The 115343-nt window shown below is 65.2% G+C and carries 107 protein-coding genes, 1 tRNA gene and 1 pseudogene (2 of these 109 cut by a window edge); 75 read left to right on the top strand and 34 right to left on the bottom strand.

What is annotated here, in order from left to right:
• Positions 1-664, bottom strand: partial view of a TetR/AcrR family transcriptional regulator gene (locus tag VF34_RS09450; protein ID WP_027497575.1) — the 5' portion only. It extends 11 nt beyond the left edge of the window; the window shows 664 of its 675 coding nt (coding positions 1-664); it begins with the start codon at positions 662-664; its stop codon lies off the left edge, out of view.
• 109 nt (positions 665-773) lie between these two features.
• Here VF34_RS09450 and VF34_RS09445 point away from each other — a divergent pair, with 109 nt between their 5' ends.
• Both VF34_RS09445 and VF34_RS09440 read left to right on the top strand, forming a co-directional pair.
• Positions 774-1664: a shikimate dehydrogenase gene (locus tag VF34_RS09445; protein ID WP_045841275.1), complete on the top strand. Its 891-nt coding sequence runs from the start codon at positions 774-776 to the stop codon at positions 1662-1664.
• Complete coding sequence (locus VF34_RS09440) at positions 1661-3553, top strand: sugar phosphate isomerase/epimerase and 4-hydroxyphenylpyruvate domain-containing protein (protein WP_045841274.1); 1893 nt, start codon at positions 1661-1663, stop codon at positions 3551-3553. The genes VF34_RS09445 and VF34_RS09440 overlap by 4 nt, the downstream gene beginning before the upstream one ends.
• Positions 3554-3560: 7 nt before the next feature.
• Here the strand turns inward: VF34_RS09440 and VF34_RS09435 are convergent, their stop codons facing one another.
• From VF34_RS09435 to pcaH, 6 genes are read right to left on the bottom strand one after another with little or no spacing between them, the layout of a single operon-like run.
• Positions 3561-4772, bottom strand: a complete 1212-nt coding sequence (locus tag VF34_RS09435; protein WP_032368206.1) for an acetyl-CoA C-acetyltransferase — start codon at positions 4770-4772, stop codon at positions 3561-3563.
• A complete protein-coding gene (locus VF34_RS09430) occupies positions 4765-5583 on the bottom strand; it encodes an IclR family transcriptional regulator domain-containing protein (protein ID WP_027497571.1) in 819 nt (272 codons plus the stop codon). The genes VF34_RS09435 and VF34_RS09430 overlap by 8 nt, the downstream gene beginning before the upstream one ends.
• On the bottom strand, positions 5580-6743 hold the full coding sequence (gene pcaDC, locus VF34_RS09425) for a bifunctional 3-oxoadipate enol-lactonase/4-carboxymuconolactone decarboxylase PcaDC (protein ID WP_032399920.1): 1164 nt from the start codon (positions 6741-6743) through the stop codon (positions 5580-5582). Before pcaDC ends, VF34_RS09430 begins: the two co-directional genes overlap by 4 nt.
• Positions 6743-8089 carry a 3-carboxy-cis,cis-muconate cycloisomerase gene (pcaB, locus tag VF34_RS09420; RefSeq protein ID WP_045841273.1) on the bottom strand — a complete coding sequence of 449 codons (1347 nt, stop codon included), beginning with the start codon at positions 8087-8089 and terminating at the stop codon, positions 6743-6745. The genes pcaDC and pcaB overlap by 1 nt, the downstream gene beginning before the upstream one ends.
• 42 nt (positions 8090-8131) lie before the next feature.
• Complete coding sequence (gene pcaG / locus VF34_RS09415) at positions 8132-8770, bottom strand: protocatechuate 3,4-dioxygenase subunit alpha (RefSeq protein WP_032389268.1); 639 nt, start codon at positions 8768-8770, stop codon at positions 8132-8134.
• Positions 8763-9479: a protocatechuate 3,4-dioxygenase subunit beta gene (gene pcaH / locus VF34_RS09410; RefSeq protein ID WP_032374444.1), complete on the bottom strand. Its 717-nt coding sequence runs from the start codon at positions 9477-9479 to the stop codon at positions 8763-8765. The genes pcaG and pcaH overlap by 8 nt, the downstream gene beginning before the upstream one ends.
• A 109-nt stretch (positions 9480-9588) precedes the next feature.
• Between pcaH and VF34_RS09405 the strand changes: the two genes are divergently transcribed.
• Positions 9589-10338 (top strand): CoA transferase subunit A, encoded by a 750-nt coding sequence (locus VF34_RS09405; protein ID WP_196249563.1) that lies wholly within the window; start codon positions 9589-9591, stop codon positions 10336-10338.
• On the top strand, positions 10335-11018 hold the full coding sequence (locus tag VF34_RS09400) for a CoA transferase subunit B (protein ID WP_045841272.1): 684 nt from the start codon (positions 10335-10337) through the stop codon (positions 11016-11018). Before VF34_RS09405 ends, VF34_RS09400 begins: the two co-directional genes overlap by 4 nt.
• Here VF34_RS09400 and fdhD read toward each other — a convergent pair.
• Both fdhD and malQ read right to left on the bottom strand, forming a co-directional pair.
• A complete protein-coding gene (gene fdhD / locus VF34_RS09395) occupies positions 11001-11840 on the bottom strand; it encodes a formate dehydrogenase accessory sulfurtransferase FdhD (protein ID WP_032399923.1) in 840 nt (279 codons plus the stop codon). The two genes, VF34_RS09400 and fdhD, sit on opposite strands and share 18 nt — an antisense overlap.
• 60 nt (positions 11841-11900) lie before the next feature.
• On the bottom strand, positions 11901-14060 hold the full coding sequence (malQ, locus tag VF34_RS09390) for a 4-alpha-glucanotransferase (RefSeq protein WP_032374575.1): 2160 nt from the start codon (positions 14058-14060) through the stop codon (positions 11901-11903).
• Between the two features lie 184 nt (positions 14061-14244).
• On the opposite strand from malQ, the gene VF34_RS09385 reads away from it, so the two are divergent.
• The 12 genes from VF34_RS09385 (at position 14245) to proB (ending at position 30214) form a co-directional block, all read left to right on the top strand.
• The gene (locus VF34_RS09385) at positions 14245-14676 is read left to right on the top strand and encodes an ATP-binding protein (protein WP_027497563.1); all 432 of its coding nucleotides are present in this window, start codon (positions 14245-14247) and stop codon (positions 14674-14676) included.
• On the top strand, positions 14676-15461 hold the full coding sequence (locus VF34_RS09380; protein WP_032368200.1) for a SigB/SigF/SigG family RNA polymerase sigma factor: 786 nt from the start codon (positions 14676-14678) through the stop codon (positions 15459-15461). Before VF34_RS09385 ends, VF34_RS09380 begins: the two co-directional genes overlap by 1 nt.
• Positions 15462-15510: 49 nt before the next feature.
• A complete protein-coding gene (locus VF34_RS09375; protein WP_032370219.1) occupies positions 15511-17511 on the top strand; it encodes a S9 family peptidase in 2001 nt (666 codons plus the stop codon).
• A 9-nt stretch (positions 17512-17520) separates the two neighbouring features.
• On the top strand, positions 17521-20190 hold the full coding sequence (locus VF34_RS09370) for a valine--tRNA ligase (protein ID WP_045841271.1): 2670 nt from the start codon (positions 17521-17523) through the stop codon (positions 20188-20190).
• Entirely contained in the window at positions 20191-21621 is a 1431-nt protein-coding gene (folC, locus tag VF34_RS09365; protein ID WP_045841270.1) for a bifunctional tetrahydrofolate synthase/dihydrofolate synthase, read from the top strand.
• Positions 21618-22007, top strand: a complete 390-nt coding sequence (locus tag VF34_RS09360) for a DUF4233 domain-containing protein (protein ID WP_032399926.1) — start codon at positions 21618-21620, stop codon at positions 22005-22007. The genes folC and VF34_RS09360 overlap by 4 nt, the downstream gene beginning before the upstream one ends.
• Positions 22008-22074: 67 nt before the next feature.
• Positions 22075-22494: a nucleoside-diphosphate kinase gene (ndk, locus tag VF34_RS09355; RefSeq protein WP_027497557.1), complete on the top strand. Its 420-nt coding sequence runs from the start codon at positions 22075-22077 to the stop codon at positions 22492-22494.
• A gap of 487 nt (positions 22495-22981) precedes the next feature.
• The gene (locus tag VF34_RS09350) at positions 22982-26581 is read left to right on the top strand and encodes a translation initiation factor IF-2 N-terminal domain-containing protein (RefSeq protein ID WP_032399927.1); all 3600 of its coding nucleotides are present in this window, start codon (positions 22982-22984) and stop codon (positions 26579-26581) included.
• A 233-nt stretch (positions 26582-26814) separates the two neighbouring features.
• Positions 26815-27126, top strand: coding sequence for a 50S ribosomal protein L21 (gene rplU, locus VF34_RS09345; protein ID WP_027497555.1), 312 nt, complete (start codon positions 26815-26817; stop codon positions 27124-27126).
• 59 nt (positions 27127-27185) lie between these two features.
• Positions 27186-27449, top strand: coding sequence for a 50S ribosomal protein L27 (rpmA, locus tag VF34_RS09340; RefSeq protein ID WP_027497554.1), 264 nt, complete (start codon positions 27186-27188; stop codon positions 27447-27449).
• Positions 27450-27620: 171 nt separating this feature from the next.
• On the top strand, positions 27621-29072 hold the full coding sequence (gene obgE, locus VF34_RS09335) for a GTPase ObgE (protein ID WP_032368196.1): 1452 nt from the start codon (positions 27621-27623) through the stop codon (positions 29070-29072).
• Between the two features lie 62 nt (positions 29073-29134).
• On the top strand, positions 29135-30214 hold the full coding sequence (gene proB, locus VF34_RS09330) for a glutamate 5-kinase (RefSeq protein WP_371832571.1): 1080 nt from the start codon (positions 29135-29137) through the stop codon (positions 30212-30214).
• Here proB and VF34_RS09325 read toward each other — a convergent pair.
• The 5 genes and pseudogenes from VF34_RS09325 to VF34_RS09310 form a co-directional block, all read right to left on the bottom strand.
• On the bottom strand, positions 30187-31005 hold the full coding sequence (locus VF34_RS09325) for a Sir2 family NAD-dependent protein deacetylase (protein WP_032368456.1): 819 nt from the start codon (positions 31003-31005) through the stop codon (positions 30187-30189). The genes proB and VF34_RS09325 overlap by 28 nt on opposite strands.
• Before the next feature lie 154 nt (positions 31006-31159).
• Positions 31160-31558 (bottom strand): ectoine synthase, encoded by a 399-nt coding sequence (locus VF34_RS09320; RefSeq protein WP_027497550.1) that lies wholly within the window; start codon positions 31556-31558, stop codon positions 31160-31162.
• Positions 31559-31596: 38 nt separating this feature from the next.
• Positions 31597-32874 carry a diaminobutyrate--2-oxoglutarate transaminase gene (gene ectB, locus VF34_RS09315; RefSeq protein ID WP_045841368.1) on the bottom strand — a complete coding sequence of 426 codons (1278 nt, stop codon included), beginning with the start codon at positions 32872-32874 and terminating at the stop codon, positions 31597-31599.
• A 48-nt stretch (positions 32875-32922) separates the two neighbouring features.
• Positions 32923-33423, bottom strand: a pseudogene (gene ectA, locus VF34_RS25555) (diaminobutyrate acetyltransferase); the annotation flags it as partial.
• 198 nt (positions 33424-33621) lie between these two features.
• Positions 33622-35739 carry a RecQ family ATP-dependent DNA helicase gene (locus tag VF34_RS09310; protein WP_032374438.1) on the bottom strand — a complete coding sequence of 706 codons (2118 nt, stop codon included), beginning with the start codon at positions 35737-35739 and terminating at the stop codon, positions 33622-33624.
• A gap of 45 nt (positions 35740-35784) precedes the next feature.
• Here VF34_RS09310 and VF34_RS09305 point away from each other — a divergent pair, with 45 nt between their 5' ends.
• Positions 35785-36198 (top strand): CrcB family protein, encoded by a 414-nt coding sequence (locus tag VF34_RS09305; RefSeq protein ID WP_045841269.1) that lies wholly within the window; start codon positions 35785-35787, stop codon positions 36196-36198.
• Complete coding sequence (gene crcB, locus VF34_RS09300) at positions 36195-36569, top strand: fluoride efflux transporter CrcB (RefSeq protein WP_027497547.1); 375 nt, start codon at positions 36195-36197, stop codon at positions 36567-36569. The genes VF34_RS09305 and crcB overlap by 4 nt, the downstream gene beginning before the upstream one ends.
• A gap of 19 nt (positions 36570-36588) precedes the next feature.
• Here crcB and VF34_RS09295 read toward each other — a convergent pair whose 3' ends face one another.
• The 3 genes from VF34_RS09295 to VF34_RS09285 are packed head-to-tail and all read right to left on the bottom strand — an operon-like array spanning position 36589 to position 38297.
• Positions 36589-36993: a VOC family protein gene (locus VF34_RS09295; protein ID WP_027497546.1), complete on the bottom strand. Its 405-nt coding sequence runs from the start codon at positions 36991-36993 to the stop codon at positions 36589-36591.
• Between the two features lie 9 nt (positions 36994-37002).
• On the bottom strand, positions 37003-37473 hold the full coding sequence (locus VF34_RS09290; RefSeq protein WP_032374437.1) for a helix-turn-helix transcriptional regulator: 471 nt from the start codon (positions 37471-37473) through the stop codon (positions 37003-37005).
• Positions 37470-38297 carry a ribokinase gene (locus tag VF34_RS09285; RefSeq protein ID WP_045841367.1) on the bottom strand — a complete coding sequence of 276 codons (828 nt, stop codon included), beginning with the start codon at positions 38295-38297 and terminating at the stop codon, positions 37470-37472. The genes VF34_RS09290 and VF34_RS09285 overlap by 4 nt, the downstream gene beginning before the upstream one ends.
• A gap of 165 nt (positions 38298-38462) precedes the next feature.
• Here VF34_RS09285 and VF34_RS09280 point away from each other — a divergent pair, with 165 nt between their 5' ends.
• The 9 genes from VF34_RS09280 (at position 38463) to VF34_RS09240 (ending at position 51290) form a co-directional block, all read left to right on the top strand.
• The gene (locus tag VF34_RS09280; protein WP_032374571.1) at positions 38463-39728 is read left to right on the top strand and encodes an aspartate aminotransferase family protein; all 1266 of its coding nucleotides are present in this window, start codon (positions 38463-38465) and stop codon (positions 39726-39728) included.
• The gene (locus VF34_RS09275) at positions 39725-42637 is read left to right on the top strand and encodes an FAD-binding and (Fe-S)-binding domain-containing protein (protein WP_082079176.1); all 2913 of its coding nucleotides are present in this window, start codon (positions 39725-39727) and stop codon (positions 42635-42637) included. The genes VF34_RS09280 and VF34_RS09275 overlap by 4 nt, the downstream gene beginning before the upstream one ends.
• On the top strand, positions 42634-44109 hold the full coding sequence (locus VF34_RS09270) for an NAD-dependent succinate-semialdehyde dehydrogenase (RefSeq protein WP_045841268.1): 1476 nt from the start codon (positions 42634-42636) through the stop codon (positions 44107-44109). The genes VF34_RS09275 and VF34_RS09270 overlap by 4 nt, the downstream gene beginning before the upstream one ends.
• 14 nt (positions 44110-44123) lie before the next feature.
• The gene (locus tag VF34_RS09265; protein ID WP_230593412.1) at positions 44124-44837 is read left to right on the top strand and encodes a GntR family transcriptional regulator; all 714 of its coding nucleotides are present in this window, start codon (positions 44124-44126) and stop codon (positions 44835-44837) included.
• 221 nt (positions 44838-45058) lie between these two features.
• Positions 45059-46237, top strand: coding sequence for a M24 family metallopeptidase (locus VF34_RS09260; protein ID WP_032374568.1), 1179 nt, complete (start codon positions 45059-45061; stop codon positions 46235-46237).
• Positions 46238-46240: 3 nt separating this feature from the next.
• A complete protein-coding gene (locus tag VF34_RS09255) occupies positions 46241-47587 on the top strand; it encodes an aminotransferase-like domain-containing protein (RefSeq protein WP_032374436.1) in 1347 nt (448 codons plus the stop codon).
• Complete coding sequence (locus tag VF34_RS09250) at positions 47584-48780, top strand: M20 family metallopeptidase (protein WP_032374435.1); 1197 nt, start codon at positions 47584-47586, stop codon at positions 48778-48780. Before VF34_RS09255 ends, VF34_RS09250 begins: the two co-directional genes overlap by 4 nt.
• A 111-nt stretch (positions 48781-48891) precedes the next feature.
• Complete coding sequence (locus tag VF34_RS09245; protein ID WP_045841267.1) at positions 48892-50319, top strand: MFS transporter; 1428 nt, start codon at positions 48892-48894, stop codon at positions 50317-50319.
• A gap of 2 nt (positions 50320-50321) precedes the next feature.
• Positions 50322-51290, top strand: coding sequence for a D-2-hydroxyacid dehydrogenase (locus VF34_RS09240; protein ID WP_045841266.1), 969 nt, complete (start codon positions 50322-50324; stop codon positions 51288-51290).
• A gap of 8 nt (positions 51291-51298) precedes the next feature.
• On the opposite strand, the gene VF34_RS09235 is transcribed toward VF34_RS09240, so the two are convergent.
• Positions 51299-52417, bottom strand: coding sequence for an NADH:flavin oxidoreductase/NADH oxidase (locus tag VF34_RS09235; protein ID WP_032370383.1), 1119 nt, complete (start codon positions 52415-52417; stop codon positions 51299-51301).
• Positions 52418-52531: 114 nt separating this feature from the next.
• Here VF34_RS09235 and VF34_RS09230 point away from each other — a divergent pair, with 114 nt between their 5' ends.
• The 11 genes from VF34_RS09230 (at position 52532) to holA (ending at position 63278) form a co-directional block, all read left to right on the top strand.
• Positions 52532-53812: a glutamate-5-semialdehyde dehydrogenase gene (locus tag VF34_RS09230; RefSeq protein ID WP_032374433.1), complete on the top strand. Its 1281-nt coding sequence runs from the start codon at positions 52532-52534 to the stop codon at positions 53810-53812.
• A 51-nt stretch (positions 53813-53863) separates the two neighbouring features.
• Positions 53864-54745: an AAA family ATPase gene (locus VF34_RS09225; RefSeq protein ID WP_027497532.1), complete on the top strand. Its 882-nt coding sequence runs from the start codon at positions 53864-53866 to the stop codon at positions 54743-54745.
• A 1-nt stretch (position 54746) separates the two neighbouring features.
• Positions 54747-56162: a vWA domain-containing protein gene (locus VF34_RS09220; RefSeq protein ID WP_032374432.1), complete on the top strand. Its 1416-nt coding sequence runs from the start codon at positions 54747-54749 to the stop codon at positions 56160-56162.
• Positions 56159-56983 carry a nicotinate-nucleotide adenylyltransferase gene (gene nadD, locus VF34_RS09215; RefSeq protein ID WP_080733329.1) on the top strand — a complete coding sequence of 275 codons (825 nt, stop codon included), beginning with the start codon at positions 56159-56161 and terminating at the stop codon, positions 56981-56983. The genes VF34_RS09220 and nadD overlap by 4 nt, the downstream gene beginning before the upstream one ends.
• Positions 56980-57369, top strand: coding sequence for a ribosome silencing factor (gene rsfS, locus VF34_RS09210; protein ID WP_027497529.1), 390 nt, complete (start codon positions 56980-56982; stop codon positions 57367-57369). Before nadD ends, rsfS begins: the two co-directional genes overlap by 4 nt.
• Complete coding sequence (locus VF34_RS09205; RefSeq protein ID WP_027497528.1) at positions 57366-58019, top strand: histidine phosphatase family protein; 654 nt, start codon at positions 57366-57368, stop codon at positions 58017-58019. Before rsfS ends, VF34_RS09205 begins: the two co-directional genes overlap by 4 nt.
• The gene (gene octT, locus VF34_RS09200; RefSeq protein WP_027497527.1) at positions 58006-58758 is read left to right on the top strand and encodes a diglucosylglycerate octanoyltransferase; all 753 of its coding nucleotides are present in this window, start codon (positions 58006-58008) and stop codon (positions 58756-58758) included. The genes VF34_RS09205 and octT overlap by 14 nt, the downstream gene beginning before the upstream one ends.
• Positions 58755-59603 carry a DegV family protein gene (locus VF34_RS09195; RefSeq protein ID WP_045841265.1) on the top strand — a complete coding sequence of 283 codons (849 nt, stop codon included), beginning with the start codon at positions 58755-58757 and terminating at the stop codon, positions 59601-59603. The genes octT and VF34_RS09195 overlap by 4 nt, the downstream gene beginning before the upstream one ends.
• Before the next feature lie 107 nt (positions 59604-59710).
• Positions 59711-60667: a ComEA family DNA-binding protein gene (locus VF34_RS09190; protein ID WP_080733328.1), complete on the top strand. Its 957-nt coding sequence runs from the start codon at positions 59711-59713 to the stop codon at positions 60665-60667.
• A 5-nt stretch (positions 60668-60672) separates the two neighbouring features.
• Positions 60673-62250: a ComEC/Rec2 family competence protein gene (locus tag VF34_RS09185; protein ID WP_032374565.1), complete on the top strand. Its 1578-nt coding sequence runs from the start codon at positions 60673-60675 to the stop codon at positions 62248-62250.
• Positions 62251-62306: 56 nt separating this feature from the next.
• Positions 62307-63278: a DNA polymerase III subunit delta gene (holA, locus tag VF34_RS09180; RefSeq protein ID WP_027497523.1), complete on the top strand. Its 972-nt coding sequence runs from the start codon at positions 62307-62309 to the stop codon at positions 63276-63278.
• 75 nt (positions 63279-63353) lie between these two features.
• Here holA and rpsT read toward each other — a convergent pair whose 3' ends face one another.
• On the bottom strand, positions 63354-63614 hold the full coding sequence (gene rpsT / locus VF34_RS09175) for a 30S ribosomal protein S20 (protein ID WP_027497522.1): 261 nt from the start codon (positions 63612-63614) through the stop codon (positions 63354-63356).
• A gap of 355 nt (positions 63615-63969) precedes the next feature.
• On the opposite strand from rpsT, the gene VF34_RS09170 reads away from it, so the two are divergent.
• From VF34_RS09170 to VF34_RS09160, 3 genes are read left to right on the top strand one after another with little or no spacing between them, the layout of a single operon-like run.
• Positions 63970-65523, top strand: coding sequence for a circularly permuted type 2 ATP-grasp protein (locus VF34_RS09170; protein WP_230073984.1), 1554 nt, complete (start codon positions 63970-63972; stop codon positions 65521-65523).
• On the top strand, positions 65524-66498 hold the full coding sequence (locus VF34_RS09165; RefSeq protein ID WP_032368183.1) for an alpha-E domain-containing protein: 975 nt from the start codon (positions 65524-65526) through the stop codon (positions 66496-66498).
• On the top strand, positions 66495-67337 hold the full coding sequence (locus VF34_RS09160) for a transglutaminase family protein (RefSeq protein ID WP_196248540.1): 843 nt from the start codon (positions 66495-66497) through the stop codon (positions 67335-67337). The genes VF34_RS09165 and VF34_RS09160 overlap by 4 nt, the downstream gene beginning before the upstream one ends.
• 48 nt (positions 67338-67385) lie before the next feature.
• On the opposite strand, the gene VF34_RS09155 is transcribed toward VF34_RS09160, so the two are convergent.
• Entirely contained in the window at positions 67386-67955 is a 570-nt protein-coding gene (locus tag VF34_RS09155) for a type II toxin-antitoxin system PemK/MazF family toxin (RefSeq protein WP_027497518.1), read from the bottom strand.
• A gap of 148 nt (positions 67956-68103) precedes the next feature.
• Between VF34_RS09155 and lepA the strand changes: the two genes are divergently transcribed.
• Complete coding sequence (gene lepA / locus VF34_RS09150; protein WP_045194648.1) at positions 68104-69951, top strand: translation elongation factor 4; 1848 nt, start codon at positions 68104-68106, stop codon at positions 69949-69951.
• A gap of 113 nt (positions 69952-70064) precedes the next feature.
• Here lepA and VF34_RS09145 read toward each other — a convergent pair whose 3' ends face one another.
• Positions 70065-71477, bottom strand: coding sequence for an HNH endonuclease signature motif containing protein (locus tag VF34_RS09145; RefSeq protein WP_045841264.1), 1413 nt, complete (start codon positions 71475-71477; stop codon positions 70065-70067).
• 132 nt (positions 71478-71609) lie between these two features.
• Between VF34_RS09145 and VF34_RS09140 the strand changes: the two genes are divergently transcribed.
• Positions 71610-72617 carry an NAD(P)H-dependent flavin oxidoreductase gene (locus VF34_RS09140; RefSeq protein ID WP_032374429.1) on the top strand — a complete coding sequence of 336 codons (1008 nt, stop codon included), beginning with the start codon at positions 71610-71612 and terminating at the stop codon, positions 72615-72617.
• Between the two features lie 10 nt (positions 72618-72627).
• Here the strand turns inward: VF34_RS09140 and VF34_RS09135 are convergent, their stop codons facing one another.
• On the bottom strand, positions 72628-74673 hold the full coding sequence (locus VF34_RS09135) for a glycoside hydrolase family 15 protein (protein WP_027497515.1): 2046 nt from the start codon (positions 74671-74673) through the stop codon (positions 72628-72630).
• 94 nt (positions 74674-74767) lie between these two features.
• Between VF34_RS09135 and VF34_RS09130 the strand changes: the two genes are divergently transcribed.
• The 6 genes from VF34_RS09130 (at position 74768) to VF34_RS09110 (ending at position 79188) form a co-directional block, all read left to right on the top strand.
• A complete protein-coding gene (locus VF34_RS09130; RefSeq protein WP_027497514.1) occupies positions 74768-74998 on the top strand; it encodes a hypothetical protein in 231 nt (76 codons plus the stop codon).
• Positions 74999-75147: 149 nt separating this feature from the next.
• Positions 75148-75237, top strand: a complete 90-nt coding sequence (locus tag VF34_RS25745; RefSeq protein ID WP_310180897.1) for an Ms4533A family Cys-rich leader peptide — start codon at positions 75148-75150, stop codon at positions 75235-75237.
• Between the two features lie 197 nt (positions 75238-75434).
• The gene (locus tag VF34_RS09125; protein WP_032368180.1) at positions 75435-76457 is read left to right on the top strand and encodes a sulfate ABC transporter substrate-binding protein; all 1023 of its coding nucleotides are present in this window, start codon (positions 75435-75437) and stop codon (positions 76455-76457) included.
• Complete coding sequence (gene cysT / locus VF34_RS09120) at positions 76458-77351, top strand: sulfate ABC transporter permease subunit CysT (protein ID WP_230593414.1); 894 nt, start codon at positions 76458-76460, stop codon at positions 77349-77351.
• Positions 77348-78148, top strand: coding sequence for a sulfate ABC transporter permease subunit CysW (gene cysW / locus VF34_RS09115; RefSeq protein ID WP_027497511.1), 801 nt, complete (start codon positions 77348-77350; stop codon positions 78146-78148). The genes cysT and cysW overlap by 4 nt, the downstream gene beginning before the upstream one ends.
• Positions 78148-79188 (top strand): sulfate/molybdate ABC transporter ATP-binding protein, encoded by a 1041-nt coding sequence (locus tag VF34_RS09110; RefSeq protein ID WP_032368179.1) that lies wholly within the window; start codon positions 78148-78150, stop codon positions 79186-79188. The genes cysW and VF34_RS09110 overlap by 1 nt, the downstream gene beginning before the upstream one ends.
• Positions 79189-79211: 23 nt before the next feature.
• On the opposite strand, the gene VF34_RS09105 is transcribed toward VF34_RS09110, so the two are convergent.
• Genes VF34_RS09105 through VF34_RS09085 form a run of 5 tightly spaced genes read right to left on the bottom strand, consistent with a single transcriptional unit; the run spans position 79212 to position 84655 of the window.
• Positions 79212-79952: a sirohydrochlorin chelatase gene (locus VF34_RS09105; RefSeq protein ID WP_032374428.1), complete on the bottom strand. Its 741-nt coding sequence runs from the start codon at positions 79950-79952 to the stop codon at positions 79212-79214.
• The gene (locus tag VF34_RS09100) at positions 79949-81289 is read right to left on the bottom strand and encodes a sulfate adenylyltransferase subunit 1 (RefSeq protein WP_045841263.1); all 1341 of its coding nucleotides are present in this window, start codon (positions 81287-81289) and stop codon (positions 79949-79951) included. Before VF34_RS09100 ends, VF34_RS09105 begins: the two co-directional genes overlap by 4 nt.
• Entirely contained in the window at positions 81289-82233 is a 945-nt protein-coding gene (gene cysD / locus VF34_RS09095) for a sulfate adenylyltransferase subunit CysD (RefSeq protein WP_032374427.1), read from the bottom strand. The genes VF34_RS09100 and cysD overlap by 1 nt, the downstream gene beginning before the upstream one ends.
• Positions 82230-82940 (bottom strand): phosphoadenylyl-sulfate reductase, encoded by a 711-nt coding sequence (locus VF34_RS09090; RefSeq protein ID WP_032374561.1) that lies wholly within the window; start codon positions 82938-82940, stop codon positions 82230-82232. The genes cysD and VF34_RS09090 overlap by 4 nt, the downstream gene beginning before the upstream one ends.
• A complete protein-coding gene (locus tag VF34_RS09085; RefSeq protein WP_032374560.1) occupies positions 82937-84655 on the bottom strand; it encodes a nitrite/sulfite reductase in 1719 nt (572 codons plus the stop codon). Before VF34_RS09085 ends, VF34_RS09090 begins: the two co-directional genes overlap by 4 nt.
• 364 nt (positions 84656-85019) lie before the next feature.
• Between VF34_RS09085 and hemW the strand changes: the two genes are divergently transcribed.
• Positions 85020-86231, top strand: coding sequence for a radical SAM family heme chaperone HemW (gene hemW / locus VF34_RS09080; RefSeq protein WP_032374426.1), 1212 nt, complete (start codon positions 85020-85022; stop codon positions 86229-86231).
• Between the two features lie 42 nt (positions 86232-86273).
• Here hemW and VF34_RS09075 read toward each other — a convergent pair whose 3' ends face one another.
• Positions 86274-86579, bottom strand: coding sequence for a type II toxin-antitoxin system VapB family antitoxin (locus VF34_RS09075; protein ID WP_027497503.1), 306 nt, complete (start codon positions 86577-86579; stop codon positions 86274-86276).
• 133 nt (positions 86580-86712) lie between these two features.
• Here VF34_RS09075 and hrcA point away from each other — a divergent pair, with 133 nt between their 5' ends.
• From hrcA to era, 8 genes are all read left to right on the top strand, one after another.
• Positions 86713-87756 carry a heat-inducible transcriptional repressor HrcA gene (gene hrcA / locus VF34_RS09070; protein WP_027497502.1) on the top strand — a complete coding sequence of 348 codons (1044 nt, stop codon included), beginning with the start codon at positions 86713-86715 and terminating at the stop codon, positions 87754-87756.
• Between the two features lie 94 nt (positions 87757-87850).
• The gene (gene dnaJ / locus VF34_RS09065) at positions 87851-89008 is read left to right on the top strand and encodes a molecular chaperone DnaJ (RefSeq protein WP_027497501.1); all 1158 of its coding nucleotides are present in this window, start codon (positions 87851-87853) and stop codon (positions 89006-89008) included.
• A gap of 3 nt (positions 89009-89011) precedes the next feature.
• Positions 89012-89785, top strand: a complete 774-nt coding sequence (locus tag VF34_RS09060) for a 16S rRNA (uracil(1498)-N(3))-methyltransferase (protein ID WP_032374425.1) — start codon at positions 89012-89014, stop codon at positions 89783-89785.
• Positions 89782-90537 carry an alpha/beta hydrolase family protein gene (locus VF34_RS09055; protein WP_032374424.1) on the top strand — a complete coding sequence of 252 codons (756 nt, stop codon included), beginning with the start codon at positions 89782-89784 and terminating at the stop codon, positions 90535-90537. Before VF34_RS09060 ends, VF34_RS09055 begins: the two co-directional genes overlap by 4 nt.
• A 113-nt stretch (positions 90538-90650) precedes the next feature.
• Positions 90651-91694 carry a PhoH family protein gene (locus VF34_RS09050; protein ID WP_027497498.1) on the top strand — a complete coding sequence of 348 codons (1044 nt, stop codon included), beginning with the start codon at positions 90651-90653 and terminating at the stop codon, positions 91692-91694.
• A gap of 53 nt (positions 91695-91747) precedes the next feature.
• Positions 91748-92290 carry an rRNA maturation RNase YbeY gene (gene ybeY, locus VF34_RS09045; RefSeq protein ID WP_032374423.1) on the top strand — a complete coding sequence of 181 codons (543 nt, stop codon included), beginning with the start codon at positions 91748-91750 and terminating at the stop codon, positions 92288-92290.
• Between the two features lie 40 nt (positions 92291-92330).
• The gene (locus VF34_RS09040; RefSeq protein ID WP_027497496.1) at positions 92331-93653 is read left to right on the top strand and encodes a hemolysin family protein; all 1323 of its coding nucleotides are present in this window, start codon (positions 92331-92333) and stop codon (positions 93651-93653) included.
• Between the two features lie 16 nt (positions 93654-93669).
• The gene (era, locus tag VF34_RS09035; protein WP_027497495.1) at positions 93670-94584 is read left to right on the top strand and encodes a GTPase Era; all 915 of its coding nucleotides are present in this window, start codon (positions 93670-93672) and stop codon (positions 94582-94584) included.
• A gap of 18 nt (positions 94585-94602) precedes the next feature.
• On the opposite strand, the gene VF34_RS09030 is transcribed toward era, so the two are convergent.
• A complete protein-coding gene (locus tag VF34_RS09030) occupies positions 94603-96024 on the bottom strand; it encodes an amidase (RefSeq protein ID WP_032368172.1) in 1422 nt (473 codons plus the stop codon).
• A 72-nt stretch (positions 96025-96096) separates the two neighbouring features.
• On the opposite strand from VF34_RS09030, the gene recO reads away from it, so the two are divergent.
• The 4 genes from recO to VF34_RS09010 are packed head-to-tail and all read left to right on the top strand — an operon-like array spanning position 96097 to position 99143.
• The gene (recO, locus tag VF34_RS09025; protein WP_032374422.1) at positions 96097-96930 is read left to right on the top strand and encodes a DNA repair protein RecO; all 834 of its coding nucleotides are present in this window, start codon (positions 96097-96099) and stop codon (positions 96928-96930) included.
• The gene (locus tag VF34_RS09020; RefSeq protein ID WP_027497493.1) at positions 96896-97705 is read left to right on the top strand and encodes an isoprenyl transferase; all 810 of its coding nucleotides are present in this window, start codon (positions 96896-96898) and stop codon (positions 97703-97705) included. Before recO ends, VF34_RS09020 begins: the two co-directional genes overlap by 35 nt.
• Complete coding sequence (locus VF34_RS09015; protein WP_027497492.1) at positions 97698-98102, top strand: hypothetical protein; 405 nt, start codon at positions 97698-97700, stop codon at positions 98100-98102. Before VF34_RS09020 ends, VF34_RS09015 begins: the two co-directional genes overlap by 8 nt.
• A 48-nt stretch (positions 98103-98150) precedes the next feature.
• A complete protein-coding gene (locus VF34_RS09010) occupies positions 98151-99143 on the top strand; it encodes an iron-siderophore ABC transporter substrate-binding protein (RefSeq protein WP_032374559.1) in 993 nt (330 codons plus the stop codon).
• Between the two features lie 7 nt (positions 99144-99150).
• On the opposite strand, the gene VF34_RS09005 is transcribed toward VF34_RS09010, so the two are convergent.
• Together VF34_RS09005 and VF34_RS09000 are read right to left on the bottom strand one after the other, a co-directional pair.
• Positions 99151-99591 (bottom strand): Fur family transcriptional regulator, encoded by a 441-nt coding sequence (locus tag VF34_RS09005; protein WP_032368170.1) that lies wholly within the window; start codon positions 99589-99591, stop codon positions 99151-99153.
• Entirely contained in the window at positions 99588-99962 is a 375-nt protein-coding gene (locus VF34_RS09000; RefSeq protein ID WP_080733342.1) for an ArsR/SmtB family transcription factor, read from the bottom strand. Before VF34_RS09000 ends, VF34_RS09005 begins: the two co-directional genes overlap by 4 nt.
• 281 nt (positions 99963-100243) lie before the next feature.
• On the opposite strand from VF34_RS09000, the gene VF34_RS08995 reads away from it, so the two are divergent.
• Positions 100244-101629: a glycine--tRNA ligase gene (locus VF34_RS08995; protein ID WP_032368169.1), complete on the top strand. Its 1386-nt coding sequence runs from the start codon at positions 100244-100246 to the stop codon at positions 101627-101629.
• Between the two features lie 69 nt (positions 101630-101698).
• Here VF34_RS08995 and VF34_RS08990 read toward each other — a convergent pair whose 3' ends face one another.
• Positions 101699-103726, bottom strand: a complete 2028-nt coding sequence (locus VF34_RS08990) for a TPM domain-containing protein (protein ID WP_032374421.1) — start codon at positions 103724-103726, stop codon at positions 101699-101701.
• A gap of 122 nt (positions 103727-103848) precedes the next feature.
• Between VF34_RS08990 and VF34_RS08985 the strand changes: the two genes are divergently transcribed.
• The 7 genes from VF34_RS08985 to dnaG are packed head-to-tail and all read left to right on the top strand — an operon-like array spanning position 103849 to position 111321.
• The gene (locus VF34_RS08985; RefSeq protein WP_032374420.1) at positions 103849-104763 is read left to right on the top strand and encodes an ABC transporter ATP-binding protein; all 915 of its coding nucleotides are present in this window, start codon (positions 103849-103851) and stop codon (positions 104761-104763) included.
• On the top strand, positions 104760-105554 hold the full coding sequence (locus tag VF34_RS08980; protein ID WP_027497485.1) for an ABC transporter permease: 795 nt from the start codon (positions 104760-104762) through the stop codon (positions 105552-105554). The genes VF34_RS08985 and VF34_RS08980 overlap by 4 nt, the downstream gene beginning before the upstream one ends.
• 46 nt (positions 105555-105600) lie before the next feature.
• Positions 105601-106710 (top strand): sensor histidine kinase, encoded by a 1110-nt coding sequence (locus VF34_RS08975; RefSeq protein ID WP_032374557.1) that lies wholly within the window; start codon positions 105601-105603, stop codon positions 106708-106710.
• Positions 106707-107315 carry a response regulator transcription factor gene (locus tag VF34_RS08970; RefSeq protein ID WP_032374419.1) on the top strand — a complete coding sequence of 203 codons (609 nt, stop codon included), beginning with the start codon at positions 106707-106709 and terminating at the stop codon, positions 107313-107315. The genes VF34_RS08975 and VF34_RS08970 overlap by 4 nt, the downstream gene beginning before the upstream one ends.
• 55 nt (positions 107316-107370) lie before the next feature.
• On the top strand, positions 107371-108087 hold the full coding sequence (locus VF34_RS08965) for a YdcF family protein (RefSeq protein WP_027497482.1): 717 nt from the start codon (positions 107371-107373) through the stop codon (positions 108085-108087).
• Positions 108088-109362: a deoxyguanosinetriphosphate triphosphohydrolase gene (locus VF34_RS08960; protein ID WP_027497481.1), complete on the top strand. Its 1275-nt coding sequence runs from the start codon at positions 108088-108090 to the stop codon at positions 109360-109362. It abuts the gene before it with no gap.
• A 42-nt stretch (positions 109363-109404) separates the two neighbouring features.
• Positions 109405-111321, top strand: a complete 1917-nt coding sequence (gene dnaG, locus VF34_RS08955) for a DNA primase (RefSeq protein ID WP_027497480.1) — start codon at positions 109405-109407, stop codon at positions 111319-111321.
• On the opposite strand, the gene VF34_RS08950 is transcribed toward dnaG, so the two are convergent.
• Positions 111318-111563, bottom strand: coding sequence for a hypothetical protein (locus VF34_RS08950; RefSeq protein WP_027497479.1), 246 nt, complete (start codon positions 111561-111563; stop codon positions 111318-111320). The two genes, dnaG and VF34_RS08950, sit on opposite strands and share 4 nt — an antisense overlap.
• Before the next feature lie 182 nt (positions 111564-111745).
• On the opposite strand from VF34_RS08950, the gene VF34_RS08945 reads away from it, so the two are divergent.
• Together VF34_RS08945 and VF34_RS08940 are read left to right on the top strand one after the other, a co-directional pair.
• Positions 111746-111818 (top strand) — tRNA-Asn (locus tag VF34_RS08945).
• Between the two features lie 273 nt (positions 111819-112091).
• Entirely contained in the window at positions 112092-113006 is a 915-nt protein-coding gene (locus VF34_RS08940; protein ID WP_032374418.1) for an AfsA-related hotdog domain-containing protein, read from the top strand.
• Here VF34_RS08940 and VF34_RS08935 read toward each other — a convergent pair.
• Positions 112984-113625: a ScbR family autoregulator-binding transcription factor gene (locus VF34_RS08935; RefSeq protein ID WP_032374417.1), complete on the bottom strand. Its 642-nt coding sequence runs from the start codon at positions 113623-113625 to the stop codon at positions 112984-112986. The genes VF34_RS08940 and VF34_RS08935 overlap by 23 nt on opposite strands.
• A 162-nt stretch (positions 113626-113787) precedes the next feature.
• Between VF34_RS08935 and VF34_RS08930 the strand changes: the two genes are divergently transcribed.
• The 3 genes from VF34_RS08930 to VF34_RS08925 all read left to right on the top strand — a co-directional run.
• Complete coding sequence (locus VF34_RS08930) at positions 113788-114255, top strand: NUDIX hydrolase (protein WP_032374416.1); 468 nt, start codon at positions 113788-113790, stop codon at positions 114253-114255.
• A 71-nt stretch (positions 114256-114326) separates the two neighbouring features.
• Entirely contained in the window at positions 114327-114479 is a 153-nt protein-coding gene (locus VF34_RS24960; protein ID WP_155288446.1) for a hypothetical protein, read from the top strand.
• Between the two features lie 55 nt (positions 114480-114534).
• Positions 114535-115343, top strand: partial view of an MFS transporter gene (locus VF34_RS08925; protein WP_032374415.1) — the 5' portion only. The gene runs 658 nt beyond the window's last position; the window shows 809 of its 1467 coding nt (coding positions 1-809); the start codon lies at positions 114535-114537; its stop codon lies off the right edge, out of view.

The following is a 115343-nucleotide window of genomic DNA, read 5'->3' as shown; positions in this document are numbered from 1 at the left end:
TGGAGGTGAGGAACGCGATGATCATGTCGCCGAGCATGGCCCGCAGTCGTGTGCGGTGCGCCGGGTCGGTGAGGTCGCGCCCGAACAGTGCCTCGAACGTGTATCGGTTGGACAGCCGGAACACGCAGAAGCTGCTGATCGCCATATGGATGTCCAACGCGTCGACATCGGTTCGAAAGAGCCCGTCGGCCTGCCCGCGCGCAAGAATGTCGGCCAACAGCTCGGCGGCCGGATTGCCGAGATTGCTCAGCGCCTCGGAAGTGCCGATATGTTCGCCGCGCAGAATGTTCTCGGTCGATACCAGCCGGATGAAGTCCGGGTTCTGCTCGTGATGGTCGAACGTGACCGATGCGATGGCGCGGATCGCCTCGACCGGACCGAGTCCTTCGACGTCCACGGCTCGTTCGCGCTCGCGGATGCGGAGGTAGGACCGCTCCAGAACGGCCTTGTACAGGCCTTCCTTGTCGGTGAAGTAGTAGTACAGCATCCGCTTGGTCGTGTGTGTTCGCTCGGCGATCTCGTCGATGCGTGCGCCGGCGAAGCCCTTGTCCGCAAACTCCTCCGTGGCTACCTCGAGGATGTTGTGTCGGGTCAGATCGCTGTTGCGCCGACGTTTGACGGCCGGTCCGCTGTCGTCGGAGGTGTCGGTTGTACGCGGAGCCATGGGTCGACTCTATCGCCGGGAATTGCGGAGAAAGGGTGTGTGCGTGCCGTCACCGTAGTACCGTCGAGCTAACTCACCAATTAGTACATTAAATCTCGAGGAGATCGACATGCCGGAATCCCTGCTCTGCGGGCTGATCGGGACGGGTATCGGCAAATCGCTCACGCCCGCGATGCACGAGCGAGAGGGTGCCGAGCACGGTCTGACCTACCTCTATCGGATCATCGATCTCGATCGGCGCGGGCTGACCGTGGACGACCTACCGCGGCTGGTGGCCACGGCAGCCGACCTCGGATTTCGCGGCCTCAACATCACCCACCCGTGCAAGCAACGGGTTCTTCACTGCCTCGACGATCTCTCGGAGGATGCCGCGCGTCTGGGTGCCGTCAACACCGTTGTGTTCTCCGACGGGCGCGCGATCGGTCACAACACCGACTGGTCCGGGTTCGACCGAAACTTCGGCCGTGGCCTACCGGGAGCCGACCTCGGTGATGTCGTGCAACTCGGAGCCGGGGGAGCGGGTGCCGCTGTTGCGTACGCGATGGCACGCCGGGGAGCTGCAAAGCTGACTCTCGTCGATGCCGATCCTCTTCGGGCGCAGCAGCTCCGAGACTCGCTGGCCTCGATGTTCCCCGAGTCCGAGATCTTCTCGACCGGACTCGATCGGCTCGGCGACGTGCTGAGCGCAGCGTCGGGGCTGGTGCACGCAACGCCGGTCGGAATGCTCGAGCACCCGGGATCTGCTGTGCCGCAGGAATTTCTGCGTCCGCAGATGTGGGTTTCGGAAGTCGTGTACAGGCCGGCCGAGACCGAATTGCTCATGCAGGCAGCGCGAGCGGGGTGCCGAACCCTGAGTGGCACCGGCATGGCCGTGTTCCAGGCAGCGGACGCCTTCGAGATATTCACCGGCCGAATTGCGAACGCAGATCGGATGATCGCGCACATGGGCACCCTCATCGACAGCGAAGATCGCGTCGCTGCCGCCGGGGCCTCCGCATGACGGCCATTGCCACGTCGGTGGCCACTGTCTCGCTCAGTGGGTCTCTCGACGAGAAGATGCGCGCCATCGCCGAAGCCGGGTTCGACGGCTTCGAGGTGTTCGAGCCGGATCTGATCAGCTCACCGGACCTGCCTGCAGACATTGCGAAGAAGGCTGCAGACCTGGGTCTGACCGTCGATCTCTACCAACCCTTCCGTGACGCCGACTCCGACGACCCGGACCAGTTCGCGCGCAACGTCGTTCGCGCCGAACGCAAATTCGACGTGATGGAACAGCTGGGATGCGACCTGCTGCTGGTCTGCTCGTCACCGTTGGCCGGTGCAGTGCGCGAGGACGACAAGTTGATCGAACAGATGGCAACTCTCGCCGAGCGTGCACATCGCCGCGGACTGCGGCTGGCCTACGAAGCGCTCGCCTGGGGTAGCCACGTCGACACCTACCGTCATGCCTGGGACATCGTCCGGCAGGTCGACCATCCAGCGCTCGGGACCTGTCTCGACAGCTTTCACATCCTCTCCCGCGGCGACGACCCATCCGGCATCCGCGAGATACCCGGCGAGAAGATCTTCTTCTTGCAGCTGGCCGACGCCCCGCACCTGGTGATGGACGTCCTGCAGTGGAGTCGCCATCACCGATGCTTCCCCGGTCAGGGGAACTTCGATCTGGCAACCTTCGGAGCCGACGTCGTGGCCTCGGGCTACACGGGCCCGTGGTCGCTCGAGATCTTCAACGACGTCTTCCGGCATTCGGACACCGGCCGAACGGCGTCGGACGCACACCGTTCGCTGCTCCACCTGCAGGAGCAGGTCCGCGGCGTCGACACCGTCGTGCCGAATCCCGATCTGTTCTCCCCGCCTCCGCCCGGCCCGATCGAGAACATCGTGTCCCTACGTATCGCCGCGGGCCCTGCCAAGGCCGCCCAGTTGGGTACCACCTTGCGTCACCTCGGCTTCGACCTCACCGCCGCGCACAGCGAACACGGACTGTCGCTGTTCACCCAGGGCCCACTCGCCGTCGCGGTCGACACGACCGTCGACACCCTGTGGACGGCACCGGGCGTCCCCGCCCACCTGCCCGCACTGGCCCAGATCGGGGTCCGCAGCGAGCGGCCCGATCTGTGGTTGACCAGAGCCCGCGCTCTGGGGGTCCCCGCCGCGACGGTCACCATGCCGGGCGTGGCCGACGCGACCGACGCGGTGGTGCGGCTCGCCGTCACCGGTGCAACCTCGCTCGACCTACGCACCCGAGACAGCGCCGGTGCCTGGCAGTCCGCATTCGACCTCGCTCCCAGAGTGCCTGTGCCGCAGGTGAAGCCCTTGGTCTCGCACGTGGACCACATCGCCCTCGCGGTCCCGGCGGAAAGCTGGGACGGCGTGATGCTGTTGCTCCGCTCGGTGTTCGGCATGGTGCCCCGGGACGGTCAGGACGTCGTGGACGCGATCGGACTGGTGCGAAGCCAGGCCCTCACCCTGACGACCATGAACGGCACCATTCGCCTGTCGCTCAACATGGTTCCCGGTCGCCCGTCCGATGCCGACCCCCTGCCCGCCGCCCGCCGCGGAGGCGTCGGACATGTGGCGTTCGGATGCGAGGACATCTACGCCGCGGCCGAGGCAATGACCGAACGCGGTCTCACGCCGTTGCGCATCTCGCCCAACTACTATCGCGACCTGAACGCACGGTTCGGCCTCGGTCAGGACACCCTCGACGCGATGCAGCGGCTCGGCATCCTGTACGACGCCGACTCCGCAGGCGGCGAGTTCTTCCACTTCTTCACCGGCACCGTGGGCGACGACCTCTTCTTCGAGGTGGTGCAGCGGGTAGGCGGGTACGAAGGCTACGGGGAGACCAACTCGGCTGTGCGCCTGGCTGCGCAACTACAGCAGTGAGTAGCGATCAGGACAGTCGCTCGAACACCGCGGCCAGGCCCTGTCCGCCGCCGATGCACATCGTCTCGAGTCCGTAGCGGACTTCTCGGCGGTCCATTTCACGGAGCAGGGTGGCAAGGATTCGGGCACCGGTGGCCCCGACCGGGTGGCCGAGCGAGATGCCGGAACCGTGCGGATTCAACCGCGGGTCGTCCGACTCGATACCCCAGGACCGAGTCACGGCGAGCGCCTGGGCGGCGAAGGCTTCGTTGAGTTCGATGACGCCCATGTCGTCGAGAGTGAGCCCGAGGCGTCCGAGCGCTTTCTCGCTGGCGGGCACCGGGCCGATTCCCATCGTGCGCGGAGCGACTCCGGCAACGCCCCAGCTCGCGAGCCGCGCCAGTGGTCGAAGTCCCAGCGCCGCAGCCTTTTCGGGGGTGGTGACGATGGCGATCGCGGCGCCGTCGTTCTGCCCGCTGGCATTGCCCGCGGTGACCGTCGACTCGGGATCGATCGATGCACGGATTGCCTTCAGCTTCGCCAACGACTCCACGGTCGTGTCGGCCCGTGGATGCTCGTCGGTCGAGACCAGAACCGGTTCCGACTTACGCTGGGGGACGGACACACCCACGATCTCCTCGGCGAACACGCCGCTGTTCTGCGCGGCGACCGCCCGCCGATGCGACTGCACGGCCAGCGCGTCCTGATCGGCGCGGCTGATGGAGAACTCCTGGCGAAGATTCTCGGCGGTCTCGATCATGCCGCCGGGCACCGGAAAGTTCTTGCCACCCGCCGTCACTCGGGCCCGCGCAAGTCGGTCGGAGAGGGCGACCGCCTCGGCCTTGACGCCCCACCGCATGCCGGTCGCGTAGAACTCGGTCTGGCTCATACTTTCGACGCCGCCTGCCAGAACCAGGTCGTTGCCGCCGGACTGCACCTGCATGCACGCCTGCAGTACTGCTTGTAGGCCGGAGCCGCAGCGTCGGTCGATCTGCATGCCGGGCACATCGATGCCGAGATCGGCGTCGAGGGCGGCGATTCGACCGATGGCCGGTGCATCACCGTTAGGTGACGCCTGGCCCAGGATCACGTCGTCGATGTCCGCTCCGGAGATGCCCGTTCGCGCAACGAGTTCGGTGATGACCGTGGCAGCCAGGGCCTGGGCGGAAATGTCACGGAACTGGCCACCGAAACGGCCGACGGGGGTACGCAGGGGTTCGCAGATCACGGCTTCAGGCATGGGTGTTTCCTCGCTTGTCGTTGGCTCCGGTACTTACCCGGAGCAGATCGGTCTCGATGGCGCGGGTGGCGTCGAGCAAGGCCGGGAGTAGTTCGGCGCGCACGGCGTCCGCAGAATGACGTGCAGCTTGGGTCGAGACGTTGGCTGCGGCGACAACCACGCCGGCGCTGTCGCGGATGGGTGCGGCGATCGAACGCAGTCCCTCTTCGAGTTCTTGGTCCACCAGGCAGAAGCCGTCGACCCGCACTCGTTCGAGTTCCCGCGCGAGCGAGGCCGCGGTGGTGATCGTCTTGCCCGTCAACGGCGTCAACCGCACTCGCTCCAGGTACGCATCCAGCTCGTCCTCGGGAAGACCGGCCAACAGCACCCGGCCCATCGAGGTCGCGAACGCCGGAAATCTGGTGCCGATGTTGATGCCGACGGTCATGATGCGGCTCACCGGAACCCGGGCGACGTACACCACATCGTCACCGTCGAGTATCGACACCGAGGACGATTCACGCACTCGTTCGGCGAGCGCCTCGAGATGGGGACCCGAGACCTCGGGGAGCGAAAGACTCGACAAGTAGCTGTACCCCAATTCGAGTACTCGCGGGGTGAGCCAGAACATCGAGCCGTCGGTACGCACGTATCCGAGTTCGACGAGTGTGAGCAGAAACCGCCGGGCGGTCGCGCGAGTCAGGTCGGTCGCTCGGGCCACGTCGGCCAGCGTTCGACGCGGATGCTCGCCGTCGAAGGCTCTGATCACTGCCAAGCCGCGTCCGAGAGACTGGACGTAATCCGAGGACGGCGGTGTGTCCGCGGCACTCACGAGGTTTCGCTCTCGGTGATGGCGGCCTGAGCCAATGCGAAAGCGTTGTTGCTGTTCGGTACTCCCGCGTAGACGGCGGTGTGCAAGAACACCTCGGCGAGTTCGTCGGGTGCGATACCGGCACGCAACGCCGCTCGGATGTGCATGTCGAGTTCGTGGTGGTTACCCAGGGCCGTCAGAACGGCCAGAGTCAGCAGTCGGCGGGTGTGGTGGTCGAGTCCGGGACGAGCCCAGACGTCGCCCCATGCGGTTCGGGTGATGAAATCCTGGAACGGGGACGTGAATTCGGTTCTCGATGCGATGCTGCGGTCGACGTGGGCGTCACCGAGCACACTGCGCCGTACGGCCATTCCGGTGTCGTGCGCCGCGGACCGTCCGGCGGAGTACGCATTCGCTCCGACGTGAGCGGCAATGGCCGCCGTGACGCGGCCTGCCTGTTCGACATTGGCCAGATGTGCGGCCGGGTCGAGTGTCAGGAACGTCGATCCTGCAATGCCATCGGCGATGATGCGCAGATCGTCCGGAGTGGTCGACGGATCCTGTCGGCCCGCGATCACGAGGGTGGGAGCGGCGATCCTGGCAAGGTCCGCGCGAGAATCCCACTCGCACAACGCCTCACAGCATGCCGCGTAGCCCTCGTCGCAGGTCTCGGCAATCATGCGTCGACACCGTGCGACGAGATCGGTGTCGCGGGCGGCGAGTTCGGGCGTGAACCACCGTGCGAGTACAGCGTCCGCGAGTGCTGCTGTCCCCGAGGCGCGGACGGTCGCGGCACGGTCGATCCACTGCACGGCTTCACCGAACTTGGCGGACGTGCACAGCAGGGTCAGAGTGCGCACCCGCTCGGGGCGATGAATCGCAATCCATTGAGCGACGGCACCGCCGAGGGAGAGTCCGACCACGTGGACGCGTTCCAGAGCGAGTGAATCCAGCAGTGCAAGAACGTCACCGGCGAGATCGGCCACGGAATAGGGGCCGGGGGGTACCGGTGATCGACCGTGTCCCCGTAGATCGACCGTCAACACGTGGACGGAAGCCGACAGTGCGCCCACCTGCGGGTCCCACATCGATCGGTCCGAGCCGAGCGAGCCGATCAGCACGACGGTATCCGCATCGGGGTGCGGCCCCTCGGTGCGGTGGTGAGCCAGAGTGACTGTCATCAGATGTCCTTCGAGTCCGTGGGGCGTTCGGTGTCCGGTGCACACGCAGCGAGGATGTCGTCGACCAAGTCGGGTGCGTGACCCACATAGCCTGCTGGATCCAACATCTCGCGCACCGCCTCCGGCGTCAAGAAGGCGGTGATGGCGGGATCCGTGTCCAGTGGCGCACCTGCTGCGCATCGGTCGGTGACGATGTCGCGGGCGCGCTCGGTGTGCGGTGCCAGCGCCGCCGTGACCCGTTCGGCGAGAAGTGCACCACCCGTCGCTTCGAGGTTGCGCACCATGGCATCTGGATGCACATGCAGACCGGTCAGGCTCGTCGCTATACGATGCGCACCGCCGCCGGTGAGGCGTAGCAGATCGGTGACGGTCTCCCATTCGGCGTGCCACGGTCCAGCGGCGCGCTGCTGCTCGTGGTCCATGTTCGCCAGCACTGTCGCAACGGCTCCCGGCACCCGGCGGGCCGCAGCTCGCGCGGTGACGGCGGCGATCGGGTTGCGCTTGTGTGGCATTGCCGACGAACCTCCCGGTGCGTTCTCGGACACCTCGGCCAGTTCGGTGGCGGACATCGACACGATGTCCCCGGCGATCTTCGCAATGGAGCCCGCGGCAATACCCAACGCGCACGCCAGATCTGCGACGGTGACGCGGTCGGTGTGCCAGGGCGCAGTCTGTGGTGCCAGATCCAGTGCTTCCGCGAGCGCGGCGGCAATGGCCGGACCGTGCGGATGTACGGCGGCCATCGTTCCGGCGGCACCTCCGTATTGCACACAGCACGACCGCCGAACCGCAGCGAGACGGTGACTCGAACGATGCAGCGCCCCAGCCCAATTTGCGGCCACCAGCCCGAAAGTAGTGGGTAACGCCTGCTGGCCGAGAGTGCGCGCGACCATAGGAGTGGTCCGGTGCGCCAGCGCCAGGCCTCGCGCCGCGGTATGTGCATCACCGAGCGACGCCTCGACGACCGTGAGTGCGTCACGTGCGACGAGCATGGACGCGGTGTCCATGATGTCCTGGCTGGTCGCCCCGGGGTGCACTGCAGCAGCAGGAACTCCGCGCTCGGACACCGCGTTTCGCAGTACTTTCACCAGTGGTATCACCGGATTCCCACCGGCCGCTGCAGCCGCTCCGAGTGCTGTGATGTCCAGAGATTCACCCAGCTCTGCCGCGACCGCGGTGATGATGTCCGCATGCTTCGCGTCGACCACGCCGACAGAGGCAGCGGCCCGGGAGAGGGCTGCCTCGACATCGAACATCGCCCGAACCCAGCCTCGGTCGCCGACGATCGGTGCGATGATCTCGCTGCCGAATGTCGGATCGAACAGTGCCCCTCTATCGGAAGCCATGGTCCTCTTTCACCGCATCGTCGATCAGTTCGGGAGCGTGCATCACAGCGCGAAGAACGGGGTCTCGTCTCCGTCCGGATCGGTGTTCTGTAACACGATATCGAGGTGGTAGCCGCCGTCCACTGTGGTGGCGACGAGTCGGGCTCGCTTGTCGGCGGGCAAGGCGGACAGCACCGGATCGATTTCGTTGGCCTCGGCCTCGTCCGGGAAGTACATCCGCGTGACGACCCGCTCGAGCATTCCGCGGGCGAAGATTCCGACGTCGATGTGGGGTGCTTCGACGAGGTCGTTCTCGGCGGGCAACGGCCCCGGCTTGATGGTCGTGATCGTCATCGTTCCCCGTGCATCGGCAAATGCTCGACCGAAGCCGCGGAAACCTGCGACACGTGGTGCCACGGCACCCCGTGGATCGTCCGGATGGTCGAAGCGTCCGTCGGAGTCGGCCTGCCAGGTCTCGATCATCGCGTCGGACACCGGTTGACGAGCCCCGTCCACGAGGGTGAACGTCAGGATGATCGCCTCGGCGGTGCCGGGAGGTACCACGTCCTGTCCGTCCGGCCACAGCAGACCGATGTGGACGTACGGCCCGACCGTCTGAGAAGGCGTCTGACCGAACGGTGCGGTGGTGAAATCGGCACCGGTCACCACCGGGTACCGGGGAGCGAACTCGGGGTCAGTCATCGTGGTCGTCCTCCTCGAACGGGGTGGCGTTGCGTCCGCGCAGAACGATGTCGAACCTGAATCCGAGAGCCCAGTTTTGCTGTGTGGCTTCGTAATCGAAGGTACTGATCATGCGAGCGCGCGCGTCTTCGGGAGCTGCGTTGTAGATGGGATCCTGGAAGAACATGGGGTCGTCGGGGAAGTACATCTGCGTCACCAACCGCTGGGTGAAGGCGTGACCGAACAGCGAGAAGTGAATGTGGGCAGGCCGCCATGCGTTGTGGTGATTACCCCAGGGGTACGCGCCCGGCTTGATCGTGGTGAACCGGTATCGGCCGTCGGCATCGGTGAGTACTCGGCCCACGCCGTCGAAATGTGGGTCTAGAGGTGCAGGCCAGCGATCACCCGAGTGTCGGTACCGTCCGCCTGCGTTTGCCTGCCACACCTCGACGAGTGTGTTCGGGATCGCTTTGCCGTCGCTGTCGAGCACTCGTCCGTGAACGATGATGCGTTGACCCTGAGCTTCACCACCTCGCGCAAGTGTCAGGTCGGCGTCGGAAGCCGTGACCCGTCCCTCGCCCAGAACCGGACCGGTGATTTCGGTCAATCGTTGGGGGAGGAGCGTCAACGGCTGCGCCGGATGCCGCAGGGCAGTGGTCCGGTACTCGGCGAAGTCGCGTGGTGCATGGACACCCGTCTGGTCCCGGTACTCGGGCGGGAGATGAAGCATCGACAGCTCCTGACAATCGTGGTGATCAAGCGCACTCATCACCGTATACAGGTGTTCGCATGGTGGCAACCTGTTCACATCACGCACATTGTCGGGTACCGTCGCTGGCATGTTGGACAAAGTCGTGGCCAGTGCCACAGAAGCGGTAGCGGACATCCCCGACGGGTCGTCGATCGCAGTGGGCGGGTTCGGGCTGGTGGGAGTGCCGGAGATCCTGATCGCCGCTGTGCTCGAGCAAGGAGCAACGGACCTCGAGACCATCAGCAACAACTGTGGGACCGACGGCTTCGGTCTGGGAGTGCTACTGGCGCACCACCGTATTCGGCGCACGATCAGTTCGTACGTCGGATCGAACAAGGAATTCGCCCGGCAGTACCTCGGTGGTGAACTGGAGGTGGAGCTGACCCCGCAGGGCACCCTCGCCGAGCGGCTGCGAGCCGGCGGTGCCGGCATTCCGGCGTTCTTCACCCCCGCGGGCGTGGGGACGCAGGTGGCCGACGGCGGTTTGCCGCTGCGCTACGACGGCAGCGGCGGCATCGCCGTGGCGAGTCCGCCCAAGGAGACCCGGAACTTCGACGGGATCACCTACGTGATGGAGCGCGGCATCGTCGCCGACTACGCCCTGGTCCACGCCTGGAAGGGCGACAGGCACGGCAACCTGGTGTTCCACGCCAGCGCACGAAACTTCAATCCACCCGCCGCCGCATCGGGTCGGATCACCGTGGCGCAGGTCGAGCACCTGGTCGAGCCGGGGGAGATCGGTCCGGACGAGGTGCACACCCCGGGCATCCATGTGCAGCGGGTCGTGCACGTCGGCCCGGTCGAGGTCGGCATCGAGCAGAGGACGGTACGAGCATGAGCGAAAAGATGACCCGCGAACAGATGGCCGCTCGGGTGGCGCAGGAGCTCGGCGACGGGCAGTACGTCAACCTCGGAATCGGCATGCCGACCCTGGTGCCCAACTACATTCCGACCGACGTCTCGGTGATTCTGCATTCCGAGAACGGCGTGCTCGGCGTCGGCCCCTATCCCACCGAGGACGAACTCGATCCCGAGATCATCAACGCGGGCAAGGAAACCATCACGGTGCTTCCCGGCTCGTCCTACTTCGACTCGTCGCAGTCGTTCGGAATGATCCGCGGCGGTCAGGTCGACGTCGCCGTGCTGGGTGCGATGCAGGTCAGCGCCACCGGCGACCTCGCGAACTGGATGATCCCCGGGCACATGGTCAAGGGGATGGGTGGTGCCATGGATCTGGTGCACGGTGCCCGCCGCGTGATCGTCATGATGGAGCACGTCTCCCGGAAGGGCGAACCGAAGATTCTGCAGTCCTGCACTCTGCCGCTGACCGGAAAGGCCTGCGTGCACAGGATCATCTCGGACATGGCGGTTCTGGACGTCACCGACAACGGACTGCGCCTCGTCGAGACCGCGCCGGGAATCTCGGTGGACGACGTCAGGAACGCCACCGCAGCCGAGCTACTCGTCGATGTCGCTGGGGAGTGGAGCCTGCGGAACGACTCAGAAGATACCGTCTGACACAAGGACGCGGTCGGCGCGGGAATAGATGTTCATCGACCGGCCGCGGAGAAAGCCGATCACCGTCAGTCCTGATTCGGTCGCGAGATCGACCGCGAGAGACGACGGTGCGGACACCGCTGCAAGTATGGGGATCCCGGCCATCACCGCCTTCTGTGCCAGCTCGAACGAGGCGCGGCCACTGACCATCAATATCGTGCCGCGCAGCGGAACTCGATCGTGCTCGGTGGCCCAGCCGACGACCTTGTCCACCGCGTTGTGGCGTCCGACGTCCTCGCGGAGGACGAGCATGTCGCCGTCCGCAGTGAACAGTGCCGCAGCGTGCAAGCCGCCGGTGGTGTCGAAGACCTTCTGCGCTGCGCGCAGGGTGTCCGGTAGCCCGGCGAGGGTATCGGACGTCACCACGACGTCGTCGTCAGCAGGAGAATGCTTGGTGCGCAACCGGATTGCGTCGAGTGATCCCTTGCCGCAGACCCCGCACGACGAGGTCGTGTAGAAATTGCGTTCCACCCCGGTCTCGGGGGCTGCTACGCCCGGTGCCAGCGTGACGTCCAGGACGTTGTAGGTGTTCGCGCCCTCGTCGTCGACGCCGTCGCAGTACCGCGCCGCAGCGATATCGGCACGCGATGCAATGACGCCCTCGGTCAGCAGGAAACCGTGGGCCAGTTCGACGTCGTGGCCCGGCGTACGCATCGTGACGGCAAGGGCTCTGCCGTCGACGCGCAGTTCCATCGGTTCCTCCACCACCAAGGTGTCGGGACGGTCGACTCGGTGTTCGCCGCGTATTCGGACGACGGGTCTGCGAGCGGTGATCCGGCCCATCAGTGCCGACTCGATACGCGGCGACGTCGAAAGCTCATACCTCGATTGTGGACCCTCGTGTCATCGGTCCGACGACTCGGTTGCCATTGCCCGCACGAGCGACACCAATCGCGGGTGTTCGGCGAGGTCGTCGACCAGCACTGCCGAGCCGTCGGAGTCGGCGAGCGGGACCTTCCAGTTGCCGTACTGGGTCTCGTCCGTACCCGGTTGGTTCTGAATGCGATGTTCACCGACCGCGTCGACGAGAGCGACGCCGATCAGCAGCGACGGGCTGCGCTGGACCAGCCGGTGCAGGGCCTCGACGGTCTCGTGGTTGTCGGCATCGGCAGCGAGTAAACCACGGGTGCGGGCCAGGTCCAGGACCGCCTCTCGCGCACGGGAATCCACTTCCTTTTCCGCATCGATGTCGCGCTCGAGCAGGCCGAGTCGGGACCGCAGTTCGATGTGCTCGCCTTCGAGGTATCCAGCGGTGGGAGGCAGGTCGTGCGTCGTCACCGACGTCAGGCACAGAGTCCGGTAGTCCTCGGGCGGGATGGGTCCGGAATCATCGGCCTCGAACCAGAGGATGGAGGTGCCGAAGATTCCGCGCTCGGTGAGGTATTCCTGCACCATCGGCTCGAACACCCCGAGGTCCTCGCCGACCACTACCGCACCCGCGCGCTCGGCTTCGAGGGCGAGGATGCCGATCAGCGCCTCGTGGTCGTATTCGACATACGTTCCGCCGCCGGCGTTCTCGGCCTCCTGCGGAATCCACCACAACCGGAACAGGCCCAGGATGTGGTCGACGCGGATGCCCCCGGCGTGACGCAGAATCGTGCGCAGCATGTCTCGGTACGGGACGTAGGCCATCTCGCGCAGTCGATCCGGATCCCATGGCGGCTGATTCCAGTTCTGGCCCTGTTGGTTGAAGTTGTCCGGCGGCGCTCCCACGGTGACTCCGGACACCAGCACGTCGCCGAGCGTCCACGCATCGGCCCCGCCGCGGGCGACTCCCACCGCGAGGTCGTGCATGACGCCGATCTCCATCCCGGCGTCGAGCGCGGCCCGCTGGGCAGCGGCCAGTTGCTCGTCGCAGATCCACTGCAGCCACATGTGAAAGTCGATGCGCCCGGCCAGCTTTGCGCGTTGTTCGAGGACGAAGTCGGTGCGGGGGTGCGCTGCGCGATCGGTCCATGCGGGATCGTTCGGGCCGAACTTCTCCGCCAGCGCGCTCCACACCGCAAAATCCCGGAGCCCGGTGCCCTCGCGTTCGACGAACGCCCGGAACGCGGACTCGCGGGCCGGACTGCGCTCGACCTTGTGGACGCGTTCGAGGGCGCGGAGCTTGGCCTTGAACGTCGCGTCCCGGTTCAGCTTCTTGGTGCGAACGTTCGCCTTGTCGAATCGAGCCGCGGCATCCTGGATCTTGCCGAACTGCTTGGGCGAGAGCAGCGCCGTCTCCCGAATGTTCTCGACACGGATGTACAGCGGATTGAAGAAGCGTCGCGTGGTCGGTAGATACGGAGAGGCCTCCACGGGCGTCGTCGGCCGGTCGGCGTGCAGCGGATTGACCAGCAGATAGTCGAATCCATGCACGCGGCCGGCGATGTCGACCATGTCCTCCAGGTCGGCGAGATCACCGATGCCCCACGAACGCGTCGAGCGCACCGAGTACAGCTGTGCCAGCAGACCGGTACGTTGCCTGTCGGCAAGTTCGGCATTGGGCGACAACGACTTCGGTGTGACCACGACGACCGTGTCCGAGGTTCGGACGGTGTTGTCCTCACCGATCGTCGTCGCTGTGAGGCTGTGCCATCCCAGCGGGGCATCGCCGGGCACCACGAACGTGGCACGTCCGATCAGCCGTCCGTCCACCTCGCGCGGATCGACCCAGACGTCGGCCTGCGGTACCTCGATGGCGTCGCCGTCCTCGGACACCATCGACACTTCCACCGGATTGCCGTGTGGCACATGCACCCACACCGTCGCCTCGGTGCCCTGGGTCGTGACGACCACAGGAGGAAGCAGGCGACGCCACGGTGCGTTCTCGATGTCCTCCAGTGCCCGATCGACATCCTCGGTGGTCTCGGTCGCGTAACCGCGTGCAGCCAATACCTGCCGCAGGGTCGCGTCGCTCACGTCGTGCTCGGTGTCGTCCCAGCCTCGGTACGACGTCGACGTACCGAGCCGCTGGGCGAGAGTTCGTAGGGCCTGCGAGTAATCCTCATCCGAATGTGCCACGGTGTCGATCGTGCCAGTTCGACGGGCGCACGTCACCCGCACCGGTCGGCCGTTCACCGCAGGTTCGTTCCGCGGTGTGTTCGGGGGGCGACACCCGTGTACTGCGAGGGTTGAAAGCTTCCCCGCTGGGTAGTCTTGCTCGGCACACGAGAAACGAACTGCTTGGCGACGATGGGAAGTGCGGATGGCTGGGGTCAGCAAGATCGAAGAACTGGAGCGAGATTCCGGTGCACCGGTCGAGCTGAGGGTGCGCGCCGAAGCCGACCAATTGCCGGTGGTGCGGGCCGTCGCGGAGACTCTCGTGGTGCTCAGTGACTTCACTCTCGACGACATCGCCGACGTGAAACTCGTCGTAGACGAGGTGTGCTCCCAGCTCATCAAAGGTTCGGTCGCCGACGCGGAACTCTCGTGCAGGTTCTCCGTCAACGATGCCGGGATCCGAATCGTCGTGACGTCCACGCTGACTCCGACGTCGGTCCCGAAGCAGGACAGCTTCGGTTGGCACGTATTGCAAACTCTCGCAGACTCCATCGAACTCCGCGCCGACGACGCGATCGACGACGTTGCCGGCCGCACCGTCGCGATCGACGTGGTCAAGCGGAGGAGCAAGGTCTAGTGCCGGTGCCGCAGGAACGAAGCACACGGCGAGAGTCCGACGATTACAGCGACGTGGTCGCGCTGATCCAGCAGATGCAGGCGCTGGACGAGAATTCACCGCAGCGTTCCGTGCTGCGTGACCGCATCATCACGCGCTGCCTTCCCCTTGCCGAACACATCGCGCGCCGATTCGGTGGGCGCGGTGAAGCGCACGAGGACCTCTTGCAGGTGTCCAGGCTGGGTCTGGTCAATGCAGTCGACCGGTTCGACATCGAGCGTGGGTCGGATTTCGTCTCGTTCGCCGTCCCCACCATCATGGGCGAAGCACGTCGCTACTTCCGCGACGCCGGCTGGTCGGTACGGGTACCGCGACGCATGAAAGAGCTGAACTCGATGATCTCGCAGGCGGTGGGATCGTTGTCGCAGAAGCTCGGTCGCGCCCCGACCGCGAGCGAAATCGCCGCCGAACTCGGGATCGACGTCAAGGAAGCATCGCAGGCACTGCTTGCCCGCAGCGCGTATCAGACCGTGTCGGTCGATTCGGTGGTGAGCGAGGATCGCCTCCCGCTGATGGACACGCTCGGTGCCGACGACCCGGAACTCGAGAAGATGGAAAGCTACCTCGCTGTGCGGCCCGCACTGGAGAAGCTGCCCGAGCGCGAGCGTCGCATCGTGGTGCTCCGGTTCTTCGGGTCGATGACTCAGACGCAGATCGCCGAAAAGGTCGGAATTTCGCAGATGCACGTGTCGCGCATTCTGGCGCGCACGCTCGCTCAGTTGCGTGAGGATCTCGGCGAGGACTGAACCGGACACAGCCGACGCGGAACGATCTGTTGCCACTACTGTCGTTCGCATGAGTGTCTACGACAACATCGACGAGTACATCGCGGCCCGACGTGTCACGGGGTTGGCGGTGGATCGCAGTGGTTCTCGTGCGGTCGTTGTCGTTGCTGCTCTGAGTGATTCGCGCACCGAGTACCGAACGTCGCTGTGGGAGATCGACGTGGACGGACGGTCTCCGGCGCGGCGAATCACCCACGGCGAGCTGGGCGAGAGCGCGCCGGTGTTCACCGCGTCCGGGAATCTGATGTTCTCGCGCCGCTCCAGCGAGGATGATCCGGCACAGTTGTGGATACTGCCCGCCGCCGGCGGGGAGGCCCACGTGGTCGAGACCCGGTCGGCGGGAATCGGTGACGTGCGAGCGGCTCGGTCCGTCGATCGGTTCGCCGGCTTCTCGCCGGTGTTCGGCTCGTCCACGACAGACGAGGACGACGACGGCCTGCGTACCGAGCGCAAGACGAACAAGGTGGATGCAATTCTGCACACCGGTGTGCCGGTGCGTTTCTGGGATCACGATCTCGGTCCCGCAACCCCGCATCTGTTCGCAGGCGAGACGGAAACCGACCTCGAGTCGGCACCACTGCGTGATCTGACGCGTGACGCGGCAGGCGCTCTGCAGGAAGCGGCCTTCGACATCAGCGCCGACGGCACTTTCGTCGTCTCCACGTGGTCGGTGCCCGGCCCGCTGGCAACCGTCCGCACGATACTGGTGCGCATCGACACCGGGACCGGAGAACGGACCACGATCGTCGACGACGCGGATGCCGATCTGGGTGCACCGGCCATCTCGCCCGACGGCCGTGCCGTCGCGTTCGTCCGTGAATCGATCTCGACTCCCGAACAAGCGCCACGAATGACGTTGCAGCAGTACGAGTTCGGTACGGACTCCGTCACCGATCTCGCTCCGGGCTGGGATCGATGGCCGATCGGTCCGGTCTGGCTGCCGGACGGGTCCGGCGTGTTGGTCACCGCGGACGACGACGGCCGGTCGCCGATCTTCGTGATCGAGGCGGGTGCGGAGCCGCGTCGTCTGACGCATACCGACGACGCGTACACCCACATCCATGTGTCGTCGGACGGAAAGCGCGTAGTCGCTGTGGCCGCCTCGTATCTGGCCGCCCCGCACCCGGTCTCGATCGACCTGTCCGACGGCACCGTGGTCGACCTCGACGCCGGAATCGACAACGGCCCGCTGCCCGGCACGTTGACCGAGATCGAGACCGCCGTCGAGGACGGCAGTCGAGTCCGAGGATGGCTGGCGTTGCCGCACGGTGTGTCGGACGATTCGCCCGCGCCGCTGCTGCTGTGGGTGCACGGCGGCCCACTGGGTTCGTGGAACACGTGGTCCTGGCGGTGGAATCCATGGCTGATGGTGGCGCGAGGGTACGCGGTGCTGCTCCCGGATCCGGCGTTGTCCACGGGCTACGGCCAGAATTTCGTGCAGCGTGGTTGGGGCGCGTGGGGCAGTGCCCCGTTCACCGATCTGATGGCGTTGACCGATGTGGCGGTTGCCCGAACCGATATCGACGACACGCGCACCGCCGCAATGGGTGGCTCGTTCGGCGGGTACATGGCCAACTGGATCGCCGGGCACACCGACCGATTCGACGCCATCGTCACCCACGCCAGTCTGTGGGCACTCGATCAGTTCGGACCGACGACCGACGCACCGTGGTACTGGGCGCGGGAGATGTCCCCCGAGATGGCGGTGGAGAACTCTCCGCACCTGTTCGTCGCGGACATCTCGACGCCGATGCTGGTCATCCACGGTGACAAGGACTATCGCGTGCCGATCGGCGAGGGCCTACGGTTGTGGTACGAACTGCTCAGCGAATCGGGACTGCCCGCCGACGACGACGGTCAGACCGAGCACCGATTCCTGTACTTCCCCGGCGAGAACCACTGGATTCTGACGCCTCAACACGCCAAGGTCTGGTACGAGGTGGTACTGGCATTTCTGGCGGGGCATGTCCTGGGCGAGAGCGCGTCGATGCCGCGAATACTGGGCCACTAGAATCGACCGGTGACCAGTTCAGCGCCAGAGACCCCAGACAACCCAGCCGACCGTTTGCCCAAGAGCTGGGACCCCAGCGAGGTAGAGGCCGAGCTGTACCGGGGTTGGGTGGATGCCGGTTATTTCGAGGCCGATGCCACCAGCGACAAGCCGCCGTACTCCATCGTGCTGCCGCCGCCCAACGTCACGGGCAGCCTGCACATGGGCCACGCCCTCGACCACACGTTGATGGACGCGCTGAGTCGGCGCAAGCGCATGCTCGGGTACGAGGTGCTGTGGCTCCCGGGAATGGACCACGCGGGCATCGCCACGCAGTCGGTGGTGGAGAAGCAGCTCGCCGCCGACGGAAAGACCAAGGAAGAGTTCGGTCGCGAACTGTTCATCGACAAGGTGTGGGACTGGAAGCGCGAGTCGGGCGGCACGATCGGCGGCCAGATGCGTCGTATCGGCGACGGTGTCGACTGGAGCCGTGAGCGATTCACCATGGACGACGGCCTGTCCGAGGCCGTGCAGACCATGTTCAAGCGCATGTTCGACGACGGTCTGATCTACCGCGCCGAGCGGCTGGTCAACTGGTCGCCGGTGCTGCAGACGGCCATCTCCGACATCGAGGTGAAGTTCGAGGACGTCGAGGGCGAACTCGTCTCGCTTCGATACGGGTCGCTGGACGACTCCGAACCGCACGTCATCGTGGCCACCACTCGAGTGGAGACGATGCTCGGCGACACTGCTGTGGCGGTGCACCCCGACGACGAGCGCTACCGGGCTCTGGTGGGCACCACCCTCGAGCACCCGTTCACCGGACGAAAAATACCGATCATCGCCGACGACTACGTCGATCCCGAATTCGGTACCGGCGCAGTGAAAATCACTCCGGCGCACGACCCCAACGACTTCGAGATGGGCGTTCGACACTCACTGCCGATGCCGTCGATCATGGACAAGGCCGGCCGCATCGCCGATACCGGAACGCAGTTCGACGGTATGGACCGATTCGAGGCGCGTGTCAAGGTCCGTGAGGCCCTGGCCGAGCAAGGCCGAGTGGTCGCCGAGAAGCGCCCGTACCTGCACAGCGTCGGACACTCCGAGCGCAGCGGTGAGCCGATCGAGCCGCGTCTGTCGCTGCAGTGGTGGGTCAAGGTCGACACCCTGGCCAAGGCGGCCGGTGACGCAGTTCGCAACGGCGACACCGTCATTCATCCCAAGAGTCAAGAGCCGCGCTGGTTCGCCTGGGTCGACAACATGCACGATTGGTGCATCTCGCGTCAGCTGTGGTGGGGCCACCGAATTCCGATCTGGTACGGCCCCGACGGCGAGACGGTGTGCCTGGGACCGGGGGAGACCCCACCCGAGGGGTGGGAGCAGGACCCCGACGTCCTCGACACCTGGTTCTCTTCCGGCCTGTGGCCCTTCTCGACGATGGGCTGGCCGGAGGCCACTCCCGAACTGGAGAAGTTCTACCCGACCGGCGTACTCGTCACCGGCTACGACATTCTGTTCTTCTGGGTCGCCCGGATGATGATGTTCGGCACCTACGTCGGAGCCGACGACGCCATCACCGCAGGAAAGCAGGGCCCACAGGTTCCGTTCCGAGATGTCTTCCTGCACGGACTGATTCGCGATCAGTTCGGCAAGAAGATGTCCAAGTCTCGGGGCAACGGCATCGATCCGCTCGACTGGGTCGACCGCTTCGGCGCGGATGCACTGCGGTTCACGCTGGCCCGCGGTGCCAACCCGGGTGCCGACATGTCCGTCGGCGAGGACCATGCGCAATCCTCGCGCAACTTCGCCAACAAACTGTTCAACGCCACCAAGTTCGCCCTGATGAACGGCGCAGCGCCGGCCGAGCTGCCGTCGCGCGCCGCACTCACCGACGCCGACCGTTGGATCCTCGACCGACTCGATCAGGTTCGAGCAGAGGTGGATTCGGCGTTCGATCGCTACGAGTTCAGCAAGGCGTGCGAGGCGCTCTACCACTTCACGTGGGACGAGGTCTGCGACTGGTACCTCGAAATTGCGAAGGTGCAGTTCGCCGACGAGAGCATCGCCGAATCCACCCGTGGAGTCCTAGGCAACGTTCTCGACGCGGTGCTGCGCCTGCTGCACCCGGTCGTCCCGTTCGTGACCGAGACCCTGTGGAAGGTGCTGACCGGGGGAGAGTCCCTGGTGGTCGCCACGTGGCCGACCCCTGCCGCCGATCCGGTCGATCCTGTTGCTGCGCAACGCATCGAGGACATGCAGCGCCTCATCACCGAAATTCGTCGGTTCCGCAGCGATCAGGGGCTCAAGCCCTCGCAGAAGGTCGCGGCCCGCATCGTCGGAGTATCCGAGGCGGACCTGGACGGACAGCTTTCGGCGGTCACCGCGCTGGCCCGACTGACCGAACCGGCCGAGGACTTCGCGGCCACGGCGTCGGTGGAGGTACGACTGAGCAAAGCGACCGTGGTCGTCGAACTGGACACCTCGGGCACCGTCGACCTGGTCGCCGAACGCGCTCGACTCGTGAAGGATCTCGCCGCCGCCGAGAAGGAGTTGGCGCAGACCACTGCCAAGCTCGGCAACGAGGCGTTCCTCGCGAAGGCACCGGATGCCGTGGTGGACAAGATCAGAACCCGACAGTCCATCGCGCAGGAAGAAATCGCCCGGATCACCGCGCGCATCGAATCGATGGGAAGCTAAGTGACCGAGCCGGACGACGCCCTGCCGTCACCACCACCGACCCCGGTCGACCTGGCCGAGCTCGCGCTCGTCGAGGCCGAGCTCGACAAGCGTTGGCCCGAAACGAAGATCGAGCCGTCTACCGCCCGAATCTCGGCGCTGATGGACCTACTCGGTTCTCCGCAGAAGGCGTATCCGTCGATCCACGTGGCCGGAACCAATGGCAAGACGTCCGTCACCCGCATGATCGATGCGTTGCTGACCGCTTTCCATCGGCGTACGGGCCGCACCACCAGTCCGCATCTGCAGATGGCCACCGAGCGGATCAGTATCGACGGCCGTCCGGTGTCCCCGCGCACCTACGTGGACACCTACAACGAGATCGCACCGTTCGTCGAGATGATCGATGCACAGTCCGAGGCCGCCGGTGGACCGCGGATGAGCAAGTTCGAGGTCGTCACCGCCATGGCGTTCGCGGCCTTCGCCGAGGCACCGGTCGAGGTCGCCGTCATCGAAACCGGGCTGGGCGGCCGCTGGGACGCCACCAACGTGGTCGACGGTGAGATCGCCGTCATCACCCCGATCGGTCTCGACCACGTCGAATTCCTCGGGGACGATCTGTCCACGATCGCGGGGGAGAAGGCCGGCATCATCAAGAAGGCACCGGAACTACTCGTGCCACGGGACACGGTGGCCATCCTCGCCAAGCAGGAACCCGAGGTGTCCGAGGTCCTGCTTCGTGCGGCGGTGCAGGCAGACGCTGCCGTGGCACGGGCCGGATCGGAGTTCACCGTTCTCGGTCGGCAGATAGCCGTGGGCGGACAACAGCTGGAGTTGCAGGGGCTGGGCGGTGTCTACACCGACATCTTCCTGCCGTTGCACGGAGAGCACCAGGCGCACAACGCCTCTCTCGCTCTCGCAGCAGTCGAGGCATTCTTCGGGGCGGGCCCGGACCGTCAACTCGACCAGGACACCGTGCGCGAAGCCTTTGCGACCGTGGTCAATCCCGGTCGTCTCGAGCGAGTACGCAACGCGCCCACGGTGTTTCTCGATGCCGCGCACAACCCGCACGGGGCCGCTGCACTGGCGGCCGCCCTGGCCGACGAATTCGACTTCCGCAAACTCGTCGGAGTCGTCAGTGTCATGGCGGACAAGGACGTCGGCGCGATCCTCGAAGCATTGGAACCGGTGTTCGACGACATCGTCGTCACCCACAACGGGTCCGGTCGAGCGATGGATGTCGACGCGTTGGCCGACATAGCCGTGGCCAAGTTCGGCGACGAGCGGGTCGTGGTGGCGTCGACGCTGCCCGATGCGCTCGAAACGGCGATCGGGTTGGCCGAAGAAGTGGCCGAGCCCGGCGAAGCCGTGTCCGGTGCCGGGGTCGTCGTCACCGGCTCGGTGGTGACCGTGGGCGCAGCGCGCACGTTGTTCGGAAAGGATCCCGCGTGAGCGAAGCAGAGTTTCGACCACCGACAACCGACCCGTGGAAGGGATTTCGCGGTGTGTCGGCGGGCACACTGGTACTGGAAGCGATCGTGACTCTGCTCGCTCTTCCGGTCGTGGCGACTCTCGGCGGCGGCGCATCGTGGTTCTCGACCACCTATATCGTGGCGCTCGCCGTGGTGATGATTCTGGCCGCGGGGAAACAGGGCGAACCCTGGGCGATGAAGCTCAACCTCGCGTTGCAGTTCTTCGTGATGGCCGGGGCCGTGTTCCATCTGTCCATCGGCGCCGTGGGTCTGATCTTCCTTGCCGTGTGGCTGTATCTGCTCTATCTGCGCCGGGACATCACCGAACGCATTCGACGCGGCATGCTGCCCGGGCAACGCGACTGACACCGGACCGGTCGGTTGGGGCCATGCGCCGCGCGACCGGGTGCCGGTGTCCATTACTGTCGTCGACGTGACCGATCGCACCCTAGTACTGATCAAGCCAGACGGAGTTGCCCGGCGTTACGTAGGAGAGATCCTCGGCCGCGTGGAGAAGAAGGGTCTGAGCATCGTCGCCCTCGAGCTCAAGACCGTCTCTCGCGACGTGGCCTCGGCTCACTACGCGGAGCACGAGAGCAAGCCGTTCTTCCCCGACCTTCTCGAGTTCATCACCTCCGGGCCCGTGGTGGCCGCGGTTCTCGAAGGCCCCCGTGCCATCGAAGCCTTCCGTCAGATCGCCGGCGGCACGGATCCGGTTGCCAAAGCAGTTCCCGGCACCATCCGAGGTGACCTGGCCCTCGACGGTCAGCAGAACCTGGTACACGGATCCGATTCGGTGGAATCCGCAGAGCGCGAGATCGCCCTGTGGTTCCCCGATCTGACCGCCTCCTAGAAGCCCGTCGCAGAGCACTTCCGCAGTCACGCCGCACCCGCTCGACGTCCGATCGGTGCGGCGTGGCTCGTACGGATCATCGCGTGTGGGATACTCGACGGAGATCGACCCCACAGCACTTGTACGTTCACACGCTCCACCTCTGTTCAGCTCCACCGAAGTTCGCTAGAGAAAAAGTGCTCGTGGGATCGATCGGATGACTGTCGTCGACCCGCTGCCCGTCATCGCAGAGTCGCGAACGAGAGACAGGCTCGTTCGCGTTCATGCTTGATGATCAGGCGCTCGGATCGCCGAGACACCACCATCCAGCCAGGCACTGCACACGCCGTCGTCGGCCACCGAGATTCACGAGGTGGCTCACACGATTTGTGGAGAGCGAGACCGAACAGCTGACGTCCAACCCGACGTGAGTACACAAGGATTGCCCTCGCGTGGCCGCGTCACACCCGATTTCGGATGAACGCGCCCGGGGGCCCGAGGAGACTACGTGGCCGATCAAAGCCCGCCCGAAGATGTACAGAGCACGAACGCAGGAAATCCGGAGGACACCGACGCGGTGTCGTCCGCGAAATCCGACGCGGTTTCCGTGCAACCCGACACCATCGAATTGCCGACCAGGCTGCGTGTGCATGCACTGGCGAAAATTCTGGGCGTGACCAGCAAGCAGTTGCTCGTCACTCTCGGTGAGCTCGGCATCGAAGCCCGCAGCGCGCAGTCGAGTCTGAGCCGAGACGTTGCCGAGTCGGTGCGCGATTCGGTGAACGGGCCGACCGCACCCGCCCCCGATGCCTCCGCAGCGGAGTCGCCGGCACCGGATGCGTCGACAGACCAGCAGCCCGGGCCCGCATCGGTAGAGGTGCCGGCCGAGACGGCTCCCTCGGTAGAGGTCCCCGCTGCCGAGGCAACGCTGTTCACCAGTGCGCCCACGGCCGAGCCCGAGGCCGCCCAACCCACGGCCACGACCTTCGCGACGCCGGTGTTCCTGCAGCCGGCAGCGGCAGAGCCCGCAGCAGAATCGGCGGATGCTCCGTCCGAGGCCCCCGCACGGCGTCGACGTAGTCGCAAGGCCGCACCCAAGGACGAGGCACCGTCCGACAACAACGCTGCGTCCGACAAGGCCGCGGACGAGCCCGCGAACGGCGAGTCGCCCGTCGCCGAGAACGTCTCGACGGTCGCCTCCGACACCGCCGCGCAGGACACCGCTGTGTCCGGTGCTCCCGTGTCCGAGTCCGGTGCATCGGATGCGTCGTCCGACGAGTCCGGGGCTTCCTCGGCAGCGGACGGCTCGGGAGACGACGACGACCAGTCTCAGCCCCGTCGCCGTCGGCGCGGTCGCCGCGGTCGTGGGCGTGGACGCGGAGAGCAGTCGTCCGACGACAACTCGACCGACGAGAACTCGACCGACGAGGATTCGGACGACACCGACTCCGAGACGGACAGCGGCACGTCCGCCTCTTCGGCAGACGGCGAGTCCACCGGGGCGGACGCAACCGACGATTCCGATGCGGACGAGACCTCCGGCGACGACCAGCCCTCGAGTTCGGGACGGCGTTCGCGTCGATCGCGGTCACGCGGCCGCGGGTCCGATCGGCAGAACTCCACGACCGACGCCACCGCCGACGGGTCGGACAACCAGGGTGAGGACAGTGACGACGAGTCCGAGTCCGGCGCTCAGGACAACTTCGGCGACTCCGACAACGGTGATTCCGACAACGGTGATTCGGACGGAGACGGCTCGAGCCGTCGTCGTCGGCGCCGCCGCCGTCGTAAGACCGGAGCCGAGGCCGCGGCAGAAGCAGCTGCCTCGTCCGAGGACGACCCGCCCAACACCGTCGTGCACGAACGCGAGCCGCGCAACAAGAGCCGCGCACCGCGCGACGAGGTGCAGGGCATCTCCGGTTCGACTCGGCTCGAGGCCAAGCGGCAGCGTCGCCGTGACGGCCGCGATGCCGGGCGACGTCGTCCGCCGATTCTGACCGAATCGGAATTCCTCGCTCGTCGCGAGTCGGTGGACCGCGTGATGGTCGTTCGCGAGAAGGCCACCCCGGACCATCCGTTGACCACGCAGGTCGCCGTGCTCGAAGACGGCGTTCTGGTGGAGCACTTCGTGACCAGTAGCGCCACCGCCTCGATGGTCGGCAACGTCTATCTCGGCCGCGTGCAGAACGTCCTGCCCAGTATGGAAGCAGCGTTCATCGACATCGGACGTGGTCGTAACGGTGTGCTGTACGCAGGCGAGGTCAATTGGGACGCTGCCGGTCTCGGCGGAAGCGCGCGCAAGATCGAGCAGGCCCTCAAGCCGGGCGATCAGGTTCTGGTGCAGGTCAGCAAGGACCCGGTGGGCCACAAGGGCGCTCGCTTGACGACGCAGCTGTCGTTGGCCGGACGCTTCCTCGTCTACGTTCCCGGTGGCAGTTCCACCGGCATCAGCCGCAAGCTGCCCGACACCGAGCGCAAGCGACTCAAGGAAATTCTGCGCGACATCGTTCCCCCCGAGGCCGGCGTCATCATCAGGACCGCAGCCGAGGGCGTCAGCGAGGAAGAACTCGCGCGTGACGTGACGCGGCTGCAGGCCCAGTGGGCCAGCATCGAAGAGCGGTCCGCGAACGCCGAAACAGGCAAGGGCGTGCAGCCGCAGACGTTGTACGAAGAGCCCGACATGCTGGTGAAGGTCATTCGCGACCTCTTCAACGAGGACTTCTCGAAGCTCGTCATCGAGGGTGACAAGGCGTGGACGACCACGTCGAACTACGTGGAAACCGTGGCTCCGGACATGATGGAGCGCCTGCAGCGATACGAGGCCAACGGCAGCTCCGTGGACGTGTTCGCAGCTCACCGCATCGACGAACAGCTGGCCAAGGCCCTCGATCGCAAGGTGTGGTTGCCCTCGGGCGGCACGCTGGTGATCGATCGCACCGAGGCGATGACGGTCGTCGACGTCAACACCGGAAAGTTCACCGGCTCCGGCGGCAACCTGGAAGAGACCGTCACCCGCAACAACATCGAGGCGGCCGAGGAAGTCGTTCGGCAGATGCGTCTGCGCGACATCGGCGGCATGATCGTCGTCGACTTCATCGACATGGTGCTGGAATCGAACCGCGATCTGGTGCTACGCCGCCTGACCGAGGCGTTGGGCCGTGATCGGACCCGTCATCAGGTGTCGGAGGTGACCTCGCTCGGTCTGGTGCAGATGACGCGCAAGAAGCTCGGCACGGGGTTGGTCGAGGCCTTCTCCACCACGTGCGAGCACTGCCAGGGTCGCGGAATCATCGTGCATCCGTTCCCCATCGACGCCAAGCCGGACTCCGACGGTGGACGCCCGAGCTCGTCACGTTCGGACTCGAACGGTTCGGGCAACGGCAGCAGGCGTCGACGCGGCAAGGACGCCAAGTCCGATGGAAACGATCGGTCCGACAACACCGAGCGGTCGACGCCGAACGGACAGTCGGGCACGACGGACGGGACCGACCACCCGGTGGTCGACCCGTCGATCAAGCGGGCACACCCCGTGGCCCTGGCGATGGCAGCGCACCACGACGACGTGGTCGCCGATGTCAGCCCCGCAGAGGTCTCGCAGGCACCGTCCGGCACCGCCGGCGACAAGGACGAGTCGGTCACCGTGGTCTCGGCGGAGGACGTGGCTGTCGCGGCAGCGGCGAACGAGGACGCGGACGTTGCGCAAGCAACCGTGGACAGCGCGCAGGCTCACGAGCCGGTGCCGGCTGCAGAATCCGTCGGCGACGGCGGTTCCGCGGATACCGGGGCGACGCAGTCCTCCGACGACACCCCCGCCCAGCCGGAGCCGGTGGTGGCCACCCCACGACGGGGCCGACGGGTGGCTCGGAAGGCCGCCGCGCCGACCAGTGCTGCGCCGGATGCCGGTGTGCTGATGGTGGTTTCGGCCACGGCAGACGCCGACGATGGTGCCGACGCAGGTTCGGGTAGCGGTGACACGGTGGCCGATTCAGCGCCGCTGACAGCGGCGGCGGAGCAGCCTGTCGAGCAGGTGGACGTGCCGACCGCACGTCCGCGCAGGAGACGGGCAGCGGCACGTCCGGCAGGCCCGCCGGTGGACATCGATGTGTAGGGGTCGAGGCGGTTTGACCCTGGCCGTCTCTCTGCCGTAACCTTGATAAGTCGCTCCCGGTGACACTGTCTTGTTGTGCCTAGCGGTCCTGCAAGTGGAAACAGTTCTCGAGTGGTTCGGATGCAGTTCGGTCCGGATCGGCCGAATGGGAGCAAGCAAACACGTTTTACCAGACCAGTCGCGGTGCCATGCGCAACGCGAGCAAGTTCGAAGAAGCAAGGGGTAGCCCTCCGATGGCAACGTACGCGATCGTCAAGACCGGCGGAAAGCAGTACAAGGTCGCTGTTGGTGACCTCGTCAAGGTCGAGAAGATCGAGGGAGCGCCCGGCACTGCTGTCTCGCTTGCTCCGGTCCTCGTCGTAGACGGATCCGACCTGACCACAGATGCAGACAAGCTGGCAAAGATCTCGGTCGCCAGTGAGATCGTCGAGCACACCAAGGGCCCGAAGATCCGCATCCACAAGTTCAAGAACAAGACCGGATACCACAAGCGTCAGGGACACAGGCAGAAGCTGACTGTCCTCAAGGTCACCGGCATCAAGTAACCAGGTCTTACCGGACCCGAGTTCTTTTCAGCTGATTCACCCCGAGGAGGGTATGCAACATGGCACATAAGAAGGGTGCATCAAGCTCCCGTAACGGTCGCGACTCGAACGCACAGCGCCTCGGCGTCAAGCGTTTCGGCGGCCAGACCGTCGGCGCAGGCGAGATCCTGGTCCGCCAGCGCGGCACGCACTTCCACCCCGGCGTCAACGTCGGCCGTGGCGGCGACGACACCTTGTTCGCACTCGCTCCCGGCGCAGTCGAATTCGGTGCCAAGCGCGGACGCAAGACCGTGAACATCGTTCCGGTCACTGTAGAGGCCTAGTCCTTCTGCAGCTCGCGCTCACGATGACCGGCACGGCAGGCAACTGCCCGGGTCGGACGTCCACCGCGCACGTTCACAGCTCCCGATAGGGGCGGACCAGGGTCACGAGACCGGTCCGCCCCTATCGCTTTTTTCACCCCGTTTTTCTTCCAGAAAGGATCGAAGACAGCTATGTCACGATTCATCGACCGCGTGGTGCTGCACGTCAGCGCCGGCAAAGGTGGCAACGGCTGCTCTTCGGTTCACCGCGAGAAGTTCAAGCCTCTCGGCGGCCCGGACGGCGGCAACGGCGGTCAGGGTGGCGGAGTCATCTTCGTCGTCGACAGCAACGTCCACACATTGCTCGACTTCCACTTCTCCAGTCATGCGAAGGCCGGCAACGGAACTCAGGGCATGGGCGGAAACCGAGAAGGGGCCAACGGAGAGGACCTGATTCTCAAGGTCCCCGACGGCACCGTCGTGCTCGACAAGAAGGGCAACGTCCTCGCCGACATGATCGGTGAGGGAACGCGTTTCGACGCCGCTCCCGGCGGGCGCGGCGGGCTCGGCAACGCAGCACTGGCGTCCAAGGCTCGTCGAGCGCCCGGTTTCGCTCTGCTCGGCGAAGAGGGCATCGAACGCGAACTCGTCCTCGAACTCAAGTCCGTCGCCGACGTCGGCCTCGTCGGATTCCCGTCGGCCGGTAAGTCCTCGTTGGTTTCGGTTCTTTCCGCAGCGAAGCCGAAGATCGCCGACTACCCGTTCACCACACTGGTGCCCAACCTCGGTGTCGTCTCCAGTGGAGACACCACGTTCACCGTCGCCGACGTCCCCGGACTGATCCCCGGCGCGAGTCAGGGCCGCGGTCTCGGACTGGACTTTCTGCGTCACCTCGAGCGATGCGCTGTGCTCGCACACGTAGTCGATTGCGCGACACTGGATCCGGGCCGTGACCCGATCTCCGACGTCGACGCTCTCGAAGCGGAGCTGGCGGCCTACAAGCCGGCCCTGTCCGGTGATGCCAGCCTCGGTGATCTCGCCGACCGGCCCCGCATCGTCGTACTGAACAAGGCAGACATTCCCGAGGGTGCCGAGCTCGCCGAAATGGTCACCGCGGAATTCGAGTCTCGCGGCTGGCCGGTGTTCACCATCTCCGCAGTGACGCGCGCCGGTCTCAAGCCTCTGACGTTCGCGTTGGCGAAGCTCGTCGAGGATTACCGCACAGCGCACCCGGCACCGGAGCCGCGGCGTCAGGTGCTGCGTCCCGTCGCACGAAACGACGACAGCTTCAAGGTCGTCAAGGATCCGGACATCCCGGACGGCTTCATCGTGCGCGGTACCCGTCCGGAACGGTGGGTGCGCCAGACGCAGTTCACCAATGACGAGGCTGTCGGCTACCTCGCGGACCGCCTCGCGCGGCTCGGCGTCGAGGATGCACTGATCAAGGCGGGCGCTCAGCCGGGCGCGTCGGTCACCATCGGCGACGTGTCCTTCGATTGGGAACCGCAGACCCCGGCCGGTGTCGAGATCACGATGACCGGTCGCGGCACCGATGCTCGACTCGATCAGGTCGAGCGCATCGGTGCCTCCGAGCGCAAGCACGCCCGTCAGGTTCGCCGCGGGCTCGATACCGAACAGGAGTAGACGAGGTGTCGGTGCGTGAATCCGATTCGCCCGCAGAGGCTCTCACCGATACCCGTCGTACGATCGCCGACGCCAAGCGCATCGTGGTCAAGATCGGATCCTCGGCGCTCACCAGCCTCGATGCCGGTCTCGATCTGGCTCGACTGGACCTGTTGGCCGACGCCATCGAGTCGCGGATGCGTAGCGGCACCGACGTGGTCGTCGTCTCGTCGGGCGCGATCGGTGCAGGCATGGCACCACTCGGCCTCACCAGACGCCCGCGTGACCTCGCAACGAAGCAGGCTGCGGCGAGCGTAGGGCAGCTTGCTCTGGTCCACGCCTGGAGTTCGTCGTTCCACCGGTACGGCCGCACGGTCGGGCAGGTGTTGCTGACCGCCGAGGACATCGCGCGGCGAACCAATCACCGTAATGCGCAGCGCACCTTGGATCGGCTACGGTCGCTCGGCGCAGTAGCGATCGTCAACGAGAACGACACCGTGGCCACCGCCGAGATTCGGTTCGGTGACAACGATCGGTTGGCGGCACTCGTGGCACACCTCGTCGGTGCCGACGCGCTGTTCCTGCTCTCGGATGTGGACGGGCTGTACGACGGTGACCCGCGTAAGGGCTCGGCCACGTTGATCCCCGAGGTGACCAGCCCGGAGGATCTGGACGGCGTCGTCGCCGGGTCCGGGGGAGCGCTCGGTACCGGCGGTATGGCCTCCAAACTCTCTGCTGCGCGCCTGGCGGCCGACGCCGGGGTTCCGGTGCTGCTGGCCGCGGCATCCGATGCTGCTCACGCTCTGACGACATCCGTAGTGGGCACCGCCTTCGCGGCGCGCCCGACGCGGTTGTCGGCACGAAAGTTCTGGGTGCGGCATGCGGCCGACGCGGCAGGTGAGCTACACCTCGATGCCGGTGCCGTGCGAGCAGTCGTCGAGCGGCGCAGGTCGTTGTTGTCTGCGGGGATCACGGCCGTGTCCGGTTCTTTTCACGGCGGAGACGTCGTCTCTCTCGTCGATACCGACGGTGTACTGGTGGCCCGTGGGGTCGTCGCCTACGACTCCGGGGAGTTGTCCGGAATGCTCGGGCGGTCCACGGGGGAGTTGGCCGCGGAGCTACAGCGTCCGGTGGTTCACGCGGACGATCTCGTCCGCGCCTGATCGGACGCGTCGGCCAGCGCTGTCGCTGTTTCCGAACAGCCGGTATGCAGTGTGAGAGAGGCGAATTCGTCGCCACGGGTAGAACCCCGATTGACGATGACAACGGGCGTGCCGGTCTTGAACGCGTGTCTGACGAATCGCAGGCCCGACATCACGGTCAGCGAGGACCCCAGCACCAGCAGCGCGTCGCTGCGATCGACGAGGTCGAAGGCCTCGGCAACGCGCGGTTTGGGGACACTCTCGCCGAAATAGACGATGTCGGGTTTGAGTATGCCGGAACAGGATTCGCAATCGACCATCCGAAAATGCGCGGTGGACGAGATGATCGCGTCGGCGTCGGGTGCGATCTCGACGCCCTCGGCCGGAGCAACGGATTCGACGAAGCCGGGGTTGGCTCGATCCAAGCGTCTGGCCAACTCGAACCTCGACACCAACCGCTCGCAGTTCAGGCAGCGCACGCGGGCGTAGACACCGTGGAGATCGATGACGTTGCGGCTGCCGGCCTTGGTGTGCAGCATATCGACGTTCTGGGTGATGATGCCGGTGACGACTCCTGCGCGTTCGAGACGGGTCAGGGCTCGGTGGCCGTCGTTGGGCACTGCCGCGTCCATGTGTCGCCAACCCACGTGATTACGCGCCCAGTAGTGCCTTCTGAACTCGGCATCACCGATGAACTGCTGAAAAGTCATCGGATTGCGCGGTGGTGACTTCGGACCCCGATAGTCCGGAATTCCGGAGTCGGTCGACATGCCGGCACCGGTGAGCACTGCAACAGTTCTTCCGTCCAGCATCGAGAGCAATTGCCGATACGTTTCCGCGGGCGCGGTCGGAGCATTCACCTCGTCCAGGATAGCGAAGAGTCGTGTCACGCATCGACCGACAACGACGACACCGGGCCCGCACCGACGATGCGTCGGTGCGGGCCCGGTGTTGTGACGAAATGCGTTACGCAGGTACCTCGACGAGGGGGTACACGCCGTTTTCGTCGTGCGTCTCGTTGCCGACGACCGGCGGGTTGAACACACACAGCATGCGCATTGTCGTGCGCGGCTCCACGGTGTGACGCTCGTGCCCGTTGAGCAGGTACATCGACCCCGGTCCGAGCTCGTACGTCTGTCCGGTCTCGCGATCGGTCAGCGTTCCTTCACCCTCGATGAGCCACACCGCTTCGACGTGGTTCGCGTAGTGGAAGTTGTTCACCGTTCCGGGCTGGATGGTGGTCTCGTGGAACGAGAAGCCGACCTTGTCACCGCCCAGAATGATTCTCTTGCTGCGCCAGTTGCCGTCCTCGCTCGAGATGTCGCGGTCGGTTCCGGTGATTTCTTCGGTGGTGCGAACGATCATGCGATGTCTCCTTCGATGTCGGTGTGTGCTGGACGCTGCTAGGACAGAACTTTCGCCACTGCACTTTCGATGATGTCCAGGCCGCGGTCGAGCTCGTCGATCGTCGTGGTCAACGGGGGAAGAAGCTTGACGACCTCGTCCTTGGGGCCCGCGGTCTCGACGAGCAGACGCTCGTCGTAGCACAGCTGAGACACCTTGCCGGCCAACTCCGCGTCGTCGAACACCAGAGCCTGGACCATGCCGCGACCGCGAGTCGAGATGCCGTCGAACTTGGCGCACAACTTCATGAACCGATCCTGGATGTGCTCGCCCTTGGCGAGGGTTTCCTTCTCGAACTTGTCGTCGGACCAGTAGTGGTCGATGGCTGCCTTTGCCGTGACGAACGACGGGTTGAAGCCGCGGAAGGTGCCGTTGTGCTCACCCGGTGCCCAGACGTCCAGCTCGGGCTTGAACAGTGTCAGCGCCAGCGGCATGCCGTAGCCGCCGATGGACTTCGACAGGGTGACGATGTCCGGGGTGATGCCGGCTTCCTCGAACGAGAAGAACTGGCCGGTGCGGCCGCAGCCCATCTGCACGTCGTCGACGATCAGCAGAATTTCGCGTCGCGAGCACAGTTCGGCCAACGCGCGCAACCACTCCGGTCGTGCGACGTTGATTCCGCCCTCGCCCTGAATGGTCTCTACGATCACCGCGGCCGGTCGGTTGAATCCACTGCCCGAGTCGTCGAGAACGCGCTCGAACCACTGGAAGTCCTCGGTGACGCCGCCGAAGTAGTTGTCGTACGGCATCGGAGTGGTGTGCACCAATGGAATTCCGGCGCCAGCTCGCTTCATCGAGTTGCCGGTGACCGACAACGCGCCGAGTGTCATGCCGTGGAATGCGTTGGTGAAGTTGATGATCGCCTCGCGCCCGGTGACCTTGCGAGCGAGCTTGAGCGCTGCCTCGACGGTGTTGGTGCCCGTCGGACCGGGGAACTGAACCTTGTAGTCCAAGCCGCGGGGGTCGAGGATGTTCTTCTTGAACGACTCGAGGAACTCACGCTTGGCGACGGTGGACATGTCGAGTCCGTGCGTGATGCCATCGCTGGTGATGTAGTCCACCAACGCGCTCTTGATCATGTCGTTGTTGTGGCCGTAGTTGAGTGCGCCTGCGCCACCGAAGAAATCGAGGTAGTCGTTGCCGTTCTCGTCGGTGATGACCGAGTTCTTCGCTGTGGTGAATACGGCGGGCCACTGGCGACTGTAGCTACGCACGCCGGACTCGACGGTCTCGAATACGTCGGGCTTCTCTGTTGTCACTGTGTTCTTTTCGGTCATGTTCTGCTTGTTCCTTTCGTAATTCCGCGATGCGTCCGGGCCTACGGTGTAGAGCTCTTCTGCTTCGTGGCTATCAGGGAAATCGTTGGGCGCGAACAAATCCGACTTGACGATGTCGGTACCTCGCTTGCGTGCGAGGCTGGTGAAGGTTGCGATGGACGCTTCGTTGTCCGGGCTGATCGTGGTTTCGAGGTGCGTGATGCCCTGTGGCTCGAGGCGGTCGAGCAGCTCCATGAGCATGCGACCGGCAAGTCCCTTGCCGCGCTGGTCCGCATCCACGGCGACCTGCCACACGAACAGCGTTCGAGGGGCGTCCTGGCGGATGTATCCGGTGACGAAACCGACTGCGCGGCCGTCGATGTCGGACACGACGGTGGTGGCCGCGAAATCTCGGCACCACAACACGTACGAGTAGCTGGAGTTCAGATCCAGAACTCGTGAATCTCTTGCGATCTCCCAGAGCCGGACTCCGTCGGAGATCTGTGGCTTACGAAACTTCACTGCGTCCGGCGCAGTGAGCGGGGTACCTCTCAGCAATGCAGGCTTCATAGGAAATACGACCGTAACAAGGAGGCGGGAGCATATCGAGTGCGTCGGAGAATCGACGCCCGAATCGAACATGCTTTGCCTGGTTAACCGCCGATTGTGATGGTGCTCACATATTTCGGGATCGGCTGGCGGTACCCATCTGGCGCGTTTTCAAACTCGCATTCCGAGAAGGCCCTGGTTCGGCGATGCCAATGCGCCCTATTTGGGCGTTGCCAATGCGAAGGGGAGGATCGCATCCGCTCCCGCAGCCTGCAGTGCAGCGGTCGCACACGTGAACGTCCAACCGGTGTCGGTGAGCAGATCGACGAGCAGAATCGGCCCGTCTACGGACGATACGTCCGGAACCTCCCACGAGTCCACCAGGCCGGCAACTCGGAAGGCCGAATTTGCGGCCGATACCGGAGGATGTCCCGGTCTGACCTGCATCACTCCCAGGTTCTCCAGCTTCCCGACGGTTGCCAGGCGCTCGGCTACCGAGCGCACCAGCAGCGGGTGGGTGGGGGAGTCCAGGGCCAGCACGGCGGTCGGGCGGTCGGCCCAGTCCCAGTTGGCCAGCACCGAGATGCAGGCCTTCTCCAGCGCTTCGGTGACGGGAGCGTCGGGTGCATCCAGCAGGGCTCGCAAGCGTCCACCCCACCCGAGGTCGGTGAGGCGGCCGAGAACGCGACCCGGTCGGTGCGGGTTGCCGATCTTGCCCGAGAGCGATACACCGAGCTTTTTCATCCCACTGGGCCACTGCTTTCGGGGCTGGAGATCGAGTCCGGGGCGATCGAGCCGGGCCCTCGCAGAGTCGACCGACGTGGCATCGACCGCGGACGAGAGATGCTCGCCCGTGCAGTTGTCGCATCGGCCGCAACGGTCGGACTCGGTGCCGGGTGCGCCGAGATCGGGGTCGTCGAGCTGCCGACGAAGAAATTCCATCCGGCACCCATCGGTGCTCTGGTAGTCGAGCATCGCCTGCTGCTCACGGTCCCTGGCTTGCTCGAGGCGTTCGTAGCGGCTCGCGTCGTACGTCCACGACTCACCGGTGGCCATCCAACCGCCACGGACGCGTCTGACGGTCCCGTCGACGTCCAGGACCTTGAGCACCATCTCGAGCCTGCTGCGATTGAGCTCGAGCAGTGGCTCGAGAGCTTGGGTCGACTGAGCCTTGTCGGTATCGAGTGCCTCGATGACCTGTCGCACGAGATGTTCCCGCGGGAATGCGACGGAGGCGAAATAGCTCCAGATCTGCCGGTCCTCGTGGCCGGGGAGTAGTACGACGTCGGCGCGTTCGGTGGCGCGGCCGGCGCGACCGACCTGCTGGTAGTAGGAGATCGGCGAGGACGGTGCCCCCATGTGCACGACGAAGCCGAGGTCGGGTTTGTCGAACCCCATGCCGAGTGCGGAGGTCGCGACGAGCGCCTTGACCCGGTTTGCGAGTAGGTCGGCTTCGAGTGATTCGCGTTCGGTGGGGTCGGTCTGACCGGTGTACGACGCCACGACGTGGCCCTGGTCGGTGAGCAGCGCGGCGAGATCCTTGGCGGCCGACACCGTCAGCGTGTAAATGATTCCCGAGCCCGGCAGGGTCTTCAGGTGATCGCCGAGCCACGCTGCGCGCTCGGTGGCGTTCTCGATCCGCACCACCGACATCCGTAGTGAGTCCCGCGCGAGTCCGCCGCGCAGGACCAGGGTGTCTCCGCCGCCGACACCGAGTTGGGCGGCGACGTCGTCGACCACCCGGTCGTTCGCTGTCGCCGTGGTGGCCAGCACGGGTATGCCGTCGCGCAGTTCGGCGATGAGGGTGCGGATCCGCCGGTAGTCGGGCCGGAAATCATGTCCCCAATCGGAGACGCAGTGGGCCTCGTCGACCACGACCAGGCCGGCGTCACCGGCCAACGACGGCAGCACCTGGTCGCGGAAGTCGGGATTGTTCAGGCGCTCCGGGCTGACCAACAGCACGTCGAGCTCGCCCGAGTTCACCTGTTGATGGATCTCGTCCCACTCGGTCATGTTGCCCGAGTTGATGGTCGCCGCCCGCACCCCGGCGCGCTGCGCAGAGGCGACCTGGTTTCGCATCAACGCCAGCAGTGGCGACACGATGACCGTCGGTCCCAGACCCTGGGCGCGAAGTAGCTTCGCGGCGATGAAGTAGACAGCCGACTTACCCCAACCGGTCCGCTGGACCACCAGCGCCCGCCGACGGTGCACGACCAGCGCTTCTATTGCCGTCCACTGGTCCTCGCGCAACACCGCATCGGGGCCGGCGAGCTCACGCAGCAGCCTTTCGGCGTCTTCGCGCAAGTTGCCTGCGGTCGCGTGCGTCGCTGTCGTCATACTGTTCATCGTGCAGCATCGGTACGACAGAGAGCAGAGCCGGCGGTGAGCGACCTGGCATCGCACCGCAATCTCGCGGTCTTGGCAACGGTATTCGTCGGCGGCGCGGCAGGTACTGCTGCTCGTTACGCGATCGAGGAACGTCTCCCACACACGACGTCGCAGTGGCCTCTCGCCACGTTCGGAATCAACATCGTCGGTGCATTCGTGCTGGGGTTGCTGCTCGAGTCGCTGCTGCGCAGTGGTCCCGATACGGGTGCGCGGCGTCGGCTCCGGTTGCTCGGCGGTTCGGGGTTCTGCGGCGCGTTCACCACGTACAGCACCTTCGCCCTCGAAACGGTCGAGGGTGTTCGGAGCGGGTTCACCGGACTGGCGTCGGCATACGCCGTCGTCAGTGTGGTGTTGGGAGTTGTGGCGGCCGGAGCCGGAATCATGTTCGCCAACAGAGTGATCCGATGATCGCGGCCCTGGTGATCCTGGCCGGCGCGCTCGGGTCGGTCGCGCGATTCTTCGTCGATGCGGAGGTGAAGTCACGGCTGAGCTCGCGCACGAGCTTCCCGTGGGCAACCGTCGGTATCAACATCTCGGGCTCGTTCTTGCTCGGGTTGCTGGCCGGCTGGGTGATGCTGCGCGCCGGCTCCACCGATGCGCAGGCAGTTCTCGGAACCGGGTTCTGTGGGGGCTACACCACCTTCAGTACCTCGACCGTGGACACCGTGCGGTTACTGCAGCAGGGCCGTCGGGTCGACGCCGCCGTCAACGCGATCGGCACATTGGTGGCGTCCGTACTCGCGTGCGGTGGCGGTCTGGCGCTCGCCTCGGCTCTGTAGTCGAGGCGGGCGCCACACTTCAGGCTTGGCTGACGCGCACCATGTTTCCGGCCGGGTCACGGAACGCGGCATCGCGGGCACCCCAGGGCTGACTCGTCGGCTCCTGCAGTATCTCGCCCGTACCCGCCGCGCGGATCCGCTCGAACGCGGCATCGAGGTCGTCGGCGCGGAACAGTAGTCCCGGCAACTCGCCCTTGGCCAGCAGCGCGGCGAGCTGATCGCCCAGTTCCCGAGAACGGCCCGCGTGCGGCTGCGACAGCACGACCTCGATCTCGGGTTGTTCGCTGGTGGACAGTGTGATCCAGCGGTAGCCGTCGTTGGCCACCTCGCTCTTGACCTCGAGTCCGAGAGCGTCTCGGTAGAACGCAACCGAGGCATCGGGGTCGTCGGTGTAGACGTGAACGTGGCTCAGTGAAAGTGTCATGGATGGAGGCTAGGACGCCCCGCCCGCAGATGCTTCTTCGATTCTGCTCGGCTCGGTCACCGCCGCCGTCGGGGATGTGGGCCCTCGCATCGGGCGTCCGAGAACCATCGCGGTGCAGCTGGGTACGGCATGGCTGCCACGATGATCGCGGGCGCGGTAGGCGCTCGGTGTCTCGCCCACGATCTCGGTGAATCTCGAGCTGAACGACCCGAGGCTGGTACAGCCGACGGCGAAGCACGCCTCGGTGACCGTGACGTCTCCGCGTCGCAGCAGCGCTTTGGCGCGCTCGATCCGTCGTGTCATCAGATGCGCGTACGGCGTCTCGCCGTAGGCCTCCCGAAACCGGCGACTGAAATGTGCAGTGGACATCAGCGCGGTTCTGGCGAGTGACGGGACGTCGAGCGGTTGCGCGAAATCGCGATCCATTCGATCGCGTGCGCGGCGCAGCAGGCGGAGCTCAGTCGGGTCGTACGCACTCATCGCGCGTCCGCACCGCGGAGGGATTCGATCTGGGCCCTCGTTCCCGAGGACGCGCTCGCGCCGGCTCCCGTCGCAGCGAAAGCACCTGCGGCGACGGCCCATTCGATGGCAGCGCGGGGTCCGCTCGACCAGGATGCCGCGAGTGCTCCGGCGAATGCGTCACCCGCTCCGGTGGTGTCGACCGCCTCGACCTTCGGCGCGGGTACCTCGAACGATTCCGAGCCGCGATATCTCGCGCCTCGTGCGCCCAGCGTGGTGACCACATGTTCTATGTTCTTCACTCGACTCCCGATGCGCGCTTCCTCGGCCTCGTTGACCACCAGGACGTCGGTGGCCGCAACGAGAGCGTCGGGCAGATCCTGGACGGGGGACGGGTTGAGCATCGTCACGACGGCGCGGGAGTGTGCGTACTCGAACGCGGCGAGTACGGTCTCGAGGGGAATCTCCAACTGACACAGCAGGATATCGGCCTCGTCGATGATTGCCAGGTCGTCGTCGGTGAGCTCGTGTACACCGCCGTTGGCTCCGGCCACGACCACGATGCTGTTCTCGGCTCGGTCGTCGACGGTGATGGCGGCGATTCCGGACGCTCCTGCTGCGGTTCGCAGAGCATGGTCGTCGACGCCTGCGCTGGTGAGGGTGTGCCGCAGTGTCGGCCCGAATTCGTCGTCCCCGACCGCCCCGACGAAGCTCACGCGAGCTCCCGACTTCGACGCCGCGATCGCCTGGTTGGCACCTTTGCCGCCGGGTGCGGTGTCGAACGAGGTCCCCAACACGGTTTCGCCCGGTTCGGGCAGGGCGGGGGTCCGAGTGATCAGGTCCATGTTGATGCTGCCCAGTACGACGATGCGCGGGCTGCTCGAGCGGGGGTTCGATGCGGACACGACCGAACCCTATCGCCCTCGGCTCGACCGAACGGGTCGATCCCGCCCCGAATGCATAATTGCAGATTGTTGACAATCCGGAATCGGTGGGTGACGATGGCGTCCATGACAGCGTCGACTCGCACCCACCTCAGCCCCGCACTCAAGCAGGCGACCCCGATTGTCGTCGACCACGGAAAGGGCAGCTGGATCATCGGGACCGACGGGCGCAAGTACCTCGACTTCACGACCGGCATCGGCGTCACCAGCACCGGTCATTGCCACCCCCGCGTGGTCGAGGCAGCTCGCGAACAGGTGGGCAAGATCATCCACGCCCAGTACACGACCGTCATGCATCAACCCCTGCTCGCGCTGACGGACAAGCTCGGAGAGGTGTTGCCTGCCGGGTTGGACAGTGTGTTCTACGCGAACTCGGGATCCGAGGCGGTCGAGGCGTCGATCCGATTGGCGCGCATGGCAACCGGTCGACCGAACATCGTTGCATTCCACGGCGGCTTCCACGGGCGAACGGTGGCGGCTGCATCGCTCACCACGGCGGGAACCAAGTTCCGATCGGGATTCTCGCCGATCATGGGTGGGGTGCACATCGCACCGTTTCCGTATGCATTTCGGTACGGATGGGACATGGACACCGCAGTCGCCTTCGCGCTGAAGGAACTCGACTACCTGTTGATGACGATGTCCAGCCCCGCCGACACGGCTGCGTTCATCATCGAGCCGGTGCTGGGCGACGGCGGGTACCTGCCCACGCCCCCTGCATTCCTCGAGGGCTTGCGCGAACGCGCCGACACCCACGGCATCGTCCTGATCGTCGACGAGGTGCAGGCCGGAGTCGGACGCACCGGAACGTTCTGGGGCCATCAGCACTCGTCGATCACTCCCGACATCCTCATCACCGCTAAAGGACTCGCCAGCGGGTTCCCGATCTCGGCGATAGCCGCATCGGCAGAGCTGATGGGCAAGGCATGGCCGGGGTCGCAAGGCGGAACCTACGGCGGCAACGCCGTCGCTGCTGCGGCGGGAGTCGCTACCCTCGACGTCGTGCGCGAGGAAGGGCTGGTCGACAACGCGGCAGCGCAGGGCCGAGTTCTCCTCGACGGCCTTCTCGCGCTGAAGGAACAGCACCCGGCCATCGGTGATGCTCGAGGACTCGGATTGATGCAGGCGCTCGAATTCGTCGACAGCTCGGGCAATCCCGACGCCGCCGCTGCTCTGCGGGTGCAACAGGGTGCCATCGACGAAGGGCTGCTGTTGCTCACCTGCGGTGCGCTCGGCAACGTGGTTCGTATCATCCCCGCACTGATCGTGAGCGACGACGAGATGACGTTCGGACTCGACGCGTTGTCGCGGACATTGAAGAACGTGCTGTGACAGCAGCCCCTGTTCGGTCCGAGGTGCCCGCACTCGTACAGCGAGTGCGAAGACTGGGCATCGACGTCGACGATTCGTCCCGACGGTTGGCCGAATACTCCTACGACGCGTCGAACTACCGAGTCCCGCCGGCCGCTGTCGTCTTTCCGCGCAGCGCCGACGAAGTGGCTACGGTCGTGTCGCTGTGTGCCGCCGCCGACGTTGTCGTCATCGGGCGTGGCGGCGGTACCTCCATGGCGGGCAACGCAATCGGCCGTGGGATCGTCCTCGACTTCTCGCGCCACATGAACCGGGTGCTCTCGGTCGACACCGAGTCCAGGACTGCCGTCGTCGAGCCCGGAATCGTCATCTCGGAGTTGCAACGTCAGCTGGTGACGCGGACCGACGGTGCCTTCACCTTTGCGCCCGATCCGTCCAGCAAGACCCGCGCGACGGTGGGCGGAGCCGTCGGCAACGACGCGTGCGGTAACCACTCCGTGCGGTACGGACGCACCGCCGACCACACGGTGGCCATGGACGTGGTGACCGCCGACGGATACCTGCTGCGAGTCACCCGCAGTGGTGTGCAGGCGCTGCGAACCCAGGACTCGGCGGCTGTCGCTGCAGCCGAACGTATCTCGAACGAGCTGCGCTCGCTGGTGTCGGACAATCTGGCCCTTCTACGGGTCGAGTTGGGTCGCATCCCGCGTCAGGTATCGGGATTCCACCTCTCGCATCTGTTGCCGGAGAACGGTTTCGACGTTGCCCGGGCCCTCGTCGGAAGCGAAGGTGCCTGCGCGGTGATCGTGTCGGTGACCGTCGCCGTCGTGCCCGTACCCCCAGCCGCACTGCTGCTGTGTCTCGGATACGACGACGTGGTGGCCGCCGCGGCGGACGTGACGACCATTCTCGAGTTCTCACCCGCCGCCGTCGAAGGAATCGACGACAACATCGCCGGCACGATGGAGTATCGCCGCGGACCGGACTCGGTACGAGGGCTCCCTGCAGGAAATGCCTGGTTGTACGTCGACCTCGACGGGGCCGACGCGACAGAGGTGCAGGACAAGGCATCTCGGTTGCTCGAGGCTCTCGGTCGGCTCGGGCGCGTCAAAGAGGGTCGTATCGTGACCGATGCGGCCGATCGCGCAGCGTTGTGGCGGGTGCGCGAGGACGGTGCCGGTTTGGCGACGCGCCTGGCGAGTGGAGTCGAGTCCTGGGGCGGTTGGGAAGACGCCGCCGTGGCACCGGAAAACCTGTCGGCGTATCTCGCGGACCTGAATTCGCTACTGGCCGAACACAATCTGACCGGAGTGATGTACGGCCACTTCGGTGCCGGCTGCATGCACGTACGGATCACCTTCGACCAACGCACCGACGCCGGACGACGAGTGATGTACGACTTCCTGCGCGCTGCCGCACGCGTCGTCGTCAAGCACGGCGGCAGTCTTTCGGGCGAGCACGGTGACGGCCGCGCACGCTCGGAGCTGTTGCCGGTCATGTATTCCCCTCGCATGCTCGACGCCTTCTCCCGGTTCAAGCGCATCTGGGACCCCGCGGGAATCCTGAACCCCGGATCCATCACCGACCCCGAACCCCTGATGGACAACCTGATGCTTCAAGGCATCCCGGCCCGGGAGTGGAAGACCAGCTTCGATCTGCACCAGATAGGGTCGCGACCCGATCTGGACCCGTTCGTCCATGCCACCCAATCCTGTGTGGGCGTGGGGAAATGTCGAACGACAACCGGTGGCGTCATGTGCCCGAGCTACCGTGCGACGGGTGACGAGAAGGATTCGACGCGGGGCCGGGCGCGGGTGCTGCAGGAGATGGTGCGCAGTTCTCCGACGGTGGCCGACGGATGGGCATCGAAGGACGTTGCGGAGTCGCTCGATCTCTGCCTGTCGTGCAAGGCCTGCTCCTCGGACTGTCCCGTCGGCGTCGACATGGCCACGTACAAATCGGAGTTCCTCGACCATCACTACGCGAGGCGGCTGCGGCCGCTGTCGCACTACTCGCTCGGGTGGTTGCCTCGATGGCTCGCGGTGACGAAGCGAAGGGCACCGCTGCTCAATCGTCTGCTGACACCCCGGGTGTCGGCAGTGGCGGCACGTCTGGGTGGGCTGACCACCGAACGCGCATTGCCTCGGTTCGCGTCGTCGAAGGAACTGGCCGATGCCGTCCGAGTCGGCGGTGGCCGCGACGCCGATGTGGTGCTCGTCGTCGACACGTTCACACAAGGTTTTCGCCCCGAGGTCGCGGGTGCGGCACAACGCGTTCTCGAAGACTCCGGACGCACCACCGAATGCCGAACGGATGTGTGTTGCGGTTTGACGTGGATTTCGACGGGTCAGCTGAAGTCCGCTCGCAAGCAGCTGACGAAAGCCGTTGCGGCGCTGGACGACGGTACCGACAGGCCGATCGTCGTGACCGAACCGAGCTGTGCGGCCGCGTTCCGTAAGGACATGCCCGAACTGGTCCCCACGGACGCGGCGAGGAGGGTCGCGGCACGCGTCCAGAGCTTCGCGGGAGCGGTGATCGATCAGGCAAGCGCGGGCTGGCAGCCCTCGGGCGACATGCCGGCTGCGGTCACGGTGCAGACTCACTGCCACGAGTACGCCGTCTTCGGCGATGCAACGCAGCGCCGAGCCCTCGCCGCCGTGGGCATCGAGTCGGTACGTGAGGCCACCGGATGTTGCGGTGTAGCAGGTAATTTCGGTTTCGAGAGTCGGCATTACGAGCTCAGCATGGATGTCGCCGAGCAGGCTCTCGCGCCCGCGTTGCGGGCCACCGAACCCGACACTCCTGTTCTGACCGACGGATTCAGCTGTCACATGCAGGTGCGCCAACTGACCGGTGACTCGGGCGACGATGCATCCGTACACCTGGCACAGATACTCGATCCACGTTCGACGAAAGGACCGCGGCCATGACCGCCAGCTCGACCACCAGCCTCACGCGTCCGCGCATCACCTCTCCCACAGACTGTTTCATCGGTGGTGAGTGGGTGCCGTCGGTATCGGACGCCCGATTCGATGTCGTGGACCCGGCCACAGGCGAGGTCATCGCCACGGTTGCGGACGGCGGTATCGCGGACGCAGAGAAAGCGCTCGCTGCAGCCGTCGACTCCGCGGCGGAGTGGGCGGCCACCGCACCGCGAGTGCGAAGCGACATACTGCGGACGGCATACGAGATGATCATGGCCCGCTCGGAGGAGCTCGCTGCGATCATCACCGCCGAGATGGGTAAACCGCTCGCCGACGCGCGCGGCGAGGTGGCGTACGGAGCCGAGTTCTTTCGCTGGTTCTCCGAGGAAGCGGTACGCATTTCGGGTGATCACACCCTGACCGGAGACGGGAAGAACCGCATCGTGGTCACCCGCGCGCCGGTCGGGCCCTGCATTCTCGTCACGCCGTGGAACTTCCCGCTGGCCATGGGAACTCGCAAGATCGGGCCTGCCCTTGCGGCAGGCTGCACCGTCGTGTTCAAGCCCGCCGAGCAGACGCCGCTGACGGCACTTGCGCTGGTGCAGATTCTCCACGAGGCGGGGGTGCCTGCGGGCGTCGTCAACATCGTGCCGACCACCGATGCGTCGGGTGTCGTGGGGTCGTGGATGAGCAGCGGCGCTGCCCGCAAGATCAGCTTCACAGGATCCACGGCAGTGGGCAAGATTCTGCTCGAACAAGCGGCGGCGACGGTGATGCGGACGTCGATGGAGCTGGGCGGGAATGCACCCTTCGTGGTCATGGACGATGCAGATCTCGACCGCGCCGTCGACGGAGCCATGGTTGCCAAGATGCGCAACGTGGGCGAAGCATGTACCGCAGCGAACCGGTTCTTCGTTCACCGCAGTGTGGCACAACGCTTTTCGGATGCTTTGGCCGACCGAATGGGCGCGCTGAGGGTGGGCGCGGGCGCTTCTCACGGGACCGAGGTGGGGCCGCTGATCGACGACGCAGGCCGGGGCAAGGTCCAGGCTCTGGTCGACGATGCTCTCGCGCGCGGTGCCCGCGCCGTCGTCGGTGGTGCGGCCCCGGACGGGCCGGGCTACTTCTACCCACCGACCGTCCTGACCGATGTCGATACCGAATCGGATCTGATGTCCCAGGAAATATTCGGACCGGTGGCCGCCATCGTTCCCTTCGACACCGAGGACGAGGTCGTCGCGCTGGCCAACGACACCGAATGGGGACTGGTCGGATACGTGTTCACCCAGGACATCGATCGGGCTCTGCGAATGGGGGAGCGCCTAGAGGTGGGCATGGTGGGGCTCAACACCGGGTTGGTGTCGAATCCGGCAGCCCCGTTCGGTGGTGTCAAACAATCGGGACTCGGCCGCGAGGGCGGGAAAGTCGGAATAGACGAGTTTCTGGAGTACAAATACTTCGCGATTCCCCGCAGCTGAGGAAGGTTCTGATCATGCCCGGTTCGAGACGCCTGACACCGATCGACGCACGCAACACGTCGATGGTGATCGCGGATCAGATTCGCGATCGCATCATCGACGGGTCCTACGCGCCCGGAGAACAGATCAACGAGGCGAATGTCGCGGCGGAGCTGGAGATTTCACGTGGCCCCGTGCGAGAGGCGTTGCAGCGTCTGAATCAGGAGGGACTGCTCGTCAGCTACCGCAACCGCGGTGTGTTCGTCGTCGAGCTCAGCAGCGGCGACGTCGCCGAGATCTACCAGTCGCGTGCAGCGATCGAGGTCGGTGCGGCATGGACTCTGGTACATGGAGATCGTGCCCAGCTGATCAAGACCGCAGACGAACTCTCGGCCATCGTGATGCAGATGCAGCCTTTCATCGATCGGGCGGATTGGCGTGGCCTCGCCGAACGCGACCTTGCCTTTCACACTGCCCTGGTAGCGGCCACGAGAAACAGTCGGATGTCTCGTATGTACGCCACGCTGGCGGCCGAGGCACGCATTTGCATGGCAAATCTCGAAACTGCTTACTACCGTCCCGAAGCCCTGGTCGAGGAACATCAGCTGATCGTCGATCTGCTGCTGGGATCGGATTGGGATGCGCTCGAGAATGGCGTCCACGAACACATGGACACCGCCGTGCACGATCTGACGCGAGCCATGGTCGACGAGCAGGCCGAGCAATCCGTACTGGCCACACCCGGGTAGAGCCTTCGGGCGCAACACAGCTTTAACACGGCAGCCCTTGCTCCCCACCGGCACCTGCGGATAGCCTGATTGTCAACAATCTACTAAAAGACCTCCCGAAGGGGGTGCCCGTGAACGCCTCATCCGACGATGCCTACGTCACCGCAATCGGACCCGCGCAGACTCCAGGACGGGCTGCTCCCGGCCTGGCTCGCTACCCGGACGTACCGAACAGCACGCCCATCACGTTCACCGACGAGGAATACGCCGACCGGCTCGCAGCCGTCCGTCAGCGCATGGCGTCGCAGAACCTGACTGCGCTGATCGTCACCGACCCCGCGAATCTCTACTATCTGCTGGGCTACAACGCACTCTCGTTCTATACCCCGCAGATGCTGTACGTGCCGCTGGACGGCGAGCTGTACTTCTTCGCTCGCGAGATGGATGCCAACGGTGCGTTCCGTACGTCGTGGTTGCCGCAGGACCACACCTTCGGATACCCGGAGACGTTCGTTCAGCGCAGAGACACCCACCCGTTCGTCTGGGTAGCCGCCAAGCTACGAGAGTTGGGGTTGGTCAACAACTTCGAGCACGGTCAAGTGGGACTGGAGATGGACTCGTACTACTTCAGCCCCAAAGCCTTCGAAGCGCTGGTCAAATCGCTACCCGAGTACCGATTCACCGACTCGTACGAGTTGGTCAATTGGATCCGCGTGGTCAAGTCGCCGGCCGAGATCGCGTTGATGCGCGGTGCGGCGACGGTGTGCGAGGCCGCGATGTCTGCTGCGCACCAAGCAATTTCGGTAGGGGAACGGCAGTGCGATGCCGCTGCCGCCATCATGAACGCACAGGTACGCGGCACTGCCGACTTCGGCGGCGATCACCCTGCCATCGTGCCGATGCTGCCGACCGGGGCAGGAGCGGACACTCCGCACCTGACGTGGTCGGATCAACGGTTCGTACGCGGCGAGACCACCGTCGTCGAACTGGCCGGCGTGTTCCGGCGGTACCACGTTCCGATGGCCCGCACGATCGTGCTCGGCAAGCCGAGTCCGCGTCTGAAATACCTCGCGGAATCCACCGGTGAAGCGCTGAACGAGGTACTGGCAACGGTCCGCCCCGGGGTCACCGCAACCGAGCTGGCTCAGGTATGGAACACCAGCCTGGCCAAGCATGGCCTCCACAAACCCTCGCGCATCGGCTACTCGATCGGCGTCGCGTACGCCCCCGACTGGGGCGAGCGCACGGTGAGCCTACGCACCGACGACGAGACCGTCCTGGCCGAGAACATGACCTTTCACATCATCGGCGGAATGTGGATGGACGACTACGGATACGAGGTGTCCGAAGCAGTCCGAGTCACCGACACCGGCGTCGAAACATTCACCGCATACCCCCGAGAACTACTGACGAAGGAGTGAGACATGACCACCTCCACCGCAGGCTCCACTCCTGCCCAGAAGGGTCGTTCCGCAGGCTCCACTCCTGCCACCCCGAGTCGTTCCGCGGGCTCCACTCCCGCCCAGAAGGGTCGTTCCGCGGGCTCCACTCCTGCCATTCCCTGGGCCCTGCGCACCGACCAACTGGTGGGATCGGTGATCGACTCGTCGACATCGCTTCTCGCTGCCCAGAAACACGACATCGTCAGGTTCGCGATGGGATCTCCTGCAGCCGAGACGGTTCCGGCTGCCGCGTTCACCGAGATCGCCGGCAGTGTCCTCACAGCGGACGCCTTCGATTACGGTGCCACCGAGGGTGATCCGGGTCTGCTCGACGCGTTGTTGGCGTATCTCGAGTCCGTCGGCGAACCCACGTCCGAGGATCGGGTCGTCATCACCTCGGGCGGCATGCAGGGTCTCGACATCGCCTGCAAGCTGTTCGTCGATCCCGGTGATCTGGTCATCGTCGAAAGTCCCACGTACACCAACGGAACTGCCACCGTGTTGAGCTACGGCGGCGACATTCTCGAGGCACCGATGGACAGTGACGGTCTGATCGTCGAGGCGTTACCCGAACTCGTCGAGCGAGCCGGGCGTCTACCGAAGATGATCTACGTGATTCCCAACTTTCAGAATCCGTCCGGGGTCACGCTCTCGCTCGAGCGTCGACTGTTGTTGATCGAGTTGGCACACCGATGGGGTTCGGTGATTCTCGACGACGATCCTTATGGCCTGCTGCGTTTCTCGGGGGACCCGATTCCGAGTTTCGGGGCGCTGAGTCCGAACGATCCGCTGATCTTCTCGGTGCGGACCTTCTCGAAGATGATCGCTCCCGGTCTGCGCGTGGGGTGGGTGGACGCGGCCCCCGAAGCGCGTCGGTTGATCGTCAACGCCAAGCAGGCGATGGACACCTGTACGAATCTTCCGGCCCAGAGGATGGTGGCCGAGTACATCCGGCGCGGGCTGCTCGAGGAGCACCTGCGGTCGCTGGCTGCGGTGTACCTACCGCGAAAGATGGCGATGCAGAACAGCATTGCGACACACTTCGGTGACGCGATGTCCACCACGGATCCCGACGGGGGCTTCTTCCTGTGGGCGACATTGCGTGGAAACGACCACGATTTCTCGACGCAGGATCTGTTCGAAACCGCACTGGCCGAGGGTGTTGCCTACATTCCAGGACCGGCGTTGTCGGTGGGCGGCAAGTTTCACGATTCGCTACGGCTGTGCTTCGCCTCGTCGACACCCGAGCGCATCGAGGAAGGCATCAGGCGGTTGGCCGTCGCGGTGGAAAAATCGAAGCATCTGCTCGCCTCCGACCCCACGCGATGACCGTTCCGAGTGCCCAGCAGTCTCTGCTCGACGCCGTCGATGAGAACGAGATCGTTTCTCTCACAGCCGCGTTGATCGAGGCGGGCGGTGAAAATCCGGGCGACACCGAAGAAAAATGCGCGAAAATACTCGCGGAGCGATGTCGCGCACTGGGATTCGACGTTCGCACGATCGAGGTCGCTCCCGGCAGACCGAACGTGATCGCCTCGATCGGACCCGATGACACCCCCGGGGTCCTGTTCGTCGGCCACTCCGACGTCGTTCCGGCGGGCACGGGCTGGACGACGGATCCGTTCACCGCGGTCGTGCGAGAGGGGCGCATGGTCGGACGGGGAGCATGCGACATGAAGGGGGGAGTGGCCGCAGTGGTGGCCGCTATGGATGCGGTGAACCATGCCGGTCTTGCAGATCGCTTCCCGATGACGTTGGCGTGTCTGGTGGACGAGGAAGACACGGGCTTGGGTATTCGAGCATTCGTCGCCGATCCGGGGCCCCGTCGTTTCCAGTGTTGCGTGGTGGCCGAGCCGACGGACCTGGTGACCATCGTCGGTTGCCGAGGAGCCGCGAATATCGAGATCGACGTGCGCGGGCGTTCGGCTCATGCAGGTCGGCCGCGTAACGGTGCCAATGCGATATCCGCTGCCGCCCGCATCGTCGCCGTCATCGAGGACTGGCAGATCGAATTGGACGAGGATCCACACGCCGAACTCGGTCCCGCTACCTGGAACGTGGGCACCGTGACGGGAGGCACCGGTACGTCGATGGTTGCCGACCGGTGCGTACTCACGGTCGACCGTCGGCTGCTACCCGGCGAGAGCGCTGCGGAGGTGGTGGACGACCTGCGTTCGCGCATCGACGCGGCAGGTATCACCGGTTCGGGAATCGAGGTACATCTCGAGGTGTCGATGGAAATGCCGGGCTTTCTCACCGCTGCGGACGATGGATTGGTCACCACTGCAATGCAATCGGTTCGCGACATCGGATCTGCCGGTTTCACTGACATCTGGACTGCTTCGTGCGATGGTGGTTTCGTGGCACAGCAGATGGGTATCCGCACCGTCGTGCTCGGTCCCGGGGAGATCGAAAACCAGGCGCACCGGCCGGACGAGTCCGTCGCCGTGCAGCAATTGACCGACAGCGCAAAGGCGTACGCGTTGATCGCCACCAGAATCGCTGCGCCACCTGGTCTTTAGTTTTCCAAGAGGGGGTTGTTCGAGACGTGCGCCCGGCGTCGACGTAAAGTCGGACGCTGCGAAGTACCAAACCGACGCTCCACGTTGTCATAAAGCGAGAGGTATTGGACCGTGACCGAAACTTCAGGGTCGGCAGCTTCGCCGACCGGATATCCGCCGAGTACCGACACACTCAGCGCGAACGAAACGAAAATTCTGCATCGCGCGATCGGCGGGTCCGCACTGGGCAACGCCGTGGAGTGGTTCGACTACGCGGTGTACGGCTACCTGGCCGTCTACATCGCCGCCAACTTCTTTCCGTCGGACGATGGGGGAGCGAGCCTGCTCTCCACGTTCGCCGTGCTGGCCGCGTCGTTCATCATTCGCCCCATCGGCGGCATCGTGCTCGGCCCGCTCGGCGACCGCATCGGTCGTCAGAAGGTCCTCGTCCTGACCGTCTCGATGATGACGTTGGCCACGGCGGCGATCGGTGTGCTGCCGACGTTCGACACCATCGGTATCGCAGCACCGTTGCTGTTGCTCGTCTGCCGACTGGTGCAGGGCTTCTCCACCGGCGGTGAGTACGGCGGCGCAGCAGTGTTCATGGCCGAGTACGCGCCCGACAAGCGCCGCGGATTCTTCGGGTCGTTCCTCGAATTCGGCACCCTCGCAGGCACGGTGGGCGGGGCCACCCTGTGCACCCTGCTCAACGTCGGGCTCGGAGACGAGACCATGGAGGCCTGGGGCTGGCGAATCCCGTTCCTGGTGACGCTCCCGCTGGGCATCGTCGCGTTGTGGCTGCGGACCCGGCTCGAGGACTCTCCGGTGTTCGCCGAGGCCAAGGAAGACGGCGGCACGGTCGAAGAAGGTGCAGGTGGAGCAGTCACCTCCCTCAAGGCCACCCTGACGTACTGGCAGCGGATCCTGATTCTGATGGGATTCGTGCTGCTGCTCAACATCGCGTACTACACGGTGCTCACGTTCTTGCCCTCGTACCTCAGCGACACGTTGGGGCACAGCACTACTCAGTCCAACTTCACTCTCGTGGCCATCATGATCATCATGATGTTGATCATCAACCCCATCGGCGCTCTGTCCGACCGGGTGGGCCGAAAGCCGTTGCTGCTGGTCGCCTGTGTGGGGTACTTCGTCTTCAGCGTCCCGCTGTTTCTGTTGATCATCAACACCGGCCTGATCGGCCAGAGCATCGGCCTGCTCGGTCTCGGCGTGCTGCTGGTCATCATGTGCTCCTGCGTGTCGTCGACGTTGCCCGCACTGTTTCCCACCCAGGTGCGCTACGGAGCGTTCGCCATCGGATACAACGTCTCGACGGCGCTCTTCGGCGGCACGGCACCGCTGATTCTGACGTTCCTGATCGACCGAACGGGTTCCAACCTGATCCCGGGTTGGTACATGATGATCGCAGCTGCCATCGCGTTCGTGCCGATCCTGCTGATGCCCGAAACCGCGGGCCGGTCGTTGCGCGGCACCCAGTGCCCCGGTGACAACGACGACGAGGTCGCTGCGTCCGGCGTCGAGCTCGTCGGCTACAAGAAGTAGAAGTGGCACCGGTTCTCGTCGTTCTGCACGCCGGCGATCTTCCCGAGGGTCTCGAGCCCGTCGAGAAGATCGCCGACGTCAGATACGCCACGGCCGACACCCTGGCGGATGCAGTCGACGGCGCAGACGCGTTGCTGCTGTGGGACTTCTTCTCGCCTGCAGTCGAATCCGCGTGGCCGCGCTGCGGATCGCTGAAGTGGATCCATATCGCCGCTGCCGGCGTGGACTCGTTGATGTTCGACGAGCTGGTGGAATCCGATGTGGTCGTGACCAATTCGCGTGGAGTGTTCGACCGACCTATCGCGGAGTTCGTGCTGGCTCAGATCCTCGCGTTCGCCAAGGACTCCGAACGTTCGCGCACACTGCAGCATTCGAAGATCTGGCAACACCGCGAGACCGAACGCATCGACGGTGCACACGTGATGATCGTGGGCACCGGAGCAATCGGACGAGCCATTGCCACTTTGTTGACGGCAGTGGGCATGTCGGTCTCCGGAGTCGGCCGAAAAGCTCGCGAGGGCGACCCGGATTTCGGGACGGTACATACGAGCGACGAGTTGTCGACAGTGGTCGGTGCGGCCGAGTACCTGGTGCTCGTCGCACCTTTGACCGAGCAGACCAGGGGCCTGGTCGACGACGCGGTCCTCGCTGCGATGCGTCCCGGATCCAGGGTGATCAACGTCGGTCGCGGCGAGCTACTCGACACCGATGCCCTGCTCAAACATCTCGATTCGGGACACCTCGCCGGGGCTGCGCTCGACGTCTTCGAGACCGAGCCGCTCCCGGCAGACCACGCGCTGTGGGCGGCCGAGAACGTGGTCGTCACTCCGCACATGAGCGGGGACGCGTCGGGGTGGAAGAGTCGTCTCGCCGACGTCTTCGTCGACAACGCGCAGCGATACTTTCGCGGCGAACAGCTGCGCAATGTCGTCGACAAGAAGCTCGGTTTCGTGGTGCGACCGGTCTCGTGATGTGACTGTCAGTAGGCCCGCTCGTACTGCGGTGCAACTGCCGGTGTCATCTCCACTCCGAGTTCGCGGGCCGCGCGCCGTGGCCAGTACGGATCGCGCAGCAGCTCACGGGCGAGGAGCACCGCAGTCGCCTCGCCGAGCGAAACGATGTCCTCGGCCTGTTTCGGTTCGGTGATCATCCCCACCGCTGCGGCCGGCATCGTGGTCTCGTTCTGGATACGCCGTGCGAACGGCACCTGGTAGCCGGGTTCGACCGGAATCTCGGCGCGTACGTTCCCGCCGGTGGACGTATCGACGAGATCCACGCCGTGCTCGGTGAGTATCTGCGCCAGCGCGACAGTCTGATCAGAGGTCCAACTCGGAGCTTCCAAGTCGGCTGCAGCATCGGACTTCTCGGGTTCGTCGAGCCAGTCCGTTGCCGACAGACGGACGAACACCGGAAGCTCGGCCGGCCACACCTCACGGACCGCGTCGACAACCTCGATCAGCAGGCGAGTCCGCCCCGCGAAGTCGCCGCCGTAGGCGTCGGTGCGGGTGTTGCTGGCAGGCGAGAGGAATTGGTGCAGGAGGTATCCGTGTGCGCCGTGTATCTCGGCCACCTGGAACCCGGCCTTCAGTGCGCGCCGCGCAGCGTTACGAAAATCGTCGACGATCTTCGCGATGTCGTCGGCTGTCGCCTCCCGTGGTGTCGCGTAACGACCGAACGGTACGGCGCTCGGGCCCACGGTCTCCCAGCTCCGGGGATCCTCGGCGGGCAGTGATGTGCCACCGAGCCAGGGAGCCGCCGTCGAGCCCTTCCGGCCCGCATGCGCCAGCTGGATGCCCGGGACGGTACCGAAGGACGAGATCTCGGTGACGATCTCGGCCAGTGCGTCGGCCTGTGTGTCGTTCCAGATGCCCAGGTCCGACGGGCTGATTCGGCCCTCGGGGCTGACCGCTGTGGCCTCGGTGATGATCAGGCCGGCTCCGCCGATCGCGCGGCTCACCAGGTGGGTGCGATGCCAGTCGCCCGCGACGCCGACGTTCTCGCCCGTCTCGTCGGCCGAGTACTGGCACATCGGTGCCATCCATACCCGGTTGGGAAAGGTGAGCTCGCGCAATGTCAGGGGCTCGAACAGGGCACTCACAGGTGGTTCCTCCGGTCTGTCGGTCTCGACGTCGGTGACGTCGGCGATGTCCACGCTGTGCTGCAACGACGTGGAGATGCAGCTTCATTCCCCGGCCCTATTAGTGTGTAGTGCATGACTGCTTCCGTCTCGGCCGCTTCGGTGCCGTCCTCTGCCGACGAGCGCGAGAACGTGCACTCGGCTGCTCGCCGAGCCCGCGTCGCTTCACGTGCACTGGCGTTGCTGACCACTGCGGAAAAGGATTCGCTGCTGCATGCCGCGGCCGACGCCGTGCTGGCCGCAGCGGAGCCGGTGCTCGCAGCCAACGCCGCCGACATCGAGATCGCCCGCGCTGCGGGAACGGACGAGGGTCTGCTCGATCGGCTGCGGCTGACGGCACCGCGCATCGACGGTATTGCCGCCGGGCTGCGGCAGGTGGCGGGCCTACCCGATCCGATCGGCGAGGTCATCCGCGGATCGACGCTCCCCAACGGGCTCGAGATCAGGCAGATGCGGGTTCCGCTGGGCGTCGTGGGCATGGTCTACGAGGCGCGCCCCAACGTGACCGTCGACGCGTTCGGTCTGGCGTTCAAATCCGGGAACGCAGTGCTGCTGCGGGGGTCCTCGTCCGCGGCGCAGTCGAACGCAGCCCTGGTCGAGGCGCTGCAGGGTGCGCTCACGAGCCACGGGCTGCCGGAATCGGCCGTACAACTGCTCGGTAGTGCTGATCGGTCGACGGTCACCCACCTCATTCAGGCCCGCGGGCTGGTCGATGTCGTGATCCCGCGTGGGGGAGCGGGTTTGATCGCCGCGGTCGTGCGTGATGCCACGGTTCCCACCATCGAGACGGGGGTGGGTAACTGCCACGTCTATCTGCATTCCTCCGCCGACGCGGAGACGGCCGAGAAGATCGTGCTCAACGCCAAGACCCGCCGGGTGAGCGTGTGCAACGCCGCCGAAACGGTGCTGGTCGATGCCGCGATCGCCGAGACCATGGTGCCGAGGTTGTTGCAGGCGTTCCAGATGCACAGCGTCACGGTGCACGGTGATCTGCCGGGGTTGGTTCCTGCAGGCGACGACGATTGGTCGCAGGAATACCTCTCGCTCGACATCGCGCTGAAGGTGGTCGACGGCCTCGACGAGGCAATCGACCACATCGACCGATACGGCACCGGCCATACCGAGGCGATCGTCGCGTCGGACATCGGTGCTGCGCGCGAATTCACCCGACGAGTCGACGCGGCTGCCGTGATGGTCAACGCCTCCACCGCGTTCACCGACGGCGAGCAGTTCGGCTTCGGTGCCGAGATCGGCATCTCCACCCAGAAGCTGCACGCCCGCGGCCCCATGGGCCTGCCCGAGCTGACCTCGACCAAATGGACGGTGTGGGGCGACGGGCACGTCAGACCCGTCTGACCGGCCTGCAGCCACTCGACCCGCCAGACCCGATCTTCCAGGAGTTGTGACGTGGACCGTGCCCTACCGACGACACCACCGTTGTTCGCGAGCGTGAACGATGTTCAGGCCCGTCTGGCCGAGACGGGGTATCTGGCCGACAAGGCCACGGCCACATCGGTCTTTCTCGCCGATCGCCTCGGCAAGCCGCTGTTGATCGAGGGTCCCGCCGGAGTCGGCAAGACCGAATTGGCGCGCGCGGTCGCGCAGTCGACCGGAGCCGAACTGGTGCGACTGCAGTGCTACGAGGGCGTCGACGAGGCGAGGGCTCTGTACGAGTGGAACCACGCCAAACAGATCCTGCGTATCCAATCCGGCTCGAGTGCCGACTGGGACTCGACGAAGCTCGACGTGTTCTCCGAGGAGTTTCTGCTGGCTCGGCCATTGCTGCAGGCCATTCGCCGAACCGAGCCGACCGTGCTCCTGATCGACGAGACCGACAAAGCAGATGTCGAGATCGAGGGCTTGCTGCTCGAGGTGCTCAGCGACTTCGCGATCACCATTCCCGAGCTGGGCACGATCACGGCGGAGCGCACCCCGTTCGTCGTGTTGACCTCCAATGCCACGCGTGAACTGTCGGAAGCTCTCAAGCGCCGCTGCCTGTTCCTGCACCTCGACTTCCCCGACGCGGACCTCGAGCGTCGAATCCTGGCCAGCCGCGTTCCCGAACTGCCCGAGGCGATCGCGGAGCAGATGATCAAGACCGTCCGCGTGCTCCGCGGGATGCAGCTCAAGAAGTTGCCGTCGGTGGCCGAGACGATCGACTGGGGTCGCACACTCCTGGCCCTCGGCATGGACACCCTCGACGACGACGCGGTCCGGTCGACGCTCGGAGTGGTGCTCAAGCATCAGTCCGATCAGGTGCGCGCCGCCGCCGAACTGCGGCTGAACTGACATGCTCGCCCCACACGGAATTCCCGGGCATCTCGTCGGCTTCGTCGAGGCGTTACGCAAGCGTGGGATCTCGGTGGGGCCGTCGGAGACCGTCGATGCCGGACGCGTCCTGTCGGTGTTGGATCTGTTGGACAGAGAAGCGGTCCGCGAGGGGCTGGCCTGCGCGCTGCTGAGACGTCCGACGCACCGCGGGGTGTTCGACGCGTTGTTCGACCTGTGGTTTCCGGTGGCATCGGGTACCAGAGATTCGGGGCAGATCGACACCGCGCTGCCTCGCACCGAGACAGGCGAGGTCGATATCGATGCGTTGCGTGAACTGATCGTCGAACTGCTCTCGGACGACTCGGCGGAGGCCGCCGAACTGACCCAGATGCTGGCGGCCCAGATGGTCGAAGAGCTCGGTCAGTACAAGTCCTCGAACGGGCCGTCGTTCTCGGCCTATCAGGCGTTGCGTGATGTCGCTCCCGACACGCTGCTCCGCAAGATCCTCGACGGCCTGCTGGGCCGAAGTGACGATACGCCGGATCGGCCCACCGACGACTACGAGTCGGAGGTGGCCAAACGGACTGCAGCGCAACGCATTGCCGACCTACGCAAGATGGTCGAGAGCGAGACGAGGCGACGGTCGGCCGAGAAACTGGGCCGCGACCGGGTAGCGAGCTACGGTGTGCCGAAACTGGCGGAGGAAGTCGATTTCCTGCGTGCCTCGGACGCGGAGATGGTTGCATTGCGGCGTAACGTCGCACCGCTGGCGCGGTTGCTGGCCTCGCGACTTGCGGTGCGCCGCAGTCGAAGCAGGCACGGCTCCATCGATCTGCGACGCACGCTGCGCAAATCCATGTCGACCGGCGGTATTCCCATCGACCTGGTGGAGCGTAAGCCGCGTCGTGCCCGGCCGGAACTGGTTGTGCTGTGCGATGTCTCGGGGTCGGTGGCCGGATTCAGCAACTTCACCCTGCTGCTGGTGCATGCTCTTCGTGAACAGTTCTCCCGGGTGCGAATCTTTGCGTTCGTCGACTCCACCGACGAGGTGACGCGGTTCTTCGATTCCGGGGCAGACCTCGGGGCAGCCATGAGCCGGATCGTGCGGGAAGCGGACCTCGTGACCTACGACGGTCATTCGGATTACGGGCATGCCCTGACGACGTTCGACGAGAAGTACGCGCAGGTCATCACCAGCCGCAGTTCGGTTCTCGTTCTGGGCGATGCCCGGACGAACTATCGCGAACCGAAGCTGCCGGCGTTGGCCCGAATCGTCTCGGTGGCCAAGCACGCCTACTGGCTCAACCCCGAGCCCAAATCTCAGTGGGGATCCGGTGATTCGGCGGCCAAGGTGTATGCGGACGTGATTGCGATGCACGAGTGTCGGTCGGCCCAACAGCTCGCGACGGTGGTCTCACGACTGTTGCCGGTATGAGGCGTGTAACCGGCGTCGCTGCCACAGACGTAGAATCGTCGGTTGTGCAGTACGAATCCGGCCCCGGTGAGGACACGAACACCACGCCGACTCTCCGGTTGGGGGTCATGGGCGGCACTTTCGACCCCATTCACCACGGTCACCTCGTGGCTGCGAGCGAGGTGGCGGCCACGTTCGGTCTGGACGAGGTCATCTTCGTTCCCACCGGGACCCCGTGGCAGAAGGAGGGCCGGTCGGTCAGCCCGGCCGAGGATCGCTATTTGATGACGGTCATCGCCACCGCGTCGAATCCTCGGTTCTCGGTGAGCCGGGTCGACGTCGACCGGGAGAAGTCGACCTACACCGTCGACACCCTGAGGGATCTTCGAGCGCAGCACCCCGATGCCGAGTTGTACTTCATCACCGGTGCCGATGCGCTCGAGTCCATTTTGACGTGGCAGAACTGGGAGGAGCTCTTCGAGCTCGCGAAGTTCGTCGGAGTGACGCGGCCGGGGTTCGAGCTCGGCGTCGATCATCTGGCCAACCATCTACGATCGTTGCCCGCCGACACTCTCACATTGATGGAAATCCCGGCACTCGCGATATCGTCGACGGACTGCCGACGTCGTGCCGGTGAAAATCGGCCGGTCTGGTACCTCGTCCCGGACGGCGTCGTGCAATACATCTCGAAGAGGAACCTCTATCGACCACGGGGCGCGCAGCGCCTCGACGGATCCGTCACCATGTCGGAACCGGCGCCACAGAAGAAGCAACCGGCCGGGTCGGTCACCAGCGCAGTGACCGCGAACCCGAGCCATACGAGTGGGAGTACACCGAAGTGACTGCAACAGCCGAAGCCGCCGAGATGGCGCGTATCGCCGCGCTCGCAGCCGACGACAAACTGGCCAGCGACGTGGTGATCCTCGACGTCTCCGACCAGCTCTACATCACCGATTGCTTCGTGATCGCCTCCGCGCCCAACGAGCGTCAGGTCAACTCGATCGTCGAGAACATCGAGGACCAGCTTCGTGAGGCCGGACACAAGCCGGTGCGTCGCGAGGGCACCCGAGAGGGCCGCTGGGCGCTGCTGGACTACTCCGACATCGTGGTGCACGTCCAGCACAACGAAGAGCGCAACTTCTACGCGCTCGAGCGGCTGTGGAAGGACTGCCCGACGATCGAGGTTCCGGGCCTCGGTCAGCACCCGGCACCGGAACCGGAGCAATGATCCGGCGGCTCATCCTGCTTCGCCACGGTCAGACGGACTACAACGCCACCGACCGTATGCAGGGCCAGCTCGATACCGATCTGTCCGAGCTGGGCCGCAGTCAGGCGAAGACGGCTGCGGCCGAATTGGCTGTCCGCGCGCCCATCCGCATCGTCTCGTCCGATCTCAAGCGCGCTCTCGACACTGCGGAAGCTCTCGGGGACGCGGCTGGAGTCCCGGTGTCCACGGATGAGCGGCTGCGGGAGACACATCTCGGCGACTGGCAGGGACTCACCCACACCGAGGTGGACGACATCGCCCCCGGTGCGCGTCCGGCCTGGCGTGCCGACGCAACCGTCGCCCCGCCCGGTGGGGAAAGTCGCATCGACGTTGCGAACCGCAGCGTGCCGCTGGTGCGTGAGCTCCTCGGCGGCGTTCCCGAGTGGGGTGCCGACGGCGACCAGCGACCACTGGTGCTCGTGGCGCACGGAGGGTTGATCGCGGCCCTGACCGCAGCGTTGCTCGCACTGCCGACCGATCGCTGGCCGGTACTCGGCGGCCTCGCCAACACCAGCTGGGTACAGCTCGGTGCGCACGGGCCCGGCGACAACCCGTCCTGGCGGCTCGACGTCTGGAACGCCTCGGCGCGGGTGGCCAGTGACGTCCTCTGAGGAGGCCGCCGCGCGCCCCGTGCTGCTCGTGCTGGCGGACTCGCTGAGCTATTACGGACCCGAGGGCGGGCTGCCGGTCGACGATCCTCGACTGTGGCCCAATATCGTTGCCGCAGAGCTGGATTGGGATGTCGAGCTGGTAGCCCGTATCGGCTGGACGAGCCGCGATGCGTGGTGGGCTCTGACCCAGGATCCGCGAGTGTGGGCGGTGATACCGCGGGCCGGTGCCGTCGTACTCGGAATCGGCGGCATGGACTCGTTGCCGTCGCCGCTACCGACCGCGTTGCGTGAGCAGATCCGCTACATCCGTCCGCCCGCACTTCGGCGGGTCGTTCGCGCGGGTTATCAAGCGGTGCAGCCGGTTCTGTCACATCTGGGTTGGCCGGTGGCGCTTCCGCCGCGACTGAGTGTCGACTACCTCGAACAGACCCGCGCCGCGTTGGCCTACGTGCGGCCGGAATTGCCCGTCGTCGGTACCTATCCGTCGGTGCATCGGTGCGACGCCTACGGGCGGGTGCATTCGGGGCGCGAGCCCGCGGTACGAGCGCTGCGTGCCTGGAGCGACGAAAACGGTGTTCCGATGGTCGATCTCGCGGAGGCAGTTCGTCCGAACATCGAGTCCGAGAACGCCAACCCCGACGGAATCCATTGGGGTTGGGATGCACACGTGGCCGTGGCCGACGCAATGCTGACGGTGTTGCGACCGGTGGCAGCGGCGGCAGCGATCCGGCACCCATGACCGTCGCCGTCGTCACCGATTCGTCGTCCTGCCTGCCCGCGTCCGTAGCCGCCGAGTGCGGTATCACGGTGGCACCGCTGCATGTGTTGGTGGACGGCGTCGACCATCGTGAGGGTATCGACGAGATTCCCGAACAATCGACCGACGGAAAGCCGGTGACGACCGCGGGGGCGTCTCCGGGCGAGCTGACCGAGGTCTATGCCGCAGCTCTCGAACGCAGTCGCGGGGCGGGCGTCGTCGCACTGCACATCTCCCGGGGCCTGTCGAGCACCTGGGAGGCTGCGCGGCAGGCCGCCGAGCAGATCGGATCATTGGTGAAGGTTGTCGATTCCGGTTCTGCCGGAATGGGATTGGGCTACCCGGCGCTGGCAGCAGCGTATGCCGCAGCGGGTGGAGCCGGACTCGACGAGGTCTACGACGATGCTGTTCGCAGGTCTGCGTCGTCGAGATGTTTCATCGTCGTCGATCGATTGGATCACCTGCGCCGCGGCGGCCGTATCGGCACTGCCGCAGCCCTGCTCGGTACGGCCCTGGCGATGAAGCCGGTGCTGCACATCAGCGATGGTGCGCTGGTGTTGCGCGAGAAGACGCGAACCTCCTCGAAAGCACTGAGCAAGCTGGTGGACGCGGCAGCTGCCGCGGCGGCCGACATCGGTACGCAATCCGGGGTTGTCGTGGCTGTGCATCATATGCAGTGCGCCGAGCGAGCCGAGGACGTCTCAGCCATGCTGATGGCGCGTATCCCAGACCTGACCAGCGTCGACGTGCTGCCGTTCGGTGCGGTGCTCGGTGCACACGTCGGTCCCGGTGCCGTCGGCGTAGTCGTCGCTCCTGGTCATCGGTAGGGCGTATCGAGCCGCGTCATCCACAGACTCTCGGTTGTGCACAGGGCAGTTCGCGACCACCGTTCGCCCCGGTCGGGTCCGTCCGGAGGGCGCTAGCGTCCTGAGACATGGGCGGCGACGACGATCGGGCACACACGGTGGCACGATTGAATTCCGTGCGGAGACAGAGTGATTCCGCGCGCGCCGAGCCGCGCCGAGTCGACGAATTCGATGACCCCCAGGGCGAGCCGCCGATCGGGCAACCGCAGGCCGGCGTCGTGCATCCCGATCCGGAGTGGCTGCTTCCTGCCGCGCAGCGTCCCGAATCACCATGGTCGTCGTTGTTACCGCAGCGGTGGCGATTCGCGCGGATGGATCCCGGCCGACCCGGTGTGAAGGCGTTGGCGGCGGCGGGTGTGTTCGTGGTCCTCGTCGCCGGCTTCGCGGTGTTTCGAGATGCGCCGACGCCTGCGCCCGCACCACCACTGGCGGTGGTCTCCACCGACGCCGCCGATACCCGCGCGCCGGACTCGGCGATGTCCGAATCCGGGTCGTCGGGCAGGTCGCCGGACAAGACGGCCGGCACGGCACCGGTCGCGGAAACAGAACTTGTCGTCAGTGTCGTCGGACTCGTCGCGCATCCCGGTCTCGTTCGGCTGCAACCGGGCTCGCGCATCGCCGACGCCTTGGCCGCAGCGGGAGGGGCTGTGGAGGGTGCCGATCTGTTGGCGCTGAACATGGCAGCTCGGGTGTCGGACGGCGATCAGATCGTCGTGGGGCTCGTGCCGGCTCCGGCGGCCCCTCCGGTCAGCGGCACCACGTCGGGTCAGGGCGCAGGGCCGGGCGGAGTTGCCGGTTCGACGACGGACCAGGCGGGCCCTGCCGCCGGCGGAGCAGTGGACCTCAATACGGCCACGGTCGCAGAATTGGATGCGCTGCCCGGTGTGGGACCGGTGACGGCAACGTCGATCGTGAGCTGGCGAGACACGAACGGCCGCTTCGTATCGGTCGATCAGCTCGCCGAGGTCGACGGTATCGGCCCGGGTCGGCTCACCAAGATTCGCGACCTGGTCCGAGTCTCGTGACCGGGGTGCCGTCGTCGACGGACTCCGAGGAACCAGTTCCTTTCGACATCCGCCTGATTCCGGCGGCAGCGGCGTCCTGGTCGATCACTGCGACCGGTATTCTCGCCGGTCCGAGCGCGGCGGTGAAGGCCACGGTGGTGACGTGCGCGATCGTGGTGCTGGGAGCCGTTGTGCTGCAGAGGATCTCGAAGGGTCGAGCGGACACCGCGAGACACGTGTGGTCCGGGGCGGCCGCGGTGATCGTCGTGGCGTTGTGTTTCGGCGGTGCGATCTGGCTCCAGATGCGCTCGGTGGCGGAGCATCCAGTGGCTGCGGCCGCGCAGAATCGGGCATGGATCACGGCAGTGGTCGACATCGAAGAAGACCCGCGACGTCTGCCCGCGCCCGGGCCGCCGATGGTGATGTTGCAGGCGGAGATGACCCGCGTCGATGTCGGTGGCGAGGCGCTCTACGTCGGCGGCCGGGTATCGATCGTGGCACCGGAGTCGACATGGTCGGCACTGCTTCCGGGCCAGCAGATCACGGTCCGGGGCCGGCTCGGGGTACCCACCAGGTCCGATATGACCGTGGCCGTCATCCGAACGACCGGTCCGCCGGTGGCAGTGGGTGAGCCCGGACCGGTCTCGTCGGCGGCGGGCTCGTTTCGCTCGAATCTGGCAGACGTGGCGCAGAATTCGCTCCCGTCGGACCGGGCAGGTCTACTGCCGGGCCTCGTCGTGGGCGATGTCTCACGATTGGACGAGCAGGTAGTCGAGAACTTCCGAGCCGCGGGCTTGACGCATCTGACGGCGGTGTCGGGTGCGAACTTCTCGATCCTGATCGGTGCCGTGCTGTTGGTGTTGCGCGGCATAGGGATCGGGCCTCGCGCCACCGTCACGATTGCCTTCGTCGTTCTGATCGCCTTCGTCGTCGTGGCCAGACCGTCCCCGAGCGTGTTGCGCGCCGCGGTGATGGGGTCGATCGGTTTGCTGGCCCTGGTGACCGGCAGACGGAAGCAAGCGGTCCCGGCCTTGTGCGGCGCGGTGTTGGCACTACTCGGGTGGTGGCCGCGGCTCGCCGTGGACGTCGGATTCGTCCTGTCGGTGTTCGCCACCGCGGGGCTGGTGCTGGTGGCACCGATCTGGGTGGACTGGCTGCGGGCCCGAGGATGGCCCCGGGCAGCTGCGGAGGTGGTGGCGGTCGCCGCGGCGGCCCACGTGGTGACGGCGCCCGTCGTCGCGGCAATGGCGGGAACCTTCAGCGTGGTGGGTGTGGTTGCGAACGTATTGGTCTCGCCGGTCGTCGCCCCCATCACCGTGGTGGGCATCGTGACGGCGGTGTTGGCTGTGGTCAGTACCTCGCTCGCCGACATGACGGTGCAACTGGCGTCGGCACCGTTGTGGTGGTTGATCACGGTGGCCGAGCGGGCGGCGTCGGTGCCGGCAGCATCGGTCGTCGTTCCGGAGGGTGTCCGAGGAATCGCGGCGGCGACCGTCGGCACTGTCGTGGTCCTGGGCGCGCTGCGATGGGTGTTGTTCCGCTGGGTGTCGGCCACGTTCGCGATTGCACTTCTGGCGCTGTGGACGGCCCACGTCGTGTGGTGAGTGACGGTCCGAAGCGGATGTCCGTGGTGTCGGCGGCGCATGGCACGATCATGGTCGTGACTTCGAGTGTGGCTCCTCTGCATCTGGTACTCGGCGACGAGGAACTACTGATGGATCGTGCGGTGGCCGCGATCGTGACGCAGGTGCGTGCGAATGCGGCGATCCCGGGGGAGGACCTCCCGGTGACCCGGCTGCGGACCGGTGACGCAAGTGCTCCCGAGCTCGCCGAACTGCTGAGTCCGTCGCTGTTCGCCGAGGACCGTGTCGTCGTACTCGAGGCGGCGGCCGAGGCCGGTAAGGATGCAGTCGCTCTGGTGCTCGACGCGGCTACCGATCCACCCGAGGGTGCCGTCGTGGTGGTCATGCATTCCGGCGGCGGCCGCGCCAAAGCGATGGTCGGTGCCCTCCAGAAATGCGGGGCTCAGGTCCACGAATGCGTCAAGCTCACCAAACCGGCCGAGCGGATCGATTTTGTCCGAGGCGAGTTTCGCGCGGCGGACGTCCGCGTCAGCGGCGAGGTGATCGAGGCTGTCGTCGAGTCCGTCGGTAACGAACTCCGCGAATTGGCCTCGGCGTGTTCACAGTTGGTCTCCGATACCGGAGGCAAAGTCGATCTGGCCGCCGTGCGTCGGTACTACTCGGGCAAGGCGGAGGTATCGGGATTCGACGTCGCGGACAAGGCCGTCATCGGTGATCGAGCCGGCGCTCTCGAAGCCTTGCGGTGGGCCATGCACCGTGGAGTGGCCCACGTTCTCCTCGCGGATGCGCTAGCCGATGCCGTGCGCACCATCGCGCTCGTCGGCTCGGCCGGTCGCGGTGACCCGTTCCGGATGGCAGGCGAACTGGGAATGCCGCCCTGGAAGATCAAGAAGGCGCAGGGCCAAGCGCGCGGCTGGAACGGCCGCTCGATAGCGCAGGCCCTACGCGTAGTGGCGCAACTGAACGCCGACGTCAAAGGCCAAGCAGCGGACGCGGACTACGCGGTGGAGCGAGCTGTCGCCGAGGTCGCCTCGTTGGGTGACCGCTAGCGGGGTGCCCGGCGCACGACAAAGCCCGCTGCGTCCTCGTCGGATGCAGCGGGCTCGGTCGAGCTCAGTACGAGATCAGAGCTTGTTGACTGCGAGAGCCAGTGCCGACTTCTTGTTGGCGGCCTGGTTCTTGTGGATGACGCCCTTGCTGGCAGCCTTGTCGAGCTTGCGGCCGGCATCGAGGAGAATCTCGGAAGCCTTGTCCTTGTCGCCCGCAGCCTGTGCCTCGCGGAACGAGCGGATGACGGTGCGAAGGGAGGACTTCACCGACTGGTTGCGCAGGCGTGCACGCTCGTTGGTGAGAATCCGCTTCTTCTGGGACTTGATATTGGCCACGCGTAAAATCCTTGTCGTCTTCGTCGGTATTCCGGTCAGGGCGATCCATGCTGGAATGCCCGAAGTCTGCTGCTGAGCGTTGAGCCCTGCGCCGAAGATCGAGAATACCAGCACAGGACGGCAGAACCCAATCCGGCGTCGCCCTCCACAGCCGTTTCAAGAATTTAACGCTTCTACCGCGCCTAACTCCTGTCTCTGTAGCAACATTGCCAGGATGAGTCCGCGATCGGCAACGCATGCCGCCTCCAAGGCCAAAGCGACCAGAACGAAGTCAGCGGATCGTGTCGAACCCGATGCAGACGGGGTGTTCGGGGGGTACTCCGACGTCGGAAAGTACAGCCTCGCCTTCGACGAGATGTTCGACTCGGACGGTCGTACTCGAACGCCGTACAAAGGAATCCACACGGCGCTCGCCCCGGCGAACGCCGTGGACCTGGACGCCAGATCGGATGCGCTCGGACGCGCGTTCGTCGACCAGGGCATCACGTTCTCACTGTCCGGCCAAGAACGCCCGTTCCCGCTCGACCAGGTGCCCCGAGTCATCGCAGCAGGGGAGTGGTCGCGTCTGGAACGCGGCATCAAGCAGCGCGTCAAGGCTCTCGAGATGTTTCTCGCCGACATCTACGGAGACCAGGAAATCCTGCGGGACGGCGTCGTCCCGAAACGGCTGATCACGTCGTGCGAGCACTTCCACCGTGAGGCCGTCGGCATCACCCCGCCCAACGGCGTACGTATCCACGTTGCCGGAATCGACCTCGTGCGCGACGCGCAGGGCACGTTCCGTGTCCTCGAAGACAACCTGCGTTCACCCTCGGGCGTCTCCTACGTCATGGAGAACCGCCGGACCATGGCCCGGGTGTTCCCGGACCTGTTCGCCAGTCACCGCGTGCGTGCCGTCGGCGACTACGCCTCGCACCTGCTGCGGGCACTGCGCGCATCGGCCGCCCTCAACGAGGCCGACCCGACCGTGGTGGTTCTCACTCCGGGCGTGGCGAACTCGGCGTACTTCGAGCACTCGCTGCTCGCTCGGCTGATGGGCGTCGAGCTCGTCGAAGGTCGAGACCTGTTCTGCCGAGACAACATCGTCTACATGCGCACCACCGAGGGTGAGCGTCAGGTGGACGTCATCTACCGACGAATCGACGACGACTATCTCGACCCCATGCAGTTCCGTCCCGACTCGGTGCTGGGAGTGGCAGGTCTGGTCAACGCCGCCCGCGCAGGCAACGTCGTCATCTCGAGTGCCGTCGGAAACGGCGTCGGCGACGACAAGCTCGTCTACACGTACGTACCGACGATCATCGACTACTACATGGGCGAGAAGCCGCTGTTGGCCAACGTCGACACGTTCCGGTGCTGGCTCGACGACGAGTGCGAGGAAGTCCTCGACCGCATCGACGAACTGGTCATCAAGCCGGTGGAAGGCTCTGGCGGCTACGGCATCGTCTTCGGACCCGACGCCTCGCCGAAGGAACTCGCCACCATCAGCAAGAAGGTCCGCGCGGATCCGCGCGGCTGGATCGCCCAGCCCGTCGTACAGCTCTCGACGGTGCCGACGAAGATCGGCGATCGCTTGGTACCCCGTCACGTCGACCTGCGGCCGTTCGCGGTCAACGACGGCGACGACGTCTGGGTGTTGCCCGGCGGTCTGACCCGGGTGGCGTTGCCGGAGGGGTCCTTGGTGGTCAACTCCAGCCAGGGCGGCGGTAGCAAGGACACGTGGGTGCTCGCCACCCGTACGTCGCAGGAGGAGCAGGAGCTCGCCGGTGACGAGATCGTCAGCGTTCCGCCGGAGTCACCGATGGCCGAACAAGGCCCGGAGCTGACGATGGACCAACAAATGAATCAGCAGCAGCAGCAGCAACAGCAGCAGGCAACGAACTCGGACTCGAACGGCGGTGGACAGTAAATGCTCGCGCGCAACGCAGAGTCGCTCTACTGGATCGGGCGGTATGTGGAGAGAGCGGACGACACGGCCCGCATTCTCGATGTCACCGTCCACCAACTTCTCGAAGACGCCACAGTCGATCCCGACCACACTTCGCGAGTGTTGTTGCGAGTGCTCGGTTTCCAGCACGAGCCGGACGTCTCGCTCGACGTGTGGTCGCTTACCGAGGTCGTCGCCTTCAGCCGCGACGGATTGGGTTCGATCGTGGACTCACTGTCGAGTGCGCGCGAGAACGCCCGAGGTGCGCGTGAAGTCACGTCCAGTGAGATGTGGGAGTGCTTGAACACCACGTACAACGGATTGAACGAGCGCATCAGGGCGTCCAAGCGCACCGGCCCGGCCGAGTTCTTCAGCTACATCGAGGAGCGCGCCGCGATGTTCGCCGGTCTCGCGGACTCCACCCTCAGCCACGACGACGGCTACCGCTTTCTCCTGCTCGGTCGCTCGGTCGAGCGCATCGACATGATCGTTCGGTTGTTGCTCTCGCGAGCCGGTGACCGGCCGTCGTCGCCGGCTTGGGTCACTGTGCTTCGCTCGGCCGGTGCCCACGACACCTACCTGCGCACCTACCGCGGCGCGCTCGATGCCCAGCGAGTACTGGAATTCATGTTGTTGGACAGACTCTTTCCGCGTTCGGTGTTCTACGCACTGACCGAGGCGGAACGGTCTCTCGACCAGCTCGATCATCAGCCGAACAGTCGCGTCGGTGCCCGCGCCGAGGCGCAGCGCCTACTCGGTCGCGCTCGAAGTGAGCTCGAATTCCTGCGTCCCGGTGCAATTCTCGAGGACCTGCAGGATCGGCTGCTGGCATTGCAGGAAACCTGCCGCGAACTCGGCGAGGCGATCTCGAAGCAGTACTTCCATGCCGCGCCGTGGGTGGCGTGGACCGATGCCGGGTCCGGCACATACGAAGATCAATTGGAAGGTGAACTGTGAGCTGGCGTATGCGTGTCGTGCACACCACGGGCTATCAGTACGACGCACCGGTGACGTCGTCGTACAACGAGGCTCGACTGACGCCGCGAAGTGACAACCGGCAGAACGTCATTCTGAACCGAGTCGAGACCAACCCGGTGACCCGCTCCTACCGGTACACCGACTACTGGGGAACGGCGGTGACGGCATTCGACCTGCACGCGCCGCACACCGAGCTCGAGGTGACCGGTTCGTCGGTGGTCGAGACCGACCCCTTCGTCTACCCCGACGAGAACGCCTCATGGGAGGAGCTGGCCAGCGACCCGATCACCGACCGCTTCAACGAGGTGCTCGACAACACCGAGTACGTGCCGAAGAACAGGCAACTCGCGTCGGTCGCGAAAAAGCTGTCGAAGGGTCTGCCGCCGCAGGAATCGGTCGTCGAGATCTCCAACTGGGTCAACCAGGAGATGTCGTACGTTCCCGGTACCACCGGTGTGCACACCTCGGCGGTGGAGGCCTGGTCGGAGAAGAAGGGTGTGTGTCAGGACTACGCCCACCTGACGCTGCTGATGCTGCGCAGCGTCGGCATCCCCAGTCGGTACGTCTCGGGCTACCTGCATCCGAAGAAGCAGGCCGCGATCGGTGCGACGGTCGAGGGCCAGTCTCACGCCTGGATCGAGGCCTGGACCGGTGCGTGGTGGGGCTACGACCCGACCAACGCCATCGCCGTCAACGAGCAGCACGTGTCGGTAGGACTCGGCCGTGATTACGCCGACGTCCCGCCGCTCAAGGGCATCTTCTCCGGCGGCGGTTCGACGGCTCTCGACGTGGTCGTGGAGATCACGCGACTGGCCTAGCGTCGTGCGCGTTTTGCGTACCCAGGGATACGCAAAACGCGCACGAGGTCAGTTCCAGCCGTAGTCCCGACGCAACCGATCTGCCACGGACTCGAACTGAGCTCTACCGAGGATTGCGCCTTCGCGACGAATACCGTCCTCGGGCACGTCGAGAACTCGGTCCAGACGAATCCAGCTCGGTCGGCCCTCGGCGTCCCACGCACCGGATCCGATCGACTGCCAGTCGCGGTCGCCGTCGCGGCTGCTCTGGCTCGACAGCATCAGGCCGAGCAGATCGTTGCCCTCACGCCCGATGACCAGCACCGGGCGGTCCTTGCCCTGAGTGGCGTCTTCCTCGTAGGTAACCCAGGTCCAGACGATCTCACCCGGATCGGCCTTGCCGTCCAGATCGGGGGAGTACTCGATGGTCCGCGCCCGTTGGGCGGTCGGCCTGGTCTGCGATGCCACCGGACGGCCGGGGCGAGGTGCCGGAGCCGGTGTGCGCGACGCGCTTCCGGAGATCGCGTCCTTGCCTTTCTGCAGCGCACCGGAGTTCTGTAGTTGACGCAGTAGCCTCGGGCCCTCGCGCAGTGCGATCTTGCCCAGTTCCTTGCCGAATCTGCTCCAGTTGCCAGCCATGCGGCGAGTGTAGCCACGGCGGCAGCGCTACAAACCGCCCTGACTCACCGGGCGACCAGCCACGACGGACAGCCGGGGACGGCGCACCGTTCCGCTCGTGGGACGATAGGGAAACCCGTTCGCTCATTTCGAACACGCCAGCCGAAGGATACGAGTGCCCAGCTTCGCCGACACGACGTTCACCGATCCGTCCAGGATCAGGAACTTCTGCATCATCGCCCACATCGACCACGGAAAGTCGACGCTGGCAGACCGGATGTTGCAGCTCACCGGCGTCGTCGACGACCGGTCGATGCGTGCGCAGTATCTGGACCGGATGGACATCGAGCGCGAACGCGGCATCACCATCAAGGCGCAGAACGTGCGTCTGCCCTGGGTCGTCGACGGCGAAGAATTCGTTCTGCACCTCATCGACACCCCCGGCCACGTCGACTTCACGTACGAGGTGTCCCGCGCGCTCGAAGCGTGCGAAGGTGCTGTCTTGCTCGTCGACGCTGCTCAGGGCATCGAGGCGCAGACACTGGCGAACCTCTACCTAGCTCTCGACAAAGAGCTCACCATCATCCCTGTGCTCAACAAGATCGACCTGCCTGCTGCCGACCCGGATCGCTACGCCGCCGAGATCGCGCACATCATCGGATGCGAGGCCGACGACGTGCTGCGGGTGTCCGGCAAGACCGGAGTAGGCGTCGAAGAACTGCTCAACGAGGTCGTCAAGCTGGTGCCGGCTCCGGTCGGCAACCCGGACGGGCCTGCCCGCGCGATGATCTTCGACTCGGTCTACGACACCTACCGAGGTGTCGTCACCTACGTCCGAGTGGTCGACGGCGCACTCAACCCTCGTGAGAAGGTCACGATGATGTCGACCGGCTCGACGCACGAGTTGCTCGAAGTCGGCATCGTGTCGCCGGATCCGAAGGCCACGAAGGGCCTGGGCGTCGGCGAGGTGGGGTACCTGATCACCGGCGTCAAGGACGTCCGTCAGTCCAAGGTCGGCGATACCGTCACCACGTTCCGCAAGGGTGCTACCGAGCCGCTGACCGGTTACCGCGAGCCACGGCCGATGGTCTACTCGGGCCTTTACCCACTCGACGGCTCCGACTACCCGGATCTGCGCGACGCCCTCGAAAAGCTTCAGCTCAACGACGCGGCCCTGACCTACGAGCCGGAGACCTCCGTGGCTCTCGGATTCGGCTTCCGCTGCGGCTTCCTGGGGTTGCTGCACATGGAAATCACCCGCGAGCGGCTCGAGCGCGAATTCAACCTCGACTTGATCTCGACCTCGCCGAACGTCGTCTACCGCGTCGAGATGGAAGACGGTGCCGAGCACATCGTCACCAACCCGTCGTACTGGCCCGAGGGCAAGGCTCGGGAAGTGTTCGAGCCCATGGTCAAGTGCACCATCATTTCGCCGAGCGAGTTCATCGGCTCGATCATGGAGCTGTGTCAGGGTCGACGAGGCGAGCTCGGCGGTATGGACTACCTGTCGGAGACTCGTGTCGAACTGCGCTACACGATTCCAATGGCCGAGATCATCTTCGACTTCTTCGACATCCTGAAGTCACGTACTCGGGGATACGCCAGCCTCGACTACGAGGAGATCGGCGAGCAGAGCGGTGCGCTGGTGAAGGTGGACATCCTGCTGCAGGGCGAGGCTGTCGACGCCTTCAGCGCGATCGTCCACAAGGACGCCGCTGCGGCCTACGGCAACAAGATGACGACCAAGCTGAAGGAACTGATTCCGCGGCAGCAGTTCGAGGTGCCGATTCAGGCTGCTATCGGATCTCGCATCATCGCCCGCGAGAACATCCGCGCCATCCGTAAGGACGTGCTTGCCAAGTGCTACGGCGGCGACATCAGCCGTAAGCGCAAGCTGCTCGAGAAGCAGAAGGAAGGCAAGAAGCGAATGAAGACCATCGGCCGGGTCGAGGTTCCGCAGGAAGCCTTCGTGGCGGCACTGTCTTCGGAGTCCTCGTCGGACAAGCCCAAGAAGTAGGGACGGGACTTCCGCTTTCTGAAATCGTTGTAACGCAACCTTTCCGGCCCCGCACCGTGTTCTCGGTGCGGGGCTGGTGTGTTTGTGTGGGGCTGGTGCGTGTTTGCGCGGGCTTATGCGATGTGGGGGCCGGCTCGGGCGTGGGATTGTCGGCGTCGTCTGTAGGGGTCGACGGATGCCGGCGGTACGAACCAGGGGTGCTGATCGGTGCCGATGAACACTTCCCAATCGGAGTGGTGGATGAGTCGGTGATGAAATCCGCACAGGAGGACGAGGTTGTCCATGTCGGTGGGGCCGCCGTCGGCCCAGTGCCAGATGTGGTGGCCTTCGGTCCAGGCGGCGGGTTTGCCGCAGCCGGGGAACGCGCAGCCGTGATCGCGGGCGGTGAGGGCGCGTTTCTGTTTGGCGGTGACGGTACGGGCGGTGCGGGCGAGGTTGAGTGGGTTGCCGTTCTCGTCCATGACGATGGCGGTGAGGAGGCAATCGCAGGCGAGCTGACGCGACGTCTCGCGGGAGAGGGGTCCCATCCACGGTAGCCACCCGACCGACGTGCCGTCACCGAAGAGATCCCGATACGCGCTCCGGTTCTCGGTCGGGCTATCGGACTCGACCCGGGGATCCGCCTCGCCCCGGCGATCGGACTCGTCCGTGTCGGGGTGGATCGGGTTTCCGGTGTCGATGTCAACCGGATCGGCTGGATCTGTCTCGTATTCTGCTGCGGCGCGGGTGGTTTCGTCGTCGGTGATGTCGTTGTTGTTCTGGTTGTTCTGACTTTGGAGGTCCTGCAGTCGGATGTGCAGGTTGACGTGTGGTTTTTCTCCGCCTTCGGTGGGGCGATTCGAGGTGGCGAGGTAGCGGTCGAGGATGTGTCCGAAGGCGTCGGCTCGTCTCTTGGCGGGGCTGCGGTCGTCTTGGGTGCCGTCGGCTGCGGGGTGGGGTTCGGTCAACGGCGAAAGCGCGGTGAGCAGCTTTTCTCCGGTGATCGCATCGAAATCCATCTTCGCCACGAGACGTCCGTTGAGGGTTTTCGAGGCGAAGAGTTCGTTGCGGTCGGTGTCCTCGGCGGGCGGCTTCTTACCGCCGAAGGTGTCCTGCAACTTGGTGATGGCTGCGCGGATGCGGTCGGTGCGGGCTTCGGGCCCGGCGGCGGCGGCGATCAGAGCTTTACGTGCGGCATCGCGACCCTCTTGAGGGAGGTTCTTCGGGGGTGTTTCGGCGAAGGTGAGGATCAGGGCGGCGTGGTCGACGGACATGACGCCGGTGTTCACGGCGTCGGCGATGTCGGGGAAGTTCTTCAACCCGCGGGCGAGGGCAACGATCTTGTTCACTTTGCTCGGGGTGAGGAGGGTGGTGGAGGTCAGCCACCCTGCGGGGCCGGGGAAGCCGAGCTTCTCCCGGCTCACGCGGGTGTCGATGTCGGCAACGAGGGCGATCCGCCGGGCTTCGAGCAGTTGGATCCGGTGGGAGACATCAGCAGCGTCGGCGAGGAGTTCGCTTTCGCTCAGTTGCCAGATCTCCGTTGCCATGAACCAAGTGTATCGAACGGGTGTTCGATATACAAGGATGGTGCAATCGAAAACTATTGCTGTGCACAAGGATTCGGGAAGCGGAAGGTGTCGGTGGTCCGTGATATCGCTCGGAGAGTACATTTCGAATCTGTGACGACGCCGATCTTGAAGAAATTGCGTGTTCCCGTTGTCGGTGCGCCCATGGCGGGCGGTCCGAGTACTCCCGAGCTCGCCCGGGCTGTGTCCGAGGCCGGCGGACTCGGAATGATCGCCGGCGCGTTGTTGACGCCGGATGCCTTTGCCGCGCAGGTGGATTCGATGCGGGGTCTGGTGTTCGGGGTCAATCTTTTCCTACCCGAGGAGCCGTCGGGCGCGGATGTCGACTCCTACGCCCAGCATCTGGCATCGTGGTTCGAGCGATTCGACGCCGAACCCGGCGTGCTCAAACGCCGCGATGATTACTACCCGGAGAAATTCGCCTGGCTGCTTGCCCATCCGGTGCCGGTGGTGTCGAGTACTTTCGCCACCTTCGATGCCGACGAGGTTGCCCAGCTGCATTCGGTGGGAACCGAAGTGTGGGCAACGGTGGCAACCGCCTCCGACGCGTCCATCGCCACCGCGAACGGTGTGGACGCGCTGGTGGTGCAGGGTCCCGAGGCGGGCGGACACCGAGGCACGTTCGACGGGTCGGCTCCGGAAGAGCCGTTGACGGAGTTGCTGGTCGCAGTGCGCGAGATATCGGATCTGCCCCGAATCGCGGCCGGCGGGCTCATGGACGGCAACGACATTGCGCCGCTGCTGGATTCGGGTGCTGCGCATGCAGCCCAGCTGGGTACCGCGTTTCTGAACACTCCCGAGGCAGGAACGAAGCCCGTGCACCGCGAGCAGCTGGCCAGTGCGTCGGGTACCGCCGTGACGAAGGCGTTTTCGGGCCGTCCTGCGCGGGGCTTGGTGAACGAGTTCATGCGCGAGAACTCCGAAGCCGCCCCGCTGGCGTATCCCGATCTGCACTATCTGACCGCGCCGATGCGCGCGAAGGCCGCAGCTGCGGGTGACCCGTCGGGACTGTCGATGTGGGCCGGGACCGGCTATCGCCGCGCTCAGGCGAAACCGGCGGCCGAGCTGGTCGCCGAATGGGCGGGACAACTCGGCCGCTGAACCAGACAGCTCAGGGGTTGGCGTGGGCGGGCTGGAAGTGTCCCGATGCCTGCGCTTCCTCTGCTCGGATGACGTGCACCACGGCGTTGATCAACGCCAAGTGCGTGAATGCTTGCGGAAAGTTGCCGAGGTGACGGCCGGTGCGATGGTCGATCTCTTCGGCGTAGAGCTTGAGCGGGCTCGCGTAGGCAAGCAGTCGTTCGCACAGGTGCTTGGCGCGCGGGAGTTCGTCGATCTCCACCAGAGCGGACACGAGCCAGAACGAGCAGATCGTGAACGTGCCTTCCTCGCCGGACAAACCGTCGTCGGTGGTGTCGGTTCGATAGCGCAGAACCAAGCCGTCCTCGGTCAACTCGTCGGCGATGGCGAGCACCGTTGCACGAATGCGCTCGTCGTCGGCCGGCAGAAATCGCAGGAGCGGTGCGAGTAGCAACGACGCGTCCAGAGAGGGATCTCCGTACCGCTGCGTCAGCACGCCGCGCGAGTCCACGCCGTTGTCGAGGATGTCGGCCTTGATCTCGTCGGCGATTTCGTTCCACTTGGTCGAGTAGTCCTTCTCGCCGTGGATATCGGCGAGCTTCGCACCGCGATCGAGCGCAACCCAACACATCAGCTTCGAGGACGTGAAGTGCTGGGGCTCACCGCGTACCTCCCAGATGCCACGGTCGGGTTTGCGCCAGTTCGCGATCGCTTCCTCGACCTGCCGCTTGAGCAGAGGCCACAGGAACTCCGGGACGTGTTCGCGCGACTTGACGTGCAGGTACACCGAGTCGAGCATGGTGCCCCAGATGTCGTGCTGCTCTTGGTCGTAGGCGCCGTTGCCGATACGTACCGGTCGGGCACCGTCGTACCCGGACAAGTGCGGCAGCTCGGCCTCGTCGAGGGTCTTCTCACCGCCGATGCCGTACATCACCTGAAGCGGGTTGACCTCCCCGTCTGCACTGGTGGCTACATCGGACATGAAGGCGAAGAAGTCGTTGGCCTCACGGTCGAGCCCGAGCGTGTACAGACCCCACAGAGCGAATGTGGAGTCGCGGACCCAGGTGTAGCGATAGTCCCAATTGCGTTCCCCACCAGGTGTTTCGGGTAGCGACGTGGTCGACGCGGCGAGCAGTGCTCCCGTGGGTGCGTAGGTCAGTCCTTTGAGGGTCAGAGCGCTGCGCTGGAGGTAGCCGCGCCACGGATGATCGGGGAATCGGCCGATCGTGATCCACTGCCGCCAGCATTCGGAGGTCTGCCACATCTTACTGGCCGCTTCCTCGAACGTCTGCGGTGCGGGAAGATCGGACCACGACAGCGCGACGAAGATGTTGTCGCCTTCCGTCATTCGGGTTCGCGCGCGTGCTTCGCGGCCCTCGATGCCGATCCGAAGATTGGTGGTCAATTTGAGGGTGGGCTGGTCGCCGTCGGCGCTCGCCTCGCAGGTCGCGGTGGTCTCCTCGTACACCTTGCCGGTGTACTCCCATGTCGCGGGTGCCCGATGGTAGTCGAAGGCGGGCTCGCAGCTCATCTCCAATTCGACTGTGCCGCTGACACATTTGATGGTCCGAAGCAAGATGTGCTCGGCATCCCAGTCGCTCGGTGCGCGCTTGTGAGTTCGAGAACGCTGGTCGGTGTTGTGCCAGGGGCCCATCACCAACGCGTCACGCACGATGAGCCACCCGGTCTCGGTCTGCCAGGTCGTCTCCACGATGAGGCCGCCGGGCAGGTATCGACGAGCGGCGGGTACCGACTGTCCGTACGGCCCGACGCGGAAGTGGCCCGCGCTTCGATCGAGGACGGCACCGAAAATACTGGGGGAGTCGGGCCGCGGCACACACATCCATTCGACGGAGCCGTTTCGGGCGATGAGGCACGTCGTCTCGCAGTCCGAGAGAAATGCGTAGTCGTCGATGGGCGGAAACGCGCTGCGGTAGGAGACCAACGTGGACACCGGCGCATCGGTGCTGCCCAACGCACCTTGGACTTCCGTTCCGCCCAGGCCTGGATGTCCTGAGCCCATGGCCGGCTCCTCGGCGACCGGGGGCACGGGCGAAACCTCATCGAATGCCGTCATGGCGTAATCATCGACCGAACCGTGGCAGCCGTCCACTGAGAGGCCGTACTCGGCGTGGCGCGGCTCAGGTGGAGCCCTGGTTTAAGCTGCGAGGATGGAATCGTTCGCGCGGTGGTGGGACGGCGTCGAGCTGTGGGTGACGGGCCTTCCGTTCGTTCCGCAGTCGGTCGTCGTCCTCGCAGTGCTCGTTCCGGTTGCGTTCGTCTCGGCTCGGGTGTTCGATCGCGTGCTGGCAGTGATCCTGCGCGTGTTGGGCCGTGACGCCAGCGCAGCACGCGAGGCCGAGCTCTCGGCCTCGACGTCTACGACGAAGGATGGACTGTAATGCCGCGGTCTCGGGTGACATGGGCTCTGATCGCGCTGCTGGCGTTGGTCGTCATCGCATGGTTGATCACTCGCTGACACGCGCCCGTCGTGCACGCGCACGACTCCTCTGATTAGAGTCGGTCCGGAACCTCTGCTAGATTCCTGACCGTGTCTTCTGCCGCCGAGTACCGCGTCCGCCACCAGTTGGCGTTGATTGCTGTCGGCATGCTGGCAGTCGCCGATATCGACTGTTGTTGATTCTTTCCTTCGCGAATCGGTTTCGTCGATCCACTGTCGCCGCGTAGTGCAGTGTGTCCGCACGACGGACCGGAGTCCGTGCCGCCAGTTCGCTGCTTCGCCGGCCGGGTCCTGACTGCTACGGCGCTCAGCGCGAATCTCCTTGCGTGTCTTGTGTTCTTTCCTCATCGTCACACCACCATGAAAGGCCTTTCGCAATGAGGCATCGTTCTCGTTATCTGCTCACCACGTTCGCAGCTGTGGGAACTCTTCTGGTCACCGCCTGCGGCGGCGGTTCCAGCGATGTCGTCGGGGGCGGGTCGGACACTGCCAGTGGCCCGGCTCTGACACTCGTCGGCTACGCAGTGCCGAAGAACGGCTGGGACGCAATCGGTCCGGCGTTCGCAGCCACCGAGGATGGAGAGGGTACGGCGATCAACGCCGACTACGGCGCATCGGGAAACCAGTCGCGCAAGGTCGCCGACGGCGCGCCTGCGGACATCGTCAACTTCTCCGTCGAGCCGGATGTCACTCGACTTGTCAAGGCGGGCAAGGTCGACGAGGACTGGAACCAGAACGCGTACGGCGGGGTGCCGTTCGGCTCGGTGGTGACCATCGTCGTCCGCGAGGGCAATCCGAAGAACATCCAGACGTGGGACGACCTGATCAAGCCCGACGTTCAGGTCATCAGCCCGAGCCCCCTCAGCTCCGGATCGGCGAAGTGGAACCTGCTCGCGCCGTACGCCGCCAAGAGCAACGGTGGCCAGGACAAGCAGGCCGGTCTCGACTTCGTTCGTACGCTCGTCGCCGATCACTTCCCTGTGCAGCCCGAATCCGGCCGCGCCGCAACCGAAGCGTTCCTGCAGGGGCAGGGCGACGCGCTACTGAGCTACGAGAACGAGGCACTGCTCATCGAAGAGCAGGGACAGAAGGTGGAGCACGTGGACGTCCCCGTCACCTTCCGCATCGACAACCCGGTGGCAGTGATCAACAGCAGTGCGAACCTCGAGCGTGCGAATGCTCTGAACGATTTCGTCTACTCCGACGAAGGCCAGAAGATCTGGGCCGAGGCGGGTTTCCGGCCGACCAATCCGGAGATCGCCTCCGAATACTCGGACAAGTTCTTCACGCCCGAAAAGCTGTACACCATCGATGATCTCGGCGGCTGGACTCAGGTCGACGCCGACCTGTTCGGAGACAACGGCGCAATTGCGACGATCTACCAGGAAAGTACTCGGTAGATGTCGTCGTCGACCGGTGAACCCGCGGCCCCGGGTTCGATCGCCCCGCTCAGTGCGACACCTCGGTTTCGTGCTGGGCGGGAAGGTCGCAAGTTCCGGGGCCCCGGTTCGGTGGGTCCGCTGGGCCTCGGTGTCGCTGTTCTGTGGCTCAGTGTCATCGTGCTGCTGCCGTTGGCGGCGTTGACGGTTCAGTCGTTCGACGGCGGCCTCGGTGGTTTCTGGGATGCGGTCACCGAGACACGTGCCATCGCCACGTTCAAGGTGACTCTGCTGGTGTCCGTGGCTGCCGCCGTGATCAACCTCTTTCTCGGCACTCTGATCGCGTGGGTTCTGGTACGCGACGAGTTTCCCGGCAAGCGTTTCGTCAATGCCCTGATCGACCTGCCGTTCGCACTACCGACCATCGTGGCGAGCTTGGTGTTGCTGTCGCTGTACGGACCGTCGAGTCCGATCGGCATCGTCTTCAACGCCACCAAGCCTGCGGTCATCGTGGCGCTGCTGTTCGTCACGCTCCCGTTCGTGGTGCGTGCGGTGCAGCCGGTGCTGATAGAACTCGACAAGGACGTCGAAGAGGCGGCCGCATCGCTGGGTGCGAACAACTGGACCATCTTTCGGCGCATCGTGTTGCCGGTACTGCTTCCGGCTGTGCTCTCGGGCGGTGGGCTCGCGTTCGCCCGTGCCATCGGCGAATTCGGGTCTGTGGTGTTGATCGGCGGCAACATCCCCAACGACACGCAGGTCGCTTCGCAGTACATCCGTGAACTCATCGAGTACGACCGGCCGGTCGACGCAGCCGCAATCTCCGTGGTGCTGTTGGCAATCGCCTTCGCTGTGCTGTTCGTGCTCCGCATCATCGGCAACAGGTTGGCCAGACGGGAAGAGCAGATCTCGTGAAAATCGGTCTCCCGATCAAACTGTCCCTGCGTGCCGTCGCACTGATCTATCTCGCTGTGCTCGTGCTGTTCCCCCTCGGTGCCATCCTGTTTCGCACGTTCGAGGACGGGGTGGTGGCGTTCTGGGAGCAGATCACCACTCCCGCCGCGCAATCCGCTCTCCAACTCTCCCTGTTGATCGTGGCGATCGTCGTTCCCATCAACGTCGTGTTCGGAATCGTCACAGCGTTGGCATTGGTACGCGGACGGTTCCGCGGCAAGGGGATACTCGAAGCGATCGTGGACCTGCCGTTCGCGGTGTCGCCGATCATCACCGGCGTCGCGCTCATCCTGCTGTGGGGTGCCAACGGATGGTTCGGTGGCATCGAAAGCCTCGGTTTCAAGGTCATCTTCGCGCTACCCGGCATGGTCATCGCGACGATATTCGTCACCTTGCCGTTCGTCGTTCGCGAAGTGGAACCGGTCCTGTACGAGATCGGTGAAGAGCAGGAAGAGGCTGCCTCGACCCTGGGTGCGAGTACCTGGCAGACGTTCTGGCGAATCACGTTGCCTGCCATCCGATGGGGACTGACCTACGGCGTGGTGCTCACCGTCGCACGTTCGCTCGGAGAATTCGGCGCCGTCATCATGGTCTCCACCAACCTGCCCGGCATTTCCCAGACGCTCACACTGCTGGTCAATTCACGGTACGAGGACTTCAATCAGCAGGGCGCATACGCGGCGTCCACCTTGCTCATGGCGATCGCCGTCATCGTGCTGCTGCTGATGACGGTTCTCGACAAGAAGAGGACGAAGTAATGACCGAGACATCTTCCGAGATCGAGATCTCCGTGGTCGGCGCGAACAAGCGCTACGGCGATTTCGCCGCCCTCGACGACGTCAGCATCGACATCCCGAAGGGCTCGCTGACGGCGCTGCTCGGACCCAGTGGCTCGGGCAAGTCCACGCTGCTTCGATCCATCGCAGGCCTCGAGCAGCTCGATACGGGCCGAGTGGTGCTGGCAGGCCAGGACGTCACCTGGGTGAGCCCGCAGCGTCGCGAGATCGGGTTCGTGTTTCAGCACTACGCCGCGTTCAAACACCTGACGGTGCGCGACAACGTGGCGTTCGGCTTACAGATCCGCAAGCGGCCCAAGGCCGAAATTGCCAAGAAGGTCGACGAACTGCTCGAGATCGTCGGTCTGGCCGGTTTCCAAGGCCGCTACCCGGCGCAGCTCTCCGGAGGACAGCGTCAACGCATGGCGCTGGCACGTGCACTCGCCGTCGACCCGCAGGTTCTCCTCCTCGACGAGCCCTTCGGTGCCCTCGATGCCAAGGTGCGCGCAGATCTACGGACGTGGCTGCGCCGATTGCACGACGAGGTGCACGTCACCACTGTGCTGGTGACCCACGACCAGGAAGAAGCGCTCGACGTCGCCGACCGAATCGCGGTGCTGAACAAGGGCAGAATCGAACAGGTCGGCACCCCGGAAGATCTCTACGATCGCCCTGCAAACAACTTCGTGATGTCGTTCCTCGGTCAGGTGGCCAGGCTGAACGGACTTCTGGTGCGCCCGCACGACATTCGTGTCGGACGCGACCCGTCGTTGGCACAGGCGCAGGCGAGTGGCACGGCAGAATCTGCCGGGGTGACGCGGGCCGTCGTCGAACGGGTCGTACGCCTCGGCTTCGAGGTGAAGGTCGAGCTCAAGAACGCGGCCACCGGCGAGTTGTTCGCGGCGCAGATCACGCGCGGCGACAGCGAGGCGCTGGGGCTGCACGAGGGCGAAACCGTCTACGTCCGCGCGACTCGGGTTCCGACGATCACGGATACGACCGAATCGGCTCCGGTGCACTGATCGGACGAGCAGTACCTTTCGTGCTATGCGATCGAGCGATCGTGCGCGAGAGCTGCGTCGTACCGCCTGGAGGCGAGCTCGGCCACTGCCGGATGAGGGCCCAGAACATCGGCGTACGTCACGTTCGGGACGCCGTCCAGCACCTGTGAGATGCGATCGGTGAGCCTCCCGGGTGCCAGGAACCAGGGAGCCACCACGATCCGGGTGGCTCCCAGCGCGTGCAACTGCGCGACCGCGTCCAGTGGAGACGGATCGACGGACGTGGCGAAACAGGTGACAACTCCCGCCCAGCCGGTGCCGGACACCACTTCGTTCGCAACTCGACGGCTACGGTCGTTCGCCGAAGAATCGCTCGATCCGACGGCAGCCAAGGCGACTCCGACGGTCGAATCGCCGAGCACCGCACCGGCGTCGAGAACACGATCACGAACGGCGTCGACGAGAAGTGGGTCGTCGCCCAGCACCTCGGATTGACCGATCGATACGTGCGGCTGCCGCACCCGCGCTGCAGCCAACAAAGCAGGCAGGTCCACTCGGGCGTGGAAAGCACTGCCCAACAACAGCGGAACCGCGACGATGCGAACATGCCCGGCATCGGCCAGCTCGTCGAGTGCCTGCTCGACACTGGGCTCACTGAGGTCGAGAAACGCCACGCGGACATCGAGATCCGGACGCCGTCGACGCAGGACGTCGACGGCGCGGTGGATCGTCTCGCTCGAGCGGGGATCGCGGCTGCCGTGCGCCACCGCGAGCAGAGCCGTCACGCCGGAACTGCCGACCCCAGCTCGACGGCGGCCAGTGCGTTGCCCACCAGACCGGCTGCCAGTGTGTTGCCACCGGCCGGATCGATCAGCAAGAAGCTGCCGGTGTGCCTGTTGACGGCGTAGTCGTCGGCCACGATCGGCTCGGCAACGCGAACAGAGATGCGTCCGATTTCGTTGAGCTCCAACGATTCCGGGCCCTCGTGTGCAGTGAGGTCCTGTTCGTCGAAACGCTCGACGAGAGCCCCGACGATGGCCTGGGTGGTACGAGTGCCGTGCTTGAGCAGCAGACGAGCGCCCGGGCGAAGCGGCTTCTCGGCGAGCCAGCACACCGTGGCCTCGAAGTCGCCGATCGGTTCCGGTGCGTCCTGCGGGGAGGCGATGGTGTCGCCGCGCGAGACGTCGACATCGTCGGCGAGGACGAGGGTGACGCTACGTCCGGCATGCGCCGTGCGCAGCTCGCCGTCCGCGGTGTCGATGCGCTCCACTGTCGTTCGGGTGCCCGACGGCAGAATGACGACCTCGTCGCCGACGTCGACGGAGCCTGCTGCGACCTGGCCGGCATATCCGCGATAGTCCGGGAACTCCGCTGTGCGCGGCCGGATCACGTACTGCACGGGGAAGCGCAGACCGACCCGGTGCGGTTCGGCGTCCACCGGGACCGACTCGAGGTGCTCGATGAGGGTGGGCCCGTCGTAGTACGGGGTCTTGTCGGACTTGACCGCGACGTTGTCGCCGTGCAGCGCGGACACCGGAATTTCGATGACGTCCTCGGTGGACCAGCCGAGCGAGGAAGTCAGCGAATTGAACTCTGCCGAGATCTCGGCGAAGACGGTCGCAGGGTCCTCGACCAGATCGATCTTGTTGACGGCGAGCACCAGGCGGGGAACGCCGAGGAGGGCCAGAACCGCTGCATGCCTTCGGGTCTGAGTGATCACGCCTTTGCGGGCGTCGACGAGCAGGATGACCAACTGCGCCGTCGACGCGCCCGAGACGGTGTTGCGGGTGTACTGCACGTGGCCGGGGGTGTCAGCCAAAACGAAGGAGCGATTGGGCGTCGCGAAGTACCGGTAGGCGACATCGATCGTGATGCCCTGTTCGCGCTCGGCACGCAGGCCGTCGACGAGCAGCGACAGATCGGGAGTGGACAATCCTTTGTCCACCGAGGCCCGAGTGACGGCGTCGATCTGGTCTGCCAGAACGGATTTGGTGTCGTACAACAGCCGTCCGACGAGAGTGGACTTGCCGTCGTCGACGCTGCCCGCGGTGGCGAGGCGAAGAAGCTGGGTGCCGCGAGTGGAGCCTGCGGAATGACCATTGGATATGCCCGTGCTGCTCATCAGAAGTATCCTTCTCGTTTGCGGTCTTCCATGGCAGCCTCGGAGACGCGGTCGTCGCCGCGAGTGGCTCCGCGTTCGGTCAGCCTGGACGCGGCGACCTCGGCCAGGATTGCCTGATTGTCGGCAGCATCGGACAGGACGGCACCGGTGGTGGATCCGTCGCCGACGGTGCGGTAGCGCACCGACAGTGTCTGCAACTCTTCACCTTCGGCCGGTCCGCCCCAGACGCCCGGCGTCATCCACATGCCGTCGCGCTGATACACCGGGCGCTGGTGGGCGTAGTAGATGCTGGCCAACTCCACGTCGTCGCGAGCGATGTAGCGCCAGATGTCGAGTTCGGTGAAATTGCTGAGCGGGAACACGCGCACCTGCTCGCCGGGGGAGTGCTTGCCGTTGTACAGGTTCCACAGTTCCGGGCGCTGCTTCTTGGGCTCCCACTGTCCGAATGCATTGCGCAGCGAGAAGATTCGCTCCTTGGCGCGGGCGCGTTCCTCGTCGCGTCGGGCACCGCCGAACACGGCGTCGAACCGGTTCTCGGAGATCGCGTCGAGGAGAGGAACGGTCTGCAGAGGGTTGCGGATGCCGTCGGGGCGCTCGGTGAGACGTCCGTCGGCGAGGTACTCCTCGACGCTGGCCACGTGCAGGCGCAGGTTGTACTTCGCAACCACGTGGTCGCGGAAATCCAGCACCTCCTGCAGGTTGTGCCCGGTGTCGACGTGCAGCAGTGCGAACGGCAGGGGAGCTGGCCAGAACGCCTTGATGGCCAGATGCAGCAGAACCGTCGAGTCCTTGCCACCCGAGAACAGGATGACTGGGCGCTCGAATTCGCCGGCCACCTCTCGGAAGATGTGGATGGCTTCGGATTCGAGTGCGTCGAGGGTGTCGAACCGATCTGCATCGAGATGGGTGCGTCCGACGGTCGCCGTCGTGAGGTCGAGTGTCATGAGGCGTGCAACCCACATTCGGTCTTGGCCTTGCCGGCCCAACGACCGCTGCGCGGGTCGGCTCCGGGGGCAGGTTTGACGGTGCACGGTGCGCACCCGATGGACGGATATCCCTCGTCGACGAGAGGGTTGACCAGGATCGAATGTTCGTCGATGTAGGCCTGCATCTCCTCGTCCGACCACGGTGCGATCGGGTTGATCTTCACGAGGCCGAAGGCGTCGTCGAACGAGATCAACGGAGCGTTGGCGCGTGTCGGGGCCTCGACTCGCCGGATGCCGGTGACCCACGCGCTGTAGTTCGCCAGTTCCTTCTTCAGCGGCGCCACTTTGCGCATCGCGCAGCAGCGGTTCGGTTCGCGGGCGAACAGGTCCTTGCCGTCGATCGCATCCTGTTCTGCGACGGTCTTCTCGGCGCGGGCGTTGACGACGTGCACGCCGTAGACGGCCTCGACGGCATCGCGCGTTCCGATGGTCTCGGCAAAGTGGTAGCCGGTGTCGAGGAACAGGACGTCCACTCCGGGGTGAACCTGTGCGGCGAGGTGAACGAGAACCCCGTCCTGCATGTTGGAGGCGACGATGAAATCGCTACCGAAGGTGTCCTCGGTCCATTGCAACAACTCGAGCGGGCTTGCGCCGTCGAGTTCGCGGGCACCGCACTCGGCGATGTCCTTCAGTTGGTCGACCGTCAAATTCAGTCTGGTACTCATCGCAAATCCGCCTCGTCTGCTCGCACGGCCCATTGAGCGAACCGTTCGCCGTCTTCGCGGTGCTTGTCGAAATTGCGCACCACTCTGTCGATGTAATCTCCCAGCTCGGAGCTGTTGACCTTGTGCTGACGCAACTTTCGGCCGAACGCACTGTCCAGGCCGAGGCTGCCTCCGAGGTGAACCTGGAAACCCTCGATCTGATTCCCGTCCCCGTCGTCGACCAACTGACCCTTGAAGCCGATGTCGGCGATCTGCGATCGCGCGCACGAGTTGGGGCAGCCGTTGATGTTGATCGTGATCGGAACGTCGAGTCGACTGTTGATGTCGGACAAGCGCTCTTCGAGCTCGGGGACGAGAACCTGTGAGCGCTTGCGGGTTTCGGCGAACGAGAGCTTGCAGAATTCGATGCCGCTGCACGCCATCAGGTTCTTGCGCCAGTGCGAGGGGCGGGCAGGTAGGCCCAGCGCGTCGAGGTCCGAGATCAGCTGCTCGAGCGTCTCGTCCGGAACGTCGAGGACGATCAGCTTCTGGTACGGCGTGAATCGGACGCGATCCGACCCGGCCTTCTCGGCGGCGTCGGCCACCGCGGCGAGGATGGTGCCGGAGACGCGGCCCGCGATGGGGGCAACGCCGACGGCGTTGAGGCCGTTCTTGAGCTTCTGGATCCCGACATGATCACGGGGCCGAGCGGGCTTCTCGGGAGCCGGGCCGTCGATGAGCTTGCGGTGCAAGTACTCGTCCTCGAGGACCTGGCGGAACTTCTCGATGCCCCAGTCCTTGATGAGGAACTTCAGGCGCGCCTTGGTGCGAAGCCGGCGGTAGCCGTAGTCGCGGAAGATCGAGACGACGCCCTCCCAGACGTCGGGGACGTCCGCGAGCGGAACCCAGACACCGACGCGCTGCGCGAGCATCGGGTTGGTGGACAGGCCGCCGCCGACCCACAGGTCGAGTCCTGGTCCGTGCTCGGGGTGGTTCACACCGATGAAGGCGACGTCGTTGATCTCGTGCACTACGTCCTGCAGACCCGAGATCGCGGTCTTGAACTTGCGTGGCAGGTTCGAGTACTCGGGCTTGCCGATGTACCGCTCGACGATCTCGTCGATGGCCGACGTCGGGTCGAGAATCTCGTCGACCGCTTCACCTGCCAGCGGGGAACCGAGCACCACACGGGGGCAGTCTCCGCATGCCTCGGTCGTCTTCAGGCCGACTGCCTCGATTCGACGCCAGATCTCGGGGACGTTCTCGACCTCGATCCAGTGAAACTGGACGTTCTCGCGATCGGAGAGGTCCGCGGTGTCGCGGCCGAACTCCTTCGAGATCTGAGCCAGAGTGCGCAGCTGCTCCAGATTCAATGCACCGGCATCGCACCGGATGCGCATCATGAAGTACTTCGCCTCGAGCAGGTCGATGTTGTCGTCACCGGTGAAGGTGCCGTCGTAGCCCTGTTCACGCTGGGTGTAGAGACCCCACCAGCGGAATCGGCCGCGCAGGTCGCCCTTGTCGATGCTGTCGAAACCCTGTTTCGAGTAGATGTTCTCGATGCGGGCGCGCACGTTGAGCGGGTTGTCGTCCTTCTTGGACTGCTCGTTGGCGTTGAGCGGCTCTCGATAGCCCAGAGCCCACTGGCCTTCGGCGCGACGCTTGGTCGGCCGCGGCGCTCGCTCTCGCGGTGTGGCGGAGGCAGCGTCGGTGGTCGCGTCGCTGGTCGACGACATGCAATGCTCCTGCATCTTCGGTGCGGGCCGGCTCCGATCGTTGCGCAGAAGAGCGCTCACGAGATGGTGCGGAACCGGTGGTTCGAATGGACTTGCTCTAAGGAGGGCTGGGTCAGCAGCCGGTCGTGTGTCGACACGACGCGCTGCAGACGCGGCCGAGATCGACATGGCGGCGCGCCACGAGTCGAATTCCTGAGTCGGTCACGGGTGCCATTGTGCCACGTCATCGACCGGGTGCCGACCGCGGCGGCCTATTTACCCCAAAATTCCGGTAAATAGGCTGGCAGGGTGCGAGTCGTGCGTGCACAGCGCCCTGGGCGGCGCGTGGATCGGGCCGCCGGTGAACTCTGGGACACTGGAGTCCGTGAATACCGTCGTCGATACCTCCTCAGTCTTCGAGCTGCCGTCCGGCGCATTCGACGGAGTGGGGGAACGTGCGTTCGGGATCTACGTGCATGTGCCCTTCTGCGCCACGCGATGCGGGTACTGCGACTTCAATACGTATACGGCCGGGGAGCTGGGCACATCGGCGTCGCCGCAGTCCTGGTTGGAGGGCCTGCGCAGAGAACTCGACGCTGCGGCGAACCTGATCGGAACGGGCGCGGGTCGAGTACCGATGGCCGACACAGTCTTCGTCGGAGGTGGGACGCCGTCGTTGCTCGGGGGCGACGGCCTCGCGGACGTATTGGGCGCGGTCCGGTCGAGCTTCGGGCTGTCCGACGGTGCGGAAGTGACCACGGAATCGAACCCGGAATCGACGTCGCCTGCATTCTTCGAGCGGCTGCGCGACGCCGGGTTCACGCGGGTGTCGTTGGGCATGCAGTCCGCGGCACCGCACGTTCTGGCGGTTCTGGATCGCACCCACACTCCGGGACGAGCGGTGGCCGCGGCGAAGGAAGCGTCCGCAGCCGGCTTCGAGCACGTGAACCTCGACCTCATCTACGGAACGCCGGGCGAGCGAGACAGCGATCTCGATCAGTCCCTCGCTGCGGTGCTCGACGCGGGTGTCGACCATGTCTCCGCGTACGCACTGATCGTCGAGGACGGCACCGCCATGGCGCGAAAGGTGCGTCGAGGTGAGTTGCCCGCACCCGACGACGACGTGTTGGCGAGCCGATACGAGCGCATCGACACGGCCATGAACGCGGCGGGCCTGTCCTGGTACGAGGTATCGAACTGGGCCGCCGATGCCGATGCGCGTTGCCGGCACAACATCGGCTACTGGGACGGCGGCGATTGGTGGGGTGCCGGGCCGGGAGCGCACAGCCACATCGGCGGCACGCGATTCTGGAACGTCAAACACCCGGCCACCTACGCCGATCGGCTCGCCGCGGGCGAGCTGCCGGTGCAGGGCAGTGAGCTGCTCACCGCGCAGGACCGTCATCTCGAAGAACTGATGCTGACCGTGCGTCTGCGCTCAGGGGTGCCGATGAGTCTGCTGGGGCCGACCGAGCTCGCAGCCGCCGAGCAGACCGTGGCGGACGGGTTGATGGTGCAGCGAGGTGATCACCTCGTGCTGACCGACCGCGGCCGGTTGCTCGCCGACGCCGTGGTGCGCACCATCGCCGCGGCCTGAACGATCTGTTTCAGGCTGCAGTGTTCTCAGGCCCTCGAACCCTCAGGCTCCCAGGGCGTCGTAGTCGAACACTCTGGCGTGCAACACCGTTCGACTGCGCAGCGCCGCCCGGACAGCGCGGTGCAGGCCGTCCTCGAGGTAGATGACGCCTCGGAACTGCACAGCATGGGGGAACAGGTCGCCGTAGAAGGTGGAGTCCTCGGACAACAACCGGTCGAGTTCGAGCACCTTGGTGGTGGTGACGATCTCGTCCAAACGCAGTTGGCGTGGAGGAATTCTCGACCAGTCCCTGATGGACAGGCCGTGCTCCGGGTAGGGCTTTCCGTCTCGTACACCCTTGAAGATCATCGCGAGCCTCGAACCGCTGGACCGAATCGAAAGACAGTTTCCACTCGGACCACAGTAAGGCCTTGCACGAGCATGCGTTCCTCGGCTACTAGACTCGAGCGACGATTGACAACGAGAACGGAGGTGGGCACCGATGTCGAGCACCGACGACAGGCGGTTCGAGGTTCTGCGAGCGATCGTGGCGGACTACGTGTCCACTCAGGAGCCCGTGGGATCGCGTGCTCTTGTCGAGCGTCACAACTTGGGTGTGTCGAGTGCGACCGTGCGCAACGACATGGCGGTCCTCGAGGCAGAGGGCTACATCGCCCAACCGCACACCAGCTCCGGGCGGGTGCCGACCGACAAGGGCTACCGCCAGTTCGTGGACCGGATCGCCGACGTCAAACCGTTGTCAGCGGCCGAGCGTCGCGCCATTCTGGAGTTTCTCGAGAACGGCGTCGACCTGGACGATGTGCTGCGCCGTGGGGTTCGACTGCTCGCTCAGCTGACCCGGCAGGTAGCCGTGGTTCAGTACCCGACGCTGTCGGCGTCCTCGGTTCGACATCTGGAGGTCGTCGCTCTCACACCGGCTCGGCTGCTGTTGGTGCTCATCACCGACTCCGGCCGGGTCGATCAACGCATCGTCGAACTCGGCGACGTCATCGACGACGAGAACTTGGCCCAGTTGCGGCGGTTGCTCGGCGGCGCACTGGAAGGCAAGCGGCTGGCGGCGGCGTCCGCAGCCGTGGCCGAGCTGGCCGAGAATGCACCTCCCGCCCTGCGTGACGCGATGATTCGTTCGGCCACGGTGCTGGTGGAATCGCTCGTCGAACATCCCGAGGAGCGGCTGGTTCTCGGCGGAACGGCCAATCTGACGCGCAATGCGGCGGACTTCGCGGGAGACGCAGGGTTTCCGGGATCGCTCCGAGCGGTACTCGAAGCGCTGGAAGAGCAAGTGGTGGTACTCAAGCTGCTCGCCGTGACGCAGGACACCCGCACCGTCACCGTGCGTATCGGCGAGGAGACGCAGGTCGAGGAGATGCGCGGAACATCGGTGATTTCCACCGGATACGGCTCTGCTGGCATGGTCCTGGGAGGGATGGGCGTTCTCGGCCCCACCCGAATGGACTATCCAGGAACAATCGCGTCGGTCGCGGCGGTTGCCAGGTACATCGGCGAGGTCCTGGCCGAGCGCTGACGCGAGCCGGCGATCCATCGTCGGCCGCGGGGGCACAGCGGCCGCGACACAGCATCAACGAACGAGATTCATCTTCTAGGACGAAAGAGACGACGTGGCACGGGATTATTACGGGACTTTGGGCGTCGGCCAGCAGGCTACGGACCAGGAGATCAAACGCGCGTACCGCAAATTGGCGCGAGAGTTGCACCCGGACGTGAACCCGGACGAGGCCGCACAGGCCCGGTTCAAGGACATTTCCACCGCATACGAGGTGCTCTCCGATCCGGAGAAGCGTCGAATCGTCGACCTCGGCGGCGATCCTCTGCAGCAGGGCGGCGGCGGTGGTGGCGGCGGATTCGGCGGTGCCGGATTCGGGGGCGGCCTCGGCGACGTCTTCGAAGCGTTCTTCGGCGGCGGCGCAGGCGGTGGACAGCGCGGACCCAAGGGACGCGTACAACCCGGAGCCGATTCGCTGCTGCGAACCAAACTCACCCTCGACGAATGCGCCACCGGCGTCACCAAGCACATCACCGTCGACACGGCGATCCTGTGCGACCTGTGCACCGGCTCGGGCACCAACGGCGATTCCAAGCCCGTTCGGTGCGAGACCTGTGGCGGTGCCGGCGAAGTGCAGTCGGTGCAGCGCTCGTTCCTCGGCCAGGTCATGACCAGCCGTCCGTGCCCCACCTGCCGCGGTGCAGGCGAGACCATCCCGGACCCCTGCCGAAAGTGCGGCGGCGACGGCCGGGTGCGTTCGCGTCGGGACATCTCGGTGAAGGTCCCGGTCGGCGTCAGCAACGGCATGCGCATCAGGTTGGCCTCGCAGGGCGAGGTCGGGCCGGGTGGCGGCCCCGCAGGCGATCTCTACGTGGAAATCGTGGAGCAGCAGCACGAGGTGTTCGTCCGTGACGGCGACGATCTGCACTGCACCGTTCGCGTCCCGATGGTCGACGCGGCACTCGGTACGTCGGTGACGGTCGACGCCATCATCGACGGCCCGACCGAGATCTCGATCGAGCAAGGGACACAACCGAACTCGACGACGGTGCTGCGCGGGCACGGGATGCCCAAGCTCCGTTCCGGTATCCGCGGTGACCTGCACGCCCACCTCGAGGTCATCGTGCCGACCAAGCTGGACAGCAAGCAGACCCACCTGCTCGAACAGCTCAAGACCATGCGCGACCGCGATTCGGCGGAGGTCGTCACCACCGGTTCGGCGCACAGCGGCGGCCTGTTCTCGCGGTTGCGGGAAGCCTTCAGCGGGCGCTGATTCATGGCCCCCACGGTCTTCTATCTCACGCCGCTGCCGGCCGTGGGAGAGCTCGCCGTGCTCGACGGCAAAGAAGGTCATCACGCCGCGACCGTGCGGCGGATCCGAGTCGGCGAGCGGCTGCTGCTCAGTGACGGTGCCGGCGGTCTGGCCGACACGGTCGTCGTCGGTGCCGAGAAGAACCGACTCGAACTGACGGTGCAGTCGCGCACGGACATGCCGCGAGCCACGCCCACGGTGACGCTGGTTCAGGCGTTGCCGAAGGCGGACCGCTCCGAACTGGCGATCGAGCTGGCCACCGAGGCCGGGATCGACGCCGTGGTGCCGTGGCAGTCGGCGCGATGCGTCGCTCGCTGGGAAGGGCCCAAGGCGACCAAGGGGGTCGCGCGCTGGCGCAGTACCGCCGCCGAGGCGGCCAAGCAATCGCGTCGCGCATACATCCCCGAGGTCTCCGAGTTGCACGATTCACGCTCGGTGTACGCCTTCGTGAACCGGATCGTGGCGGGCGGCGGCATCGTCGCCGTCCTGCACGAAGCGGCCACCTCGGCATTCCGCGACCTGCCGTTCGATTCGGTGCCCGAGGTCGCGATCGTCGTCGGACCCGAGGGTGGCCTCGACGACAGAGAGATCGCGGCTCTGACCGAGGCAGGCGCGACCCCGGTGGTGCTGGGCCCGACGGTGCTGCGAACCTCGACGGCCGGAGCTGTTGCGTTGGGAGCTCTCGGCGTTCTGACGACACGGTGGGCGCAACTTCCGCCCGATTTCCCGAACGCATGAGCGTTCGCATCAAGATCGCGTACGGCGAGCATCCGGAACAGTTCGGTCACCTCTATCTGCCGTCCGCGCCGGTCACGCCCGCGACACCGGTGGTCGTGATCGTGCACGGTGGATTCTGGAGTGGGCAGTACGCGTCGAATCTGGGCACCCAGTTCGCCCGAGCTGTCGCCGGAGCCGGTGCGGTGGCCTGGAACATCGAGTACAGACGCGTCGGTGCGGGCGGGCACTGGCCGGAGATGCAAGCCGACGTGCGCGCCGCACTCGACGCCGTGGTCGGGGTGGTACAGCACCACGCCCCGGTCGGTGTCGACGATGTCCGCGTCATCGGGCACTCGGCGGGCGGCCACCTGGCAGTGTGGCTCGGCGGCGAAACCGACACGACGGTCCGGCCGTCGCGCATCGTCTCGCAGGCGGGTGTCCTCGATCTGGAGCCGCGCGGTGCGTCGGGACGTACCAATCCGGCGGTCGAGGCCCTGCTGCAGGCCCGCTACGACGACGAGCCCCAGCTGTACCGGTCGGCCTCACCTCTGGCCCGACTACCCATCGGCATCCCGACGATCTGTCTGCACGGATCCGATGACCTTCAGGTCCCGGCTTCGCAGAGCTCGAGGTACGTCGAGGCCGCACGAGCCGCGGGCGACGACGCGGAGCCGGCGATCGTGCCGGGCGAGGACCACTTCGCCTTCCTGAACCCGGATTCGCGGTGCTGGGCGCTCTCGCTCGAGGCCGTCCTGGGCGAGCGCCGTGGGTAATAGGAATGCGCATCGATCCTGCGGCGTTAAACTTGGTCCGAGCGCGACCTGACGGACGCGTTCGAAACATCAGCGTCACCGGTCGAAACAAGAGAGCAGGCCATAGCCACCACGTGAGTGAACACAGCGAATTTCCCGCCGAGCGCGACGTTCGGTCCACCTTGGAGCTCGCCCCCGAAGCAGTGATGCCGCTGCTGGGACAGTCCGACGAGAACCTCCGGGCGCTCGAGCAGATGCTGACGGCCGACATCCACGTACGAGGAAACGCCGTGACGCTCACCGGGAAGGTGCCCGATGTGGCGTTGGCCGAGCGGGTGATCACCGAATTGGCGGCATTGGCCAAACGTGCTCAGCCACTGACTCCCGACGCAGTGCGCCGGTCGATCGCCATGCTCACCGAGGGGGTGTCGGATTCTCCCGCCGAGGTGCTGAGCCTGGACATTCTGTCGCGTCGAGGCAAGACCATTCGGCCCAAGACGTTGAACCAGAAGCGCTACGTCGACGCGATCGATGCCAACACGATCGTGTTCGGAATCGGTCCTGCCGGAACGGGCAAGACCTACCTGGCCATGGCCAAGGCAGTGCAGGCATTGCAGACCAAGCAGGTCAGCCGCATCATCCTGACGCGGCCTGCGGTGGAGGCAGGTGAGCGTCTGGGCTTTCTGCCCGGAACCTTGCACGAGAAGATCGACCCGTATCTGCGTCCACTGCACGACGCCTTGCACGACATGATGGACGACGAGGCCATCCCCAAGCTGATGCAGGCCGGAGTCATCGAGGTCGCGCCGCTCGCCTACATGCGTGGCCGTACGCTCAACGACGCGTTCATCATTCTCGACGAGGCGCAGAACACCACGGCCGAACAGATGAAGATGTTCCTCACGCGTCTCGGTTTCGGATCGAAGATCGTCGTCACCGGAGACGTGACGCAGGTCGACCTACCCGGCGGTGCCCGGTCGGGCCTTCGTGCGGCGTCGGAGATTCTCACCGACGTGGACGACATCCACTTCGCGCAACTGACCAGTAGTGACGTGGTGCGTCACCGGCTCGTCTCGGAAATCGTCGACGCCTACGAGCGCTTCGAGTCCGCATCGGAAGGCGTCATCGCGAACCGCGCGCAACGCCGTGCCGGTGGGCCGCGTTCGGCGAGAAGATGATTCAGGCGTACGGAAACGGCAATGCAGGCAACGAGAGCGTGGGTAGTGGCTAGATGAGTATCGAAGTGTCCAACGAGTCGGGGATGGACATCTCCGAGCCCGAACTGGTCTCGGTCGCACGGTTCGCGATCGCAGGCATGGACGTGCACCCCGCTGCGGAACTGTCCATGGTGCTGGTGGATTCGGCAACCATGGCAGATCTGCACATGCGCTGGATGGCTCTGCCCGGCCCCACCGACGTGATGTCGTTTCCGATGGACGAGCTCGAACCGGGCGGTCGGCCCGATGCTCCCGAGCCCGGACCGGCGATGCTCGGAGACATCGTGCTGTGCCCGTCCTTCGCGGCGGATCAGGCCGCGGCAGCAGGACATTCGCTCGAACACGAGCTCGCGCTGCTCACCGTGCACGGCGTGCTGCACCTGCTCGGCTACGACCACGCCGAGCCGGACGAAGAGAAGGAAATGTTCGAGCTGCAGAACCGTCTGCTGGCCGAATGGTACGAAGACGCCAGGCGGGCGGAGCAGGCAGCCGAACAGGCCGTTCGAGACGCTCGGCTGCTCGGCAAGGCCGGCTTCGTCGACGGTCTCGACCGATGATGTGCGTGTTCGGACCAGCGGGAGTGCGGGGTCCTAGCGCGTGAGCAGTGCTGCCGCACTCATCGTCTTCGCCGTTCTGCTGGTTCCTCTCGGCGGCTTGTTCGCCGCCGTCGATTCGGCCCTGAACACCGTCTCGCGGGCGCGAATCGAAGACATGGTCAAGGACGAGCGACCGGGTGCCACCGGCCTCGTCGTCGTGGTTGCCGACCGCCCGCGGTACGTCAATCTCATGGTGCTGCTTCGTATTCTGTGCGAAATCGGCGGCACGGTGCTGCTCGCAGGCGGCCTGACCCAATTGATCGACTCGACCACCGCGCTCGTGATCACCGCTGTGGCAATGGTTTTGGTCAGTTACGTCGTGATCGGCGTCGGTCCGAGAACGCTGGGTAGGCAGAACGCGTACTCGATCGCGCTCGCCGCAGCGTTGCCGTTGCGCGCCCTCGGCTGGCTCCTCGGGCCGATCAGCAGGCTGCTCATCCTCATCGGTAACGCGATCACCCCGGGCAAGGGATTTCGCAACGGCCCGTTCGCATCCGAGATCGAGCTACGTGAGCTCGTCGACATGGCTCGCGAGCGCGGAGTCGTGGCCGACGACGAACGCCGAATGATTCAATCGGTGTTCGAGCTGGGCGATACCTCGGCCCGCGAGGTCATGGTGCCGCGGCCCGAGATGGTGTGGATCGAATCCGACAAGTCGGCGGGGCAGGCGACGTCGCTGGCCGTGCGCAGTGGGCACTCTCGCATCCCGGTGATCGGCGAGAACGTGGACGATATCGTCGGCGTGGTGTACCTCAAAGACCTTGTGCAGCAGACGTATTACTCCACCGACGGTGGGCGAGGCGTACAGGTCTCCGAACTGATGCGTCCGGCGGTGTTCGTGCCGGACTCCAAGCCGCTCGACAGTCTTCTCGCCGAGATGCAGCGAGACCGAAACCATATGGCGTTGTTGGTCGACGAGTACGGCGGCATCGCGGGCCTGGTGACCATCGAGGACGTCATCGAGGAGATCGTCGGCGAAATCGCCGACGAATACGACTCGGACGAGGTAGCACCCATCGAGCAACTCGAAGACGGACGGTTCCGGGTGTCCTCGCGGGTACCGCTCGAGGATCTGGGCGAAATCTTCGGTATCGACATCGAATCCGAGGAGGTCGATACCGTCGGCGGACTCCTCGGCTACGAGCTCGGCCGAGTGCCGCTGCCCGGTTCCGAAGTGACCACTCACGGATTGTTGCTGCGCGGCGAGGGCGGAGCCGACCCCAAGGGCCGCGTCCGCATCACCACCGTGCTGGTCGAAAAGCTCGAACCCGACGAAGAATCCACCGAGGACGACGACTCGTCGGACGTCACTCACCAACACTGAAATCTGGAGGTGCTCGATGTCCGAGCAACACACCGAAGAGTTCCGATCCGGATTCGTCTGTTTCGTAGGCCGGCCCAACACCGGCAAGTCGACCCTGACCAATGCACTGGTGGGGTCGAAGATCGCCATCACGTCCTCGCGGCCCCAGACCACGCGCCACACGATCCGCGGCATCGTGCACCGCGACCACGCGCAACTGATCCTTGTCGACACCCCGGGGCTGCACCGACCGAGAACGCTTCTGGGCCAACGCCTCAACGACCTGGTGCAGGACACCTACTCCGAGGTCGACGTCATCGGACTGTGCATCCCCGCCGACGAGAAGATCGGACCGGGCGACCGATGGATCCTCGAACAAGTGCGGCACATCGCGCCGAAGACCACCCTGATCGGCATCGTGACCAAGATCGACAAGGTCAAGAAGGAACGCGTCGTACAGCAGTTGATGTCGTTGTCGAAGTTGCTGGGCGAGAATTCGCACGTGATCCCGGTATCGGCCGAATCCGGTGAGCAGATCGAGAAGCTCGTCGACCTCCTGGCCTCCGAATTGCCGCCGGGTCCCGCCTTCTATCCCGACGGGGAACTGACGGACGAGCCGGAGGAAATCCTCATGGCCGAGCTGATCCGCGAGGCAGCGCTCGAAGGTGTCCGCGACGAGCTCCCGCACTCGCTGGCAGTGGTCATCGAGGAGGTCGTGCCGCGCGAGGGCCACGACAACATGCTCGATGTGCACGCGATCCTGTACGTCGAACGGTCCAGCCAGAAGGCCATCATCATCGGCAAGGGCGGTTCGCGACTCAAAGAGGTCGGCACCGCGTCGCGACTGCAGATCGAGAAATTGCTCGGTACCCGCATCTACCTGGATCTGCACGTCAAGATCGCCAAGGACTGGCAGACCGACCCCAAGCAGATGGGCAAGCTCGGCTTCTGACGTGCCCTGACGAGCAGGCTACGAGGTGTCGCTCACCCGGTTCCACCACGGCTCGGGGCGTCGGCGATGCCACTGCAGTACGTTCTCGAGTTGAGCGGCCACCGAGACCAGCAGAGGCTCTGTGGATTCGTGGCCCATCAGCTGCAGACCGATCGGTAGACCGGCTTTCGTCAGTCCCGCGGGGACGTTGACGCTGGGCCAACCGAGGACGTTCCACGGCCACGTGTACGGGCAGTGTTCGGTGATCACACGGTCGGTGTCGGCGTTGGAGATGCCGTCGATGGCGTCGACCCGCGGAGGCGGCGTGGCCGTCGTCGGGGCGAGCACGATGTCGTAGTCGTCGAAGAACTGGCCGATGCGGCGGGCTATCCGTGGCTCCGCCGCGCGGGCTGCCCGCAGCGGTGCGCCGGCGAGGGCGCGTCCGCTCCGGGCGTTGGCTCGGGTGCGGGGGTCGGCCAGAGACGGGTCGGGCAGGCGGTCGAGCCAGGCCGCGACTCCGGCCAACGACCGCGGTAAGAAGTTGAGCCCCAACAACATTCCGTACGCAGGATCGTCGACGACCACACGGTGACCGAGCAACCGCAGCACGGCAGCCATCTCGTACGCCGCAGCCGTGATCTCGGGATCCAGTGCCGCGGGTGTCGGAATGAACGGCTTGCGCAGACTCAACGCGATGCGCAGCGAACCGGGGTCGCGGCCGACGGCGTCAGAGACGGTCAGCGGAGTCGGCCGGTGCAGATCGCCGTCGTGCCCACCGGAGACCACGTCGAGAAGCAGGGCTGCGTCGGCCACCGTTCGGGCGAGCGGACCGATGACGGTGATGCCGTTGAACGCCTCGGCATCGGGCCAGGTGGAAATTCGGCCGCGCTGCGGCTTGATGCCGACGAGGTTGGTCCACGACGCCGGGATGCGCACCGAGCCGGCACCGTCGGAACCCAGAGCGGCGGAAACCAATTCGGCTGCGACCGCGGCAGAACTGCCACCGGAGGAACCGCCCGGAGTCCGGTCTCGGTGCCACGGATTCCTCGTGTGGCCGAACGATCCGCCCGTGAACGGCCATTGCCCGAGTTCGGGACTGTTGGTCTTTCCCACGATGATCGCCCCTGCAGCACGCAGTCGGCGGACCACCTCGGAGTCCTCGGTGGCCAGCGGAAACCGGCCTGCGCAGCCGAATGCGGTCGGTTCGCCGACGATGTCGACGTCGTCCTTGACTGCGATCGGAACGCCGAGCAGGGGAGCGGACGAGCCCGCAGCAATCAGCCGATCGGCCTCGGCGGCTTCGGTGAGGGCGGCATCGCGTCGCACGATCCGGAACGCGTTGAGGGTGGGTTGACTGCGTTCTATGCGATCCAGTGCAGCGGTGACCACCTCGACCGAGGTGACGCGTCTCGACGCGAGTTCGGCAGCCTGAGCAACGAGTGTCGACCGATGGAAATCCACGTGTGCACAGTATCGACTCACCGTCAGCGCGGGAACGATCTTCGTCGACGCCCACGTGGGACACTGGAGAGCGTGAGGCCATACCGTGACAACGCAGTCGTCCTGCGCCAGCACAAGCTGGGTGAGGCCGATCGCATCGTCACGTTGCTGACCAGGGAGAACGGCATCGTCCGTGCGGTGGCCAAGGGGGTGCGCCGCACCAAGTCCAAGTTCGGCGCACGGCTGGAGCCGTTTGCGCACATCGACGTCCTGCTCTATCCCGGACGCAACCTCGACATCGTCACTCAGGTGCACACGGTGGACGCGTTCGGCGGGGACATCGTTGCCGATTACGGCCGGTACACCACCGGCTGCGCAGTCCTCGAAACCGCCGAGCGTCTGGCCGGCGAAGAACACGCCCCCGCGCAGCGCCTGCATCAGCTGACCGTCGGCGCGCTGCGTGCCCTTGCGCAGCACATGCGGCCGCCCGAGTTGGTACTCGACGCGTATCTGCTGCGTGCGATGGGTTTCGCCGGATGGGCTCCCGCACTGACGGACTGCGCTCGATGCGCTGCGGTGGGGCCGCATCGTGCGTTCCACGTCGCCGCGGGTGGCGCTGTGTGCGTGCATTGCCGACCGCCGGGATCTGCGACGCCATCGACCGGTGTTCTGGATTTGATGGTGGCCCTCGAACGAGGGGAGTGGGACTACACCGTCACCACCTCCGATGCGGTCCGAAAGCAGGCCAGTGGCCTGGTGGCGGCTCATCTGCAGTGGCACCTCGAACGCCAGCTCCGCACACTTCCGCTCATCGAGCGCTCGCATCCACACCAGGTGCCGCTGGCCCAACCTGACTCCGTGTTCGCCGACACCGTCGGGCAGGATGGGGACCGTGATTCGACGACGCGAGCCGCAACACCGGCCTGACGAACGGCCGGCGGTTCGCCCGCCGGACCCGCACCCCTCGGGTGCGCGGCCGCCGATCTTGCAGCCGGAGCTGATTCCTCGTCACGTCGCTCTGGTCATGGACGGTAACGGCCGGTGGGCTCAGGATCGTGGATTGCCGCGAACCGCAGGGCACGAGCAGGGCGAAGCAGTACTGATGGATGCCGTCTGTGGCTGCATCGAAATCGGTGTGCAGTGGTTGTCTGCGTACGCTTTCTCGACGGAGAACTGGAAGCGCAGTCCCGACGAGGTCAAGTTCTTGATGGGTTTCAATCGCGACGTGATCCGGCGTCGACGAGACGAGATGAACGAGATGGGTGTGCGGGTGCGCTGGGCAGGTCGGCGACCGCGACTGTGGGGCAGCGTCATCAAAGAACTCGAAGTGGCCGAGGAGCTGACGAAGCACAACACGGTGATGACGCTGACCATGTGTGTCAATTACGGCGGGCGAGCCGAAATTGCCGACGCCACAAGGGAAATCGCGCGTCAGGTTGCCGCCGGAAAGATCAACCCGGAAAAGATCACCGAGGCGACCGTCGCGAAGTACCTCGACGAGGCGGACATGCCCGACGTCGACCTGTTCCTGCGTCCCTCGGGGGAGCAGAGAACCTCCAATTTCCTGCTGTGGCAGTCGGCCTACGCGGAGTTCGTGTTCCAGAAGAAACTGTTCCCCGATTTCGATCGTCGAGATCTGTGGGAGGCCTGCATCGAATTCGCGTCGCGGGACCGACGATTCGGTGGAGTGAAATATGAGTGACGATGTATCTGGCCTCACCTTGCAGACGCGGGCTCAGTTGGCGTTGGCGCAGTTCGCCACTGTCACTGTGGGGGAGGAAGGCTCTCTGGGGTTCGACTATGCAGGTGCGCTGTGCTCGCTACGCGCGGTGCAGCTCTCGCCGGAGCTCGAGGTGCTTTCGCTCACCGCGGTGCTGGCGTGGGATCGACCGCTCAAGCCCGCACTACACAAGAAGGTAGCCGACCGCAATGCCGATTCGCAGTTCGGCGCGATTTCGGTCAACACCCACGACAAGCTGGCAGATGTGTTGTTGCGCTACACCTTTCCGGCCAACGGGTTGGACGACGAAGCGATGTTGACGATGTTGATTCTGGTGCTCGCCGGGGTCGAGAAGGCCCGCGAGGGTTTGCTGCCCTGAACGGTCGTCTAAGGTAAGCCTTTACTTACTCACGTGAAGGCGGTTGCAATGGCGGTTCGAGTATCCAGAATGCTGACGGCAGTGGTGGCGGTGATGGCCATCGGCGCGTCCGCAACTGCCTGCTCCACAGCAGAACCCGACGACAGCGCGGCCCAGTCTGCGGACGGTGTTTTCCCGGTGGTCATCGACCACATCTACGGCAGCACGACCGTTCCGGAGAAGCCCACCCGCATAGTCACGCTCGGGGTGTCCGACGCCGATGCCGTCATCGCGCTCGGAACCGTCCCGGTCGGAAACACCGGATACACCTTCTACGAGACCGGACTCGGTCCGTGGACCGACGAGTTGGTGGGCGACGCACCACTGACGCTGCTGGGCTCGGAGTCCGAACCGAACTTCGAGCTGATCGCTTCTCTGCAACCGGATCTGATCACCGGGCTGAACGCCGGCTTCGACGAGGCCACCTACGCGCAACTCAGTGACATCGCCCCGACCGTCGCTCGACCGGCCGGATCGGCGGCATACGCCGTCGATCGCGAGGTGGCAACCGACACCATCGCCCGCGCGATGGGCGAATCCGATCGTGGCAAGAAGCTGAACGCCCAGACCACGGCTGCACTCGAACAGGTTCGAGCCGCACATCCGGAGTTCGCGGGTAAGACTGCCGCCGTGGTACTTCCGTACGACGGTCAGTTCGGCGCATATCTGCCGGGGGACGCGCGGGGGACGTTCGTCACGTCATTGGGCTTCGGGATTCCGGACCCGATCCTGGCCGAGGACAACGGAACCAACTTCTTCGTTCCGGTCTCGGCTGAGAACATCTCGAAGCTCGACGCCGATGTGGTGCTCTATCTCGGCACCGGCGACGACAACGACGTCGTGGCGGAGAATCCAATCTTCGGAACACTGACAGCCGCCCGCAACGACGCCATCGTTCCGTTGTCCACCGATCAGCGTGGGGCGATCACGTACAACTCGGTGCTGTCCATTCCGTTCGCCATCGATTCGGTGGTGCCTCGCCTGGCGGGTGCGGTGGGGTGAGAGCTGGTCAGTGATCGGCCGTGCTGCACTGACTGCAGGTGCCGAATATCTCGATCGTGTGGCTCACGTCGCTGAAGCCGTTGGACTCGGCGACACTCTGCGACCACTTCTCGACGGTGGGACCCTCGACCTCGACGGTGAATCCGCATGCTCGGCACACCAGGTGGTGATGATGGCCCGAGGAGCAACGCCGGTAGACCGACTCGCCGTTGTCGGTACGCAGGACGTCGACCGTTCCTGCGTCGGCGAGAGTCTGCAGTGTGCGGTACACGGTGGTCAGGCCGATACCCTCGCCGCGCTTGCGCAGCTCGTCGTGCAGATCCTGCGCGGACTTGAACTCCTCGATGGTGTCGAGCAGGTCCGAGATCGCACTTCGTTGTTTGGTGGCGCGCACTCCGACCACGACGGGTCGTCTCGGAGTGGCGGTATCGGTCGTCTTCTCGGTCACAGGTTTCGGCCTTCCTCGGCGTGAGCCACGGCGTCGACGACGATGTGGGAGAGATGGTCGTCGACCAGTCGGTACAGGACCTCGCGGCCGTTACGTTCTCCGCGGACCACACCGGCCGCCTTGAGAACCCGCAGATGCTGGCTGATCAACGGCTGTGTCACACCGAGGGCGACGACGAGTTCGTGAACGCAGCGCTCGGATTCTCGGAGCTGCAGGACGATCGCAATCCGAACCGGTGCGGCCAGTGCACGCAGGATGTCGCCGGCCGCGGCCAAGGTCTCCTTCGGCGGAAGTAACGCCGGGGGAGTGGCGGCGAACGGGTCGTCGTGCACCGGGCGTTCCGGATCCTGCAGATGCGCCGCCCTCTCCATGGACGAGTCGGTTCTGTGGGTGTGCACCGTGGACATGGCTGCGGCTCCTTCGGTCACCGGTCGGTTGTCGAATTCTCCCTGCACGGTCGACGTCATGAACTCAGGCTAGTGCAGTCATCGTTATTGCAAATCATATTCATTGTGATATGCACAGGTGCGCATGTCAATTTCGGTGCCCGACCGCTGTTCGGAATCGACGACCGAGCCAGATAGTCTGATCAGGGCGAAAACCGCCCACGTCACCTCGTACACGATGTAACCGAAGATGGAGAGCTCCGCCAGTGGCACCCAAGTCCAAGGTCGAAACCGTCGCCAACCTCGCCAAGCGCAGAGGTCTCGTCTACCCGTGCGGCGAAATCTACGGCGGTACGAAGTCGGCCTGGGACTACGGTCCGCTCGGCGTCGAGCTCAAGGAGAACATCAAGAAGCAGTGGTGGCGCAACATGGTCACCAGCCGCGACGACACCGTCGGGCTCGACTCGTCGGTGATTCTGCCGCGCCAGGTGTGGGAGGCCTCCGGCCACGTCGAGACGTTCTCCGATCCGCTCGTCGAGTCGCTGCACACCCACAAGCGCTACCGTGCCGATCACCTCATCGAGGCCTACGAGGAGAAGCACGGCCACCCGCCCGAGAACGGACTCGCCGATATCCGCGACCCGGAGACCGGTGAGCCCGGTTCGTGGACCGAGCCGCGCGCATTCTCCGGCCTGCTCAAGACCTTCCTCGGCCCGGTCGACAACGAAGAGGGGCTGCATTACCTTCGCCCCGAGACCGCCCAGGGCATCTTCGTCAACTTCGCCAACGTGCTGACGACCTCACGCAAGAAGCCGCCGTTCGGCATCGGCCAGATCGGCAAGAGCTTCCGCAACGAGATCACACCGGGAAACTTCATCTTCCGCACTCGCGAGTTCGAGCAAATGGAGATGGAGTTCTTCGTCAAGCCCGGCGAGGACGACGAGTGGCATCAGTACTGGATCGACTACCGCATGAAGTGGTACACCGATCTCGGCATCGATCCGGAGAACCTGCGGCTGTACGAGCACGCCAAGGAAAAGCTGTCGCACTACTCCAAGCGCACCGTCGACATCGAGTACCGCTTCGGCTTCCAGGGCAGCGCCTGGGGTGAGCTCGAGGGCGTCGCAAACCGCACCGATTACGACCTGACGGTGCACTCGAAGGCGTCGGGCCAGGACCTGAGCTACTACGAGCAGGCCACCGACACCCGGTACACCCCGTACGTCATCGAGCCGGCCGCCGGCTTGACTCGGTCGCTGATGGCGTTCCTCGTCGACGCGTACACAGAGGACGAGGCCCCCAACGCCAAGGGCGGCGTCGACAAGCGTGTCGTGCTCAAGCTCGATCGTCGTCTTGCCCCGGTGAAGGTCGCGGTGCTCCCGCTCTCGCGTAACGCCGACCTGACGCCGAAGGCGAAAGATCTTGCGCAGCAACTGCGTCAGTACTGGAACGTGGAATTCGACGATGCCGGAGCCATCGGCCGTCGCTACCGTCGCCAGGACGAGATCGGTACCCCGTTCTGCATCACCGTCGACTTCGACACCCTCGACGACCACGCCGTCACCATTCGTGAGCGCGACACGATGGCACAGGAGCGCGTGGCTCTCGATCAGGTCGAGGGCTATATCGCCGCCCGTCTGATCGGCGCGTAGGGCTGTAGGCAATACACAGGGCCCGATCTCTCGGTGAGAGATCGGGCCCTGTCGCATGTCTGGGTCGAATCAGAAGCGGCCGCCGCCGCCACCGAAGCCGCCGCCTCCGCCTCCACCGCCGCCGAAGCCCCCGCCGCCGAATCCACCACCGAATCCGCCTCCGCCTCCGCGCAGCACGCTGTTGATCAGGATTCCGCCGAGCACGGCGCCTGCTACGTTGCCGCCGCTACTGCCGCCGCGTGGGCCGTGCCGATTTTCCCAGTTCTGCACATCGGACTGGGCGATCTGCGACGCGCGCGAAGCCAATTGGCTGGCGGCATGCGCGTGCTTGAGAGCCTCGTCGGGATTGTCCGGCTCGAGCTGACGAGCTGCACCGAGATGCCGTTCGGCTTCGGACAAACGCGTTCGAGCATCGGCACCCACGCCGCCGCGGCGCGTCGAGATGTAGTCCGCAGCAGCAGTGATCTGCGCCTGAGCAGCCGCGATATCGCGTTCCAGACGCGCACGCAGCTGATCCTCGGCGGCCTTCTCGGCCGATGCTTCGTCGACGATCTTCTCGAGTTCGGAATCTGCTGCGGCAAGGGCGGTGTAACTACCGAGCGGATCGCTCGACTGTGCCGCCTCGGCCTTCTTCAATGCCGTCTGTGCCGCAGTCATCGCCGCCTGCAGTTCGGTGCCGCCGTGTTCGGCCAGTCCGCGAGCCTGCTCGATGTCCCGGCGGACGTCCGCGATGGCGTCGGGCAGGGTGGCTATTGCGTGCCGTATGTCGTCGCGGGCGTGGTCGACTCCGTCGAGCAGTGACTTCGCCTGATCGACGGCTCGTTCCGCGGTCCGAATCGCTGTGACGGCCGGGCCCTGCTTACCGGGCGGCAGTGCTGCGGCCTTGCGGCCGGCTTCGATGTTCTCCTCGGCCAGCGCAACTCGATCCTTGGCCATCGTGACGTTGTCGGCAATCGATTTCAATGCGGTCTCGGAGAATTCCGAATGCAGTTGAGCGAGTACGGCTTCGGACTGCGGAATGCGCACCGTCAAGCCGATGATGGCTTGGGTGAGCTCGTCGAGATGCGAACCGGCGTTCATGACGAGGTCGCGGAATCCGTCGAATTCCTCGACCCGAGAGTCGAGTTCGCGATCTGCCTGGCCGCACGAGGAGATGATTTCGACGAGCATCGCCCGTCGCTGATCGGGGGTTTCAGGAATGGCGTCGTCGAGCCGCTGACGGATCTCGAAGGCAGAGGCCAGAGCTTTCTTTGCGTTGTCGTACGCCGTGATGAAGGGAGCGGCTGCCGAATCGCCGAATTCGCCTCGGGCCAAGGTCAATTCCTCCTCGCTGGCTCGCACGGCGTTGTCGGTCTCGATCAGAATTTCCTTGGCGCGGGTGTCGAGAACGTCGATCGGGAATTGGGCCAATGCTGCCGGGTCGCTCGGGTCGATCTTCGCCACCGCTTCCACCTCGGCGGCCACTCGAGCCTTCTTGCGCCGTGAGGAGTAGACAACAGCTCCGCCGCCTGCGACGGCCAACACCCCGACACCGATCAGCAGCGGTGCCGACGACCCACCTCCACCGCTCGACGCATAGGCCTCGCCGAGAGCGCCGGCCGCCGCTATGGCCGCTCCCGACCAATCCTCTTCGCCCAGCGCAGGTTCGACGTCGTTGACACGAATGTCGTCCTGCTCCGCCGTGGTGATCTGTGAGAGCCCGGTGTTGACGCCGAGGTAGTACGACCGATCGACGGTCGCCACTGCGAGCAGGACGTCTCGCTGACCGAGATCGCTCCGTTCGTACGTCTGCCGTGCCCAGTCGGCCGCCGACATGTTGTCGAAATCCGCAACGTAGGTGACCCACAGCCTGAGCTGACTGCCGCCGTACAGGTCGTCGATGGACGTCTGTACCTCGGCCAGCGAGTCCGGATCGAGTGCCTGCACGTTGTCGGTGATCTGGGTGGCGAGGCGCGAGGGTGCCTCGGCGGAGGCGACGCCGGGGGCGAGGAGAACCGCAGCGAACAAGGTCAGAGCACCTGTTGCGGCGAGGCGACGGAATCGATGGACCGACCTACGGACTGTGGCGCTGGAATGCCGCCGGTGCTGGACTGCCATGCGCTGAAATCTACCGGCTCCAGGGTGTCCGAAACGAGCAGGTCGATCCATGACAGTTGTCATCGTGCAATCGTGACGCTCGGTCGAGGTGGTCGGGCTCGGATCGCAGCAGAGTAGCTGTCATGACCACAACGAAGGCAGTCGAACTGCGAGGCGTCACGAAGACATACGGATCGGTCCGTGCGGTGGACGGGATCGACCTGTCCATCGAGCCGGGCGAGGTAGTCGCTTTTCTCGGACCGAACGGTGCCGGCAAGACCACGACCATCGACATGATGCTCGGCCTGGCCACACCCACCACCGGGACGGTATCGGTGTTCGGCGGAACTCCGGCCGACGCCATCGCCCAGGGGCGCATCTCGGCGGTGATGCAGACCGGCGGACTTCTTCGCGACCTGACCGTCCGCGAAACCGTCGAACTGACCGCGGCCCTGTTCGCCCGAACTCGGTCGGTGAAGGAAGTGCTGACTCGGGCCGGCATCGCCGACATCGGCGACAGGCGAGTGGCCAAGTGCTCCGGCGGCCAGCAACAGCGACTGCGATTCGCACTTGCACTGTTGCCCGACCCGGATCTGCTGGTGCTGGACGAGCCGACCACCGGCATGGACGTCGAGGGTCGTCGTGACTTCTGGAACGCCATTCGCCAGGACGCGAGTACCGGCCGAACAGTGCTGTTCGCAACGCACTACCTCGACGAGGCCGATGCCTACGCCGACCGAATCGTGTTGGTGCGGCACGGCAAGATCGTCGCCGACGGCAGCGCCGCCGAGGTCAAGAACCTCGCGGCGGGACGCACGGTCACCGCCACTCTGCCCGGTGTCGACCGGTCAATGTTGCTCGCTCTTCCCGGAGTCGACCGGGTCGAGACGCGCGGCGACCGGGTGATCGTGCACGGACGCGACTCCGACTGCGTTGCCCGCTACCTGCTCAACGACGCGCACGCGACCGATCTCGAAATTGTCTCGCGGAACCTCGAGGACGCGTTCCTCGCCCTGACCACCGATGCCGACACCGAACTCGCCGGGAGTATCCGATGACCACGACCTCGCCCCGCCCCACCGCTGCCAGAGCCGTTGCTTACGGCGGATTTTCGCCCACGTTCCTCGGACTCGAAATCCGTCGCCTGTTCCGGAACAAGCGCACGTTGGTCTTCACGTTGGTCATGCCGCCGGTGTTCTTCGTCATCTTCGGTACGCAGTCGGACTACCGGACCAACTACCCTTTCGCGCACGGCAATGTCACGGGCTACATCGCCATCAGCATGGCCGTCTACGGAGCGATGCTGGCCACCACGAGTGGGGGAGCGATGGTCTCCGTCGAACGCGCTCAGGGCTGGAGCAGGCAGTTGCGACTGACTCCGCTCAAACCTGTCGCTTACATCGTCACCAAGATGCTCGTCGCCATGACAATGGGTGCTGCAGCGATCGTCGTGGTGTTCGTCGTCGCGGCATTCTTCGGAGCCGACATGCCGATCTGGGTGTGGCTCGCGTGCGGAGTGATCGCGTGGCTCGGATCTGCGGTGTTCGCCGCATTCGGGTTGTTCATGGGGTACCTGCTGCCCTCGGAGAACGTCATGCAGATCCTCGGACCGGTACTGGCCTTCCTCGCTCTGGCCGGCGGATTGTTCGTCCCGCTCGGTGACAGCGGCTGGTTCCCGATGCTGGCGAAGTTCACCCCGCTGTACGGTCTGGCGACTGTGGCCCGGGCTCCGTTCACCTCGGCCGACGCAGGCATCCTCGCCGTCGCAGTGGTCAACCTGGTGGTGTGGGCGGTGGTGTTCATCGCAGGAGCGGCGCTGCTGTTCCGGAAAGACACCAAGCGTGCCTGACGCGGAAACCACCGATCGTGTCGCCCACGGAGATACCGTGGGCGACATGACCACGTTCACCGCCGACCTCCCCGAGGGCAGGGTCTGGCGGTACGGCTGGATGTTCGGAGCCATCTGGCTGATCTACCTGATCTATCCGTTGAACGAGATTCTGTCGTTGGAGTCTGTGGCGGCACGGGTCCTCGGTATCGCCGCGATCGTCGGGTTCGGAGTCGTGTTCACGGCCACCTTCTGGCGCTTTCGCAACGGTCACCGCCGCGGACACCCGCTGCCGGTACGGCAGGCCTGGATCGCGCTCGCGGCAATGCTGGCCCTGACCGCGGCGATGAGCGCGCTGATCGGAACCACCGGATTCGGTGCAACGATCTACATCGCGGTGCTGGCGATGATGACGCTGCCGGTTCGGCAGGCATGGACGTTGGTCGCGGTGATGGTGGTGGCCATCGAAGTGGCACCGCGGGTCATCCCGTCCTGGGAGCCCGACAACTTTTTCGCGTTTCAGTTGCTGATCAGCTCGGCCGCCGCGTGGGGTATCACCCAGGTCTTCCAGCGCAACCACGAATTGGCCGTGGCGCGGCAGCAATTGGCGGATCTGGCCATCGTCGCCGAACGTGAGCGGATGAGCCGAGACGTGCACGACATTCTCGGGCATTCCCTGACCGTCATCACTGTCAAGAGTGAACTGGCCGGCAGATTGCTCGAGATCGATGCTGCCCGAGCAGCTGTCGAGATCGCCGAGGTGGAAACCCTTGCAAGGCAAGCACTGGCCGACGTTCGCAGCACCGTCGGCGGCATGCGGCAAATCGACATCGGCACCGAACTGGCAAGCGCACGAACAGCTTTGCTGGCTGCAGCCATCGACGTCGAGCTGCCCGCGGATGCCGACGTCGTTCCACTGCGACACCGCGAACTGTTCGGCTGGGTCCTGCGCGAAGCGGTGACCAACGTGGTGCGACACTCCCACGCACGCCGCTGCCGAGTGATGCTGACGCCGTCGAGCATTTCCATCGTCGACGACGGATGCGGGCCGGCCGAGGAAAACTGTGGAGGAAACGGGCTCCGCGGGTTGGGTGAACGCGTGAGCGCTGCCGGTGGTTCACTGACGGTCGCCCGGGTTCCGACCGGCGGATTCAAGGTGGAGGTCTCGGCACCATGAGTATCAGACTGTTGCTGGCCGACGACCAGGCGCTGGTGCGTGGTGCTCTCGCGGCATTGTTGGGGCTCGAACACGACCTCGACATCGTCGCCGAGGTGGGACGAGGCGACGAAGTGGTGGCGGCGGTTCTCGAACATCGACCCGACGTCGTGCTGCTCGACGTGGAAATGCCGGGCAAGAACGGCATCGACGTCACCGCCGAGCTGGCTCAGGCGGTACCGGAGTCGAAAGTGCTGATCGTCACGACGTTCGGCAGGCCGGGATATCTGCGCCGTGCGATCGATGCCGGAGCCTCCGGATTCGTCGTCAAGGACACTCCAGCCAAACAGTTGGCCGATGCCGTACGACGGGTCCACATGGGTCTGCGCGTCGTCGATCCCGCGCTCGCCACCGAGACGCTCACCGAGGGCGTCTCGCCGCTGACCGCCCGTGAGCAGGAAGTTCTTCGCGCAGCGTCGAAGGGTGGAACGGCCGGTGCCATCGCGGCGCAGGTGCACCTGTCGGAAGGGACAGTGCGCAACCATCTCTCTTCGGCGATCGGAAAAACCGGCACCAGCACCCGGGCCGAAGCGGTCCGAGTCGCCGAGGACCGCGGGTGGCTCTGACCTTCCGAGGCGCGCCGTGACCGCCGAAGATGCGCGGGCCTGGCAAACTCGAGGGGTGAATCCAACTCTCGACCGAGATTCGTACGGCGACCCGTACGACGACCGGTATGCCCCGGACCCCGGTCCCGAGCGGCTGGGCTTCTTCGGAACGCTCGGACGCTGGACGGGTCGGTTGGTCGCGGGAGTGATACTGATGGCCCTCGTTCTGGTGGCAGGCACCGCGGTGCGCGTGTGGCAGGTGGCTCGAATCGACGACCATACTGCGGCGGACGCCATCGTCGTACTCGGTGCTGCGCAGTACAGCGGTACGCCCTCGACGGTGTTCGAGGCACGCTTGGCGCAGGCCGCGTCGTTGTACGAGCAGGGCATCGCTCCCGAGATCGTCACCGTCGGCGGCAAGCAAGAAGGTGACCTGTTCACCGAGGCGGCGTCGGGTCGCAATTACCTGATAGATCAGGGCGTGCCTGCCGACGCGATCGTGGCCGTCGAAACCGGATCGGACACCCTCGAAAGCATCGAAGCCGTCAGTGCCACGCTACGAGATCAGGGCAAGACATCGGTGGTGCTGGTCAGCGATCCGTGGCACTCGCTGCGCACCCGAACCATGGCGCGCGACGCCGATCTCGATGCGTGGACGTCGCCCACCCGCACCGGGCCTGCCGTCTACACCCGCGAGTCGCAGGCGCACGGAATAGCCAGGGAGACAGGCGCTCTGCTGTGGTACCAGTTGACGCACTTCACCGCTGATTTCTCCTACACGGCAGGCCAGTAGATGACCGGCACATACTCCGAGCACGACGTCGAACGATTCGTTCCCGAACCGCCCAAGACCGCTGGGCTTCGATCCGGGGCGGACAACGCCTCGCATCGGAGTGCGTTCGCGCGAGATCGTGCGCGGGTCTTGCACTGTGCTGCCCTGCGTCGTCTTGCGGACAAGACCCAGGTGACCGGGCCCCGCGACGGCGACACCCCGCGCACCCGGTTGACGCATTCGCTCGAGGTCGCGCAGATCGGGCGCAGCATCGCGGAGGGGCTCGGCAGCGACCCCGATCTGGTCGATCTGGCGGGCTTGGCACACGACATCGGTCATCCTCCCTACGGACACAACGGCGAGCGGGCCCTCGACGAGGTGGCCCAGGATTGCGGCGGATTCGAGGGCAACGCGCAGAACCTGCGCATCCTGACCGGCCTCGAGCCCAAGATCCTCGACTCCGACGGCAACAGCGCGGGACTCAACCTCACCCGCGCCGCCCTCGACGCCGCGATGAAGTATCCGTGGACCAGGCCCGCGCCGGGCGCGAAATTCGGTGCCTACGACGACGACTCGGCCATTCTCGGCTGGGTACGCGACGGTGCACCGGACAAGCACAAGTGCCTCGAAGCGCAGACCATGGATTGGTCCGACGACGTCGCCTACTCGGTACACGACGTCGAGGACGGCGTCATCGACGCCAGAATCGACCTGCGCGCACTGTCCGATCCGATCGAGCAGCGGGCACTGGCCGAACTCGGTGTGTCGGAGTTCCGCGGACTCGACGTCGACGAGTTGATCGAGGCGGCGAGCCGGTTGTCCAAGATGGACGTCGTCGTCGCGGTCGGCAGATACGACGGCACTCTCACCGCATCCGTGGCGCTCAAGCACATGACCAGCGAGCTGGTCGGGCGATTCGCCACGGCTGCCATCGACGGAACCCGCCAGAAGTACGGCACGGCAGCGTTGACGAGGTACGATGCCGACCTCGTGGTGCCGTCGATCGTCGCGTCCGAAGTGGCTCTGCTCAAGACCATGGCACTGCGGTACGTCATGTCCGACGCTGGGCACAAGATTCGGCAGGAACGTCAACGTGACCGGATCCATCGTGTCGCCGAGTGGTTGATGCGCTCGGCGCCGGGCGAACTCGATCCCATCCTGGTGCCCGCGTGGCAACGCGCGAACAGCGACGCCGAACGGACTCGCGTCGTCGTGGATCAGATCGCGTCGTACACCGAGAGTCGACTCGAACTGGTGGACAAGCGGTCGCTCGGGGCTCAGGCCAGCTGGGGTTGATCGACGGGTGTCGGGCGTCTTGTTCGACGCTAGACTCCAGTCGTGGCCGGCCGAATTCCTGAACGTGACATTGCCGCCATTCGCGAACGCACACGGATCGAAGACATAGTCGGCGACTACGTCTCGCTCAAGCGCGCGGGCGGCGACTCCATGAAGGGGTTGTGTCCCTTCCACGACGAGAAGTCTCCGTCGTTCCATGTTCGGCCCAATCACGGCCATTACCACTGCTTCGGCTGCGGCGAAGGTGGTGATGCCTACTCGTTCCTCCAGAAGATCGAGCACATTTCGTTCGTCGAGGCCGTCGAGCAACTCGCCGATCGGCTGAACTACTCGATCTCCTACGAGGGCGGAGGGCCATCGGTCCAACGTGACCGCGGGACCCGAGCGCGCCTGATCGCCGCGAACGCGGCGGCTCAGGAGTTCTACGCAGGTCGGCTCAGCGGGCCCGATGCCCAGGCCGCCCGGGACTACCTGACCGAACGCAACTTCGACGGCCACGCCGCACTGGCCTACGGCTGCGGATACGCACCCGACGGCTGGGACACCCTCACCAAACACTTGCTGGGCAAGGGCTTCGAAGCCAAGGAGATCGTCGACGCCGGCCTGGCGACCCCGGGCAAGCGCGGCACACCCATCGACCGATTCCGGCGCCGGTTGGTGTGGCCGATTCGCAGTCAGAGCGGCGACGTCATCGGCTTCGGCGCACGCAAGCTGTTCGACGACGACACGATGCCCGGAAAGTACATCAACACTCCGGAAACGATGCTGTACAAGAAGTCTCAAGTGTTGTTCGGGCTCGACCTGGCACGCAAGGAGATCGCGAAGTCGCATCAGGCCGTCATCGTCGAGGGCTACACCGACGTCATGGCGATGCACCTCGCCGGCGTCAAGACCGCGGTGGCGTCCTGTGGCACCGCGTTCGGCGAAGACCACCTCGCGATGCTGCGCCGACTGATGATGGACGACAGCTACTTTCGCGGTGAGGTGATCTACACCTTCGACGGTGACGACGCCGGCCAGGCCGCGGCCATGAAGGCGTTCGAGGGGGATCAGAAGATCGCCGGGCAGACCTTCGTCGCCGTCGCACCCGACGGAATGGACCCGTGCGACCTGCGCCTGAAATCCGGTGACAACGCTGTTCGCGATCTCGTGGCCCGGCGGACCCCGATGTTTGCCTTCGTCGTCAAATCGCTGCTGCGAGAGCATGATCTGGACACGCCCGAGGGGCGCGTCGAAGCCCTCAAACGCACTGTTCCCGTCGTTGCACGGATCAAGGACGCCTCACTGCGCGACGAGTACGCCAGGCAGCTCGCCGGATGGACCGGCTGGGACGACACTGCGATGGTGCTCGCGCGCGTGCGCGACGAGGCGAAGAAGGGTGCCCGAGGCGACACCAGCGGCAAACGCGTGCCCTTCGAGAAGCGTCAGGCAGCGCCGACGGAAGCCCCGGCCGGGCCGCCGCGTCCGAACCCCACCGATCCGACGCTGTGGCCGCAACGAGAGGCCCTCAAAGCGGTGCTGCAGATGCCCGCGGTCGCCGGCACCGTCTTCGATTCGCTACCGCCCGAGAGCTTCCACCATCCGGCGTACGCAGCGGTGCGCGATGCTGTGGCCGCGGCCGGCGGCACTGCCGCGGGCCTGGGCGGTGGGGAGTGGGTCGACGCAGTGGCCAAGCAGGCCAAGGACGCAGTGGTGGTGTCGTTGGTGACGGAGCTGGCCGTCGACCCGATGCGCGTGGCCGACGACGCTCTGACACGCTACATCTCCGGTGTGCTCGCCCGGCTTCAAGAGGTGTGGGTGGGCCAACAGGTCGCCGAACTGAAGTCCAAGCTGCAGCGCATGTCGCCTGCGGAGAAGCCGGACGACTACAACGCCCTGTTCGGTGATCTCATCGCCCTCGAGCAGTACCGCCGCAGCCTGCTCGAACTCGCCGTGGGAAGCGTCGCCGAGGTCGGTTAGCGCCGCAGCTGATCGCGCGGGACGAAAACCTGGTCTTCGTCGTCGACCGGCTTCATCGGCTCGAGTCTCGGCTGCGTGTTCAGAGAGTCGGACAACTTCTGACGGCCGACCTCGATGGCCTTCTTGGTGGCCGGGCTCGACGCGACGGCGCTGGCCGTCTTGCGAATCTGCTCGTAGCGGCCCCGTCCGGCCTTGGCTCCCAGTACATATGCAGCTCCAGCCGCCAGTACCAAACGAATCATCAGTGGGTCCTTCCGTAGAGCGTGCGGCCGTTCTTCCATCTTGCCCGACGAACCTCGAGCAGGGCGATTCGGTACACAGCGGAAGCTGTTCCGGCGCTCTCGTGGGCCCGATTTGGTACTCACAAGGGGGTGTGCGCTATTGTTTCCAACGGCTCGCACGAGAGTGTGACGCCGCAAGGTAATCCCCCATAGCTCAATTGGCAGAGCATTCGACTGTTAATCGAAGGGTTCCTGGTTCGAGTCCAGGTGGGGGAGCGCAGTCCCCGTCCGGCTTGTCCGGGCGGGGATTTTTGCTGTCCGGGGTCGCTCGCCCGTGACCGGGTCGGTCGGCGAGAACGTACCGCACATGTGGTACCGAGAGTCCCGGACAGCTATCAGATCGTGACCGAATCTTCTGTATATCGATCGAATGAATCAGGTCGACGGATGCCAGTTTTGTCGGTGTCTCGCGACATACTGTTCGTGCGATCCGGGACGCTCGGAAGTGCTGGAAAAAAGACGGATCGGTCGGGTCTAAGGGGCTTTGAAGTGAGTTTGAGTTACGCATCCACCGTTCCACGCCAGCTCGTGCATCGGCGCTCTCCGGCGGACGTGCTGTTGACCGACTACGAGACGGTCGACGGTATGCATCGTGCGGCGGTACAGCTGCCGACGTCGCATCGCATGTTCGTGCCGGTACGTCGCACCCACGATTCGTTGATGATCGCCGAGGCGCTACGGCAGGCAGTGAGCCTGTTCTGTCACGTCGAACACGACGTCCCGCTCGACCACGTGGTCTACATCGAGCACGTCCGGTTCGACATTCTCGACCTGCTGTCGGTCGACAACATCGACGATTCGCTTGTCGCCGAGTCGATCACGACCGACCGCACATTCGAGGACGAGTCGCTGGACAACCTGAAGCTGTCGGCTCGACTGCTCAACCGCGGTCAGGTCGTCGCCTCCGGAACGGCGTCCGTGCGTCCCATCGGACCGGACGTCTACTCCAAGGTCCGCAAGCCGACCATGGCCGACCCACACTTTCGGTACCTTCCCGCCGGAACCGAGGTGGTGGAACCGGCCGGTGTGGGCCGTCTCGACCCCTCCGATGTAGTACTGGCTCGTCATACCTCGGACGGGACGCTCGTGGTGGCTCCGGATCCGCGGAACCTGGCGATGTTCGATCACTCGGTGGAATACCTACCGGGCGTCACCATGCTCGAAGCCGCCCGTCAGGCGTTGCGTTTGGCCACCGGTTGCGTGGGACTGGATTTCACGTCCCTCGAGGTCAGGTTCTTGGGGTTCGCCGAATGGGCCAACCCGTGCACGGTCATCGTCGACAGCGACACGACCGACGGCATTCACCGCATTCAGTTCGAGCACGACGGGGTCGTGCTCTCGGCGATGTCCGTCACGGCGACACCCGAACCGTGGCTACCGCTCAGCGATCGTTCCAGTCGATGAGCGGAGCATCGGCTACCGCGCGTATCCGGGCCAGTCGCCGGCGAGGGGCGATCGACGGTAGCAACAGGTGCCACATCTCGGTCATCCGAAGCTGGAGGTCGGCGCGTCCGGTGAGCATCTCCGAGACGGTCTGAACTCCCGTGAACGATGCAACGATCATCCTGGCGAGTGCGGCCGTGTCCATGTCGTCGACGATGTCGCCTTCGGTCCGGGCGCGCTCGGTCAACTTCGCGATCATTCCGATCCAGTCGTCGAACGATTGCGCATTCGGATTCTGAGCCGTCGTCGATTCCAACGTCAACCGCATGCCGCCACGTGCTGTGGGGTCGGTCTGCAGCTGACGCGCCAACTCCTTGGTGATCAGGATCAGAGCATCGATGGCCTTCGGTGTGCTCTCGATGATGGTGACGGTGGCAGCGGTGGCAAGAGCCATCTGTGCCTCGATCACGGCCTGCGCCAGATCTTCCTTCGACGAGAAGTGGAAGTACATCGCACCCTTGCTGACGCCGGCGTTGGCGATGATGGTGCTCAGACTGGCTGTGCCGTAGCCGAACTTGTCGAAGCTCGATGCGGCTCCCACGAGTACGGCCTGCCTGGTCGATTCTGCGCGCTCTTGCATCGGTAGACAATAGCTGGTACCCGCTTTCGCGGCACTCTCCGAGTCAAAAGACGGCAATTCACCGAAAATCGGTGTCGATGCCCAAGGGGCGAACCGTGCGGGCCTGCTCGAATGGTAATGCGGGGTGACGGTGAGCAACCGAATTGATGGCACGCTCATCACATGGTCAACAAGAGCGCGGGCATTCTGCTGTTTCGGGTGAACGCCGACGTGGTGGAGGTTCTTATCGCCCATCCCGGCGGCCCGTTCTGGGCGCGGAAGGACGACGGTGCGTGGTCGATAGTCAAAGGCGAGTACACCGACGGCGAAGACCCGTGGGCGGCGGCTCAGCGTGAATTCCGAGAGGAAGTCGGCATCGAGGTGCCGGCGGGCAATCCCATCGAGCTCGGCACCGTCACACAGCGCGGCGGGAAGATCGTCACCGCGTTCGGGATCGAGTCCGACCTCGATGTCCCCTCTGCGATGAGCAACACATTCGAGATCGAGTGGCCGCCGAAATCCGGAAAGATGCAATCGTTTCCCGAGGTAGACCGCATCGAATGGTTTCCGGTGCCGCTGGCGAGGACAAAGCTGCTGACCGCGCAGCACCCATTTCTCGACGCAGTGGAGGCCATAGTGGTGTCGCGCTAGTTTCGGCGTCGAACCCCGGGGTATCCGACGGCCGGAAACGACGGCCGCGGATGCAGGGTGGGAAGTGGAACATGACACCGATGGAGACGACCGACGCCGACACGGCTCGCGTGGAAACAGCTCTGCTGGAAGGTCAGTGGGCAGGTCGAATCGTGGCCTCGGGGTTCGTGGCTCTGGCCACCGGCCTGTCCTGGATGTTCGCCGCGTCCGCCATGATCGGCTAGCAATACCAGACCGTTCGGTCGATACTGCTCAGCGACTACTACGAAGGGCAGTGCAGTGACCGACGGTATTGCGTCAGCGACCCCACCGGCGATCGAGGTACCCAAGCGCGCCTGGCAAGCCCTGGTGGTTCTGTTGCTCGGGATGTTCATGGCCCTGCTCGACACCACCATCGTCAACGTCGCATTGCCGACGATCAGCACGACGCTGGAGGCGTCGGAATCCGTTCTGTCGTGGATCATCTCGGGCTACGCGCTCGCGTTCGGTCTCGCCCTGATTCCGGCGGGCAAGGTCGGGGATCGGATCGGGCACAAGTGGGTGTTCTTCACCGGCCTCGCTCTGTTCACGGTGGCCAGCTTCGCCTGCGGACTCGCTCAGGACGATCTGCAGTTGGTGGTTGCCCGAGTGGTTCAGGGTCTGGCAGGCGGAATGTTCGTGCCCGCTGTCACAGCGTTCATCCAACTGCTGTTTCCAGGTCCTGTGCGCGGCAAGGCATTTGCGATCATGGGTGCGGTCATCGGAGTGTCGACTGCGTTGGGGCCGATCGTCGGCGGGTTGATCATCCAGGCTTTCGGTGAGGAGAACGGCTGGCGGTTGGTCTTCTGGGTCAACCTGCCGATCGGCATCGTCGGTCTGATCGCGGCGGCGGTTCTGCTGCCGAAGAAGGATGAATCCGAGCCGACTGCAAGGCCGGGCATCGACTGGCTCGGGTTGGTGCTGATCTCCGCCGGCCTCATCGCGCTGCTCGTACCGCTGATCGAAGGCCAGGAGCTCGGATGGCCGTTGTGGACCTACGTGACCATTGCTGCAGGCGTGGGCCTGATTGCAGTGTTCGGCTGGTGGGAGGTGATCCACACCGGTCGTGG

Origin of the sequence: Rhodococcus sp. PML026 (assembly GCF_000963615.1) — a bacterium.
Lineage (GTDB): Bacteria > Actinomycetota > Actinomycetes > Mycobacteriales > Mycobacteriaceae > Rhodococcoides > Rhodococcoides fascians.
This window is presented reverse-complemented; position numbering and strand designations above follow the sequence as displayed.

What these genes read in the sequence shown, in the direction of transcription:
- VF34_RS09445 (WP_045841275.1), top strand. Translation starts at nt 774, where the DNA reads ATGCCGGAATCCCTGCTCTGCGGGCTGATCGGGACGGGTATCGGCAAA.
- VF34_RS09440 (WP_045841274.1), top strand. Translation starts at nt 1,661, where the DNA reads ATGACGGCCATTGCCACGTCGGTGGCCACTGTCTCGCTCAGTGGGTCT.
- VF34_RS09435 (WP_032368206.1), bottom strand. Translation starts at nt 4,772, where the DNA reads ATGCCTGAAGCCGTGATCTGCGAACCCCTGCGTACCCCCGTCGGCCGT.
- pcaDC (WP_032399920.1), bottom strand. Translation starts at nt 6,743, where the DNA reads ATGACAGTCACTCTGGCTCACCACCGCACCGAGGGGCCGCACCCCGAT.
- pcaB (WP_045841273.1), bottom strand. Translation starts at nt 8,089, where the DNA reads ATGGCTTCCGATAGAGGGGCACTGTTCGATCCGACATTCGGCAGCGAG.
- pcaG (WP_032389268.1), bottom strand. Translation starts at nt 8,770, where the DNA reads ATGACTGACCCCGAGTTCGCTCCCCGGTACCCGGTGGTGACCGGTGCC.
- pcaH (WP_032374444.1), bottom strand. Translation starts at nt 9,479, where the DNA reads ATGCTTCATCTCCCGCCCGAGTACCGGGACCAGACGGGTGTCCATGCA.
- VF34_RS09405 (WP_196249563.1), top strand. Translation starts at nt 9,589, where the DNA reads ATGTTGGACAAAGTCGTGGCCAGTGCCACAGAAGCGGTAGCGGACATC.
- VF34_RS09400 (WP_045841272.1), top strand. Translation starts at nt 10,335, where the DNA reads ATGAGCGAAAAGATGACCCGCGAACAGATGGCCGCTCGGGTGGCGCAG.
- fdhD (WP_032399923.1), bottom strand. Translation starts at nt 11,840, where the DNA reads ATGGGCCGGATCACCGCTCGCAGACCCGTCGTCCGAATACGCGGCGAA.
- VF34_RS09385 (WP_027497563.1), top strand. Translation starts at nt 14,245, where the DNA reads ATGGCTGGGGTCAGCAAGATCGAAGAACTGGAGCGAGATTCCGGTGCA.
- VF34_RS09375 (WP_032370219.1), top strand. Translation starts at nt 15,511, where the DNA reads ATGAGTGTCTACGACAACATCGACGAGTACATCGCGGCCCGACGTGTC.
- rplU (WP_027497555.1), top strand. Translation starts at nt 26,815, where the DNA reads ATGGCAACGTACGCGATCGTCAAGACCGGCGGAAAGCAGTACAAGGTC.
- rpmA (WP_027497554.1), top strand. Translation starts at nt 27,186, where the DNA reads ATGGCACATAAGAAGGGTGCATCAAGCTCCCGTAACGGTCGCGACTCG.
- obgE (WP_032368196.1), top strand. Translation starts at nt 27,621, where the DNA reads ATGTCACGATTCATCGACCGCGTGGTGCTGCACGTCAGCGCCGGCAAA.
- VF34_RS09325 (WP_032368456.1), bottom strand. Translation starts at nt 31,005, where the DNA reads ATGCTGGACGGAAGAACTGTTGCAGTGCTCACCGGTGCCGGCATGTCG.
- VF34_RS09320 (WP_027497550.1), bottom strand. Translation starts at nt 31,558, where the DNA reads ATGATCGTTCGCACCACCGAAGAAATCACCGGAACCGACCGCGACATC.
- ectB (WP_045841368.1), bottom strand. Translation starts at nt 32,874, where the DNA reads ATGACCGAAAAGAACACAGTGACAACAGAGAAGCCCGACGTATTCGAG.
- VF34_RS09310 (WP_032374438.1), bottom strand. Translation starts at nt 35,739, where the DNA reads ATGACGACAGCGACGCACGCGACCGCAGGCAACTTGCGCGAAGACGCC.
- crcB (WP_027497547.1), top strand. Translation starts at nt 36,195, where the DNA reads ATGATCGCGGCCCTGGTGATCCTGGCCGGCGCGCTCGGGTCGGTCGCG.
- VF34_RS09295 (WP_027497546.1), bottom strand. Translation starts at nt 36,993, where the DNA reads ATGACACTTTCACTGAGCCACGTTCACGTCTACACCGACGACCCCGAT.
- VF34_RS09290 (WP_032374437.1), bottom strand. Translation starts at nt 37,473, where the DNA reads ATGAGTGCGTACGACCCGACTGAGCTCCGCCTGCTGCGCCGCGCACGC.
- VF34_RS09285 (WP_045841367.1), bottom strand. Translation starts at nt 38,297, where the DNA reads ATGGACCTGATCACTCGGACCCCCGCCCTGCCCGAACCGGGCGAAACC.
- VF34_RS09280 (WP_032374571.1), top strand. Translation starts at nt 38,463, where the DNA reads ATGACAGCGTCGACTCGCACCCACCTCAGCCCCGCACTCAAGCAGGCG.
- VF34_RS09270 (WP_045841268.1), top strand. Translation starts at nt 42,634, where the DNA reads ATGACCGCCAGCTCGACCACCAGCCTCACGCGTCCGCGCATCACCTCT.
- VF34_RS09265 (WP_230593412.1), top strand. Translation starts at nt 44,124, where the DNA reads ATGCCCGGTTCGAGACGCCTGACACCGATCGACGCACGCAACACGTCG.
- VF34_RS09255 (WP_032374436.1), top strand. Translation starts at nt 46,241, where the DNA reads ATGACCACCTCCACCGCAGGCTCCACTCCTGCCCAGAAGGGTCGTTCC.
- VF34_RS09250 (WP_032374435.1), top strand. Translation starts at nt 47,584, where the DNA reads ATGACCGTTCCGAGTGCCCAGCAGTCTCTGCTCGACGCCGTCGATGAG.
- VF34_RS09230 (WP_032374433.1), top strand. Translation starts at nt 52,532, where the DNA reads ATGACTGCTTCCGTCTCGGCCGCTTCGGTGCCGTCCTCTGCCGACGAG.
- VF34_RS09220 (WP_032374432.1), top strand. Translation starts at nt 54,747, where the DNA reads ATGCTCGCCCCACACGGAATTCCCGGGCATCTCGTCGGCTTCGTCGAG.
- nadD (WP_080733329.1), top strand. Translation starts at nt 56,159, where the DNA reads ATGAGGCGTGTAACCGGCGTCGCTGCCACAGACGTAGAATCGTCGGTT.
- VF34_RS09205 (WP_027497528.1), top strand. Translation starts at nt 57,366, where the DNA reads ATGATCCGGCGGCTCATCCTGCTTCGCCACGGTCAGACGGACTACAAC.
- VF34_RS09195 (WP_045841265.1), top strand. Translation starts at nt 58,755, where the DNA reads ATGACCGTCGCCGTCGTCACCGATTCGTCGTCCTGCCTGCCCGCGTCC.
- VF34_RS09190 (WP_080733328.1), top strand. Translation starts at nt 59,711, where the DNA reads ATGGGCGGCGACGACGATCGGGCACACACGGTGGCACGATTGAATTCC.
- VF34_RS09170 (WP_230073984.1), top strand. Translation starts at nt 63,970, where the DNA reads ATGTTCGACTCGGACGGTCGTACTCGAACGCCGTACAAAGGAATCCAC.
- VF34_RS09165 (WP_032368183.1), top strand. Translation starts at nt 65,524, where the DNA reads ATGCTCGCGCGCAACGCAGAGTCGCTCTACTGGATCGGGCGGTATGTG.
- VF34_RS09155 (WP_027497518.1), bottom strand. Translation starts at nt 67,955, where the DNA reads ATGGCTGGCAACTGGAGCAGATTCGGCAAGGAACTGGGCAAGATCGCA.
- VF34_RS09145 (WP_045841264.1), bottom strand. Translation starts at nt 71,477, where the DNA reads ATGGCAACGGAGATCTGGCAACTGAGCGAAAGCGAACTCCTCGCCGAC.
- VF34_RS09135 (WP_027497515.1), bottom strand. Translation starts at nt 74,673, where the DNA reads ATGACGGCATTCGATGAGGTTTCGCCCGTGCCCCCGGTCGCCGAGGAG.
- VF34_RS09130 (WP_027497514.1), top strand. Translation starts at nt 74,768, where the DNA reads ATGGAATCGTTCGCGCGGTGGTGGGACGGCGTCGAGCTGTGGGTGACG.
- VF34_RS09125 (WP_032368180.1), top strand. Translation starts at nt 75,435, where the DNA reads ATGAGGCATCGTTCTCGTTATCTGCTCACCACGTTCGCAGCTGTGGGA.
- cysT (WP_230593414.1), top strand. Translation starts at nt 76,458, where the DNA reads ATGTCGTCGTCGACCGGTGAACCCGCGGCCCCGGGTTCGATCGCCCCG.
- VF34_RS09110 (WP_032368179.1), top strand. Translation starts at nt 78,148, where the DNA reads ATGACCGAGACATCTTCCGAGATCGAGATCTCCGTGGTCGGCGCGAAC.
- VF34_RS09100 (WP_045841263.1), bottom strand. Translation starts at nt 81,289, where the DNA reads ATGAGCAGCACGGGCATATCCAATGGTCATTCCGCAGGCTCCACTCGC.
- cysD (WP_032374427.1), bottom strand. Translation starts at nt 82,233, where the DNA reads ATGACACTCGACCTCACGACGGCGACCGTCGGACGCACCCATCTCGAT.
- VF34_RS09090 (WP_032374561.1), bottom strand. Translation starts at nt 82,940, where the DNA reads ATGAGTACCAGACTGAATTTGACGGTCGACCAACTGAAGGACATCGCC.
- VF34_RS09085 (WP_032374560.1), bottom strand. Translation starts at nt 84,655, where the DNA reads ATGTCGTCGACCAGCGACGCGACCACCGACGCTGCCTCCGCCACACCG.
- VF34_RS09075 (WP_027497503.1), bottom strand. Translation starts at nt 86,579, where the DNA reads ATGATCTTCAAGGGTGTACGAGACGGAAAGCCCTACCCGGAGCACGGC.
- hrcA (WP_027497502.1), top strand. Translation starts at nt 86,713, where the DNA reads ATGTCGAGCACCGACGACAGGCGGTTCGAGGTTCTGCGAGCGATCGTG.
- VF34_RS09060 (WP_032374425.1), top strand. Translation starts at nt 89,012, where the DNA reads ATGGCCCCCACGGTCTTCTATCTCACGCCGCTGCCGGCCGTGGGAGAG.
- VF34_RS09055 (WP_032374424.1), top strand. Translation starts at nt 89,782, where the DNA reads ATGAGCGTTCGCATCAAGATCGCGTACGGCGAGCATCCGGAACAGTTC.
- ybeY (WP_032374423.1), top strand. Translation starts at nt 91,748, where the DNA reads ATGAGTATCGAAGTGTCCAACGAGTCGGGGATGGACATCTCCGAGCCC.
- era (WP_027497495.1), top strand. Translation starts at nt 93,670, where the DNA reads ATGTCCGAGCAACACACCGAAGAGTTCCGATCCGGATTCGTCTGTTTC.
- VF34_RS09015 (WP_027497492.1), top strand. Translation starts at nt 97,698, where the DNA reads ATGAGTGACGATGTATCTGGCCTCACCTTGCAGACGCGGGCTCAGTTG.
- VF34_RS09010 (WP_032374559.1), top strand. Translation starts at nt 98,151, where the DNA reads ATGGCGGTTCGAGTATCCAGAATGCTGACGGCAGTGGTGGCGGTGATG.
- VF34_RS09000 (WP_080733342.1), bottom strand. Translation starts at nt 99,962, where the DNA reads ATGGAGAGGGCGGCGCATCTGCAGGATCCGGAACGCCCGGTGCACGAC.
- VF34_RS08990 (WP_032374421.1), bottom strand. Translation starts at nt 103,726, where the DNA reads ATGGCAGTCCAGCACCGGCGGCATTCCAGCGCCACAGTCCGTAGGTCG.
- VF34_RS08985 (WP_032374420.1), top strand. Translation starts at nt 103,849, where the DNA reads ATGACCACAACGAAGGCAGTCGAACTGCGAGGCGTCACGAAGACATAC.
- VF34_RS08980 (WP_027497485.1), top strand. Translation starts at nt 104,760, where the DNA reads ATGACCACGACCTCGCCCCGCCCCACCGCTGCCAGAGCCGTTGCTTAC.
- VF34_RS08975 (WP_032374557.1), top strand. Translation starts at nt 105,601, where the DNA reads ATGACCACGTTCACCGCCGACCTCCCCGAGGGCAGGGTCTGGCGGTAC.
- VF34_RS08970 (WP_032374419.1), top strand. Translation starts at nt 106,707, where the DNA reads ATGAGTATCAGACTGTTGCTGGCCGACGACCAGGCGCTGGTGCGTGGT.
- VF34_RS08960 (WP_027497481.1), top strand. Translation starts at nt 108,088, where the DNA reads ATGACCGGCACATACTCCGAGCACGACGTCGAACGATTCGTTCCCGAA.
- VF34_RS08950 (WP_027497479.1), bottom strand. Translation starts at nt 111,563, where the DNA reads ATGATTCGTTTGGTACTGGCGGCTGGAGCTGCATATGTACTGGGAGCC.
- VF34_RS08935 (WP_032374417.1), bottom strand. Translation starts at nt 113,625, where the DNA reads ATGCAAGAGCGCGCAGAATCGACCAGGCAGGCCGTACTCGTGGGAGCC.
- VF34_RS08930 (WP_032374416.1), top strand. Translation starts at nt 113,788, where the DNA reads ATGGTCAACAAGAGCGCGGGCATTCTGCTGTTTCGGGTGAACGCCGAC.
- VF34_RS24960 (WP_155288446.1), top strand. Translation starts at nt 114,327, where the DNA reads ATGACACCGATGGAGACGACCGACGCCGACACGGCTCGCGTGGAAACA.